This window comes from Pseudorhodoplanes sp., assembly GCF_059499825.1.
Genome location: NZ_JCABZI010000005.1, coordinates 1 through 111,751, shown reverse-complemented (window position 1 = coordinate 111,751; position 111,751 = coordinate 1). Strand labels below are relative to the sequence as shown.

Here is a 111,751-nt window from a genome sequence, read left to right as displayed (position 1 = left end):
ACGATGCAGCAGGACATCATATTCGGTGGCGGGATTGGACGCCGTGCAGCGGACCGCAACGGGAATGGTCCGCAGCGAATCCTTCAGGACCGGCTCGATCCGGCTGACAAGGTTGCCGCCAAACTCCTCAAGTCTGCGGCCGATGATATTGCCGGAAAGGTTCAGGAATTCGGCAGTATTCGCGCTTGCCTGGACGACGACAAAATCCGGCTCACGCACCACGATCAACGCGCCATGCGGTTGAATCGATCCTGCAAGTTGAATTTGTTCGCGTTCACAATTGGACAGGTCGGCCTGTCCAAAGGCTGGTGACGATAACGTACGAGAGACCACCCCGGAATTCTCCCGCGTTGTGGCTTTCACTTTCCTCCGTCGGCCTTTTCGGATCCGCCATCCAGGCCGTAACGATTGAGCTTCGCATAGAGGCTCTGCCGGCTCAATCCCAATAGCTCGGCCGCGACAGTGCGGTTGTCGTTTGCGAGTTCGAGCGCGGAGGCCACATAATGCCGCTCGACCACGCCGACGGTATCCTTGACCAGCGACCGCAACGGGGTTTTGCCGATCCGTTCCGCCATGGCGCCCAGCGCATTGCGCAAATTCTTGTCGTCGCCCGGTGTTCCGATGCGGCGTCCGACGTCACGAATGAGGACTCCGATGAAGTGCGGCGACGTATCGTCGTTGCCGGCAGCCGAGATCTCCACCTCAGTGGTGGTGCCGAGGTCGCCCTGTATCGTGGTCGTGAACATCCGCACGAAACGATAGCGTTCGACATTGGCGAGGAGGACGGCAAGGTCCGCGCCCGGTCGCGACAGCCACCGGGTCAGTCGTTCGCCGATCACCGATCCCTTCGCGCCCGTTTCCACGAGATCGAGGAATGCGCGGTTGGCGCGTCGGATCACGCCGTCAGGATCGAGCACGACGAATCCGTCCGGCAACCGCTCGATCAGATCGTCGATCGAGATCGAATCCTGGTCGACCACGACGCCGGCTTGCCCCGCCCAGCCGGGGGAAAGCTGCAGCATCATCACCGAATTCGGTTCCGGCGACATCAGCGATGCGCGAACCAACCACGGCTTCTTGTCGTTGCCGAGGTGGATCAGAATGCCCGGCGCCTTCCCATGCTCGCGCGCGCGCAACGCCATCGATTGGAAGACGTCACGATCTTCGGCCGTGACGTCCTGTACGAAGCTCCGGACGCCTGCATCCGGGGCAGCCTTCATATTCAGTGCGGCCAGTGCCGCAGGATTGGCCTGCAGGATCCGCAGGTCGCTCGTGCGCAACAGGACGACGGGTTCGTTTGAGGTGTCGAAAAGCAGCCGATACCGGGTCTCGACCTCGCGCATCTTCCAATAGTCGCGCTCCATCGCCTGCTGTGCGGCGATCAGTCGGGCTTGCAGTTCGGCAACGGCCTGGAGGTTCTTGCCAACCGCAAGCAGCCCGGCGCGGCCGCCGAGCAGCACGGTGGTGTATTCCATCGGCAATTCGAGACCGCTCGGGAAGCGCTGCGTCACCTGGCGGAAGGCGGAGACGCCTTGCTCGCGTGCGTCGGTCAGCATGCGCCGGACCTTCTCGCCTCCGGAATCGACCACCGTGTCGTTCCAAGGCTTGCCCAGCCAGCCCTCGATGCCTTCATCGGATAGCGAACGGGACAGTGTTGCCTCCCGGATGACCCCATCGAGGTCCAGGAGCAAAGTCACGTCCGGTTGAGCGATATTGATATTGCTCATTCCTGTCGTGTCCGATCATCAGCCGATGACGTCTGCCTATGGCCCGGACGTGCGTCGCCAGTATTGGCGCCGCACCCGGTGTGACAGGGCGTCCGCGACCCCTTTGGCCGCATTTCCAAGTGTCAGTCAACAATTACACCGGCATTGCAACCGGTTATTTCGGCGAGCACTCGTTTACTTGGCTCGCAATTCCGTCCTGCCAAGGAATCAAGCCGGTTTTCAGCCGTGCAGGTCTGTCGCTACGCAGCTGATTGTATTGCTACTTCACTGGTTTTTAAAGGCTTTTTCTAGTCTGCCAGCCGCACTTGACCCCGGATGACAGTCATAATTGACTATATTGTCGTAAAGTCTATGGAACAAAAGGATGATCCCACGCGGTTATCCGAGGAAATGTCCACAGCGTCAGGAAGAAGCCCAATGAAATATCGTCACCTCGCAATTTTCGCCGCCACGATTGCGGTTGTCCCGTTCGGCCAGAACGCATCCGCGCAGGACGCGGATGCCGGTGAAAAGGTCTTCAAGAAATGCATGACCTGCCATCGCATCGGCGAGGGTGCGAAAAACGCGGTCGGTCCTGAGCAGAACGGGATCGTCGGCCGTCAGGCGGGCACCGTCCCAGGCTTCGCCTATTCGCCGCTGAACAAGGCAGCGGGTGAAGCCGGGCTTGTCTGGAACGAGGAGACAATCTTCGCCTATCTGCCCGATCCGAATGCGTTTCTGAAAGACTTCCTGACGCAAAAGGGAAAGCCTGATCTCGCCAAGGGTTCGACGAAAATGGCGTTCAAGCTCCCGAGCGAGCAGGAGCGCAAGGACGTGATCGCTTATCTGAAGAAGTTCTCCAAATAGCGCGTTTCGAGCGAACCGGAAGCCGGTTCGCTCGATCCAGACTCGTCACGCGCATCTCAAGCTGTGCATCGGCGAGCCGCTCCTGGGGGTCAGGCTGCAGCACGCAGCCCGATTTCCGACCAGATTTGCGACAGTGACGCAATCAGATGGTTGATATCGTCGTCGCTGTGCAGCGGCGACGGCGTAATGCGAAGCCGTTCGGTGCCTCGCGGTACGGTCGGATAGTTGATCGGCTGCACGTAGATTCCATACTGGGAGAGCAGCCGGTCGCTGATCTGCTTGCAGAGGACGGGGTCGCAAACCATCACCGGGACGATGTGGCTCGGATTGTCGAAGTGCGGGATGCCGGCCAGGTCGAGGCGGCGCCGCACGTACTCCACGCGATCGCGTTGTCGCTCACGCTCGGCCTGGCTCTCTTTCAAGTGACGAATGCTGGCGATCGCGGCTGCTGCCACGCCGGGCGGCAATGCGGTGGTGAAGATGAAGCCGGACGAATAGCTTCGCACGAAATCGCACAGGGCGTTTGACGCCGCGATGTAACCGCCGATCACACCGAATGCCTTTGCCAGGGTGCCTTCGATCACGGTGAGACGGTGGCTCAGCCCGTCGCGCTCGGCAATGCCGCCGCCGCGCGGCCCATACAGGCCGACGCCATGCACTTCGTCGAGATAGGTCATCGCGCCGTGGGCGTCGGCGACATCGCAGAATTCAGCGATCGGCGCCATGTCGCCGTCCATCGAATAGACGGATTCGAAGGCGACGAGTTTCGGCCGGCGGCGGTCAATGGTCGACAGCTTGCGATGCAGATCCTCCGGGTCGTTGTGCTTGAAGATGATGCGCTCGGCGCCGGAATGCCGAATGCCCTCGATCATCGAGGCATGATTGCCCTCGTCGGACAGGACCACGCAATTTGGCAGGCGCGAGGCGAGCGTGGATAGCGTCGCCCAGTTGGAGACATAGCCGGAGGTGAACAGCAGCGCCGCCTCCTTGCCGTGAAGGTCGGCGAGTTCCTGTTCGAGCATCACGTGGTAATGGTTGGTGCCCGAGATATTGCGCGTGCCGCCTGCGCCTGCGCCGCATTTGTCGATCGCCTCGTGCATCGCCGCCAGCACGGCCGGATGCTGTCCCATCCCGAGATAGTCGTTCGAGCACCAGACGGTGACGGTCCCACGCCCGCCATTCTCGCCGTGATGCGTCGCCTGCGGGAATGCACCCGCCTGGCGCTCGAGATCGGCGAATGTGCGATATCGCCCCTCTTTGCGCAGTGCGTCGAGTTCGCTGTTGAAGAACGCGTCGTAGTTCATTGTCCCCTCCGGACGATCGAAGCGCTGACTTTCGGACCCTGGCATGCAGGGGCCGGCTCAATGGATGGGCCTGTCACGGGCAATTCCGAAGTCGCCGCGGAATGCCGGCGCCAGTTCCACAAATTCATGATGGGTAGCGGAAGGAGCATGAAGACATGCTCAAGGGCAGCCAGCGCAAGCAGGGCGGCCATCAGCGTGCTGGCGGTTGTTGCGAAACTGCCGGTGGCGGACATCACGAGATATCCGGAGGCGAACAGCGGCAGGACAATTGAGGCGGGCAGAAGCGGGTTCATCGGACCGCGTCTGAAGTGCCCGCGGAGATGGGACAAGCGCCGCGGGAGCAGTTCGTCGTGCAGGTTGGGGACGCCAAGGAACAGATTGAGCTTGGCGCTGAGGCGCATCAGCCAGAGGATGGCATAGGTGCAGATCGCGACCTGATTGTGCGCTCCATAGCTGGCGGCCAGGATGACGGCGCCGCCGGCAAGAAGCGCGAATTCATGATGGATGATCGCCGAGACCGCATGGGAGAACCGGGCCCATCCGGCCGCGGCCGGGGACGCTTCCGCCCGATCCGGTCCGAGGAGCATGCCGGTCAGGAAGGTGAGTTCTACAAATCCCCAGATCACGATGGCTGCGGCGAAGGCGAGATAGGCACTGCCGGCCGTAACCGTTTCTGCCGTTGCTGCAATGATTGCGATTGCGGCCAACGCCATCATCGCTCCCACCGCAAGACTGATCCGGTAGGTCCGTGCCGGCATTCGCGCGACAAAAAGAACAATCCCCGTGCCCAGCCACCAGATCAGCAGTGCGAAGAACGCGGGGATTGCGATTTCGGCCATGCGCCACTCACCACGCCGGTTGCAGGCGAACCTGCTGGGGCAATGCGTTGCGCTTGGCCGGCAGCAGGTAAAGTCTTGCGAAGACCGCTGCCGCCGCGACGCCGAGCCCGGCTCGCTTGATTGCACCGATCACGCCGCCCTGCTGTTGCGCCGCCATGCTTGCCTCGGTAATGCGCCACAGCCGGTCGAGCCCTGCCTTGAAAGCGGGGTGGTCGATGTCGAGTTCGATCGGGAAGACCTGTCGCGCGATCTCGTTGGTGATCCGGAATACGCGGAAGTCGTACTCGTCCGGATGCATGCCGAGCGCCTTGTGGAAGGCGGGCCGCATGTGATCGCGGACATACATGGTGGCGTAGACCGCGAGCAGGAAGAACCGGATCCAGAGGCGGTTGATGCCGCTCGTGAGTTTCGGGTCGGCGCGCATTAGCAGCGCGAAGGCTTCACCATGGCGGAACTCGTCGTTGCACCACTTTTCGAACCACTTGAAGATCGGATGAAACCGGCGCTCCGGATGCCGTTCGAACTGCCGAAAGATGGTGATGTAACGCGCATAGCCGATCTTCTCGGACAGGTAGGTCGCGTAGAAGATGAATTTCGGCCTGAAGTATGTGTATTTTTTCGTCCGCGTCAGGAATCCGAGGTCGACGCCGATTCCGAAATCCTTCAGCGCCTCGTTGATGAAGCCGGCATGCCGCGCCTCGTCGCGGCTCATGTAGCGAAACAGTTCGCGGATATCGGGGTTGGTGATCCGTCGCTTGATCTCGGCGTAAAGCACGCAGCCGGAAAACTCGGCGGTCAGCGAAGATACGAGGAAGTCCAGCAGTTCCTTGCGCAGATCCTCGGGAACCGCATTCAGGTCCATCTTGAATTCGTCGGTGCGCTGGAAGTGACCCTTGTTGTGATCGCGGCGAAGCTCCTCGATCATGTCGTCCCATTCCCTGCGGACGCTCGAGATGTCGAGATTGTTCATGGCCGCATGGTCGGTCGTATAGAACCGGGGGCTGAGAATGGTGTCTTCCTGTGCACTCTGCGTGCTGGTATTGGGGGCGCCGCCGCCTTCCATCGCGATCATGACACTTTCCCTTCCGAGAAACTCACTTCGTACAATTCGGTGATTTCGAGATAGCCCTCGATCTTGGCCTTCAGCCGCGCGAGCGGGCTCGCGCGCACGATGGTGGCGTGGCATCGCGTAACCACCCTCTCGCCGAACGGTACGTCCGTCGGTGCGCCGTGCACGGTGACCTCGTCACCCGGTCCGACTTCGTATCCGTCAAGCGCCACATGCGCATGAAGGGTTTCCGAACTGTTCTCGATCTCCACCGTGCATGGCACGGTCAGGGTCCTGCTACTCGCTCTCATTGCGTCGTCTCCTCAACGGTCATGAGCTTGGCGAAGGATGCCGCGTTGACGGCGCCGAACGCGCCGAGATCGACGCGGCGGCCGGTGGTTGGATCTTCGACGGACAGGCGTCCGTCGGCCCAGCGGGTCAGGCGGAACGGGATGTGCCGCTCCTGCTCCCGGCGGATGCGTTCACGGGCCAGGTTGCGCAAAACGATACGGACGAACCCGTCCTGTCCGGGCGGCAGGATGTCGATCGTCTTGTTGCTGTCGGCGGCGACAACATCGACGCCGCCATCCGTTCGGTCGACGAAGCGAAGCTCGCGGATCGCGATCGCCTCGGTGTTCGCCACGCGCGTCACGCCGATGCCGCCGACCCGTGCAGTCACCGCCGCAAGGATCGCAAACGTCACCAGTGCTCCAGCGCCGAGCAGGGCTCCGCGGGGAAATCGGCGATGAACGGCGTCCGACATAACCATTCTCCTCAGGCGGCGGCGGCAGTCGCAGGCGTGGCGACCGCATCGGCCGGAACCGGAACGGGAACCGGCATGGCCACCGTTCGGTCGGGCGAGGTTTCAGCAAAGGTCTTCAGCGCATTCGCGAGAATGCTTGCGGCTTCGAGACCGTCCGGCAGCCCGCGCATCATCGGTTGCGCGCGGTTTACCCACCACGGCCGGGCGAATGGCCACAGATGCAGATATGAAATGCGGCCCAGCCCTGTGAGCGCGAGGGCGACATCCGCGGTGCCGTCCTTCTGGACGCTCATGGCGGCAGATTCGATCGTCCGGTAGGGAAGGTTGAGGCTCCATGGCAATGCCACGCCGAACCGCATCACCACCCGGCGATTGGTGATGGTGAACACGCTCGTGCGTGCATAGAGCCAGGCGAGCAGCGACGGAATTGCCACCGCGGCGATTGCGACCGGCAGGAACCAGAGGACGAATGCCGCGGCGCTGGCGAGGGACCAGCCGTCCATCCATCCTGTTACCAGCCGCCAGATCAGGATCGCGGTGAAATAGATTGCGATCTTGCGGACATGAAAGACCCGGAGCGCAAGGGCGCGCCATGAAGGCTGCCCCTGCCACAACATCCGCTCGCCGGCCGGCAACTCTTCCGGCAAGCCCTTGACCGGTTCGGTTGCGAACTCGCTCATAGCCGCGGCTCCGCACGTCCGGGCGTGGCATAGAGCGTACCGCCGCCGTAATAGGCGCAGACCTTGTCCTCTTCCAGGAGGGTGATCTGGTCGGGGTTCTTGATGCCCGGCACATCGGCGAACTGATCTGCCAGGATCGAGATCACCCGCACTTCGCCGCGGTTGCGATCGACGCGCGAGAAGTTAGCCGGCAGCAGCACACGCTTGCCGCCCGGGATCTCCACCTCGTAATAGCGAATGATGATCTCGGACTTGTCGATCCACACATCGCGGATCGTGCCTGCGATCCCGCGGTCGGCGCCGATTACGGTCATGCCGCGCGGATCGGGATCGCCGGCCGCGACGAAGAAGGACGGGGCTGTCCGCATCGGCACGATCTTCACTTCACCGTCGACGGTGAGGTCGGGCGTATCCGAACGCAGCGCGTAAGCGCCCGGTCCGATGGCGTCGAGCATCGGATTGCCGGTCGGCTCGAGCGGCGCACCGGGCCACGGCGCCACCGGCCTGACGTTGTTCAGTGGCGGCTCAGCCCGCATGGCCGGCGCCATGACATCGGCGTGACCATGTCCGATCCGGAAGAGTTTCGGCGACGGCGGGACCGGAAAACCGACGACGGACACGCCGCCGGCGCGATCGGACAGAAGCGGATAGCCCTCGCGCTTGTCTTCGCGGCGGAGGTAGAAAATCAGGCCCGCAAAGAAGACCCAGAAGACATAAAGAACGACCTGTGCGGTATCGATTGAACCAACGATTGAACCCTTTTCCATGGCAAGCCCTCCAGGAATGTTACGTCAGGTTGGAAGTTCGGCCAGACCGAACTTCGATTGAGACTGGTAGCGCGAAATATTCGACAGTCTGATCAGCGGCCCGATCGCGACCAGTGTCGCGAACAGCAGGCCAATTTCGATGTGGTAGACAACGCTGTATCCAGTCGCCGGCGAATTCAGTGCGGGGCCGAGCGAGCCTTGCGTCGCGAGCGCCGAGATGCTGTCGCGAATGGCGCCGCCGAAGGCGATGGCCAGTCCGGCCGCTGTCGCCTGCACACCGCCCCAGGCGCCGATCACCAGACCGGCTGGATGCTTATCGGCAATCGCCATCGCCGCGATCAGCGTGCCGACCGCAAACAGCCCGCCACCGAAGCCAATCAGCGCCACCCCGACACGGAACAGGGCGATCGACTCAAACGGCGAGGCGAAAATCACCGCCGAAAAAGCGACGACGCCGACCAGCACGCCATTTGCAGCGAGCCGGTACGGATCATGACCGCGCGTCAACAACCGCGAAGCCAGCGCAAATCCGCAGAGCGAACCAGACGCGAGCAATGCCGTCAGCATGGTGGTCGCGCCGACGGACAGATTCAGGATTTCGCCGCCATACGGCTCGAGCAGGATGTCCTGCATGCTGAACGCTGCAGTTCCGAGCCCGACGACAATCAGCAGGCGGACGGTGCCGGCCGTGCGGCTCATTTGCCGCCAGGCCGTACGCAAATCGCTGCGCGGGAGATCATGCGCGGTGCGCCCGGGCGCGCGCGCCTCCTGTTTCCACAGCGCGACAATGTTGAGCACCATCGTCACTACCGCGGCGCCCTGGATCACCTGGATCAGCTTGAGCTGCGAGAAATCCGCAAGCAGCATGCCGAAGGCGAGCGCGCTGGCGACCATGCCGATCAGCAGCATCACGTAGAGGAAGGCGACGATGCGCGGGCGCATGTTCGCCGGCGCAAGGTCGGTGGCAAGCGCAAGCCCCGCGGTCTGCACGGTATGGAGGCCCGCGCCCACAAGCAGGAAGGCGAGGGCGGCACTGATGTGACCGACAATCACCGGACCATGGGTGTCGCCGGACAGGATCAACAGCGCGAACGGCATGATGGCGAGACCGCCGAACTGCAGCAGCGTGCCGATCCAGATATACGGCACCCGCCGCCAGCCGAGGAACGAGCGGTGATTGTCGGAGCGATGCCCGATCAGCGCGCGCAGCGGCGCAAAGACCAGCGGGATCGAGACCATGAGCGCGACCAGCCAGCTTGCAACGCCCAATTCGACGATCATGACGCGATTGAGCGTGCCGCTGAGCAGCACCACCGCCATGCCGACCGAAACCTGAAACAGGGATAATCGCACCAGTCGTCCGAGCGGCAGTTCGCGGCTTCCGACATCGGCGAATGGCAGGAAGCGCGGCCCCAGCGCCACGATCCCGCGAACCGCGATGTCGCTGATGCGCTTCATTGCTTGCGGATCTCCACCGCCTGCGATGTGTAGAAGCCATTGACGATCCGCTCGGTCTGCATCACCGACCAGCCGCGGAGCGCGGGCTCGCTGCCAAGCCGGCTGAGGAGGTCGTTCTGCCGGACCGGCTCGATTGCAGGCGCGCGCTCCTTGCGCGGGAACAATCGTCCGACAGCATGCATCGCCGCCAGCGCCGGCGTGCGCGGGGCGAAGGTGAACAGGATCGATCCGCCGGTGCGCGCGGACAGGCATGCGACCGCATCGACGCAATCGGACGCGCGATAGTGAATGAGGGAGTCCATCGCGACCACGAACTCGAACGTTCCGAGCGCCGGATCGAGCATGTCGCCGGCCCGGAAATCGATGCGACCATTGTTGAGGTCGGCCGGGGTGCGCTCCTGAGCCAGCTGGATCAGTGTCGGCGCGACATCGATGGCAGTGACGAAGGCGCCGCGCTTGGCGGCCTCGATCGACAGCGCACCGGTGCCGCAACCGGCATCGAGCAGGCGAGCGCCGCGCATGTCCTGCGGCAACCAGGAGAGAAGGGTGTCGCGCATCCGGTCCCGGCCGGCGCGAACCGTGGCGCGGATGCGGCTCACCGGAGCATCTGTCGTCAGGCGTGCCCAGGCCTCCACCGCAGTGCGATCGAAATAGGTCTCAAGCTGCGAGCGGCGCTCGATATAGGTTGCGGTCTGCATCAGTCGAACCCCAGCAAATCGAAGATGTCACGGTCCTTGAGCGGCGTGCAGGCGAGTGGCTCGGTGCCCTCCCATAGCGAGGTCGCCAGGCGCAGATATTCCTGCTGCACGGCTTCCAGTTCGGGGGTCAGATCCATCTCGAACAGGGTGGATTTCTTCAGCCGGCTTTTGCGGATCAGGTCGAGGTCGGGAAAATGCGCCAGCGTTTTTAGACCGGTGGCGTTATTGAACTTGTCGATCTGATCGGTGCCGGCGCTGCGATTGACGATCACGCCGCCGAGCCGCACCTCGTAATTCTTGGACTTCGCCTGGATCGCAGCGACGATCCGGTTCATCGCGAAGATGGAGTCGAAGTCGTTTGCGGCGACGATCAGTCCGCGATCGGAATGTTGCAGCGGAGAGGCGAACCCTCCGCACACGACGTCGCCGAGAACATCGAAGATCACCACGTCGGTGTCGTCCAGTAGCCGATGTTCCTTGAGCAGTTTGACGGTTTGGCCGACGACATAGCCGCCGCAGCCGGTGCCGGCCGGCGGACCGCCGGCTTCCACGCACATCACGCCGTTGTAGCCCTCGTAGACGAAGTCTTCGACGCGCAGTTCCTCGGAGTGAAAATCGACGCCCTCGAGAACGTCGATGACGGTCGGCACCAGCCTCTTGGTCAGGGTGAAGGTCGAATCGTGCTTCGGGTCGCAACCGATCTGCAGAACGCGCTTGCCGATCTTGGAGAACGCCACCGACAGGTTCGACGATGTCGTGCTCTTGCCGATGCCGCCCTTGCCGTAGACCGAGAACACCTTGGCCTTGCCGATCGTCAGGGCAGGATCGAGCTGGACCTGCACGCTGCCGGCGCCATCCGGGCGGGAGGCGCGCTCACGCGCTACCGATGGGTTGGTGTATACGTTCATGCCGCCACTCCCTGTCCGAGACCGGCCGGTCCGATCCCTTCCAGTCGATCCTCGAGTTCGTCGCCGGCGCGCCGCAGCGCATCCAGCATCGAGGGCTCCGGCGTCCAGTAATTGCGCTGATGCGCTTCGATCAGTCGGTTCGCCATTTTCGCGGATGCCACGGGATTGAGCGTGGCGAGGCGATTGCGCATCTCGTCATCGAGGACGAATGTTTCGGTGAATTGCTTGTAGACCCAGGGCGCGACCTCGCCGGTGGTCGCGGACCAGCCGACGGTGTTGGTGACGTGCGCCTCGATCTGTCGCACGCCCTCGTAGCCGTGCGAGAGCAGCGCCTCGTACCATTTTGGATTTAGCGCGCGCGTGCGGGTCTCGAGCGTGACCTGCTCGGACAGGGTGCGCACCGTGCCCTCACCGCGGGTCTGGTCGCCGATATAGACATTGGCGGCGCTTCCGCGGGCGCGCCGCACGGCGCGGCTGATGCCGCCGAGGGTGTCGAAATAATGGTCGACGGTGGTAACGCCGAGTTCGATCGAGTCGAGATTCTGGTAGGCGACGTCGACACTCTTCAGCATGTGGGCCAACACAGCCTCCTGCCGGGAGGCGCGGCCGTCCACACCGTATGCGAAGCCCTTGCGCCGGACGAATGCCTCGGCCAGTTCGTCCTCGTCGTTCCAGCCGCCGCTGTCGACGAGCTGGTTAACGTTCGCGCCATAGGCGCCGTCGGCGTTGCCGAACACCCGCAGCGCCGCCTGCGCGATGTCGCATCCATGGGCGTCCTGGCAGGCCAGCGCATGCTTGCGGATGAAGTTCATCTCGACGGGTTCGTCGGCCTGCGCCGCGAGCAGGGCGGCTTCGGCGATCAGCTTGGTCTGCAGCGGCAGCAGGTCGCGGAAGATCCCCGAGAGCGTGACGATCACGTCGATGCGCGGGCGTCCGAGCGTCTCCAGCGAAATGAGCTTCGCACCCACCACGCGGCCATAACTATCGTGGCGCGGCTCCGCACCCATTAGCCACAGGACTTGCGCGATCGGGCCGCCTTCGGTCTTCAGATTGTCGGTGCCCCACAACACCATCGCGATGGTCTCGGGGAGGGCATGGCCATCCTTGCTATGCCGGGCGAGAAGCGTATCGGCCTGCCGCGCACCATCGCGCACTGCGAAGGCACTCGGGATCCGGAACGGATCGAAGCCGTGCAGGTTGCGGCCGGTCGGAAGGATATCGGGCGTCCGCAACAGGTCGCCGCCCGGCGCCGGAGCGATGTAGCGGGCGTCAAGCGCGCGCACGATGGACGGCGTCTCGTTGTCTGTGGCCAGCAACTCATCGAGTGCGGCGCGACGCTCCGGCTCGGTGACGCCCGCGGCATCAAGCATCTCGGCCCGTGCCTCGGCGGCGGGCACCTGGCCCACGACATGCAGGCCGTGTGGGATCAGCGTGTATTCGAGTTCGAGCACCTCGCGGTGCAGCCGCGCGATCTCGGTATCGGCCTTGTCGTCCCAGGCCGGCTCGCTCGCTGCGAGTTCGATCGCGCAGGCTTGCGCCTGAATCATGGTCGCAAGCGTCGTACGCTGTCCCGCATCCGTATCGGGATCCATAGTGCGCCAGCGATCGATCGAGGTCCTGAGATCGACGAGGCCGCGATACAGCCCCGCCTTGGTCACCGATGGCGTGAGATAGCTGATCAGCGTGGCGCCCGTCCGGCGCTTGGCCAGCGTGCCTTCGGACGGATTGTTCGAGGCATAGAGATAGAAATTCGGCAGATCGGAGATCAGTCGGTCCGGCCAGCATGCAGTGGACAAACCGGCCTGCTTGCCGGGCATGAATTCGAGTGCGCCATGGGTGCCGAAATGCAGGACCGCATCCGCACCGAAATCCTCGCGCAGATAGCGGTAGAAGGCGCAGAAGGCATGAGTCGGCGCGAAGCTCTTCTCGAACAGCAGCCGCATCGGGTCGCCCTCGTAGCCGAAGGCAGGCTGCACGCCGACGAACACATTTCCGAAATGCGCGCCGAGGACGAAGATGTTGCGTCCGTCGGTCTGGTGGCGGCCGGGCGCTGCGCCCCATTGCGCTTCGATCTCGGAGAGCCAGCGTTGCTTGCGGACATGCTCGTCGGCAGGCATGCGGTGCGCGACATTGGCGTCGGCGCCAAAGCGTTTCGAATTGCCGTCGAGAATGCGGCTTCGCAAGGCGTCGACATCGGCGGGGAGGTCGACCTCGTAGCCGCTGGCCTTCAGCGCCGTGAGCGTGTTGTGCAGCGATTCGAACACCGACAGATACGCTGCGGTGCCGGTCGCGCCGGCATTCGGCGGGAAATTGAACAGCACGATGGCGAGCTTCCGCTCCGCCCGCTCCAGCCGGCGCAGGGCAACCAGCTTGGCCACCCGCGCCGCCAGCATCGCTGCGCGTTCGTTATGGGCGGTCATGGCCCGCCGGGAATCCGGGTTCGCTTCCGATCGCCCGCCGAAGGTCATCGGGCAGATCGCGCCGTCAAGCTCGGGGATCGCCACCATCATCGTGGCTTCGACCGGTGACAGGCCGCGCGCATCGCCCTGCCATTGTTCCAGCGTCTGGAACTCGACCGGATGCGCGGCGACATACGGCACATCGAGTTGCGCCAGGATTTCAGCAGCGGCGGCTGCGTCATTATACGCGGGTCCGCCGACCAGCGAGAAGCCGGTCAACGACACCAGCGCATCGATCTGCGGTTGGCCGTCCTTCAGGAAATAGCGTTCGAGGGCGGGGCGCGCATCGAGACCGCTGGCGAAAGCCGGAATGACGGTAAGGCCCTTGGCTTCGAGCGCCGAGATGACCCCGTCATAATGCGCCGAATTTCCGGCCAGCACATAGGAGCGCATAACCAGGACGCCGACCGTGCCTTCGGCACGGCGGGTGCGCGGCAGTTCGCTCAGTTTCTCGACGATGCGGGTCTTGGCTTTGGGATGATAGAGCCCGACTTCCGGATAATGCAGCGGCGCGCCGGTGCGCAGGTGCTTGCCGAGGGCCTTGCGCGGGCCCTGGCCATAGCGCTGGATCAGGAGCCGAACCATGTTGGCCAGGTTTTCTTCCGAGCCTGCCAGCCAGTATTGCAGGGTGAGGAAATAGGCGCGTACGTCCTGCGCGGTGCCGGGGATGAAGCGCAGCAGTTTCGGCAATTGCCGCAGCATCTTCATCTGACCGGCGCCGCTCGATTGCGTGGCTTTGCCGCTGCCGCGCAAGCGCTTCAGCATGGCGACAACGCCGTTGGCCTGCCCTGACATGTCGAAGCGGCCAGCGCGGGTGAGGCGCACCACTTCGCCGGCGGACAGGCAGCAGACCATGGCATCGCAGGCATTGCGACGCGCTTCGAGCGCCGGCAACACGGCGCGGATGTGATCCTCCAGAAACAGCATGGTTGCGATCACGATGTCGCCGCGGGCGATATCGGCGTGGCATTTCGCCAGCGCGACCGGATCGCCGTCCCATTCGTCAGCGGAGTGGACGACGAGGTCGAGACCGGGAAGTTCGGCGCGCAGCAGGTTATGGGCGCGCTCGGCGGCACCGGCGAGATGGCCGTCCATCGTCACGATCACGACGCGCACCGGCGTCGTCTCAGCGTCCGAAATGCGCTTTCGCATCATAGAGCGTCTCGATTGTGATCTGGGCAAGTCCCTGGGTCTGCGCGAAGCTCTCCGTGTTGCGGCGGGCCTTGCCGCGCACGAAGAAAGGAATTTTCTTCAGTTCTTTTTCGGCATCCTGCGTCCAACGGATCGGTGCGCCGGGAATATCGGGCCGCGGCGCGATCGGCGTATTGGTTTCCGGGTTTGCCTGGTGACCGAGATGGGAGGCGCCAGCGCCGTCGTGAAATTCGTGATCGTCGCGGAACATCGCGAGCAGATGTTCCTCGAGGCCCATCATCAGCGGATGCACCCAGGTGTCGAAAATGACGTTCGCACCCTCAAAGCCCATCTGCGGCGAGTAACGCGCCGGGAAGTCCTGCACATGCACGGGCGCCGAGATGACCGCACAGGGCACGCCCAGGCGCTTGGCGATATGCCGCTCCATCTGCGTGCCGAGTACGAGTTCGGGCTGGAGCTGTGCGATCCGGGCTTCGACGTCGAGATAATCGTCGGTGATGAGCGCTTCGACGCCAAGCTCGGCCGCGAGCGCACGGACCTCGCGAGCGAATTCGCGCGTATAGGTCCCGATTCCGGCGACGGTGAAAGCAAGCTCGTCAGACGCGACTCGTGCGGCAGCGATGACATGCGTCGCATCGCCAAAGATAAAGACGCGCTTGCCGGTGAGATAGGTCGAGTCGACCGAGCGTGAATACCAGGGCAGGCGGGATTGCTCGGATGCGAGAATGCCGCTGACATCGACGCCGGAAAGTGCGCCGACTTCGGTGATGAATGCGCGCGTGGCGGACACGCCGATCGGGATTGTCTTGGTGAAAGGCTGCTTGAAGGTCTTCTGCAGCCACTGCGCGGTCGGGCCGGCGATTTCCGGATACAGCACGACGTTGAAATCCGCATCGGCCAGGCGCGCGATGTCCGCGGGCGTTGCGCCCAGCGGCGCGCAGACATTCACTTCGACGCCGATGTCGGTCAGCAGTCTGGTGATTTCGGTGACATCGTCACGGTGCCGGAAGCCGAGGGCGGTCGCACCGAGGATATTGCAGCGGGGCGGGCCGGCCGGGCGTTCGGCGTCCGGCGCGGGCGGGACAGCGAGCGCGCGGACGATCTGGTAAAACGTCTCCGACGCGCCCCAGTTTTCCTTCTTCTGATAGGACGGCAATTCAAGCGGGATCACCGGGATCGGCAGACCCAGCGCATGCGCAAGACCGCCCGGATCGTCCTGGATCAGTTCGGCGGTGCAGGACGCGCCGACGATCATCGCTTGAGGCTTGAAGCGTTCGCAGGCATCGGCGGCGGCGCGCTTGAACAGGTCGGCGGTATCGCCGCCGAGGTCGCGCGCCTGGAAGGTGGTGTAGGTGACCGGCGGACGCTTGCTTTGCCGCTCGATCATGGTGAAGAGCAGGTCGGCATAGGTGTCGCCCTGCGGCGCGTGCAGGACATAATGCAGGCCGTCCATCGCGGCGGCGATGCGCATCGCGCCGACGTGGGGGGGGCCTTCATATGTCCAGAGCGTGAGCTGCATGTCAGGCCACCAGCCGGTCGCGGCGATTAAGCGGGCGCGCGAACAATTCGGCGAGATCGGCCGCCTGTTCGTAGCCCTGCACCGGTGTGAACAGCAGCTCGATCGACCATTTGGTGGTGAAGCCTTCGGCCTCGAGCGGATTGGCGAGGCCCAGTCCACACACGATCAGGTCGGGCTTTGCCTCGCGGCAGCGATCGAGCTGGCGTTCGACATCCTGGCCTTCGCTGAGTGTGATGCCGGCTGGCAGCATCGCAAGCTCCTGCGCCAGATGCTGGCGATGCAGATAGGGCGTGCCGACTTCGGTCAGCTGCATGCCGAGTTCGCGCGCAAGGAAGCGGGCCAGCGGGATCTCGAGTTGCGAGTCGGGGAAGAAGAAGATGCGCTTGCCGCCAAGCATTGCGGTGTGCCGCTGGACGGCCTTGCGTGCGCGCAATATCAGCGGTGCGGTCACGCGGTCGAATTGCGCCGCAGGAATCCCGAAAGCGTCGGCTGCGGCCTTGAGCCAGAGGGTCGTGCCCTCGACGCCGAGAGGGAACGGAGCTGCCAGCCGAGTTGCGCCGCGCTCCTCAAGCATCCGTGCCGTTTCGCCAAGAAACGGTTGCGCCAGCAGGAAACGCGTGCCGGGTCCAACCGGCGGCAGCTCCGATGCGTGCCGGGGAGGGAGGAAGCGCACGGGCGCGATCCCCAGCGACGCGAAAAGCCGTGAAAACTGGTCTTCGACGATGTCCGAAAGAGCGCCGACCACGAGAAGCGACGGGCTCGCGTCGCCGGCCTCGGCGGGCAATTCCGGAACGAGTGCCGCAAGGCACGCATCCTCGCCCTGCGTGAAGGTGGTTTCGATGCCGCTGCCGGAATAATTCAGCACCCGCACCGCCGGCATGTGCTGCCGCGACAGCCGCTGCGCGGCGCGCGAGAGGTCGAGCTTGATCACTTCGGACGGACAGGAGCCGACCAGGAACAGCATCTTGATATCGGGACGCCGCTCCAGCAGGCGCGAGACGACGCGATCGAGTTCGTCATTGGCGTCGGACAGGCCCGCGAGGTCGCGCTCGTCGATGATGGCGGTCGCAAACCGCGGCTCGGCGAAGATCATGACGCCGGCGGCGGATTGAATGAGATGCGCGCAGGTGCGCGAGCCGACCACCAGGAAGAAGGCATCCTGGATTTTCCGGTGCAGCCAGATGATGCCGGTCAGGCCGCAGAAAACCTCGCGCTGGCCGCGTTCGCGCAACACGGGCAATGCACCGGGTTCGGTGACGGGCCTGGAACCGCAGCCGGCGACATCAGGGATCTGCGGGCGCGCGTTCATGGCACGCTCCCGATCATCTCTGATGTTTCTTCGGCCTGATTGCCGCGACCCTCAAGCCGCGCCATCCGCAGCTTGATCAGGAACTGCGCGGCGTTGATCACGTAGGCGGCATAGGCTGCGAGCGCGAGATAGAGCTGCTGCTGCGGTGTGAGCCAGCCGAAGGTGAGGACGGCGAGATAGGCTGTGTGCAGCGCCAGCACCAGCATGCTGAACACGTCTTCCCAGAAGAAGGCGGGCACAAACAGGTAATGGCCGAAGACGCGCTTCTCCCAGATGCTGCCGGTGATCATGATGGCGTAGAGGCACAGCGTCTTGATCACGACCGAGATGGTCGCGGCGGCGAAGCCGTCGCCGGTTGCCAGATAGCGCAGCACCAGCGCGAGGCTGATCAGGAAGACAACGAACTGCACCGGAGCCAGCACGCCTTGGACGATGGTCCAGGGTGAGTCATCGCGGCGGCGGCGCTGTTCGGGTGTGTAAAGAGAACCGGCCGTGACGTCCGACGATTTGTAAAGCTGTCTTGACAATCGCTCGGGTGAGGAATTCGATTGGTCCCGGGGATCGCGAAACGAGACGGCGCGGCTTTCTGCCGCTTTCTTCACTAAATCACGGTCAATTGCTTGATCCGAGGGCATCGCGCTTCCCCTGCGCGGACTGGCCGACAGGCCAGCCAATTGAGAGGAAACGTTATCCGGCCGACTCGGAAGTGTCAATAAAGTTAGACGTAAAGAAAACTTGACGTTTCGTTTCCGGCCGGTTTCAATTCGAGGAGGGATTGAACCATGGTCGACATGAGACAAGCCACTTCCCCAGGAGCCGCCGGTCACACGTTTGATCGGGGCAGCGCGGAGTTTGGTGGGATTCGTTCCGGCGATAATCTCCTCGACTTTCCGCAGCCGGCGCGCGCCAGTGCGGAAGATCTGGTCGTTCTCCAGCGGGTCGTTGCATTTGAAATCCTGCCGCGGGTGATCCGCGCGCACGGTGCCGATCCGGCTCAGGCCATGCCGCGCCTGCCTGCTGAGGAGCGGGTCACCGACGAGGTGAAAGCTTTCTGCAACATCGTGCTGTCGCAGAATCCCGATGCCGCATTGCGACACATCGAGGCGCTGGTTGCGAGTGGACGATCATTGGAGACCATCTATCTCGACCTGATGGTCCCCTGCGCGCGCTATCTGCGCCGTCTCTGGGATGAGGATGTGTGCGATTTCGCCGCAGCCACGCTCGCGCTCTGGCGCCTGCAGCAGCTCCTGCGTGATTTCAGCACCGCGTTCCGCAGCCTTGGTGCCGAACATTCCTGTGGATTACGCGCCCTGCTGGCGCCCGCGCCCGGCGAGAAGCAGGAGCTGAGCTTCATCATGTTCGACCTCGCTCTGATCGGCGAGTTTTTCCGCCGCGACGGCTGGGACGCCTGGATCGAGCCGGATTCGTCGAGCGCTGAATTTGCCACGCTGGTGCGGACCCACTGGTTCGACGTTGTGGAATTCCAGGTGAGTGGCGACAAGCGGCTCGATGCGCTCGCCGCCAGCATCAGCGCCGTGCGGCGCGATTCTCCGAACCAGGGGCTCAGGGTTCTGGTCTGCGGTCCCGCTTTCGTGCGTCATCCCGAACTCATTCTGGTCGTCGGCGGGGATCTGCCGGCGGCCGATCCCAAACTTGGAGTTGCGCAGGCCCGTAACCTGGTCGGACTTCCCACAACGACACGTGGCTGAAGTCATTGCTTCAAGAACTCAGAACCAGGGAGGAAACGGAGTGGAGGGCTTTCGCGTCGCAGAGAACCGAGGCGTCCGTGAAGCTGTTTCAGGCCCCAAAAGAGACGTTGGGCGATCTCGATGCGGAAGCAGCCGCGACCGTTATTGCAACGGCGGCGGATGTCGCGCTCGTCCTGAACGCGCAGGGCATTATCCAGGATCTGGCCTTCCCGCGCGCGGAGCTCGCCTCCGAATTCACTGACGCGGCTGAGTGGATCGGCCGTTCATGGGCCGACATGCTGATCGAGGACAGCCGCCCCAAAGTGAGGGCGCTGCTCGACGAGGCGACCGGGACCACCACATCGCGCTGGCGGCAGCTCAATCACCGATCGGCCAGCGGCTCCGAATTCCCAATCCTCTATTCGGTCGTCAAGATCGGCGCCAGCGATCGCTTTGTTGCGGTCGGGCGTGATCTTCGTACGCTGGCGACACTGCAACAGCGGCTGGTCGAGGCGCAGATGTCGATGGAGCGCGATTACTCGCGCCTGCGGCACGTCGAGACCCGATACCGGATCCTGTTTCAGACCTCGGCAGAGCCCGTGCTCGTGGTCGATGCCACGACCGACAAAGTCGTCGAAGCCAATCCGGCTGCGACCCGTCTGTTTGGCGACAGTGTCGGCCGCATGATCGGAAACGGTTTCCCCGCCAATCTCACGGCCGAGGGTTTGCAGGCGTTGCGCGCCTTATCGACTTCGGTGCGAGCCGGGCATGGTGTCGAGGACCTGCGCCTGCGGCTGAGCGACACTAACTTGGAGTTCGTGGTCTCGACGTCGCTGTTTCGCCAGGCGGCGTCCGCCTTTTATCTTGTCCGCTTCACGCCGTCGCATATCCAGGGTGCTCTGCCGCAACCCTCTGTCGCCAATGCGCGTCTGGCCAAATTCGCACGCAACGCCCCGGACGGCTTCGTGCTGACCGATGTCGAGGGCCGCGTCCAGTCGGTCAACACCGCGTTCCTGCAGATGGCGCAGCTTCTGACCGAAGATCAGCCGCGCGGTGAGGCGCTTGACCGCTGGCTCGGCCGCTCGGACGTGGATATGCGCGTCGTCATCGCGAATCTTCGCCAGCACGGTTCGGTCCATCTGTTCTCGACCGTGCTGCGGGGCGAGCTTGGCGCGATGATCGACGTCGAAGTGTCGGCGATCTCGCAACTCGACGACAAGGAAATGAGCTTCGGCTTCGCGATCCGCAATGTCGGCCGCAGACTGGTCTCCACTACCGGCGAGCAACGCGTTCTCACCCGGTCCCCCGAGCAGCTGAAGGATCTGATCGGCCGCGTGCCGCTCAAGGACATCGTGCGCGACACCACCGATGTGATCGAACGGCTCTCGATCGAAGCAGCGCTCGAACTGACCGGCGACAACCGCGCCGCAGCCGCCGAGATGCTCGGGCTCAGCCGCCAAAGTCTTTACGTCAAGCTGCGCCGGTTCGGTCTCGCGGATGGCGCCAGCGAGAGCGACGATGGGCATTAGATCGCTGCCGACGCACGCACGGCCCGATCCGGCAGCGGTCCTTGAACTGCTGAAGCCGATCACCTGGTTTCCGCCGATGTGGGCTTACGGCTGCGGGGTGGTGTCGTCCGGATTGTCCGTCGGCGATCGCTGGCCTTACGTGATTGCCGGGATCGTGCTGGCCGGTCCGATGGTCTGCGGCACCTCGCAGGCGGTGAATGACTGGTTCGACCGGCATGTCGATGCGATCAACGAGCCGGATCGGCCGATACCGTCCGGCCGCGTGCCCGGCGCCTGGGGACTTTATATTGCGATTGCATGGACGCTGCTTTCGCTCCTGGTCGCGACCGCGCTGGGGCCATGGGGATTTGCGGCCGCCGTGGTCGGCCTCGCACTCGCCTGGGCTTACAGCGCGCCCCCGTTCCGGCTGAAGCAGAATGGCTGGTGGGGCAATTCCGCCGTTGCCGGATGCTACGAAGGCTTGCCGTGGTTCACCGGTGCGGCGGTGATGGCAGCGGCGTTTCCCGATTGGCGGATCGTGCTGCTCGCGGCGATTTACAGCGTCGGCGCGCACGGCATCATGACGCTCAACGACTTCAAGTCCATCGAGGGCGACAAGCGCATGGGCATTGCCTCGTTGCCGGTGCAGCTTGGTCCCGACCGAGCGGCGCGGCTGGCCTGTATCGTCATGGCGTTGCCGCAGGTGGCGGTGGTGGCGATCCTGCTATTCTGGGATCGCCCGTGGCATGCCGCTGCCATTGCCGCCGTTCTCGCCTTGCAAATCCTGCTCATGCCCCGCCTGCTCGGCGATCCGCGTGGCAAGGCAGCCTGGTATAACGCGACCGGCGTTACGCTTTACGTCAGCGGCATGCTGATCAGCGCATTCGCGGTCGGCTCACTCGTCGCAGGTGGCGTATGACCACGATGAAACCGCTCGGCTGGTTCGGCATCGTGCGGCTTGGCCTCGTGCAGACTGCGCTCGGCGCCATCGTGGTTCTCACCACCTCGACGCTGAACCGGGTCATGGTGGTCGAAATGGCGTTGCCGGCGATGGTGCCCGGGGCGCTGGTGGCGCTGCATTACGCTTTGCAGATCTTCCGTCCTCGCTTCGGGTTCGGTTCCGACGCCGGCGGCCGCCGCACGCCATGGATCATCGGCGGGATGGCGGTGCTTTGCGCGGGCGGCACGATTGCGGCAGTGGCGACGGCGCTGATGGCCACCCATCCTGTTGCCGGGATCGGCCTCGCGGTGCTCGGATTCCTCTGCATCGGATTCGGGGTCGGCGCCTCCGGGACGACGCTCCTGGTGTTGCTCGCGACCCGCACCGACGAGCGCCGGCGTCCGGCCGCAGCCACCATCGTCTGGGTAATGATGATCGCGGGCTTCATCGTCACGGCGGCGACCGCGGGCTCGCTGCTCGATCCATTCTCCCCGGCGCGGCTGGTTGCGGTCGCGAGCGGTGTTTCGTTTGCGGCCTTCGTCCTCTCCTTGATTGCCGTTTGGGGCATCGAAGGCGACACCCCCACACGAGCCGCAGCGTCCTCGCAGCAGAAGGCGACGTTCCGTCAGGCGCTGGCCGAGGTCTGGGCGGAGCCGCAGGCGCGGCGGTTCGGAATCTTCGTCTTCATTTCCATGCTCGCCTTCAGCGCGCAGGACCTGATCCTCGAGCCGTTCGCAGGCATCGTGTTCGGCTATACGCCCGGCCAGTCGACGCGCCTGTCCGGCACGCAGAATAGCGGTGTGCTGGCCGGCATGGTCCTCGTTGCAATCGCCGGCAGCGCCATTGGCGGCAAGCGACTCGGCTCGTTGCCGATGTGGATGGTGACCGGTTGCGTCTGCTCTGCGCTGGCGTTGTTCGGCCTCGTGCTGGCAGCGGCGATCGGTCCGTCCTGGCCGCTGCGGGCGTCCGTCTTTCTTCTCGGTTTTTTCAACGGCGTCTATGCGGTGGCGGCAATCGGTTCGATGATGGCGCTGGTCGCAAAAGGGGCGCCGGCACGTGAAGGCGTCCGCATGGGATTGTGGGGCGCGTCCCAGGCCTTCGCGTTCGGTCTCGGTGGCTTTCTCGGCGCAGCCGCCAGTGACCTCGCACGCCATTGGCTCGGCTCGCCGGCTGCGGCCTACGGCACCGTGTTCGCGATCGAAGGACTTCTATTCCTTCTCGCCGCCGTGCTGGCGCTGCGGCTGAACCGCAATCCGGCAACCGACAGAACAGCGATCAAGACAATCTCAGGGAGGAATGCCCATGCATCCGCGTGAGACTTTCGATGTCGTCGTCGTGGGTGGCGGCCCGAGTGGGGCGACCGCGGCCAGTGTGCTGGCGCGCCAGGGCCGCTCGGTGCTGCTGCTCGACCGTGCCGGACGCATCAAGCCCTGCGGCGGTGCAATCCCGCCGCGCCTGATCCGCGACTTCGAGATTCCCGACGAATTGCTGGTGGCGCGCGTCACCTCCGCACGCATCGTCTCGCCGAAGGACCGGCATGTCGATATGCCGATCGACGGCGGCTTCGTCGGGATGGTGGATCGCGACGTGTTCGACGAATGGCTGCGCGAACGTGCCGCGCGCGACGGTGCGATCCGGAGAACCGGAACCTTCCAGGCCTTCGAGCGCGATGCCGATGGCACTGCGGTCCTGCATTACCGGAGCAAGGGGCAGGACGGGGCCGTGCGCGCACGCGCGGTGATCGGCGCCGATGGCGCGCTGTCGGCGGTCGCGCGCGAAGCGATGCCCGATCTCGAGACCGTTCCCTATGTCTTCGCCTATCATGAGATCGTGCGCTCGCCGCGCAAGGACAGCCGGTTCTTCGACGGCAAGCGATGCGACGTCTATTACCGCGGCGAACTCTCGCCCGATTTTTACAGCTGGATTTTTCCGCACGGCGACACCGCCAGTATCGGCACCGGCTCAGCGCATAAGGGATTTTCGCTGCGCAATGCCGTGGGCGCCTTGCGCGAATGCGCCGGTCTCGATGGGCTGGAGACCATCCGGCGCGAAGGCGCGCCGATCCCGCTGCGGCCATTGTCGCGATGGGACAATGGCCGCGACATCGTGCTGGCCGGTGATGCTGCGGGCATTGTCGCGCCGGCGTCAGGCGAGGGCATTTACTACGCAATGGCGGGCGGACAGATGAGCGCGGAAGCGGCCGGCCGCTTCCTCGACACCGGCAATCCGCGTGAACTCGCCTCGGCGCGCAAGCGCTTCATGAAGCAGCACGGCTCGGTTTTCCGCGTGCTCGGCATGATGCAGCGCTTCTGGTATGCGAGCGACAATCGCCGCGAGCGCTTCGTCAGCATCTGCCGCGACCGCGATGTGCAGCAGCTCACCTGGGATGCGTACATGAACAAGGAGCTGGTGCGGGCGAAGCCGATGGCGCATGTGCGCATCTTCTTCAAGAATATCGCCCATCTGACCGGGCTCGCCCGGGTGTGACGGGACCATGGAGGAATTTTTCCGCAGCGGAATGGTGGCGGATGTCATCCTGGTTGTGATGGTCGCCGAAGCGCTGCTGCTTCTTTTGTACCGGAGGGTTACGGGGCGCGGAGTGGCGGCGCGTGATCTGTTCGCGATGCTGCTCGCCGGCGCCTGCCTCGTGCTGGCGCTGCGTGCGGTCCTGACCGGATCGAGCTGGCCGGTGGTTGCGCTGTGTCTCGGCGCCGCGCTGATCGCGCATCTGATGGACCTGTACCGGCGGTGGCCCCGCCGGGCGGTCGGCTGATCGGAAGTCGCCTGTCTATGCGACGCGGTTGCTCGGGCGGCCGGCTTGGAAATTGTCGATATGCTCGACAACCTGATCCCATAACGTCTGCATGGCTTCGTCGCTGGCCCATGCGGTATGCGGGGTCACGATCACGTTGGGACGATTGAGGACTTTCAACAGCGGATTGTCAGGTTTCGGCGGCTCCGAGGTGAGGCAGTCGAACCCGATGCCGGCGATCTGTCCCTTGTCCAGTGCGTCCACGAGATCGGCTTCGTTGACGAGTCCGCCGCGCGCGCAGTTGATCAGCAGCGGGCGCCGCTTCATCTTAGCGAATTCGGGCGCGGCGATCATGTTGCGGGTCGCCGGCATCAGCGGCGAATGCAGCGTGATGACATCCGAGGTCTCCAGCACCTCGTCGAACGGCGTGTAAAGCGGTCCCAGCCCCGTGACATTCTTGTGGGCCGCGAACAGCGTCCGCATGCCGAAAGCCTGCCCGAGCCGCGCGACGCCCTGGCCGAGCGCGCCTTCGCCGATGATGCCAAGCGTCGAGCCGGCCAGATCGTTGATCGGATGGGTGAAGAAGCAGAATTGCTGGGCTTCCTGCCAGCGGCCGTCGATCACGTCCTGACGGAAGCCGATCAGGCCGCGACGCAGCGCCAGAATGAGCGCGAAGGTGTGCTCCGGCACGGTATTGACGGCATAACCGCGGACGTTCGACACGACGATGCCGCGTTCCTTGCAGGCATCGATATCGAAGGCGTCATAGCCCGTGGCCGGAATGCAGATCATCTTCAGGTCCGGCAATTGCATGATGGCGTCGCGCCGGATCGGCACCTTGTTGCAGACCGCGATATCGGCGCCGGTCAGCCGCTCGACGACCTGGTCGGGTTGCGTGCGGTCGTGCTCGATCCATTCGTGCGGGAAGGACGGTTTCGACATCCGGACCGATGGCCCGATCGTCGATCGGTCGAGAAAAACGATGCGCATTCTGGATGTGTCCCAAGCGGTTCTGGCTGCACAACACAATAACGCCCCGCATGCGGGGCGCTATCGTCGCGTTGTCTCAGGCGGTACGGATCACTCGGCGGCGATCCGCATCGCCTCTCCCGATTGCGACAGATGGCGGACCGCGGCGCCGGTGCCGGAGCCCGGCTCGAACTTGATTCCGACATCGCGCATCGCAAGTTCGACGCCGCCGAGCGCCTGCAGCACCATGATTTCGTTCAGCCAGCCCAGATGGCCGATCCGGAACACTTTGCCCGCGACCTTGTTCAGGCCGGTGCCGAGCGAGAGGTCGTAGCGATTGTAGGCGGTCTTGATCACCTCGTTCGCATCGAAGCCGTCCGGCACCACCACCGCGGTCACGGTGTCGGAGAACCATTCCGGGCCCTGCGCGCACATGCGCAAACCCCAGGCATCGACGGCGGCGCGGACTGCACCGGCGAGCCGGTGGTGACGCGCGAACACATTCGGCAATCCCTCTTCCGTCAGCATGTCGACCGAGGCCCGCAGCCCGCGGAGCAGCGTCGCCGCCGGCGTATAGGGGAAATAGCCCTGGGCGTTGGCCTTGATCATGTCCTGATAGTCGAAGAAGCAGCGCGGCAGTTTCGCGGTCTTGCCGGCCGCCAGCGCCTTCTGGCTGACGCATACGATCGCGAGACCCGTCGGCAGCATGAAGCCCTTCTGCGATCCCGCGACCGCAACGTCAACGCCCCATTCATCCATCCGGAAGTCGATCGAGGCGATGGAACTGACGCCGTCGACGAACAGCAGAGCAGGGTGCTTGAGGTCGTCCAGGATGCGCCGCACCCCGGCGACGCTTGAGGTGACGCCGGTCGCGGTTTCGTTCTGCGTCACCAGCACGGCCTTGATGGCATGGGTCTTGTCGGCTTCGAGACGCGCCCGATAAAGGTCCAGCGGCACGCCCTTGCCCCACTCGACATCGACCGCATCCACCTTCAGACCGAAGCGCTGGCACAGATCGACCCACAGCAACGAGAACTGGCCGAAGATCGACGCGAGCACGGTGTCGCCGGGCGACAGCGTATTGGCGATCGCCGATTCCCAGCCGCCGGTGCCGGAGCCCGGGAAAATGAACACCTGTCCGGTGCTGGTCTGAAAGATCGTCTTCAGATCGGCGAACAGAGGAAGCGTGAACGCCGGAAAATCGGGCGCGCGATGATCCTCCAGCGCAACGTCCATGGCCTGACGGACGCGAAACGGCATGTTGGTCGGTCCCGGTACGGCCAACCCCTTGAATCCTGGCATTGCGTCGCTCCCTCTTGAATTCGGTTTTGGTTCAGTGGCTTGCGTAGATAGGGAAGGCGCGGCATAGCGCTTTCGCCTGCGCCTTCACCGCGGTCTCGGTGACGCCGTTGCCGTCGGGTCCGTGTTTGGCAAGGCCCTCCAGCACTTCGGCGATCAGATCGCCGATGGTCTGGAATTCGGCGATGCCGAAGCCACGCGTGGTCCCGGCCGGCGTGCCGACGCGTATGCCCGATGTGACCGTGGGCTTCTCGGTATCGAACGGCACGCCGTTCTTGTTGCAGGTGATGTTGGCGCGGCCGAGCGCCTGCTCCGACAGATTGCCTTTCAGGCCCTTTGAACGCAGATCGACCAGAGCGAGATGCGTATCGGTGCCGCCGGAAACGATATCGAAGCCATGATGCTTCAGCCTTGCCGACAGCGCGTTGGCATTGGCCACAACCGAAGCGATGTAATGATTGAAGGCGGGCGTCAGCGCTTCGCCGAAGGCCACGGCTTTGGCGGCAATCACATGCATTAGCGGACCGCCCTGCAGGCCGGGAAACATCGCCGAGTTGATTTTCTTTGCGAGGTCCTCGTCGTTGGTGAGGACGAGCCCGCCGCGCGGACCGCGCAACGTCTTGTGGGTTGTCGATGTAGCGACATGGGCGTGCGGAAACGGCGACGGATGCAGGCCGGCCGCGACCAGGCCGGCGATATGCGCCATGTCCACCATAAGATACGCGCCGACCGCGTCCGCGATCCGGCGGAACGCGCCGAAGTCGATCTGGCGGGGATAGGCGGAGCCGCCGGCAATGATGACGCGCGGCTTGTGCTCCAGCGCAAGCGCTTCGACCTGATCGATGTCGATGCGCTGGTCTGACTTGCGCAGGCCATAGCCGACCGCGTTGAACCATTTGCCGGACAGATTGGGTGCGGCGCCGTGGGTAAGATGGCCACCGGAATCGAGCCGCATGCCGAGGATGGTGTCGCCCGGCTTGGAAACGGCCAGCAGGACGGCCTGGTTGGCCTGGCTGCCGGAATGCGGCTGCACATTGGCGAAGTTGCAACGAAACAGCTCGCAGGCTCGTTCGATCGCGAGCAGTTCGACCACGTCGACATGCTCGCAGCCGCCGTAATAGCGCCGGCCCGGATAGCCCTCCGCATACTTGTTCGTCAGCACTGAACCGGCCGCGTCGAGCACCGCGCGGCTCACGATATTCTCGGATGCGATCAGTTCGATTTCATCGCTCTGACGTTCGAGTTCAGCGGCGAGCGCCCGCGACACCGCAGGGTCGATGACCTCCACCGGACTGCTGAAGAAGCCGGGCGACGCTGGCTTTTGAGATGGAACGAGTTTGAGATGCGGCTCCACTGCGGGTGCTCCGGCGATCGGGATCTACGGGAAGGCGCGAGACGTCGATCAGGCAGCGCGGGCGCGATTTCCGGCAAGGCTGGCATCGACTAGGGTGACGATCCGGTCGATGGCCGGATGCGTAATTCCGAGCTGGCGTCCGACGGCCTGAATGAGCCGGTCGACACGCTCGACCGCTGCGGCACCTTCAGCCAGCGCACGCGCAACCGAGGAGGGACGCAGCAGTTGCTCGGCGGCCGCGGCATATTTGTCGAACGCGACCAGATCGTCGGGCTCGGCGCCCATGCGCAGCACGATGGCTTCCGCGCAGGAATAGATGTCGCGCGACAGCGCCGGATCGCCCAACACCGCGTCGCGAATGGCAATCGGATGGCCCGGCGTCACGCACCGGTAATTGCCTGTCATCAGCATCGGCCATTTGGCGAGCGGGACGAACAACGAGGGCGAGACGCGCAATTTCACCGGCACATCCAATCCGGCCAGCCGGACGCTTTCGATGTCGTCGGCAAGCGCATGCAGGATGGCGTTGTATTCCGGAAGGCCGAACTCGGCGGCCTTGAAATTCGTCGCGAGATTGACCTGCAGCACATTGGCCGGCTCGTCTGCCGGACGCACAGCCTGCGGATCCGGTGAGCATAATGTCACCGCGCGCGGATCGAACCGGTCCCAGACCCTGATGTTCGAGAATGCGTCGTCGAGCGCGCCCGCATCGATCGCACCGAGCCGCTTCAGATATGGCGCGGGCGGCATGTTCATCAGCGACAGGCAGGGGACACGCGCCTCGGCGAGCTTCGCCATCAGCGGCCGGATGGTGTGATGGCCGTATTGCGGTTCCTGCATCGCCAGCACCGCGAGGTCGAAGCCTGAGGGATCGACGGCATCCGGTGTCGCGGCGCGGACATTTCCGATCAGGTCGGCCGATCGAATGGCGCGGGCGGCTGCCTCGCCCTTCAGTTTGATCCGAACGACTGTGCCAGCGCGGTTGATCAGTTCCGCGGTTTCGGACCGGCAGACCAGGGTGACGTCATGGCCCGCCATGGCGCATTTGGTGCCGAACAACGACCCGTAGGACGCGCCCAAAGCGAGAATTCTGAAAGCCATGCTGACCTCCCGGGTCGGTTGCTGCCTGTCGGGTTGTTGTTTTCATGAGGTAACTCCGACTCGCCCGAAAAAGCATTCAAAACCGGGTTTGTGTGTTGTTGGTTTGCATACAGAATGAGATATTTTGTAATGTTGTAATATCGCCCGATGCTTGAACTGCAAGGCTGAAGCCATGTCGAAGACATTTGTCGGCCCGCAATTGCGGCAGCTCAGGCGCGAGCGCCGCCAGACCCAGGCGGAGATGGCGAAGGTGCTCGGCGTCAGTGCAGGCTATGTCAACTTGCTGGAGAACAACCAGCGCAGCCTGTCGGTCCGGCTGCTCATGGCGCTCGCCGATACTTACCAGGTGGACTGGCGCGACCTGATCCGCGACGAGGCGCCGAACCTTCTCTCCGAGCTTCGCAATGTCATGCGCGATCCGATGTTCTCCGGCAACGTGCCGGACCTGCAGGAATTGCGCGCCGCCATCGATCATGCACCGCGACTGGTCGAACAGTTCGTCGCGCTTTACGGCATTCACCGCACCACGCTGGAACGGATCATGCGGCAGGGTACGGCGAGCGGTCCGGAAGGCTTGCTGGCATCATCCGCTGAAGCCGTGGTCCACGATTTCTTCCGCGACAATTCGAACTATTTCCACGGGCTCGAACTTGCGGCCGAGCGGTTACGGCGCGAGGAGGCCTGCGAGACCGACGACATCTATGCGGTGCTGAAGGCCCGGCTCTCCAATGCCCATGGCATAGCGGTCCGCCGGCGGACAGCAGAAGACATGACGCAGGCGCTCCGTCTTTATGATCGCGACGCGCGTGTTGTTCACCTCTCGGAAGCGCTCGATCATTGCAACCAGGTGTTCCAGCTCGCGCATGTGCTGTGTCTTGTGGAGCTGGAGGACCAGTTGACGGCGCTGACCGCCGCGAGCGGCATCACCAACAAAACCAGTCTCGCGCGTTGTCACGTCGAGCTTGCGAATTATTTCGCAGCGGCTTTCCTGATGCCCTACGAGACCTTCCTGCAGACGGCGGAAGATACCGCCTATGACATCGACCGGATCTCGGCCCGGTTCGCGGTGTCTTACGAGCAGGCCTGCCACCGGCTGACCACGATGCAGCGGCCTGGCGCGCAGGGCGTGCCGTTCTTCTTCCTGCGTGTCGACAAGGCCGGAAACGTCACCAAGCGATTCAATTCGACATCGTTTCATCTGGCCGAATATGGCGGCTCCTGTCCGGTGTGGAACATCCACATGGCGTTTCGCACGCCGGGGGTCATTCTGCCGCAATTCGTGGAGCTTCCGGATGGCGAGCGTTTTTTCACCATCAGCCGCACCGCCGACCGTCCCGCCGTCAATCTCGAGACCCAGGATCACCGCCTGTCGGTGGCATTGGGCTGCGAACTGCAGCATGCCGGCCGGCTGCGCTATGCGGCCTCGTTCAATCTCAGCGATCAGCGCATCTTCCGAAAGATAGGCATCAACTGCCATCTGTGTCCGCGGCAGGCCTGTTCCCAGCGTGCGCACCAGCCGGTGTTCATGGAATTGCCGCTCGACACCGCGCGGCGCGGCAACACCCGATACGAGAGCTGATTTGACCGGAAGCCGCGCTGCGATCGGCCGGGTTTCGCTGTCAGGGCGCACCAGTGAGGTTGGCCTCGATTTCGACGGGGGATGGAGGCCTCTTGAGTGAAACCAAAAACGGCTTAACTGCAACACAGCACGTTCTTGCTGCAACGCAGCATATGCGCTAGGAATTGCCGGGGAATCATGGAGTCGCTGAGGCCGTTTTATGAGCAAAAACAACACTAAAGCTTGGAAAACCAAGTATGGCCCGCGTCGCGTCCGGCAGGAGGATCCGACCCTGGTGGAAGCGATCGCAGCGGCCCGGGATTTGTCCGACGACATCGACCAGCAGGTCGAGATCGCGGCCTCGCTGATCGGCCTGCCTGCGGATCAGGTCCGGGCGGAACTGCTGAAACTCGCGCCTCCCCGCAAGGACAACAGCAAGTCGGTGGTGTTCACCGGTCCGGCCACCGCCCAGCGGGTTGTCGTGGTTGAAACCAAGCGCCCCCGGCGCGTGGTCGCGCGATAGCGCGTCCGTTATTGCGGCGCTGACCGCGCTAGCGGCATTCCGACGGCACCACAAGCGCGAGACCGATCCAGACCGTCGACGCGATGGCGGCCATTGTCAGATACATGGCGGCGCGGTGAATGAAGCGGTCGGTTTCGCCGCTGCGTGATGCACGCGCGCAATAAACAAACAGCCATGCCAGCGCCGCCATGTGGATCAGCCAGAGCCCGATCAGGACCGTGCGCAACAGGCTGATGGGTCCGACGTTGGCCTGATTCCAACCCAGCTCGCACCCGAGCGACGCTGCGGAATACAGCAGCACGAATGCCGACGCCCAGATTGCGAAGCCTGCGGCCAACAGGAATAGCGGCGGGACACGGCTCGTCATGGCGACATCGCCCAGGGAAGTGCAAGCAGCAACGCGATGGTCGCAATACCGGTCACCGCCGTGTAGCCATGCCAGGGCATGGCAATCCTGACATCGAGTGCACGGGCAGGGGAGACATATCCCGCGCGGCTGCGCCAGACCCCGTATAGCGCGAACACGATCCCGACCCCGGCATGCAGCGCCACATAGGCGAGCAGCGCGAGCGCCGTCGCGGCATAGGCATGCTGCGTAACGTTCGGTATCGACAGAATTGCGACCAGCAAGGCGCCGAACGCAATCGCTTGGCCGACAGCAGCCACCGCAAGATAAATCTCGCGTGCCGCGACGCTGGTGAGAACCGGTGGCTGGCTCGCCCGCCAGCCGGCAAACGCTGCCGCCACCAGTCCCGACACAATGCAAGCCGACGTCATCATTCCGAGCTTCGGCATGGTCGGCGGCGGCCAGTTGGGCGCAACCACCCAGAGAAACACGAGGCCGAAGGCAAGCGATGCGTAGGCCGCTGCGTCTGCCGCGAGCGCCAGGCTCATCGCCCAGGCTGATGGCGCCTCGCGCGACTCGGTCGAGAACATTGCCTGTTCGCCGCGTCCGGCCGGCACCGGTCCGCGGTCGGCAATATCGCCCGATGTGCGGGTCCAAAGGAGAAACGTGACAATTGCCGCGCCGACCCCGACGAGTGCCAGCAGATAGAACTTGAGCAGGACCGAGACGAAGAACACGCCGGTCGCAAGCGCGCTGATCAGCGGCAGAAAAGTCGAGTTCGGCAGCCGGACGATCTGCTCGAGCCGGCCCGACATCAGGTCGACGCCGAGCGTCTCGAGCCGGCCCTCGCGCACGAAGCCGAGATAGCCGGCGCCGCGGGCCAACTGCGTTGCCAGATCGGGCTGCGTCTTTAATGGCGAACGGTCCGTCACCGCGGGGAGCGAGGCAAAATTGTAGGTCGGCGGCGGCGTCGCTGTCGCCCATTCCAGCGAGCCGGCGCCCCACGGATTGCGCTTCGCGCGCTTGCCGGAGAGACGCTGAAGCACGATGTCGACAAAAAACAGGGCGAAGCCGATCGCCATCAGGAACGAGCCGATCGATGACACGAGATTGAGCCACTCCCACCCGGCATTGGCATCGTAGGTATAGATGCGCCGTGGCATCCCGATCAGGCCGGTCAGGTGCATCACCAGAAATGTCAGGTTGAAGCCGACGAAAATCAGCCAGAAGGCGGTGACGCCGAGGCTGAGTCGGGGGGCGCGGCCGGTGAAATGCGGCAGCCAGTAATGCGCCGCCGCCAGCATCGGGAAGATGAAGCCGCCGACCAGCACATAATGCAGATGCGCCACGACGAAATGGGTGTCGTGCACCTGCCAGTTGAACGGCACGACCGCGAGCATCACGCCGGTCAGCCCGCCCATGACGAAGACGGAGAAAAATCCGAGCAGATACAGCATCGGCAGCTTCAGTTGCGGGCGCCCGGCGAGCAGCGTTCCGATCCAGGCGAAGATCTGCACCGCGGTCGGAACCGCAACGGCGGTACTGGCCGACGAGAAGAAGGCCAGCGCGAGATGCGGAATGCCCACCGTGAACATGTGGTGGACCCATAGGCCGAAGCTCAGGAAGGCCAGCGCCACGATGCTGACGACGATCCACGTGTAGCCGATGATCTCGCGCCGCGCGAGAACCGGCAGGATGGTCGAGACCGCGCCCGCCGCGGGAAGAAAGATGATGTAGACCTCGGGATGGCCGAACAGCCAAAACAGGTGCTGCCACAGCAACGGATCGCCGCCGCGAGTGGGATCGAAGAACGGCAGGTCGAACGCGCGCTCCAGTTCGAGCAGCACCGAGCCGACGATCAGCGGCGGGAATCCCAGCAGCATCATAAATGCCGTGATCAGCAGGTACCACGCGAATAGCGGCATCTTCTCGAGCGACATGCCGGGCGCCCGCAGCTTGAAGATGGTGACGATGATCTCGATCGCCGCCGACAGCGCCGAAATCTCGACAAAGGTGATGCCGATCAGCCAGATGTCGGCATTGATCCCGGGCGTGTAGGTGCGCGACGACAGCGGCGTGTACATGAACCAGCCGCCGTCCGGCGCAAGGCCCAGCACCAGCCCCGCGATCAGGATCGAGCCGCCGAACACGTAGCACCAGAAGCCGTAGGCGCTGAGCCGCGGGAAGGCCATGTCGCGGGCTCCGAGCATCTTCGGCAGCAGATACATCGCCAGTCCCTCGAACAGTGGAATGGCGAACAGGAACATCATCACCGTGCCGTGCATGGTGAAGACCTGGTTGTAGGTGTCCGAGCCGAGGAATGCGCTGCGCGGCGTTGCGAGCTGCGCCCGGATCAGCATCGCCAGCACGCCGCCGATGCTGAAGAATACCAGCGCGGCAAGGATGAAGCGGCGGCCGATGATCGTGTGATTGACCGCGGACAGCCGTCCGATGCCTGGGGGCGTTCGCCACACCGCATCGAGCGCCTTGTGAAGCCGGATCGGGTCTTGCGCGGTGGCCAGCTCCGGCGCGAGGGGTTTACTCACGGCCGCGCTCCTGCATTTCGGTCAGAGCAGGCGCGGGCGGCAGCGCGGCAATGGCGGCCTGGTACTCCTCAAATGATGCATGCGCCTGCACCGTCATCTGCATTTCGAGATGCGCGACGCCGCAGAATTCCGCGCACAGCCCGCGATACATGCCGGGCGTGTCCGCCGACAATCGCAGCACCGTATTGTGGCCGGGGATGGCGTCGATCTTCCCGGCCAGCCGCGGCACCCAGAAGCTGTGGATCACGTCTGCGCTGGTAATGGTGAGACGCACCGGTTGCCCGGCCGGAATATGCAGAACGTTAGTCGAGCGGCGGGTCGCGCCGTCGAGATCGCGATAGGAGAATGACCATTCCCATTGACGCGCCACAACGCTCACCTCGGTCACGGCGCCATCCGCCGGCCGAAACAGCAATCGCTCACCGGTCCACAGCGCGTAGATCATCAGCGGGGTCAGCACGACGGCGGGGAGGACCAACCCTCCACCGACGAGCCACACAGCCTGCGGCGTGCGATGACCGATCCCCGGCCGCAGAAACGCAATGGCGAGCAGCACACAGACCAGCGCGAACAGGATGACCGCGCCGTACAGCATCACCCACCAGAGACTGGCGATCGATGCCGCGTGCGGACCGGCCGGATCGAGGGTGGACAGGTCGCCCCGACAGCCCGGAAGGCAGAGGGCCGCAAACCATGCGACATTGACGCGCGCGAACCGGAATGCGGCCTTGCGCGTTACCGACGACGGACAGGTGAGCAGCCCCCTCAACAATCGAACACGGTCATGGCGAATCCAGACGTCGAAGCAAATCCAGTCATCGAGGAAGTCACCAAAGACAGCACCAGTTCGCTTGTGGCCGTGGCCGGCCATCCCATCCACGCGATGCTGGTCACTTTTCCCATCGCGCTGGTGATCTCGACGCTCGGCTGCGACGTGTTCTACTGGTGGACCGGCGATCCGTTCTGGCCGCGCGCTGCCCTCTGGGCCAGCGGCTTCGCCTTCTGGCTCGGCGTTCTGGCCAGCATCGCCGGCACCGCAGAACTGCTGTTGGTCGCGGGAATTCGGGCGCGCGCCGCAAGCTGGACCCACGCCGTCATCGCGGTGACCATGCTGTCCATTGCCGGGCTGAACTGGGGCATGCGCATCGGCGATCCCGAGGCCGCGGTTCTGCCCGTCGGCCTCGGCCTGTCGTTTCTGGCCAGTGTGTTCGTTGCGCTCGCCGGCTGGCACGGCGGCAAGCTGGTGTTTGATCATGGGATCGGACTGATGGTTTCGAGCAAGGACTGAAGGCCGCCGGGTTGCCGTGCCCATTCGGGAGCGATGGTCGGTTCGATGACGGGCTTTGCGAGGACGAGGAACAGGATCGCGGTGATCGCCGAAAGCGTGGCGATGGTCGTCGTCACCTGACGCCAGCGCGCGTAGCCGCCGCCCGGATCGTAGAGCGACAGGATCACATGGCCCATGCGCAGATGCACGATCACCAGCGCTCCGACGGCCACGAGCTTCAATGCCATCCATACGGTGAAGACGTCGCGCAGGAAGATGAGCGCGATGCCCGCGATCACCGTGACGAAGGCCGCAGGCGACGTGATGTTGATGAACACCACCCGCGCGAAACGGTGCAGGTCGTGAAGTTCGTTACCGTGTAGATGGCGCCGGCGATAATAGATGGCGGGCAGAACCAGCAGCCCGGCACACCACACACTGAGCGCCGCGATATGGACGGCCTTGATCCAGGCGATCATGCGATAGTGTCGGCGTTGGCCGCGCGTGCGAGGCTGCGGCCGATCAGGATGAGGGCAACCGCCAGATAGGGCAGCGTCGCCGGCACCCACATGATCAACCCGGCGAGTTGCTGGTCGGCGAGCGGGCTTAGTCCAAACGGCTCGGTGGTCGCGAAATGCGGAACGTAGAGCGGGCTGCGCGCGAAGGTGATCATGGCGCCGAGCAGGCCCATCTGCATCACGGTGCCGAGTGTCAGCGAAAGCGCTGCGCCGGCCGGTCCAGCCGGCGAGAGGATCAGGCGCCACAGCGCAATCGCGGAGCCCAGCAGGCTGAGTTGCATGATCCAGAACACCGGGTCGCTTGACAGCGCCGACGCGTAGGGCGCCGGCAAATGCCAGACCCAGACGATGGCGACATGCAGCGCGAACACCACGCCGAGCACGCCGGCGGATTGTGCCGCCACTGAACGCCAGCGCTTCGGGAGCGACAGCACGGCCAGAGGCGCCGCCGCGGCGATCAGCAGCACGTGGTGCACCACCCGGACGGAAAACAGCGCCGAAGACAGCGCGCAAAGCGGTGACACGAAGAGTGTAAAGGCGATCAGCCAGAGGCTCGCATACCACCAGCCCCGGCTACGAAACTCGCCGGACCTCCACAGGACCATCGCATGGCCCAGCGCCAGCGCCGCCATCGCCGACAGCAGTATCGGATCCCAATTCCAGCGGGAGAGCCATTCCGACGGCAGCGGTGCAACGCCGCAATAGGGTTGCCATGCCGCGGTCATAAAACGCTCCGTTCTGAAAAAGTGCGGTGGCGGGCAGGTGGGCCAGGTCAGTCTCGACGCAGCCCCTCGCAATGCGGTCCATCGCAAACGCACGACCCGGCATTTTGTGTCATCGCCAGTGGCGGCAAATGGTCACGGCATCGATGTCGCGGGAACGGCCGGGGACGGTGCAGGTTCTTAACCCCCTCCGAGCCCGACGGACGCGCATGCCCAGTGGTCCGACTGACGGCGGAGGACGCTCATCTGCGCGATATTTGCCGGCTGCGAACACGGTATGGTATCCGCAAACCCGCCCGCCGCGGGCCGTTGCAGATCAAGGGCGAATTGGTGAATTCAGGAAGCAGGTCCGATGCGCGGGCGACAAAGCCGGTCATCGGTGGACGCGTCGGCGCACGCACCGAACTTGACGGGCGTTCGGTCATTCTCCTGACCGCCAACAATTATCTTGGCCTTGCCGGCGATGACGAAGTGATCGAACGCTCCTGCGCGGCGGCACGTCAATATGGCAGCGGCTCGACGCTCAACCCGCCGCTGGCGACGACGCCGCTGCACGAACAATTATGCGCGACACTCGCGGCGTTTCACGGCGCGGATTCCGCGCTGCTTTTTAATTCCTGCACCTCGGCCAACGTGGCTGTCGCCTGCACCCTGGTCGGTAAGGGCGACCGGATTTTCAGCGACCGGCTGAACCATGCCAGCATCATCGACGGCTGCCGGTTGAGCGCGTCCGAAACGCAGATCTACAACAATCGCGATCTCGATCATCTGGAACGGTTGCTGGCGCAGCCGCATGACGGTGCCCAGCTCGTCATCACCGACGGCATTTTCAGCATGGAGGGCGATGCGGCCGATCTGCCGGCGATGATCGCGATCTGCAGGCGCCATGGCGCGACGCTGGTGGTGGACGAAAGCCACGCCGCCGGCGTGACCGGTCCGGGCGGGCGCGGAACTGCGGCGGCGCAGGGCTGTGTCGGCGACATCGATCTCTATACCGGGACGCTATCCAAGGCGTTCGGCGGCTTTGCCGGTGGATATGTGGCGGGGCGCGCCGATCTCGTTCGCAGATTGCATGACGACGGACGCTTCTACATGTTCACGACCGCCATCACGCCGGCATCGGCAGCGGGTGCGCTCGCTGCCATCGAACGCGTGATGGGCGATAACGGTCTCGTCGGACGTCTTGCCGAGAATACGGCGCGGCTTCGCGCCGGGCTGAAGGCGTTGGGCCTGCGGATCCTCGGTCACGATCATCCGATTACCCCGATTCTTGTTGGCGACGAGGACAAGGCGCGGGAGTTCAGCCGGGTGTTGCTGCAGGAAGGCGTCTATATCGGCGCGATCTGTTTTCCGATTGTACCGCGCGGCGAAGCGAGGCTGCGGGCACAGCCGTCTGCGGCACATTCGGCCGCCGATATCGACGAGGCCGTCGCTGCGATCGGCAGAGCGGCGCGGACGGTCGGATTGATCGATAACGCCGCCGCGGGGTGAATTTTGCGGATCGGCCGCGGCCGTGCTCCGGTCGCGTCACTTTATCCTGCCCGCGCCCCTCAGAACCTACAAATTGAACTTGACGGACCGCGAGCTTGGTGGCCCGATCCGGTTCATAAGAAAGAAATCTGGGAGGATTTGTTATGTCTCGCTTTGCCAGGGCTGCCGTTTACGGCGGCGCCGCGCTCGCACTTGCAACCATGGTGGGCTGGTCACCAGCCGCTCAGGCCCAAACCACCACACTGACGATGTCGAGCTGGGTGCCGCCCTCGCACCTTTTGACCAAGGACGTGCTGAGCGTCTGGGCGCAGAATGTTGAGAAGGCCACCAATGGCCGCGTCAAATTCCAGATGCTGCCGAAGCATCCCTCGGCCGCTCCCGGGACCTTCGATGCGGTCCGGGACGGACTGGTTGATGTTTCGTATGTCACCGCGAGCTATACGCCGGCGCGTCACGTCCTGCCGCTGCTGCCGGAATTGCCGGGTGGCGGTGCGACGGCGGAGATCAATTCGGTCGCCTTCTCGCGTATCCACTGGAAATATTTTCAACCGGTGGGCGAGTACAAGGGCGTCAAGCTGCTCGGCGTCTTCACCCACGGGCCGGGCCAGATGTTCAACACCAAGCGCCCGATCGAGAAGGTCGAAGATCTTGCCGGCATGAAGATCCGTTCCGGCGGCGGCATCTCCGAACAGATGGCGCGTGCGCTCGGCGCGTCGGCCTTCGTCAAGCCGGCGCCGGAATCCTACGAACTCCTGAGCTCCGGCGTCGCCGACGGCACGTTCTTCCCGCTGGAATCCATCATCTCGTTCAAGCTCGGGCCGGTGGTCAAATACGCCACGCTGTTCCCCGGCGGCTTCTATGGTTCGGCCTTCGGCTTCTTCATGAACGAGGACAAGTGGAACAAGCTGAGCAAGGCCGATCAGGATGCCATCATGTCGGTGTCGGGCGAAGCGCTCGCGCGTCTCGCCGGCAAGGCCTGGGACGCCACCGATCGCGCCGCGCTTGAGGTGATGAAGCAGGCCAATATCCAGATCCAGGAGGCGTCGCCGGAACTGGTCAAGGGCGTCAACGAGCGCTCGAAGGCGATCATCGACAAGTGGAAAGCCGACGCCAAGGCCAAGGGCGTCGACGGCGACAAGGTCTTCGCCGAATTCCACGAAGAACTGAAGCGCGTCGCCGCCGGACAGTAACGGCAACCATTGTGACGTCGAAAAAAACCGATAGCGGCGCCTGGCTCGATCGTACGCTTGGCGCCGCTGCCGCTGTGCTGCTGTTCGGTTTGATGGCGGTCACGACGGTCGACGTGATCGGCCGCTATATCTTCAACTGGCCGCTGCGCGGTGGGTTCGAACTCACCGAACTTATGTTGCTGACGCTGATCTTCGCGGGCCTGCCATTGGTGTCGCGCGCGGACGAGCATGTGACGCTGGATTTCATCGACGGCCTGCTCGGACCGCGCGGACGTTCGTTTCTCCGCCGGATCGTGGATGTCGTGTGCGGACTGCTCATTCTGGGTCTGGCCTGGCGCGTTTATATCAAGGCCGGAAAGATTGCCGGCTACGGCGACACGACCGACGTGTTGCGAATCCTGGTCGGGCCCTTCGTGTATTTCATGGCGCTGATGGTGGCGGTCACCGGCATTGTTCATCTCATCAAGGCGATCTTGCCGCACGAGGTTGAAGAGCGAAAGCCATTCGACCCTGACAAGGTGAGCACGACATGACCGAAGCCCTGGTCGGCCTCGGCCTGATGATGGTGCTGGCGCTGTTGCGGATTCCAATCGCGCTTGCGATGGGGCTGATCGGCTTCCTCGGCGTCGCCTATATGCGCGACTGGAATTTCGCGCCGGCCATGGCGATGGTCGAGACCAAGGTCTACGAGACCGGGCGCAATTATACCCTGTCGGTGATCCCGCTATTCATCCTGATGGGCAATCTGGTGACGCGCGCCGGCATGTCGCAGGAATTGTTTCGCGCGGCCTATGCCTTCGTCGGCCATCTTCGCGGCGGACTTGCCATGGCGACGGTGGTGGCCTGCGCCGGCTTCGGCGCGATCTGCGGCTCGTCGATTGCAACGGCGGCGACCATGGCCAAGGTTGCCTATCCCTCGATGAAGAATCTGGGTTATTCGGATCGCCTGTCGACCGGCTCCATCGCCGCCGGCGGCACGCTTGGCATTCTGATTCCGCCATCGACGCTGATGGTGATCTACGGCGTCATGACCGAGACCAATATCGGCAAGATGTTTGCCGCGGGTATATTGCCCGGAATTCTTGCCACCATTCTGCTGTGTCTGGCGGTGCAATGGACCGTATTCCGCGACCCGGCCGCGGGTCCGCGGGGCGAAAAATCCAACTGGCGCGAACGGCTCCATGCCATCGAAGGCGTGTGGGCGGTTGCGCTGCTCTTCGTCCTGGTCATGGGCGGCATCTATGGCGGCGTATTCACGGCCACCGAAGGCGCCGGCGTCGGCGCATTCGGCGCCTTGTGCCTGGCCCTGTACCGGCGCGCTTTGACCTGGCGCAGTCTGCTCGATGCGCTGGTCGAATCCGGACGCACCACGGCGATGCTGTTCGTCATCCTGACCGGCGCGCTGATGTTCGCGGAATTCGTCAATTACACGACGATGCCGAACGACCTGAAGACGCTCGTCAGCACGCTCAACCTGTCGCCGATCATGGTCATCACCGCGATCTGCGTCATCTACGTTCTTCTCGGCACCGCGATGGAAGAGCTGTCGATGATCCTGTTGACGGTGCCGGTGTTCTTCCCGCTGGTCGTGCATCTCGGCTTCGACCCGATCTGGTTCGGCATTCTCGTCATCGTGGTGGTCGAGATCGGACTGATCAGTCCACCGGTCGGCATGAACCTGTTCGTGCTGAAGGCTTTGCTGCCGGAGGTTCCGACCTCGACACTGTTCCGCGGGGTGCTGCCATTCGTGGTCGCCGACGTGATCCGGCTCGGCATCCTGATCGCGTTTCCGGCGATCTCGCTGTGGTTGCCGAGTATGATGCGCTGACGTCAACGCCAGCCGAGCGCCGGCGCCACGTGCTTGAGGATCGCCTCGATCACATGCGCGTTGTAATCGACGCCGAGCTGGTTGGGCACGGTGAGCAGCAGCGTGTCGGCTTCGGCGATGGCCTCGTCCTCGGCGAGTTGCTTGACCAGCATGTCGGGCTCCGCCGCATAGCTGCGTCCGAAAATGGCGCGTGTATTCGCGTCGATGAAGCCGATCTGATCCTGGCCTTCGCCTTCGCGGCCGAAATAGGCGCGGTCGCGATCGTCCACCAGCGCGAAGATGCTACGGCTGACGGAGACTCGCGGCGCACGCGCGTGTCCGGCTTCCTTCCAGGCGTCGCGATAGGCGCGGATCTGTTCGGCCTGCTGGATATGGAACGGCTGCCCGGTCTCGTCATTCTTCAGCGTTGAACTCTGCAGATTCATCCCGAGCTTTGCGGCCCAAATTGCCGTGGCGTTCGACGCAGCGCCCCACCAGATGCGCTCGCGCAGGCCCTCTGAATGCGGCTCGAGCCGCAAGGGGCCGGGCGGGTTCGGAAACATCGGCCGCGGATTGGGCTGTGCGAAGCCCTGGCCGCGCAGGACGTCGAGGAACACCTCGGCGTGGCGACGGCCCATGTCGGCATCGGTCTGCCCTTCGGGAGGCTGATATCCGAAATAGCGCCAGCCATCGATAACCTGCTCCGGCGATCCTCGGCTGATCCCGAGTTGCAGCCGGCCGCCGGCGATCAGGTCGGCCGCGCCGGCATCCTCGGCCATGTAGAGCGGGTTCTCGTAGCGCATGTCGATGACGGCGGTGCCGATCTCGATGCGGCTGGTCCTGGCGCCGACGGCGGCCAGAAGCGGAAACGGCGACGCAAGCTGGCGGGCAAAGTGATGCACGCGGAAATAGGCGCCATCGGCGCCCAGTTCTTCGGCGGCGACGGCAAGCTCTATCGATTGCAGCAGGGCGTCGGAGGCGGAACGGGTCTGGGACTGGGACGAGGGGGTCCAATGCCCGAATGACAGGAAGCCGATGTTCTTCACGGGATACTCGGCGCAGGCGCGGGGAGGAGAGTTCGGCGACCCTGCGCGCGATCGACCGAAGGGCGCGACTTATCGCCGATCGGGGTTTGATCCGGCAAGCGTCCGACCGGGTCGCGAGCCGTGAGACGATTGCTCCCACTACGAAATGCGCCTTGCGATTGTGGCGCTGCACTACATGCATAAAAATTATGCGCAAATACCTCTATTGTATGCAATTGAAGTAGCAAAACGTCGTCTGTCCGATCCGCACACAACATCCGCAAAAGCTTAAATATCACTGCGGATCAGGGTCTTGTCAGAATTCGGCGGAGTCGGTGCGAAGCTGGCACAAGCTTTGCGGAGGTGGTTCCGAGGCCAAATCAAAAGGGCACCCCGGAGGCACCAATATGAATCGCCGTGAATTTCTGAAATCCACCACCGCTGTTGCCGCGACGTCCGCCATCGCCGCGCCTGCGATTTTCTCGACGTCCGCGGAAGCGCAGGCGCGCAAGGAGACCGCGCTTGTCGTCACCGAATATGGACCGAACAATTTCGACATCCACGGTGTCGGCACCAACCGGCCCGGCTATGAAGTGTCGTGGAATTGCTATGACCGCCTGATGTCGCATGGCGCGAAGACTTTGCCGGACGGCTCGTCGTCCTACGACCGCGACAAGTTTACGCCCGAACTGGCTGAGGAGTGGAACGTCACCGACACCTCGGCCACCTTCAAGCTGCGTAAGGACGCCAAATTCCACGACGGCACGCCGATCACCGCGAAGGATGTCAAATGGTCGTTCGATCGCGCAGTGACGGTCGGCGGCTTCCCGACCTTCCAGATGAAGGCCGGCTCGTTGGAAAAGCCGGAGCAGTTCGTTGCTGTCGACGATCACACTTTCCGCGTCGATTTTATCCGCAAGGACAATCTCACCATGCCCGATCTCGCGGTGGTGGTGCCTGCGGTCTATCACTCCGAGTTGCTGAAGAAGAACGCCACCGAAAAAGACCCATGGGCGATGGAATATACCAAGGGCAAGATTGCCGGCGGCGGCGCCTACAAGGTCGCGAGCTGGACGCCCGGCAGCGAAGTGGTGTTCGAGCGCAACGACGACTGGAAAAGCGGCCCGCTCCCCGCGATCCGCCGCATCGTATGGCGGCAGGTGCCGTCGGCCGGCAACCGCCGCGCTCTGGTTGAGCGGGGCGACGCGGATATCTCCTTCGATCTGCCGAACAAGGATTTCGTCGAGTTGCGGCAGGCCGGCAAGATCAATGTCGTGACCAATCCGATCGGCAACGGCATCGGCTACCTCGGCATGAACGTCAAAAAGGCGCCGTTCGACAATGTGAAGGTCCGGCAGGCCGTGGCTTATGCCGTGCCCTACCAGAAGATCATGGACGCGGTGATGTTCGGTCTGGCAACGCCGATGTATGGCGCAAAGCCAGATGCGCCGGTGCAGGTGGCCTGGCCGCAGCCGTCTCCCTACGATACCGACCTCGCCAAGGCAAAGCAGCTTCTGGCCGAAGCCGGTTACGCCAACGGCTTCGAGACCACGTTGTCCTTCGATCTGGGCTTCGGATCGGTCAATGAACCGGCCGCGATCCTGATCCAGGAAAGCCTCGGCCAGATCGGCATCAAGACAACGATCAACAAGATCCCCGGTGCGAACTGGCGCTCCGAAATGACCAAGAAGGAGATGCCGCTGATCATCAACTTCTTCTCGGGCTGGCTCGATTATCCCGAGTATTTCTTCTTCTGGTGCTATCACGGTCAGAACGCGCTGTTCAACACGATGAGCTATCAGAACAAGGAAATGGACGCCTTCATCGATGCTGCGCGGAAGGCGGCGGCCGAGGGCGACAAGGCGGCATACGACACCAACGTCAAAGGCTTCGTCGAAAAGTCCTTCACTGACATCCCGCGCATCCCGCTGTTCCAGCCTTCGCTCAGCGTGGCCATGCAGAAGAACGTCACCGGCTATCGCTACTGGTTCCACCGCCAGCTCGATTACCGCACGCTGGCAAAGGCGTAATCCGTCTGTCCTGCGGGCCTGCCTGTGCAGGCCCGCAACCGGACAGCGGACCCGCTTCTTACAACTTCAATGCGGTTTGGCGTTACGGCCTCGCGAAGAGGTCCGGCAGCGGTCACAGAGGGGCGAGCAGGATGCTGCGGCAGATTGGCAGCCGATTATCGATCGCGATCCCGAGCCTGATCGGCGTGATCATCGTCACCTTTCTCCTGACCCGCGTTTTGCCGGGCGATCCGGCCGCCTATTTTGCTGGGCCTGCCGCGACCCCCCAGGCAATCGAGGACATCCGCAAGTCGCTCGGGCTCGACCGGTCGTTACCCGAACAATTCTTGCGGTACATACAGGATCTCGCCACCGGCAATTTCGGCGTGTCGCTGACAACAGGGCAGTCGGTCGCCGCCGACATCACTGCGCGCCTCCCGGCGTCGGCGGAACTGACGCTGATCGGGCTGATCATTTCGATGCTCATTGCGGTCCCGCTCGGCATCGCGGCGGCGGTCAAGCAAGGCTCATGGATCGATCATGCCTGCCGAATGGTCGCCACCGCGGGCGTTTCGCTTCCGGTCTTCTTTACGGGCCTGATCCTGGTCTACGTGTTCTATTATCTACTGGGCTGGTCACCCGCGCCATTGGGGCGGCTGGGGATATTCTATTCGGCGCCGCCTAATGTCACCGGCTTCTACACGATCGACAGCCTGATCGCGCGGGATTTCGAAGTCTTCGTGGCATCGCTCTCGCAATTGATCCTGCCTGCGGCGACGCTCGCGATCTTTTCGCTGGCGCCGATCACGCGCATGACCCGCGCCTCGATGCTGGCGGTGCTGTCGTCAGATTTTGTTCGCACCGCGCGCGCAAACGGCCTGACGCCGCGAACGGTCATCGTCACATATGCCTTCCGCAATGCCATGCTGCCGGTCATCACCACGCTGGGCATGGTGTTCTCCTTCCTGCTCGGTGCCAATGTGCTGGTGGAAAAGGTGTTCGCCTGGCCGGGCATCGGCTCCTACGCCATCGAAGCCCTGATCGCATCCGACTTCGCGCCGGTGCAGGGCTTCGTGCTGGTGATGGCGATCATGTATGTCCTGCTCAACCTGATGATCGACCTGCTCTACGGCGTCATCGATCCGCGCGTGAGGCTTGAAGGATGAACCAGCGTCCCGATCTCGACTCCGCCCATATCGCCGCGACCGACGAACTGGTCGCAACGGCCAGTGTCGCTGCGGCTGCAGGCAGTGCGCCGATGGTTGCGGCGGCGCCGTTGCCGCCGAAGCAGACCTCGGTGTTCGCCCATGCGCGCTACGTGATCTCCGAAAATCCGGTCACCGGGCTGGCCTTCGGCCTGTTCGTGCTGATTTCGGCCTGCGCGATTTTCGGGCCGTGGATCGCGCCTTACGATCCGCTCGCCAGTAACACCATGTCGGCCTTGCAGGCGCCATCGGCGAAGCACTGGTTCGGTACCGATCAACTCGGCCGCGATATCCTGAGTCGGGTGATCGTCGCGGCGCGGCTCGACATGTTCATTGCCGTAGCATCGGTGGCGCTGGTGTTCGCGCTCGGCGGATTATCCGGCACCGCCGCCGGCTTCTTCGGCGGCTGGACCGACCGCGTCGTCGGCCGCATCGCCGACACCATCATGGCGTTTCCGCTGTTCGTGCTCGCCATGGGCATCGTCGCTGCGCTCGGCAACACTGTGACCAACATCGTGATCGCCACCGCGATCATCAATTTCCCGCTCTATGCCCGCGTCGCCCGGGCCGAAGCCAATGTGCGGCGCGAGGCCGGCTTCGTGCAGGCGGCCCGGCTCTCGGGCAACGGCGAATTCCGCATCCTGCTCACCCAGATCCTGCCCAATATCATGCCGATCATGGTGGTGCAGATGTCGCTCACGATGGGTTATGCCATCCTCAACGCGGCAGGCCTGTCGTTTATCGGACTTGGTGTGCGACCGCCGACCCCGGAATGGGGCATCATGGTCGCCGAGGGCGCGACCTTTATCGTGTCGGGCGAGTGGTGGATCGCCTTCTTCCCGGGCGCGGCATTGATGTTGGCGGTATTCTGCTTCAACCTCCTGGGCGACGGTCTGCGCGATATCGTCGATCCGCAGCGCCGCACCTGAGGAGCACGCCAATGACCGCAGCAACGCTCCTCGATGTTCGCGATCTCACCGTCGAATTCATCACCCGCCGCGGAGTCGTGCAGGCGGTCCAGCATGTCAACGTGTCGGTGGCCAAGGGCGAGACCGTCGGCATCGTCGGCGAATCCGGCTCCGGCAAGTCGGTCACGTCCTACGCGGTGATGCGCATTCTCGACCGGGCCGGCAAGATTGCCGACGGTTCGATCACCTTCTCCGGCATCGATGTGCGCGACGCGCCGGAAAGCGAAATGCGCGACCTGCGCGGCCGCGAAATGTCGATGATCTTTCAGAGCCCGCGCACGGCGCTCAACCCGATCCGCAAAGTCGGCGACCAGATCGGCGACGTGCTGCTGCAGCATGTGCAGGCGCAGCCTTCGGACGTGAAGGAAAAGGCGATCGAGGCGCTGAAGCGGGTCCGCATCGCGCGGCCCGAGGAGCGCTTCCACGCCTATCCGTTCGAATTGTCCGGCGGCATGTGCCAGCGCGTGGTGATTGCGCTGGCGCTGGCCTGCCAGCCACAGCTCCTGATCGCCGACGAGCCGACCACCGGCCTCGATGTGACCACCCAGAAAGCGGTGATGGATCTCGTGGTCGAACTGACCCGCGAGCGCGGCATGTCGACCATTTTGATCACCCACGATCTCGGCCTGGCCGCGGCCTATTGCGACAAGGTCGTGGTGATGGAAAAGGGCAAGGTTGTGGAGACCGCCTTGTCCGCCAACATCTTCAAAAATCCCCAGCATCCTTACACCCGCAAGCTGATGCGGGCGACGCCGCGGCTCGGTGTGTCATTGCGAGACCTGTTGCCCGAGGATCTGGCGGTCGAGCCGTTTCCCGCGCCGACGCCGGCGGCTGAGGCCGAACTCGCCGACAAGTCGCCGCTGCTGGTCGTCTCCAAGCTGGTCAAGGAATATCCGGTCCAGGGTGCGGGCGGCTCGCTGGCGAGCTTCTTTCGCAAGAAGGATCAATTGCCGCAGGCCGAAACCTTCAAGGCTGTCGACGGGATATCTTTCACGATCAGGCGCGGCGAGAGCGTCGGTCTGGTCGGCGAATCCGGTTGCGGCAAGTCGACCACCTCGATGATGGTGATGCGGCTGCTCGATCCGACATCCGGCATGGTCACGTTTGACGGGGAGGATATCGGCTCGATTCCAGCCAAGGAATTCGCCAAATCGCCGATGCGTCGGCGCATCCAGATGGTGTTCCAGGATCCGACCGAGTCGCTCAATCCACGGTTTACGGCGGCGCGCGCGATTGCCGACCCGATCCTGCGCATGAGCGACATCAAGGGCGCCGATGCGGTGCGCGCGCGTTGCGAGGAACTGGCGCGCAATGTCGGCCTGCCGGTCGAATTGCTCGATCGGTTCCCGCACCAATTGTCGGGCGGCCAGAAGGCGCGCGTCGGCATCGCGCGTGCGATTGCACTCAATCCCGAACTGGTGATTCTCGACGAACCGACCGCTGCGCTCGACGTGTCGGTTCAGGCGGTGGTGCTCAACCTGCTGGAGGATCTCAAGCACAAGCTCGGCATGAGCTATCTGTTCGTGTCGCACGATCTCAACGTCGTGCGGCTGCTCTGTGACCGCGTGATCGTGATGCAGACCGGTAAGATCGTGGAGGAGGGCAGCGCCGAACAGGTGATGGATTCGCCGAAATCGGATTATACCAAGGAATTGCTGGCCGCCATTCCGCACCCGCCGTTGTGAGCCTTTCGATGAGTGAAGACAATCTGACGGATACCTGGATCACATCGTCGGCCGCCTTGTTGAAGCTGCCGCTTGATCCCGCCTGGCTGCCGTCGATCCGCGCCAATGTGGAGGTGACGTTCCGGCTCGCGAAGCTGGTCGACGACGTCCCGCTTCCCGACGAGGCCGAACCCGCGCCGGTGTTCGAGGCCTGATCATGGCGGATATGGGTTTCGCGAAGGGCCATGAGATTGCCGCTGCGGTCGCGCGCGGTGAGGTGGCGGCGCGCAAAGTGGTCGACGACGCGCTTTCCGTCATCGAAAGTCGCGACCGGACGCTCAACGCCTTCACCGATGTGACCGCGGAGCGCGCCATCGCGCGCGCCGATGCGATCGATGCCGATCGCGCCGCGGGCAAGCCGGTCGGGCCGCTGGCGGGCGTACCATTCGCGGTCAAGAACCTGTTCGACGTTGCCGGCCTTCCGACCCGCGCCGGATCGAAGATCAATCGCGAATTGCCGCCGGCGCAACATGACTCGCCGCTGATCGAGAAGATGGAAGCAGCAGGCGCCATTCTCGTCGGCGCGCTCAACATGGGCGAATACGCCTATGACTTCACCGGCGAGAATGTGCATGACGGCGCCTCGCGCAATCCGCACGACACGACGCGCATGTCGGGCGGCTCGTCCGGCGGCTCTGGCTCAGCGGTGAGTGGCGGTCTTGTGCCGCTCGCGCTCGGTTCGGACACAAACGGTTCAATCCGGGTGCCGTCCTCGTTCTGTGGCATCTTCGGATTGAAGCCGACCTATGGCCGGCTGTCGCGCGCGCGCAGCTTTCCGTTCGTGGTCAGCCTCGATCATCTCGGTCCGTTCGCGCGCTGCACCCGCGATCTGGCGCTCTCGTACGATGCGATGCAGGGCTACGATCCGGCCGACGCCGGCAGCGCGAACAGGCCGGTCGAACCGTCGCTGCCACATCTGACGCGCGGCATCGACGGACTGCGGATTGCCGTCGCCGGCGGCTATTTCCACAAGGGCGCGTTCCCCGAAGCGTTGCAGGCGATCGAACGCGTCGCGAAAGCACTCGACGTTTCGCGCGAGATCGAATTGCCGGAAGCGCAGCGCGCGCGAGCGGCCGCCTATGTCATCACCACGACTGAAGGCGCAACGCTTCATCTCGATCGTTTGCGCCGGCGCGCGCATGACTTCGATCCGGCGACCCGCGATCGCCTGATCGCCGGCGCCATGATCCCGTCGTCGCTGGTGATGAAGGCGCAGAAATTCCGGCGCTGGTATCGCGAGCAGGTGCTGGCCCTGTTCGAGGATGTCGACGTGATCCTTGCTCCCGCGACGCCGTGCACCGCGCCCGCGATCGGGCAGGAGACGTTCGTGCTCGACGGTGTCGAGATGCCGGTTCGTCCGAATATCGGCATCTTCACTCAGCCAGTCTCGTTCATCGGGCTGCCGGTGGTGGCGGTGCCGGTTCCGCTCAAGCCGCTGCCGATGGGCGTTCAGGTCATTGCAGCGCCGTGGAAGGAGAACATCGCCTTGCGCGTGGCGCAATACCTGGAAGACATGGGTGCGGTTGTGGCACCACGGCCGCCGTTGAATTAGAAGAGACTAAGTTGGCGCCTGAGAAGGCGTCGGGAGGAACCTGGAATGACGCTTGAAGTGGACCTGCCGGATGTGGTCGCCGAGGTGACGGCGGCATTCGAGAAATACGAGGATGCGCTCGTCAACAACAAGGTAGAGGTCCTCGACGCGCTGTTCCGCGATGCGCCGCAAACCATCCGCTATGGGGCCACGGAAAATCTTTACGGCTCCGAAGAGATCCAGGCGTTCCGTGCCGGGCGCTCGCCGGTCGCGCTTGGCCGGACGCTGTCGCGAACCGTGATCACCACCTATGGCCGTGACTTTGCGGTGGCCTCGACGCTGTACCAGCGCCCTTCGGCGCCCGGGCGCATCGGCCGGCAGATGCAGACCTGGGTGCGGTTTCCGGAGGGCTGGCGCGTTGTCGCCGCGCATGTCAGCCTGATGGAGCAGCCGAAACAGGCTTGACGCGATGACTATCTACGCCCGCGAAATCCGTGTCTCCGATACCGGCCGCCGCACGCTGGCGGAAGAATTGCGGCTGCAGATCGCGGACGAGATTGTGCGCGGCGTGCTCGCGCCCGGCACCGCATTGGACGAGACCGATCTCGCGTCGCGCTTTGGCGTGTCGCGCACGCCGGTGCGCGAGGCGATCCGCCAGCTTGCCGCGAGCGGACTTGTCGATGCGCGCGCCCACCGGGCCGCGGTGGTGGCGAGGCCGAGCGAGGATCGCCTGGTCGGCATGTTCGAGGCGATGGGCGAGATCGAAGGGCTTTGCGCGGGACTTGCCGCCGAACGCATGACCGCGGCCGAGCGGCGTCATCTCGAGACCGTGCACGAGCAATTGCGGCTGCTGATCCAGGTCGGCGATCCGCAGCGCCATCACGAGATCAACGAAGCGTTTCACGGCGCGATCTATTCCGGCGCGCACAATGCCTATCTGGCCGAAGTCGCGATTGCGACACGGGCACGCGTGCAGCCGTTCCGGCGTGCGCAGTTCCGCAATCTCGGCCGCCTGCCGAAATCCTATGCCGAGCATGACAGGGTGGTGGTGGCGATCCTGCGCGGCCAGCGCGCGGCGGCAACCGACGCGATGCGCGCGCATATCCTCACGGTGCGTGAGGAATACGAGGCCTATGTGCAGTCGTTATAGTGTCAGCTCTTCCGGCTTTCAACGAACGCCCGCCAGCCGCCGAATTCCGAAATATCCCGCGCGCCTTCGGTCGCCAGCGGCTCGACCAGAAAACCATGCACCTGCCGTCCGTCGCTCAGGCGAAGCGTGCCGATCGAGAGCGGTGCCGGCACGCCGGCGACGAAGCGGCCGAAGCCGTCCGCAGTCAGCGCCCAGAGTTCAAGCGTGATCGAGGAGCCCTTGCCGTCGGCAACCCGCAGCATGCCGGGCTTTGGCGGTGTGGTCCCGGCAAGCGCATAGAGCTTGTAGTCCGGCGCGGTCTGCGTCTCCTCGACGAAGCGCGCATTGAGCGCGCGCAATTCTCCGTTCAGCGGCATGCCGGACAGATGCGCGCCGACCACCGCGATCAGGATTTCCCCGGGCTTTGCCGATGGCGCCAGCGTTGTCAGCGCCGGCTGCTTCACGCCCAGCGCGCCGAGCGGCATTTCGGTCTGCGCATGCATCACGCGGCCAAGACTTGCCAGCGCCGCATCGCGCCCGCTGCGCGCCAGGAAGGTCACGCCATAAGGCGTGCCGTCCGCGGCAAACGACACCGGCACCGCCAGTCCGCACAGATCGAGCAGGTTCACGAAATTGGTGTAGGTGCCGAGATTGCTGTTGAGCGCGATCGGATCGGCCGCGAGTTGCGCTGTGGTGTAGGCCGCCGGAACGGTCGGGACCATCAGCATGTCGAAGCCCGAAAACATCTCGAGCGCTGTGCGCTTCAGCGCGGCCAGCCGGTAGAACGAACGGAAGGTGTCGGCCGAGGAAATCTTTGCACCGCCGAGAATGATCTCGCGCGTGACCGGATGCACCTTGTCCGCATTCGCCTCGATGAAGGCGCCGACGGCGGCGTAGCGTTCCGCCACCCACGGGCCTTCGTACAGCAGCCGCGCGGTTTCGAGCAGCGGCGCGATGTCGATCTCGCGGATCGTCATGCCCATGTTTTTCAATAGTGAGATCGCCGTGTCGAAGGATTGCTCGCTCTGTTTGTCTCCGAAGAACAGCCGGCCATTGGCATCCGGGACGGCGATGACCAGCGATGACGGCGCGGCGCCGAGCGCGCCCGCGGGCATCACCCGCGAATAGGGATCGTTCGCGTCGGGGATCGCCATCGCCTGCAAGGCGACGAACGCATCGTCGACCGTCAGCGCGAATACCGACACGCAGTCGAGCGACCGGCAGGCGGGAACCACGCCTGAGGTCGAGACGAGCCCGAGGCTCGGCTTCAGTCCGACGATATTGTTGAGCCCGGCCGGCACCCGGCCGGAGCCCGCGGTGTCGGTGCCGAGTGCGAGCGGGACCAGTCCCGCTGCGACCGCAACCGCGGAGCCCGAACTCGATCCGCCCGGGACCAGCTCGGCGCGGTGCGGATTGCGCGGCACGCCGTAGGGCGAGCGCACGCCGACAAGGCCGGTCGCGAACTGATCGAGATTGGTCTTGCCGATGACGATGGCGCCCGCGAGCCGCAGCCGCGTCACCGCCGTGGCGTCGGTGCCGGCCTTGTAGGCATAGGCCGGGCAGGCGGCTGTGGTCGGCAGGCCGGCCACGTCGATATTGTCCTTCACCGCGACCGGCACGCCATAGAGCAGTTTGCCTTCGGGCCCCGCCGCCATCAGGTCGCGGGCTTCAGCGAGCGCCTCTTGTTCGTCGCGCAAGGTGATGAATATCGCCGGGTCGCCATGCGCGCGAATGCGCTCATAGGCGCGCCGGACGGTGTCTTCAGGCGTGGTGGCGCCGGAGCGATGTGCGGCGACGATATCGCTTGCGGTCTCGCTCATCGGGGCGATCCGTTTGCGGTCAGTTTGCGGGATCCGCAGAACATGGCGCGAGATTGAAATCCGATCATGCGAGGGCCGAATGCTGCGCTGGGGGTGAGAGGAACGGGGAGCGGCGCGCGGGCCCCGCTATAACGCATGCCGACGTCAGGCGAAAATCGTACCGCCTGGCGGGACGCGGCCCGACGCCGCCTTGTCCGGCCACCGATACACTCGTATTGAGAGCCGGTACACAAAAAAGGCCGCCCCTCGGAGAGGCTGTCCATTCGGGAGGATATGCATGATCATCCGCATTCTCGCGGCTGCCGCGTTGCTGGCGGTGGCTCCGTTGGCCGCAAACGCACAGGACTGGCCCGACCGCCCGATCCGCTTTGTCGTCACGCAGGCCGCCGGCGGGACACCCGATATCATCGCCCGGCTGATCGGCGAACGCGTCGGCAAGGTGCTGGGGCAGCAGGTGGTGATCGAGAACCGCCCCGGCGCCGGCAATGTCATCGGCGCGCAGGCCGTCGCCCGCGCCGCGCCGGACGGATACACGTTCCTGTTCGCGACCGCGGCCGCTTTGGTCACCAATCCGCATACTTTCAAAACGCTCCCTTACAATGCCGAGAAGGATTTCGTGCCGGTCGGCAACATCGCCCGCGTGCCCTTCTTCGTCATGGTCCATCCAAGCGTGGAAGCAAAATCGTTGCCGGAATTGATCGCGCTGGAAAAATCCAGGCCGGGCAGCCTCTCGGTCGCGACCGACGGCAGCCGCAATTTCTCCGGCATGCTCACCGCATGGCTCTCAAAGCTCGGCGGCGTGACACTCACGCAGGTGCCCTATACGGCGATGCCGCAGGGCATCCAGGATACGATCGCGGGCCGCGTCCAGGTCGTGATGCTGGCGGTGCCGTCGGCGGCGCCGATGATGGAGCGCGACCAGCTGCGCGCGGTGGCAACGAGTTCGGCCGCGAAGGTGCCGGGTTTCGACCAGGTGACGCCGGTTGCACAGACATTCCCGGGCTTCGATTTCATCGGCTGGTTCGTGCTGGTCGCGCCCGCCGGCACGCCCGACGCCATCGTGCAGAAGATGAACCGTGCGCTCGACGAAGTGCTCAAGAATCCGGAGGTGGCGGAGCGGATGCGCAAGGTCGGCTTCTACAGTGACGGCGCCGGCACACCAGCGGAGGCCGCGACCTACGTGAAGGAGCAGTACGACGCGTGGGGCAAGGTGGTGAAGGAGATCGGGCTGGAGAAGGAATAGGTCGTTCGTAGCCCCGGGTTGAGCGGAGCGAAACCCGGGACGACCTCTCCAGCATTTCGCCGCTCAATGCGGGCTACGACAGTTTGAGCAACCGCGCTGCGTTGCCCGACAGGACGAGTTCTTGCGCTGCCGCATCGAGCGCTGCGCAATCGCGCACGAAATCCGTTGGCTTCATCTCGCCGACCGGATAATCCGATCCCATCACGACGCGCTCCGGTCCGACGACCGCGACAAGCTGGCTCAGCGTGTCCGGATCGTAGACGCAGGTGTCGTAATGGAGCATGCCGACATAATCGAGCGGCGGCTTCGTCATGTTGACGCGCGTTGCCGGCTTCTCGATGTAGTTGCGCGCGATGCGGCCGAGATAGAACGGCATGTAGCCGCCGCCATGCGACACCACAATCTTCAGCTTCGGATAGGCATCCAGCACGCCTTCATAGAACAGCGAGGCAACCGCCATCGCCTCCTCGAACGACTGGCCGATCGAATTCCAGAGCTGCCATTTGCTAAAGCGCGGATCGGGATTGCCGGCCGGATGGATGAAGACGACGGCGCCGAGCGCCTCGGCACGCTCCCAGAACGGACGCAACGCCGGGTCGCCGATTTCGCGGTCGCGGACGCGGGTCGAGATCGTGACCCCGCTCAGCCCGAGGCTGTCGATGCAGCGGCTGAGTTCGTCCGCGGCGCGTTCCGGCGCCTGCAGCGGCACGCTGCCGAGGCCGCGGAAGCGGGCCGGATGTTTTGCGACAGCCTGTGCGATGCGCTCGTTCATGGCCGCGTCGAGCCGCAGCGCCGTGTCCGGCTCCGCATCGTAGCTGCATTGATGAACCAGGCTGGACGACAGCACCTGAACCGCGACGCCCATCGCATCCATCGCGGCGATACGCGCGTCCAGATCCGCCATGCGTGCGATCACCGCCGCTGCGCGCGCGGGATCGGTGGTCTGCGCAAAGATGCTGAAGGCCTGCGTCTCCCGATAGATCGCGGGATCGACCAGATGCGCGTGGAAGTCGACCGCACCGCGCATGGCGTCAGCGATGGTCCCGGGTCTGATCCTGGGCGCGTGCCGCTTTCAGATGCTGCGTGACCTTCGCGCGCAGCTCTTTCTGCTGCTCCGGCGTCCAGGTCCGGAAGCCTTCGCCGGACTTGAAGCCGAGCTTGCCCTCGGCGACGAGCTTTTCCAGATAGGGCGAAGCGGCCGGCCGGCTCTCGATTTCCGGCAGCACCGTGTTGTGGATCGCGAGCGTCAGGTCGGTGCCGACGAGATCGGCATTCTCCAGCGGCCCCAGCACCGCGAGCCTGCGCCCGAACGCCGCCTTGATGACGGTGTCGACCGTTTCCGCATCGCAGATGCCGTGCTCGACCAGCGCAACCGCCTCACGCCATAGGGCGTGTTGGAGCCGGTTGCCGACGAAGCCAGCCACGTCCTTCTTCACATGCACCGGCGTCTTGCCGATCGCCTTGTGCAGCGCCATCGTGGTCTCGATCACCACCGGCGCGGTCCATGGCGTGCCGATGACTTCCACCAGCGGCACCAGATAAGGCGGGTTCCACCAATGCGTGCCGAGCGCGCGCTCGCGATGCTTCAGCCCCTCCATGATCTTCGTGATCGGGATCACCGACGTGTTGCTGGCGAGGATCGTGTCGGGACGCACGTGCTTCTCGATCTCGGCGAACAGCTTCTGCTTCAGCGGCAGATCCTCCAGCACCGCCTCGACCACGTAATCCGCATCGCGCACGGCTGCCGCCATGTCGGCGTGTGGCGTGACGCGATTCACCGCATCCGGATCGTCGTCGAGATCGGCGAGGTTGGCGCTGATGCGGGCCTTGACCGTCTCGAGATTGGCGGTGAACGAATCCGTGATCGTCACCTCATGGCCACCGAGCGCGAACACCTGCGCGATGCCGTGGCCCATCAGACCGGCGCCGATTACGGCGATGCGCGCTTTGCCAGACATGTGTCAGCCCGCCGTATAGCCGCCGTCGGCGTAAAGGATATGCCCGGTGTAGAAGTCCGACGCCGACGAGGCGAGGAACAGCAGCGGCCCCGCAAGGTCTGACGGCTCGCCGAGCCGGCCCTTCGGCACCCGCGCCAGGAATGCGCCCCGCACGCCCTTGGCCTTCTCGGTGTCTTCATACATCCAGGCGGTCAGCGCCGAACGGAATACGGTCGGCGCAATCGCATTCACGGTGATGCCGGTGTCGCCCCATTCGCAGCCGAGCGCCTTGGTGATGCCGTCGACCGCCGATTTCGATGCGCAATAGGCGGTGTAGCCGGCCGGATGGCCGAGCAGGCCGCGTGCCGACGACATGAGCACGATCTTGCCCGAAGTCTTGCCGTCCTTGCCCTGCGCCAGCATCTGCTTGCCGGCGGAGCGCGCCATCAGCCAGCTCTGCGTGACATTGGCATCCATCACGTCGAGGAAGCGCTCGGGCGCCATGTCGACAATCTTGGCGACATCGTTCTTGCCGGAGCCGACCACCAGAATGTCGAGCCGGCCGAACTTGTCGACCGCGGCCTTGACGATCTTGTCGCAATTGGCTTCCGAGTTCGGCCGCACCGCGACGGCTTCGACCTTGGCGCCGAGCGCTTCGCATTCTTCCGCGGTCTTTTTCAGCTCGGCGACATTGCCGGCGGCGATCACGATATTGGCGCCGGCGCCGGCCAGCACTTTCGCGGCCAGCGCACCGAACGCCCCGGATGCGCCGGTAACGATCGCGGTCCGGCCCTTGATGTCGAACAGGGAGAGCGGGTTTTTTAGGAAGTCTTCGGACATGGGAATACTCCTACTTGTCTCCGTCACCCTGAGGTGCGAGCGAAGCGAGCCTCGAAGGGCGACGGAGAAAGCGTCAAGAACTTTGGCCGTTCATCCTTCGAGGGCGGGCTGCGCCCGCCACCTCAGGATGACGAATCGATTATTTCCGCGGCGGCAGCATCGCCACCACGATGGTGCAGACTTCATTCGAGCGATTGATGATCTCGCGCTGTTCGTTCGGCCCGATGTAGCAGGAGTCATTAGCCTTCAGCACATGCTCCTTGCCGTCGACGATGACGGTGAGTTCGCCGGACACGACGAAATACACCTTCTCCGGCGGCGAACCGTCCGGACCTGCGCCACCGCCAGGGAGAAAATGCGACAGCCCGACGATCATTTCCTTGGAGCCGCCGGCCTCCGCGCCGAACAGGCGCAGAGAGCTGTAGCCTCGATGGTTCGGCGCCTCGTAGGGCTTCGCCTCGTTGAACCTGCGAACGATCATCAGAACTTCTCCCCGCTCTCGATGCGGTAATTGCCCTTCGGATCGATCATCGCCACCAGGCGGATGATGCAGCCATCGCCGCGATCCCAGTTCCACGGGAAGAACGCAAAGGTGCAGCGGCGCCCGGTGACCTTGTCGAGGTCGCCGCCGACATTCTCGATGCCGAGGATGCCGTTGGAGAACAGCTTGCGATGCACCGGCTCCCATTCCGGGAAGTCGTCCTTCCAGTCGCGCCCGCCCGACCATTCCTTGTATTCCTCGGCGAGATGCGGATGCAGCGGTCCGTTGCGCTGCGGGCCGATCGCGGTCGCCAGCGGGTGATCGTTGGCCTGGGTGTCGTGGCCAACCACCTTGACCTTCTTCTCGACGAACCAGTCGCCGGCCGATCCGACGAAGCCCGGCGCGCGGCAGAAATAGTCTTCCGAATCCTCGTACTGATGATGCCAGCCGGTATTGACGATCACGACGTCGCGCGGGCGCACGATCTTGCCGGCCGCCTTTTCCATGTCGTCATAGGTGATCGGCTCCCACTTCTTTTTCGGGATCGACACCACGATGCCGGAGCCGAAGAAGTGCGGCAGCGGCACCTCGTCGATGAAGGGCGTGCCTTGCACCACGTGGGCCGGTGCGTCGATATGCGTGGTATTGTGCATCGAAGTGGTGATGCGCTGCGACAGCACGCCGGACTTCGCCATGTAATGGATGCGCTCGATTTTCACGTCCTCGAAATACGGCCAGTTCGGGGATTGATAACCGAAGCGATGCGAGAGGTTATAGAATTCGAGCCCCATCGCGTTGTGAAGATTTTCTTCGAAATCGATGCCGCGAATTTTCGCCATGCACCCGTCCTCCCTGTTAGCTGGTTGAGCTGGACAGGTGACCTGCCAGCGTTCTCTTGGTCGCGAGCAGGCGCTCGCAAATCAGTTCGCGATCCTTCTGGAAGCGTTGTGTCGGCACCGGAACCGAGATCGCGACGAAATTACCGAGCATGTCGCGCATGGAAACGCCGGCGGCGCAGATGCCGATGGTATGTTCCTCGCAATCGAGCGCGTAGCCGTTCCGGCGCACCGTCTGAATGTCTTCGAGCAGCTGCGGCAACCGCGTGATCGTATGCGGCGTGCGCGCCTTGTAAGTCTTGCCGACCAGCGCCTCGATCGCGGCATCGTCAAGTTCCGCGAGATAGGCCTTGCCGTTTGCTGTGCAGGTCAGCGGGAAGCTGTCGCCGACCGCCGACACCGTGCGCAGGCGCTGCGATCCGGTCACCTGATCGATGAACACCAGATGATCGCCCTTGATCGATGCGAGATCGACGGTCTCGTGCAGTTCCTTCGACAGTTCGATCAGGAACGGCCGCGCCAGCGCGACGAAATCGGTCCGCACGGAGCCGGCCAGACGGAGGATGGTGGGGCCAAGCCGCACCCGGCCGGCGGGGGAGGCGGCGACCACCAGCTTCTCGGTTTCAAGCGCCGACACGATCCGCTGGACGGTGGAGCGGGCGAGCCCGACTTTCAGCGCGATCTCGCCGAGGCTGAGGCCGGTGGTGGTGTCTTCCAGCGCGCGCATGATCGCGGCGGCGCGAGCGATCACCTGAACCTGGCTTTTCTCCTGGATCTTGTCGGCCGTTGGCGCTCCGGCCGGATGCTTCATCGCGGCGGTCATGGTTACGCTCCGACGCGAAGCAGTCGCGCGGCATTGTTGTAGGAGATGTCTTCGATCACGCCGCGATCGAGCGGCAATTCGTCCATGAAGGCACCGGCCTCGGCCGGGTCCTCGAACGGATAATCCGCCGAATACATCACGTTCTCGCGGCCGAGCGCCTTGAGCGCGCAATCGATCGGCTCGAACGAGAACATGCCGGAGGTGGTGACCACGAGATTTTCGCGGATGTAGTCCGACGGCCGCTTCTTCAGCTTCACGCCATAGAGCTGGGCGCGGCTGTCGAAGCGCCAGAGCTGATAGGGCAGGGTCTCGCCGAGATGGCCGAGCGCGAGCTTGGCTTTCGGGAAGCGATCGAACAGGCCGGAGAACACGATGCGCAGTGCATGCGTGCCGGTCTCCACCGTCCATTCCCAGGTGGCGCGCTTCAGGCCGCGATAGCCGTCGAGCGCCGGCATCGGGGTGATCGGATCGGCCGGATGGATGTAGATTGGAATGCCGAGCGCTTCGGCGCGCTCCCACAGCGGAAACGTATCGGGATGATCGAGATACTGGCCGTTGGTATGGCCGTTGATCATGGCGCCGGAGAATTTCAGGTCGCGCACGCAGCGCTCCAGTTCGTCGGCCGCGGCCTTCGCGTCCTGGACCGCCAGATGCGCGAAGCCGAGATAGCGATCCGGCTTCTTCTGCATCTGGGTGGCGAGGAAGTCGTTGCCCTGGCGCGCCAGCTTGGTCGCCTTGGCCTTGTCGGGCTCGATCTGCACGCCGGGGCCGGCAAGCGAGAGCACGGCCATGCCGATGCCGGAGGTGTCCATCGCGGCCAGCCGCTGCTCGCCGAAATCGTTAAGCCGCGCGAGCACCTGCGCATAGCGCGCGGGTTCGACATCCTCGACCGTCTTCAGCCAGTACGGCTCGAAGCCGGGGGCCATGAAGTGTTCTTCGAGTGCGATGCGTTTCATGTGCGATGCGGATGCTGCGTGCCGCAGCGAACCGTCTCCTCCCTGGGCGTGAACCGCAATGCGGTACATCTGTATCGTGTTGCGGGCATTTTATGCAGGGAGACGGCGATGTCAAATGCGGTGTTTGTGTCCCAAACGCGGTGCAATTCAGAATTCAGTCGGATGAGTTGAGGGCGAAAGCGGTCGCCCGCGCGAACAGGCAAAAAATCAGGGACGGCCATGCTTTGTGCGCGGGTCCGTCATTGCGAGGACTGCGAGGCGTTGCCGAAGCAGGACGACGCAATCCACCGCCGACAAATCGGCGGCACCATTGATCGAGGACGCGCGTGCATTGCTTCGCGGAGCCTGTCATCGGGCCGCGCGAAGCGCGGACCCGTTGGCGCGCAATGACGAGGAAATAGTCGCGGGGGCGACCAAACCTCAGATCATGTAATGCCCGCCATTGACGTGCGTCGCCTGGCCCGAGACGAAGCCGCCGCCGGGAGAGGCCAGAAACGCAACCGCCGCCGCGACCTCCGCGACATCGCCGAAACGCCCGAGCGGAATCTCCGACTGGATCTTCTCTTTCGCCTGGTGCGGATACTGGCTCCAGTCGCGCTCGGTATCGATCGCGCCGGGCACCACGCAATTCGCGGTGATGCCGTCCGGCCCGAATTCGCGCGCCATCGCCTTCGCCAGCCCGTGCATGCCCGCCTTGCAGGTGATGTTGTGCGCGCGATGCGTCACCTGCGCCCAGAACCCGTCGAAGCCGGAAATGAGAACGATGCGGCCCCACTTGTTCTTGCGCATATGCGGGATCGCGTGACGCGACAGATAGAAGGCGGAACTGAGATTGGTGCCGAGCACATTGTTCCAGTCTTCCGGCGTGATCTCGAGAAACGCCTGATAGCGCCTGATGCCGACATTGTTGACCATGATGTCGACGGAGCCGAACGCCTCGACGCAAGACTGAATGAGCTTGCCGCATTCGGCGTCCTTGCCAACATCGGCCATCACCCCGATCGCCTTGCCGCCCGCCGCCTTGATCTCGGCGACGACATTGTCGACCGCGTCCTTGTTCGAGGAGCCATTGACGACCACGGATGCGCCTTTCTTCGCCAGCGCATGCGCGATGGCGCGCCCGATATTGCGGCCCGATCCGGTGACGACCGCGGCGCGGCCCTGCAAGTCCTGCTCAGACATGATGTCGCCTCAAATAAAAGCGGCGCCCGTTACGAGCGGGCGCCGCGATGTGTGGTCTCACCGTTATTGCGGCGTGATGCCGATGGACGGAATGACCTTGGTCCAGTGATCGAATTCTTCCTGCATCGACTTTTGCAGGTCTTCCGGCGTGCCGCCGGCCGGCGTCGCGCCCTGCGTCTTCATCTTGGCGATGATGTCCGGCTTCTTGATCGCTTCCGAAATGATTTCGTTGACGCGGTCGACGATCGGCTTCGGCGTGCCGAGCGGGGCAAACACGCCCAGCCAGTTGAACGTATAGACGCCGGCCACGGTCTCGGACACCGTCGCGATACCGGGCAAATCCGGCGAACGCTTCTGCTCGACCAGCCCGATGATGCGGATGGTGCCGGCCTGGTGCTGCGGCAGGACCGCGGGCGTGGTGCCGAAGCTGATCGGGATATGGCCGGCCACGAGGTCGGCAATGGCCGGGCCGCCGCCGCGATAGGGCACGTGCACCATGTTGATGCCGGTCTTCTGCTTGATCAGTTCGCCGGCGATGTGATGCGCGGAGCCGATGCCAGCGCTGCCGAAGCTCATTTTCTGATCCGGATTTTTCTTCGCGTAATCGATCAGCTCCTGCACGTTCGTGACCGGCAGCTTGGCGTTGACCGCAAGCGTCATCACCACGTCGGCGACCTTGATCACCGGCGTGAACGACTTCATCGGGTCGAACGGGAAATTCTTCTGCATGTGTGCGTTCATGGTGACTGGCGCATTCACCGTGACCATGAACGTGTATCCATCGGGTGCGGCCTTCGCGACCTGCGCCGCGCCGATGGTGCCGCCGGCGCCCGGCTTGTTCTCGACCACCACCGGAACCTTCAATTGCTCCTCGAGCGGGTCGCGGATCAGGCGGCCGATGAAATCGGTGGAGGCGCCGGGCGGATAAGGCACGACCAGCGCGATCGGGCGGCTTGGCCATTTGTCCTGCGCAAGCGCTGCGCCGGACGCAATCGCGATACCGGACGCGGCCAGCGCCAGGACGGCGGTACGTCTGCAGAATGACATCAGATCTCCTCCCAGTTGGATCGGCGGACGAATCCGCTGAATGCGCCCTTCGGCGTCTTTGTCGCGGTCAGTGTAGATGCGCTGTTGCGGTCAGTCCAACACCCGTGTTGACCGGCCAAACATCAGCGCCCCTTGAAATCCGGCTTTCGCTTCTCGTTGAAGGCGCGCACGCCCTCATGGCGGTCTTCGGTCGAGATCATGCGCTCGTAGCATTGAATCTCGAAGGCCAGTCCCGATTGCAGGTCCATATTGATGGAGGCGTTGACCGCCTTCTTGATCTGCCGCACCGAGATCGGCGCGTTGTCACAAATGGTCTTTGCGAGACTCGTCACCTTCGGCATCAGGTCGGCTGCGTCGCAGACCTCGTTGACCATGCCCCATTCGTGCGCCTGTTCGGCCGAGAAGGGCAGGCCGCTCATGATGATTTCCTTGGCGCGGCGCACGCCGACCGCGCGCGGTAAATTCTGCGTTGCGCCCGCGCCCGGCATGATGCCCCGGGTCACCTCCGGCAAGGCGAAGCGCGCATGTCGTGCGGCGTAGATGAAGTCGCAGCACAGCGCGAGTTCGCAGCCGCCGCCGAAGGCGACGCCATTGATCGCGGCGATCACCGGCACCGAGCAGTTGATCACCGAATAGGCGGCTTCCTCGATGATGGCGTGCTGCGCGCGCCATTGCTCATCGGTCATGCCCTGGCGTTCCTTCAGATCGCCGCCGGCGCTGAAGGCCTTCTCGCCGGTCGCGGTGAGGATCACGCAGCGTACGTCGCCGGGATAGAAGGCGAGCTTGCCGAAGACCTTGTAGAGATCTTCCGAGGTCGCGGTGTTGAGCGCGTTATGGACCTCGGGGCGGTTGAAGCGGACCACCATCAGACCCGGTTCGGGCCGCTCCACCAGAAGATGCTTGAGACCGTCCATGGTTATGCGGCGCTCGCTTTGGCTTTGCCGGCCGGGAACAAACCGAACCCATCGATCGAGGGCATGCGATCGAGCCCCTGGATCGTGTCGAACAGGGTGCGGGTGCCGCGCTCGCCGAGCGAAGGCTTCACGCAATCCTCGAACTTCGTCCACATCGCCTCGGTCTCGACCCCGCGCTGGAAATGCCCGCGCGGACGTTTCACCGCCTCGGTGGTCAGCTTGCCGCCGCCGCGGACATGCAGCGTCACCCGATCGAACGGCGAATGCGCCGGTTCGTGATCATCGCGCTCGGAGGTGGTTACGACGCGCACCTTGCGGATCAGGTCCTGCACATCGGGCCGGTTCACGAATGCATCGGTGAGTTCGGCATTGCCGCATGCGCCGGCGACGATGGCGGAGGCCATGGCGAATTCACCGGAAATTTTTGCATCGAGCCCGTTGGTCGGACGATGCACGCGCAGGATTTCGGCCTGGGTCTCGCCGATTTCGAGATCGATCGCCTCGACATCTTCGGCCTTGACCGGATTGACCTTGCGCATGTCGATCACCGCATCGATTGCGCGATGAACCGCGTAGCAGACAGGATAGAGCTTGATGTTGATGCCGGCGCGCAGGATGCCCCAGTCCTTGCCGAAAGCGGCCGGGGTCTGGGTATCGACCTGGCCCTTCGGCGAAATTGCGCGCAACAGGCCGAGATCGTCCTCGATCGCGGTGTCGGTCGAGGTCAGGCCGGCTTCTGCGAGACGTGCTGCGAGCAGACCCGACTGGGCGGCGCGGCCGACCTGATAGGGCTTGGTCATGGAGCCGAAATTGCCGACGATCCCGCCCGCGAGCGAGGCCGCGATACCGATGGTCCGTGTGGCCATCGCGGCATCATGGCCGCGCAGCGAGGCCACCGCGCCGGCAGCGGCAATGGTCCCAAGCATCGCGGTCGGGTGCCAGCCCTTGCGGTGATGCTGGTCCGGATCGCGCCGCGCCATGTCGGCCCAGAGTTCGTAACCGGCGACATAGGCCGTCATCATCGCACGGCCGTCGGCGCCGGATTCGGCCGCTTCCGCCAGGATGGTCGGGACCAGGATGGCGCTCGGATGTCCGGCGAGGCCGGTGTCGTCGTAATCGATGGCGTGCGAGGCGACGCCGTAGATCAGGGCACGTTCCGGTGCGGGCGCTTGCAGCGCCGAGATCGGCGTGTTGGCGCCGTCATGGACGATACCGAGGCCGCGCGCGGTGGTCCGGGTGACCGGTTCGTTCCAGCCCGTGACCATGCAGGCGATGCAGTCGGTGAAGCCCAGACGAACCGTGTTCAGCGCTTGCGGAGGCAGCGCGTCATAACGCAGGCCGGCGACGAAGCGCCCCATGTCGGTCGTCAGTCCCATGCCCCGGTTTCCTTCTCCTGCACAGACGAGCCGGGTTAGGAAAGCTGGTTTGTCATGTCAACGCGAGGTTTGATATAGGAAACACATGTCTCCCGGAACCGGACCGCTTGCCGTGCCAAAAGCTGACAACGATGACTCCATCGACCCGCGCTATATCGTGCCCGGGCTGTCGCGCGGGCTTGCGCTGTTGCAGCTGTTTCCGCGCAGCAAGCCCGCCAAGACACTGGCCGAACTCGCGGCCGGCCTCGGGCTGACGCGGTCGGCGACCTACCGGCTGGTCTATACGCTCGAGGCCGACGGCTTCATCGCGCGGGATTCCGAGACGCGGCGCTACCGCCTGACCTCGAAAACCCTGGACCTCGGCTTTGAATATCTGCACGCCCAGCCGATCACCGAAATCGCGCAGCCCTTCCTGCGCGCTTTGAGCGATCGCACCAATTCCGCCGCCCATGTCGCCATTCTCGATGGATGGCATGCGGTCTATCTCGCCCGCGCGGTGCCGAATGTCGGACTGGTCAGCAATCTGCAACTCGGCGCACGGTTGCCCGCGCACACCACCTCCAGCGGCCGCGTCATGCTGGCCCACCAGGACGAGGCGCGTCTTCGCGATCTCCATGACCGTCTGCGCAAGGAATTGCGCGGCGCACAGGCGGTTCCGCCGCTTCAGGATTTCAACAACCAGATCGCGGTGGACCGGAAACGCGGCTACGTCTTCCACCGTTCAACGGTCGATCCCGGGCTGGTCAGCCTGGCCTATCCGATCCGCGGGCACGATTCGCGGGTGGTCGCCGCCGTCACCGTCATCGTTCCGGAAAAACTGTCGGACACGATCGGCGGGGAGAGGGCGCTGCGCCCGATGGTGTATGAGACGGCGGACGCGATCTCCCGCAAGATCGGGTATCGTGGCTGACAATGGCAAGAAACGCGGCGCAAGCTGTGTCAGAATGCGTCGATCAAACCGGCGATTCGCCATCACCCCATGACCAAATCGACAGGCGATGACAGCTCCGAGGTCTTCCGCTACGGCGGGGCCGGTTCCGTGCTGCTGATCGCGTTGCTGCTTTATGTCGGATTGCACCCGTTGGCGCTCGGCGGAACGGTCGCGCGGGTCGCCGGTGGACTGATCGTTGTCGTCATCCTGGTATCGGGGACCATGGCGGCGAGCCGCTCAAGGGTCCTGCGCGCAGTCGGACTGGTGCTCGCGATTACCACCCTGTGTTTGCAGGTGGCATGGTTTGTAACGGAAGACCGCATGGTCGAGGCCGCGATGATGGCGGCCTTCGCCATCTTCTGTTTCTTCACGGCTTCGGTCATTCTGAGCCACGTGCTGTCATTCGGTCCGCTCTATGCGGATCGGGTCCATGCGGCGCTGAGCGTCTACATCCTGCTCGCCTTCGCATGGGCGGGGGGCTATGCCATGATCGAGATATTGTCGCCTGGGTCCTTCTCTTTCCCGGCCGGTGTCGGCGCCAAGGATCAGGGCGGCCCTCTGCTCGCCGACATGATGCATCTCAGCATCGCCGCACTGACCTCGACCGGGTTTGGCGACATTACCCCGGTCGCGCCTTTTGCGCGCTCGCTCAGCCAGTTGGAACAGTTGACGGGTGTGTTTTATATCGCTGTATTAATCTCGCGGCTCATCGGCCTTTACCCGATGGAAGAGCGCGGGCGACAGGAGCCGGGGCCCCCGGCCGGGTAGCTTTCGATGCATCTTTCTCGCTGGATGAGGGTTGCGCTCGTTATCGGTCTTGTGGCTCTGACCACGGGCTTGGGCTTATACGCCTATCGCTATTCGACGCGCCCGGTCACGCTCACTGTTGCGGCCGGCTCGCTCGACGGCGAGGGTGCGCGGCTGATGAACTCGCTGGCCTCAAGGCTTGCCTCGACAGCCAATTCCAGCATCCGGTTGAAAGTCATCGATACCGGAACACCGCTCGGCGCCGCCGAAGCGTTTGCCAAGGGCGACGTCGACCTCGCCATCGTCCGCGGCGATGCCGCCGATCTGAAAGGTGCGCGGACCGTGGTGGTGATCACACACGGCGTGCTGATGCTGCTCGGTCTGCCTGGGACATCGATCACCGATATCGATCATCTGAAGGGCAAGACCATCGGTGTCGTTGGAGGTCCGGTCAATCAACGGATCGCTTCCGTGCTGGACAGCGAATACGATCTATCGCGATCGAAAGTGAAGTTTCAGGACATCACGCTTCCGGAAGTTGCTGCTGCCATCCACAACAAGAAAATCCAGGCTCTCCTGCTTGTCACTCCGATCTCCGGCCGCTACCTGACCATGCTGCGCAATCTCTTCCCGCGCGACTCCAAGAAGAGTCCGACGCTGCTCGCGATCGATTCCGCGGGCGCCATCGCGGCCGCGGTCGGGGCCTACGAGAGCTTCGACATTCCGAAGGGAACGATCCGCGGGTCGCCGGCGATCCCGGATGATGATCTGACCACATTACGTGTACCGATCTATCTGATCGCGAAAGAGAAGCTGAGCACTGATGTCGCGACGCAACTCACCCAGGCGATTATGGAGACTCGCGGCAGCATGATCGGCGAACATCCGATCCTCGCCCAGATCACTGCGCCGTCGACCGAGAAAGACGCGCCGATCCCGATCCATCCCGGTGCCGAGGCCTATTTCAGCGGCGACGTGAAGACGATCTTCGACAAATACGGCGACCAGTTCTTCTATGCGTCGATGCTGCTCGGCATGTTGAGTTCGCTGGCCGCCGCCTTCTGGAAATTCATGATGCCGGTGCCCGAAGGCGGACGCCCGCCAGAGCGGCTCTATAACATCACAGGGCGCATCCGCGATGCGGCCACGGCCGAAGACCTCGACCGGATCGAGGACGAGATCGACGAGATTCTGCGCACCGAATTGTCGCGTGAGACCGGTGGCGACACCGATGCGGGCGGTCTGCAGATCGCGCTCAGCCGTCTCGAATATCTGATCAAGCAGCGGCGGCGGATATTGCAGGCGCCGCTGGCCGGATAACGGCGGCGGGCTTTTTCAGTCCACCTTCACCCGCGCCGCGTCCATGGCGTGCAGCTCGGACGCCTTGCCCGATTTCATCACCATGCCGGGAAGCGAGCGTCCCAGCGCCTCCTGCGCCTTGCGTGCAACCTCGACCAGCGCGTCGAGGTCGATCCCGGTCTCGAGCCCCATTTCGTGCGCCATATGCACGAAATCCTCGGTGCAGATATTGCCGACCGCGCGCGGCGCAAACGGACAGCCGCCGAGCCCGCCGATCGAACCCTCGAAATGTCGGATGCCGCAATCGAGACCGGCCAGCGCATTGGCGATGCCGAGACCGCGGGTATTGTGCAGGTGCAGCCCGATCACGGCCTGCGGAAAGGTCTTCTGCAGGTCTTCGACCGTTCGCCGGATGCGGTCGGGATTGGCGACGCCGGTGGTGTCGGCGAGATAGACGATCGGCGCCCCGTGTCCGAGGAGTTGCTCCATCATCCGGTGCATGCGCTCGCGCGATACCGGACCCTCATAGGGGCAGCCAAAGGCAGTGGCGATGGCGCCGACCACGCGGCTCTGCGTGCCCTTTGCAGCCGCCGCGATCTCGTCGATCGCCGCCATGCCTTGTTCGGTGGTCATGCGCACGTTCAGCCGGTTGAAGCTGTCGCTTACGGCGACGCCGACCTTCAGGTCGTCGATGCCGGCCGCGATGGCACGTTCGGCGCCGCGGGCATTGGGGATGAACGCTGCGTAGCGGACGCCCGGCTCGCGTCTGATGCCCGCGGCGACAGCCTCGGCGTCGGCTAGTTGCGGGATCACCTTCGGATGAACAAAGCCGGTGATCTCGATCTTCGTCAATCCGGTCTTCGACAAGGCGTCGATCAGTGCAATCTTGGTGTCGGTCGGGACGAAGCTGCGCTCGATCTGCAGCCCGTCGCGCATGCCGACTTCGCTGATCTCGATGCGCTGCGTCATTGCGCGGGCGACCAGTCCGGCGCGGTCAGGCGGCGCTTCTTGTCCGCGGTCTTGCTGACCTTCGGATCGTCGAGCCCTTCCTTGTCCCAGAGCTGGCAGGTGACGGTCTTGTGCTTCTGGTCGAGGCCTTCGCAGTAATTGGTGAATTCGCAGACGCGCACGCGGTCGCCGAGACCGAGTTTCGTTTTCAGGAACCAGTCCGGATCGGCGAGCGACTGGCGTGCGGAGCCGACGATGTCGCAGACGCCGTCTTCGAGCATCTTCTCGGCAAACTCGAAATTATGCACGCCGCCGGTGCAGACCACCGGTGTCTGCAGCCCCGCGCCATGGATGGCCTTGCGGATTGCCGTGGTGGCGTCGACATTGCGGCCGAACGGCCCGCGTTCGTCGGAGATATATTGCGGCATGCACTCATAGCCGCTCGGGCCCGTATAGGGATAGGCCGCGCCGCCGACACCGGGCTGCTTGGCGTCGTCGAACTTGCCGCCGCGCGAGGTCGAGATGAAATCCATCCCGGCTTTGGCGAATTCCAGCCCGAAATACACCGCATCCTCGACGCCGCTGCCGCCGTCGATGCATTCGTCGGCGAGATAGCGGCAGCCGACCGCGAAGTCGGGCTTGGTCCGCGCGCGGACCTCCCTGAAAACCGCGAGCGGCAGCTTTGCGCGGTTCTCCAGCGAGCCGCCATAGCCGTCATCGCGGGTGTTCTTGCGCGAGAGGAACGACGCCATCGTATAGGCATGGGCGTAATGCAGCTCGACGCCGTCGAAGCCGGCCGTCTGCGCGCGCAAGGCGGCATCGGCGAAAAGTTTCGGCAGCACGTCCGGAAGTTCGCGGACATGCGGCAGATCCATGTCCGTGACCCGCTCGCGATAGCCAAACTCCAGCGATTCCAGCTCGCGCTCGGTCAGGATCTTGGCCAGTTCGTCCCGCTTCATCCCGGCCAGCGCGGCGCGGAGTTCGACATCGCTCAGGCCGGGCAGGGCGGCCCGATGCGCATCGGTAATTGCGAGAAAACGTTCGAAATATTTCTTCGCGTCGGGCCTGCGACGGATCGACAGGAAGTCGATGAGCTGGATGAAAACCCGCGACTGGCCCTCGCTCGCCTCGCGCACCGCCTCGACCAGCCGTGTCAGGCCGGGGATGAACCGATCGTCGCCGATCCGCATCAAGGGCCCGCTCGGGATGTCCCGAATGCCGGTGGCCTCAACCACGATCGCGCCGGGACGCCCTTTGGCGAAGCGGGCATACCACTCGACCACGGCATCGGTGACGAACCCGTCTTCGGTCGCCCGCCATGGCACCATGGCCGGCACCCAGGTGCGCTGCTCAAGCGCAATGGGGCCGACCGCCACCGGCGAAAACAGCCGGGAGGCCTGCGCTTCGGCGCTTGTCGGGATCCGGCCGAATGTCGGCTCGAACTGGATGCGCTGCGGGGGACGCCACATCGGTTCGCTCGCATTTTGAATTATATCCAGATGGATGTATGCGTCTGCGGCAGGGCCGTCAATCGGACCCCCGACGACGGTTGTCACCGCCTGTCCCGCGCGGATAGGTTTCAAAAGCTCTCACCCGCCATTCTCCTCCATGCTCGATCCCAGCGCCTTCCCCGACAGCTTCGCGCGCGACCATTTGCCCCCGTTCGATCTTTGGCCCGAATTCGAGGGACTGGATGAACTCGGCTATCCGCAGCGCTTCAATGCGGCGGCCGAACTGATCGACCGGCAGGTGGCGGCAGGGTTCGGCCCGCGCCCGGCGATCCGTACCCCGGCCGTGACCTGGACCTACGCGGAACTGCTCGACAAGGCGAACCGGATTGCGGCGGTGCTGCGCGACGATCTCGGCCTGGTTCCCGGCAATCGCGTGCTGCTGCGGTCGGCCAACAATGCGATGAAGGCCGCGGCCTGGCTGGGTGTGCTCAAAGCGGGCGGCATCGCGGTCGCCACCATGCCGCTGCTGCGCGCCGCCGAATTGTCCTACATGCTCGAGAAGGCAAAGGTGCAGTTCGCGCTTTGCGACGCGCGGCTGACCGATGAGCTCGACAAGGCAGCGGCCTCTGCGCCCGGCCTGAAGTCGGTCGCGTTTCATACCGATGCCGCCGATGGCCTCGAAGCCCGGATGGCGCGAAAGAGCGGCGACTTCGACAACGTCATTCCGTCCCATGACGATGTGTCGCTGATTGCCTTCACCTCCGGCACCACCGGGCTGTCCAAGGCCACCGTGCATTTCCACCGCGACGTGCTCGCGATCGCCGATTGCCTGCCGCGTCATATCCTGAAGCCCACGCCCGACGATGTGTTTCTCGGCTCCGCGCCATTCGCCTTCACCTTCGGGCTCGGTGCGATGCTGGTGTTTCCGCTCCGCTTCGGCGGCTCGGCAGTGATGCTCGAACAGCCGGCGCCGGAAGCCATGTTGTCGGCCATCGAGCGCGAGGGCGTGTCGCAACTGTTTACGGTGCCTACCTTGTATCGCGCCATGACCCCGCTCGCGGCCGGCTACGACGTGTCATCGCTGAAGAACTGCATCTCCTCCGGCGAGCATATGCCGCTGGCGGTGTTCGAGGGCTGGTACCGCGCGACCGGCGTCCGGCTGATGAATTCGATCGGTTCGACCGAGATGCTGCACGGCTTCATGATCAATCAGGACACGCAGCGTATTCCGGGCGCAGTCGGCGAAGCGGCGCCTGGCTATCGCGCGATGGTGGTCGACGAGGAGATGAATCCGCTGCCGGCACGGCAGGTGGGGCGGCTGGCGGTGCGCGGTCCGACCGGATGCCGCTATCTCGACGATCCCGAGCGACAACAGAAATATGTGCAGGCTGGCTGGAATCTGACCGGCGATGCCTTCGAGACCGATGACGACGGCGTGTTCTGGTATCACGCCCGCACCGACGACATGATCGTTAGCGCGGGCTACAACATTTCCGGCGCCGAGGTAGAGGGCGTGTTGTTGCAGCATGCCTCGGTCGCGGAATGCGCGGTGGTGGGACTGCCGAACGAGGAGCGCGGACAGATCGTCGCCGCTTATGTGGTCCTGCGCGACGGTGCCGTGAGCGGCGAGCTCATGAAGCGGGAATTGCAGGATCTCGTGAAGGCGCAGATCGCGCCGTACAAATACCCGCGCGCCATCGAGTTTGTTGCGGCGCTGCCAAAAACCATCACCGGCAAGATCCAGCGCAGCGCGCTGCGGGAAAACCGATAGCGCTCGCCGTTCGCGGTCGCGGCGCTTCGCGACGAGGTGTGCGATTTCGCACAGGCAGGTGCAACGGCAGCCACCATCTCCGGGTTCACTTGGCAACATGCCAATGGAATTCGGAGTAGCAACATGAAACGCTTGATCACTTCGGCCCTCGCGTTGGCCCTTATTGCCGGCCCGCTTGCGGCCTCATCCGCGGATGCGCAGACCGGCCGCCACCAGGTGAAAAAGTCCGCAGCTGCGGCCCGCGCGCAGGTCCCACCGCGCGCTCCGGTCACGCAACTCGCACCGAAATCAACGGCGGTTTACGAATGGGGCAAGTACCAGGGTCAGGATCCCGACCCCAATGTGCGGCTGATGCTGCGCCGTGATGTCCACAATTAGGTGTGGCGCAGAATTCCGTGCGACATCAATCGATGACAAGGCCGGCCGCGGCGCCGGCCTTGTCGCTCAGACCAGATCGCCGCTGAGATCGGCATTGTCGCAGCCGGCGTCGCGCTTGAGCATGCATTGCAATGTCTTGGTGTCGGTCAGGACAAGAGCGCCGCGCTTGCGTTCGACCAGGCCCGCACGCTCCAGCGCTTTCATTTCGCGCGCCACCGTCTCGCGCCTCGTACTGATGCGTGCGGCGATGGCCGACTGAACCGGCGGCGGCGAGATGACGGCGACATCCTTCTCGCCGTTCTTCTGCTGCGACAGCCGAAGCAATTCGGCATAGATGCGGTGCTTGACGTCCAGTGTGGTGAATTCGCGGACGCGGTCGGTAAGCGTGCGGATAATTCCGGTCAGCCGCACCAGAACCTGATTCGCGGCGTCCGAGTGACGGCAGATCGTCCGTCGGAAAACCTCTCGCGGCATCCGCGCGATCACCGCATCGGTCACAGCCATCACGCCGATCGCACGGGGCTTGCCGTCGATGGCGTCCATTTCGCCAAAGTAGCTTCCGGCATCCAGATCCTGAAACAGCACCTCGCGACCCTGGGATTCCGGAATCTTGACCCGGACCGTGCCACTGATGACAAAGAAGACGTCGCCGCCGGTATCGTGACGTTCGATGATCCAGTCATTGCGGGAATATTTCCGCCACGTGGATTGCCGGTCCAGATCGGCAATCGCCTCGGCGTCGAGCGATCGGAACAGTTCGATCCGTGCCATCGTCTCGCGATACCGGCCTTGCGGCGCCGGGCGCGCCGAAGCGGCGGGATGGGTAACAGACAGGCCGGGGGAAGCGGTCAGCATCGCAATCTCTGCTCCGAGCATGAACCAGGTGAGCGCGTCCGCGCTGCTTTCGGAGAGACGAGATGGCGCTTGACCGGTCGTGAGGGAAGCCGCCGCGGCAATCGCCCCCTGCAAGGCTCTCATGCGGGGCAGAATGTTTCTTCGAAGTGCGGTGGCGAAAAAGTTGGCTGTCGTCCGGCGCCGAGGTTGCGGAAAATCTTTCCTCTAGCTCAATCCATCCATGACGCCGCGGATGTAGCCGATATTGCGGGCGGCGCAGGTAGCGCCATCGGGGATATAGATGAACGGCTCGATGCTGGCATTCCCGGAATAGCCGGTCTCACGCAGTGCCGTAATGATGGGTCCGAAGGTGAGCGCTCCGTCGCCGGGACCGCGCCGGTTCGTATCGTTGAAATGGATATGGGCGATCAGACCTGACGGCATCCATTGCCGGATCAGGTCGGGTACCGATTGCTTTTCCCAGATCGACGCGGCTGAGCAATCGATCATGGTGCGGACCGCGGGGCTACCGATCTGCCGTACAATCCCGGCGGCCTCTTCCACTGTATTGACGAAATTGGCGTCCGGCTGATGCAGCGGCTCGACGCAATAGGTGACCCCCGCGGTTTCCGCATCCTTTGCAATCGCGGCCCAGAATTCGACACCGTAGCGGTAGCTGGCCGCCTCGTGCCCCGGTTCGAGGCGGCGCTGTGCCGGCGAGCCGTGCACTATCATGCTGCCGCCGAGGTCGTGGCAGAGTGCAATTAGCCGGCGCGTGACATCCACCGTGCGGGCGCGGACGGCGGCGTCGATCGCCGTGATCGACATGCCCTCTGGCGCCCGCATGAGATAATGCAGCCCGGTCACAGGCACCCCGTGGTCCTCCGCAATCGTGCGAAGCTCCTTGCGACGCTGCGCTGTCAGTAGATGCGGCTCAGGCGAGAGGGTGATCGGCGCGACCTCCAGCCCGTCATAGCCCATCTGCTTCGCCAACTCGCATTGGCGCGCAAAGTCGTGGTCGGCTAGCACTTCATTGCACAGGGAAATTTTCATACGCGCTTTTACGCGTCACGCGACTTGCGGCGCAAGGGCGCGGTGAGCGCTGCCCACAAACGGCCGACCGATCTGGTGACGGCCGGAATGTTCATCAGGATGGTGCCGGCCACGAGGCAGAACATCACGAAGCTGATCGGGCGGGTGAAGAATGGCGACAGGTCGCCGTCTGATAACGTCAGCCCGCGCCGCAGATTCTTGTCGAGCAGATCGCCGAGCACGATGCCGAGCACCAGCGGCGCCATCGGATAGTTGAGCTGCCGCAGAAAAAATCCGATGATGCCGAAGGCGAGCATCACGTAAATGTCGAAGAAGCGCGAGGCGATTGCAAACGAGCCGACCACGCACAGCACGAATACGACAGGCATCACCAGCGTCTGCGGCACCTGCAGAATTCTCACCAGCAGGTTGGTGAGGGTGAGGCCGTAGATCAGGATGCCGATGCTGGCAAACAGCATCATCGTGACCACGTCGTAGACGAATTGCGGGTTATTCACCATGATAAGGGGGCCGGGCTGCACCCCGTGGATCAGCATCGCCGCAAGCAGCACGGCGGCCGGCGCCGATCCAGGTACCGCGAGCGTCAGCACGGGAATGACGGCGCCCGGCACGCAGGCATTGTCGCCTGTCTCAGCCGCCATCAAGCCCTCAACCGATCCCTTGCCGAACTTTTCCTTCTCCTTGCTGGCGCGCCGCGCGGCGGCATACGAACTCCATGCCGCTACGTCTTCGCCGACGCCCGGCACAATGCCGATTCCGGTACCAATCAGGCCCGAGCGGATGATGGTGCGCCAGTATTTGGTCACGTCCTGAATGCGCGGGATCACGCTGTCGAAGGCGTTGATGATGACTTTTGGCGGTCGGTCCTTGATGACGGTGAGAACTTCCGCGAAACCGAAGGCGCCGACCAACGCCGGGATCAGCGCGATGCCGCCGGAGAGATCGTGGATGCCGAAGGTGAAGCGGTTATAGGCGTACATGCCTTCTTGGCCGATCGAGGCGATGAACAGGCCAAAAAATCCTGCAATCCATCCCTTCAGCGGGTCGTTGCCGGTGAGGTTCCCTGAGATCACCACGCCGAACACCGCGAGCCAGAAAAATTCGTACGCGCCGAACTTCAGCGCCGCTTCGCCGAGCACTGGCGTGAACAAGGCCAGCGCGATCATCCCGATCCAGGTGCCAAGCACGGAGCCCGTGGTGGCGATCCCCATGGCGCGGCCGGCAAGACCTTGCCGCGCCAATGCGTAACCGTCGAGACAGGACGCGGCGGAGGCGGGCGTGCCTGGAATGTTAAGAAGGATAGCGCTGCGGCTGCCGCCATAAATCGCGCCGACATAGGTGCAGATCAGGATCAGCAGTGCGACGTTCGACGGCAGTGCGATGGTGAGCGTCGTCATCAGTGCGACGCCCATGGTGGCGGTCAGGCCGGGCAAGGCGCCGATGATCAGTCCAACCAGGCAGGCCCCGAGCGCATAGAGAATGGTCGTCGGTGTCGCGAAATTTGCGATCGAGTTTCCGAAAAGCAGCAGCCCATCGAACATGGTCGGCTCAGGGCAGTCGAACCAGGAACAAATCCTGGAACGTGTAATGGACGACGCCGCCGCAAATCAGCCCGAACACGGCGGCGAAAACTGCGCCCCTGACGAGCGTGCCGGACGCATTGCGCTCTGAAAACTGGAAGATGAAGATAAAGACGGCGACAAAGATCGCTGCGGCGAGCCAGAATGGCAGTCCGCTGCCCAGCAGACCAAGTGCGAAGGTGAGACACAGTGCGAGCGCGGTAAGTAGCCGCCAGTGATCGCGGGCGCTGAACGCAGGGAATTGCGCCTGCGCGATAGCGCCTGCGCGCACCGATCTCAGGATCAAGAGCACTCCCATGATTGCGAGCGCAAGTCCGAGCAGTCCGGGTACGAGGCCGGGCGCGGTGTAGATGCTGGCCTGAAGATGGGTCAACCGATCCATCTTCAGGCTGAGGATCACGATCCCGATCGCGAGTGCGAGCCAGATGCCACCGGAAATCAGGTCGGCGAAGGGGGATGGCTTTTGATCTTCCACACTTGCCTCGTTATCCCGGGGCGCGCCCGCAGACCCGGAATCCGCTTGCGCTCAGTCCAACCATCGCAGTGCAATCCGGGGCCGCATGCTTGCTTGCGCGCCCCGGATGCTTCGTGCTTACGGCTTCGCGATGCCGACCGTGTCGGGCGAAACCTTAGCTTTACCGGCCGCATGCAATTGCCACGCGGTCGACTGGATCGCGGGCATCGCGGCCTTGACTGCCTCGTCGCCGTAGACTGGAGCGAATTGCGCGCCGTTGGACGCGGCGTATTTCTTCAAAGTGTCGGAATTCGCGACCACGTTCTTCCAAACCATATCTACGGTCTCGCGCACATTGGCCGGCACATCCTTGTGGATGAAGATGCCGAAATAGTTCGCATCCGGCTTGAACCCCGCGACCGAAGCGGTCACCGGCGGGATGGTGCCGAAGCCCTCAAGTTCAAGCGGCTTGTCGGACAGCACGGCAAGCGGACGCAGCCGCTTGGCGCGGAGCATCGCGGCTTGCTCGACCGCAAGCTGGGTGGTGACCTCCGTCTCGCCTGAGACCGTTGCGTTTACAGCCGGATTGCCGCCGTCATAGCTGACGTGCTTGTAAGTGAGGCCGAGTGCGCGCGTGAAAGCCTCGATCGCGGCATGGCCCGACGAATTAATACCGGCGGTGGCCACCGAAACCCCGTTCGGCTTGGCTTTCATCGCATCGACCAGGTCTTTTGCTGTCTTGTACGGAGTGTCCGGATTGACGCCCAGAACCGACACGTTGACCACGCTCAGATAGGGCCGCCAGTCGGAGAACTTGGTGTCGAGCAGGCCGCTGACGGCATAGGTGCCGATGTCCTTGGCTGCGCCCGCGGTCCAGGTATAGCCATCCTTGGCGGCGTCCATCGCGCTCTTGGTGCCAATCGATCCGGAGGCGCCGCCCTGATTGACGATCACGACCTTCTGGCCGAGCGCCTTTTCGATCTCGACCGCAGCGACGCGGGTCACCTGGTCGGTCGAGCCGCCCGCTGCCCAGGGCACGATGATGGTGATCGGGCGTTCCGGCTTCCAGGGATAGTTCTGAGCCGATGCGCTGGCGGTCAGAGCCAGCATCGTGGACGCAAGGATGGTGGATGTTCGCAGCATCTGTCGTTCCTCCCGAGAACGTTATGGATCCGGCTTTTCGCCGGTTTGGGTCGTCCAGCCTAAGCGATCCCGGCGCGGGCAAAAATGTCGCCAGCATCGGCTCTTCGCTAAGTAACTGTCTGGTTACAAATGCACCACGCCCGGGTATCGAGCGTCAAGAGGAAATCGGCCGCGTCTTCCGGTCGTGAAGCGCACCCGGCCTATGACTTTCGCGTTGCGCGTTCGCGGCCGGGGGTTGCGAATATCAGGACCGCTCTACTAGGGCCGCAGATAGCCCAGCACCACTTCCTCGATGTGGCTACCGCGCTCGGCCAGCGCCTCCGGTCGCCCCAGGTCGCGGCCAAAGATCGTGGACAGCGTGAACCGGTTCGACATGTAAAAAAATCCAAGCGAGGCGATGTCGATATAGAGTTGCACCGGGTCGACGCCTTCGCGAAACACCTTCGCCTTCACGCCCCGCTCGAGCAGGATCGTGATGATCCCGACCAGCGGCGAGTGCAGTTCGCGGATTTTTTTCGACGTCTTGAGATGCCGGGCGCGGTGCAGATTTTCGGTGCCGAGCAGGCTGAGAAACTCAGGATGCTCGATGAAATAATTCCAGGTGAAGGCGACCAGTTCGCGCATTGCATCGACCGGGTCGCGATCGGCCAGATGCAACCTGATCTCGGCATTGCGGATATCCGCATAGATCTCTTCCAGAACCGCGAGATAGACGCCGCTCTTGTCGCCGAAATAATAGTAGATCATCCGCTTGTTGACGCCGGATCGCTTCGCGATCTCGTCAACGCGGGCCCCATTCAGACCATGGGCGGTGAATTCTTCCATCGCCGCGGCCAGGATCGTGGCGCGGGTCCGCTCGGGATCGCGCTCGCCGGACGGTCGGCGGGGCGGACTGGCTTTCGAGGGGCTGGGGGCATCCATCACAAGGTGCAGGATAGACGGATCGGGGCTGTAACCACAAACTCCGTTCGTCCCCGCGAAAGCGGCGACCCGGAGCGGCTGACGCCGTTCCACCCAATACTGGATTCCCGCTTGTGCGGGACTGAGCGGAGAGAGTTGGGAGCCAAGCTACCCCGCATTCCCACCGCCCGCGGCGTGCTTGCGCAGTTCCAGTTTGGCGATGGTCTCGCGATGCACCTCGTCCGGTCCGTCCAGAATGCGGATCGAGCGGGCGCGCGCATAAGCGTAGGCGAGGTGGAAATCCTGCGACAGGCCGCCGGCGCCGCAGATCTGGATCGCACGGTCCACCACTTTCTGCGCCATGTTCGGCGCCACCACCTTGATCATGGCGATTTCCGCGCGTGCCGCCTTGGTGCCGACCTCGTCGATCATCTGCGCGGCGTGTAGCGTCAGCAATCGCGCCTGGTCGATCTCCATGCGCGATTCCGCGATCCAGTGGCGGGTGACGCCCTGGTCCGCGAGCGGCTTGCCGAAGGCGGTGCGGGTCAGCGCACGCCGGCACAACGTTTCGAGCGCGCGCTCCGCGAGCCCGATGGTGCGCATGCAGTGATGGATGCGGCCGGGCCCGAGCCGGCCCTGCGCGATCTCGAAGCCGCGGCCTTCTCCGAGCAGGATGTTCGTGACCGGCACCCGCACATTCTCGAACGTCACCTCGGCGTGTCCGTGCGGCGCGTCGTCATAGCCGAACACCGAGAGCGGCCGGATCACTTTCACGCCGGGCGTGTCCATCGGCACCAGCACCATCGACTGCTGCTTGTGCGCCGGCGCGTCCGGATCGGTGCGGCCCATGACGATCAGGATTTTGGCGCGAGAGTCGGGGGCGCCGGTGGTCCACCATTTGCGGCCGTTGATGATGTAGCTATCGCCGTCGCGCCGGATCTCGGTGCGAATATTGGTGGCGTCGGATGACGCGACGTCCGGCTCGGTCATCGCGAAGCAGGAGCGGATCTCGCCGTCCATCAAGGGCGGCAGCCAGCTCTGCTTCTGCGCCTCGCTGCCGTAAAGGATCAGCGTCTCCATGTTGCCGGTGTCGGGCGCCGAGCAGTTGAAGCTTTCCGGGCCGAGCGGCGAGCGCCCCATGATTTCGCAGAGCGGCGCGTAGTCGAGATTGCTCAGACCCTCGGCGTAATGCTTTTTCGGCAGCCAGAGATTCCACAGGCCCGCGGCTTTCGCTTTGGCCTTCAGCTCGGCGGTGACGGGCAATTCGCGCCAGCGGTCCTTGGCCTCGGCAAGCTGCCGCTCGAACACGGTCTCCGCCGGATAGACATGCTCGTCCATGAAGGCCGTCAGCCGCTTCGCGATCTCCTGCGCACGCGGTGACGGCTGTGGGAGCATGGTCAGTTTTTCCCGCTCAGTGAACCGAAGCCCTTGCCGTCGTCGGCGAGCCGTTTCAGCAACGAGGCCGGTTCGTGCCTTGTGTCGCCGGTCTGTTTGGCGAACTCCATCAGCCGGTCGCGGATATAGGGCAGGCCTATCGTGTCGGCATAATACATCAGGCCGCCGCGCCAGGCTGGGAAACCGTAGCCATAGACCCAGATCACGTCGATATCGCCCGGGCGCTGCGCGATACCTTCGTCGAGAATGCGCGCACCTTCGTTGATCATCGGGAACAGCAGGCGTTCGGTGATCTCGTCGCGACTCATCTGCTTTCGCGCGATGCCGAGGCGCTGCGAGGTTGCAACGATCAGCGCCTCGACCTCCGGATCGGGCTTGGGCGTGCGGTTGCCTGCCTCGTACAGATAGAAGCCCTTGCCGGTTTTCTGGCCGAAGCGGCCCATTTCGCAAAGCTGGTCGGCGATCTCCGCACGCGCGCCTTGAGCCTTGCGCATCCGCCAGGAGATATCGAGGCCGGCAAGATCGCTGACCCCGAACGGGCCGAGCGGGAAGCCGAAAGCGGTGAGGGCGCCATCAACATCCTGTGGTAGCGCGCCTTCGAGGAGCAGCCGTTCCGCTTCGGTCGAGCGGACGCGCAGGATGCGGTTGCCGACGAAGCCGTGGCAGACACCAACGACGACGGGCACCTTGCCGATCTTGCGCGCAATGCTGATCGCGGTCGCAAGCGTTTGCGGATCGGTATCGGCGCCGCGCACGATCTCCAGAAGGCGCATCACATTCGCCGGGCTGAAGAAGTGCATGCCGAGAACCGATTGCGGCCGTTCGGTGAAATGCGCGATCTCGTTGACATCGAGGTAGGACGTGTTGGTGGCGAGTACGGCGCCGGGCTTGCCGTTGGCATCGAGTTTGCCGAGCACCTCGCGCTTCACGCCGATGTCCTCGAACACAGCCTCGATCACCATGTCGGCGTCGGCGATCTCGCCGAAATCGGTGGTGCCGTGCATCAGGCCGGTGCGGGTTTCGACATCCTCCGCGCTCATGCCACCGCGCTTGGCGGAAGCGGCATAATTCTTGGCGACCAGATCGAGGCCGCGCTTCAGCGCATCGGCGCTGGTTTCGACGATGGTGACCGGGATGCCGGCATTGGCGAAGCACATGGCGATGCCACCGCCCATGGTGCCGGCGCCGATTACCGCGGCGCGCTTCACATCAAGCGGCTTCACGTCCTTCGGCAGGTCGGAAACCCTCGCCGCCTCGCGCTCGGCAAAGAAGATGTGACGCTGCGCCTTCGACTGCGCGCCCTCTTTCAGTTCGATGAAAGCATCGCGTTCGCGGATCAGTGCTTCGGCCACCGGTACGTCCAGAGTCCAGCGCAAGGCCTCCAGCGCTTTCGCCGGCGCATGCAGCCCGCGCGCGCGTTTCGCATAGGGGGCCGCGAGTTCGTCGAACTTGGCCGGATTGGCGCGGAGGTCCGCGAGCTTGTCGTCACGGTCGCGCGCACGCGTGAGCGGATGCTTTTCGGTGGCCACCCATTGCGCATATGAAATCGCAGAAGGCACCAGATCATCGGAGACGATCTGGTCGACCAGACCATAGGACTTGGCATCGTCGGCGCCGATCGGGTCGCCGGACAGGATCATTGCCATCGCCTTGTCCATGCCGATCAGGCGCGGCAGCCGCTGGGTGCCACCGGCGCCCGGCATCAGCCCGAGCTTGATTTCGGGCAGACCAAGCTTTGTTCCGGCCAGAGCAATTCGGAAATGGCAGCCGAGCGCGACTTCCAGCCCACCGCCCAGCGGAGTGCCGTGCAGCGCCGCAACCACCGGTTTCGGCATGGCGTCGAGGGCTTCGATGACGTCAATGGTGGTGGGGCTCACCGGCGGCTGATTGAATTCGGTAATGTCCGCGCCCGCGATGAATGTGCGGCCCGCGGCAGCAATCACAACGGCTTGGATGTCGGCATCGTCACGCGCGCGCGCCAGAGCCTCGACCAGCCCCTTGCGCATGGCGTTGTTGAGTGCGTTGACGGGCGGATGATTGACGGTGATGACCGCGATCGCACCCTCGCGGCGGAATTCGACGACGTCCGGCACAGCAGATTTCCTAAACAGTGGGGGCCTGGATTACAACGCGCAGGCTGGCTTGGCGGCATGTTTAGGAAGGGGTGGGCAGGGTGTCAAACCGCCGGCTCATGCCAGCGTTACGCTTCCGGCAATTGCCGTTTCCGGCTCTGGCGTGCATGGTCCCGTCCTCGAAAACAGAGGAAACGCCGCCGTGAGTCCAAGCCTCGACCAGATCAAGACCGACACTGCGCTCGGCAACCGCATTCTAGCCAACGAGGGTGTCCTCGATGCCTTCGGCCATGTCAGTATGCGGCATCCGACCAACCCGAACCGCTACTTCCTCTCCCGCTCGCGCGCGCCCGAATTGGTCGAGCCCGGAGACATCCTGGAATACGATCTCGATTCCAACCCGGTGAAAAGGACCGACCAGCGTCTCTATGCCGAGCGCGTGATCCATGGCGAGATCTACAAGGCGCGGCCTGACGTGATGGCGGTCGTGCATCATCATGCGCCCGCGGTCATGCCGTTCTGCATCTCCGGCGTGGAGCTTCAGCCGGTCATGCATCTCGGGGCGATTGTGGGGCACAAGGTGCCGATGTGGGACCAGTACGACGAGTTCGGTGACACCAACCTGTTGCTGGTGGAACCGGAGGAGGGCGCCTCGCTCGCGCGCGCACTGGGAGAGGCACCGCTGGTTCTGATGAAGGGACACGGGGCGACGGTGGTCGGTGGCACGATTCAGGAACTTGTGTTTCGTGCGATCTATTCCTGCAGGAACGCCGAGTATCAGTTCGCTGCGCAGATGTTAGGCAAGGTGGTGCCGCTGCGCCCGGGCGAGGTCGACAAGTCATCGCAGATCAACGCCATGCCGACCGCAACTTTCAGGACCTGGGAATACTGGTCGGTGCGGCTGGAGAAGGCCGGCGGCGGGTTGTCGCGCGTTGGCAAAAAGCCGGTTGGCGCAGGCGCCAAGCGTGCTAGCGTTCGCACCACATCGAAGAAAACCAAGACGAAAGCAAAAGGGAGAAAGCGATGAAATTCAGGGGAGCCGCATTTGGTGCGGTGGTTTTGGCGGCTATTGCCAGCCCCGCATTTGCGCAGGACCAGCTCAAGATCGCCATCGGCCAGATCAACAATTGGGAAAATCAGCCGCCGACGCTTGGCCAGGACGCCGGCATTTTCAAGAAGCACAATCTTCAACTTGAGGCGGTCGGCACCCAAGGGGCGGGCGAAACCATTCAGGCGGTGATCTCGGGCTCGGCCGATCTCGGCGCGGGCGTCGGCGTTGCGGGCGCGATGCGCGCTTTCTCGAAAGGCGCACCGGTCCGAATCCTGCTCCCGGCCTTCACCGGCACCGGCGATCTCTACTGGTACGTCAAGGCGGATTCGCCGATCAAGAGCCTGAAGGACACGACCGACAAGCACACGATTGCCTATTCAACCAACGGCTCGTCCTCCAACAACATCGTCGTCGCGTTCGGTCAGGAACTTGGCGCGAAGGCAAAGCCGACCGCGACGGGTGGTCAGCCGGGAACGCTGACCTCGGTGATGAGCGGGCAGGTCGACATCGGCTGGGCGGCGCCGCCGTTCGGCGTGCGCGAGCTCAAGGACGGCAAGATCCGTATCATCGCACGAGGCAGCGATGTGCCGTCGCTGCGGGGGCAAACCGTGCGTGCGATCATCGTCAACGCCGATGCGCTCAAGAACAAGAAGGACGCCATCATGCGGTTCGTGAAGGCGTATCGCGAGAGCGCGGACTGGATGTATGACGACCCGAAGGCGCTCTCGATGTATGCAAAGAAGATCAGGATGGACGACGAGGCTTTGCTGAAGGAATCCCTCGAGCAGTTCCATCCCAAATCTGCGATGCAGTCCGATCAGATGGCCGACCTGGATGGCGCCATCGCGGACGCAGTGAAACTGAAGTTCCTCGATAAGCCCTTGACCAAAGAGCAGGTCACGGAATTCCTGCAGATTCCGCCACGTTAGGGAATCGACATTCCGGCGACGGTGCTATCGCTTCTCGCGCGAAGCACCGTCGATCGCGGCGAGCATGGCGTCGCGCCCTTTGGCGACAGCCTCCTTGACCTCCCGCCGCCGGCCGATCTCGCCAAGCTGTTGCTGGCGCTCGATCGTTCCGGTCGTCATCATCGGATCGACACCCAGCTCACGCAACGTATTGGCGACCTCGCGCATTTCCGCAGCCCGCCGGATGCCGTGGCTGACCATGCGCTCGATGTTATATTCGGGCATCTTCCCCCAATCGACGCCGGGGTAATTGTTGTGCAGCGACGCGGCGACCTGATCGGCCACGCCCGCGCGCGAAGCCGCAAGAAAGCATTCCAGCGTCAGTGCCTCTATGCCTTTGATCATCACGCTGCGGATCATTTTGATCGCGGCGGCTGCACCGATATCGTCGCCGACGATCTGTGTCTTCATGCCGAGTGCGGCAAGCACGGGCTCAGCCTCAGCGGCATCGGGACCTGCCAGCATCATTGGCGACTTGTGGCGCGCAGGGTGGATCGCCGAGACGATTGCCACGTCGACATAGCGCGCGCGTTCGTCGAGCAGCTTTGCCGTGGCCTGCTTGCGTCCGGGCGAGACCGAGTTGACGTCGAGATAGAGCGGCTTGCCCGCGAGGTGACCGACCACGGATTGCGCGGCCTCGTGGCTCGATGCTGCGGTGACCGCCGCGATCACGATGTCGGCGTCACGCACGGCGTCAGCCGCCGACGTTGCCACGCGCACGCCGGATGCGTCCGCGGCCTCGATCAGCTTCGCGCCGGAGGATTTCGGAAACAGGATGTCCCAAGCGGCAATCTTCGAAATCCCGTCATCGCGCAGGCCGGCCGCCATCGCCTGGCCGGCCTCGCCGAAGCCGATAAACGCGATCCGGGCGCTCACGGCTCGGCCTTGAGCTTCTTCTGGATGCGGGCATCGAAGCGCTCGACATTGACGACGACGCGCGTATGCGTGCCGTCGCCGACGCGCTCCCTGTCGTCGAAAGCCTCGACCCGGAACGTTACGTTGCGGCCGTCAATCTTCGTCACCTCGGCGGTGGCGCGCAGCGTCATGCCCACCGGCGTTGCAGCATAGTGACCGACATCCAGATGGGTACCGAGGCTCTGATGGCCGGGTGGCAGCAGGTTCTCGATGGCATCGAGAGCGGCGGCTTCCATCATGTTGATCATGACCGGCGTGGCTAGAACGCGCACGCGGCCGGAGCCGACGCGCGGCGCGGTCTGCTCCTCTCCGACGAGGATCTGCGCCCGACCTTTGAGGCCGAGTGTGAGTTTCGAGAGATCGGTCATTTTTGCCCCGTCGATCAGACCTCGTTACACGCAACTCGAGTATTGCGCATAGCCACCGCGTCCCTACAACATCTCCAGCGCGTATTTTTTCTCGGGTGGCGGGAAGGCACGATCCAGAACCGCAACGTCGTCGTCGGTGAGCTTGAGATCGAGTGCGGCAAAATTCTCCCGCAAATGTACTGCGTTCGTTGCCTTCGGGATCACGATCGTGGCCGGCTTCCCCAGAAGCCACGCCAGTGCCACCTGCGCGGTCGTCGCTTCGTGCCGTGAGGCGACTTCCTTCAGCGCCGCCACACCGAGGAGGCGGCCCTGCTCGATCGGCGAATAGGCCATGATCGGGATGTTGCGCTCACGGCAAAACGGCACGAGGTCGTATTCGATGCGGCGGCGCTTCAGATTGTAGAGCACCTGGTTGGTGGCGCAGGTGTCGCCGCCGGGCAGTGCCAGCAGTTCCTCCATGTCGTCGGTATCGAAGTTGCTGACACCCCAGTGGCGGATCTTGCCCTCGCGCTGCAACTGGATGAAGGCCTCCAGCGTGTGCTGGAGCGGTGTCGAGCCGCGCCAATGCAGCAGATAGAGGTCGATGCGGTCGGTGCGCAACCGCTTCAGGCTGCCTTCGCAGGCCGCCACCGTATCCTTGCGCGAGGCATTCTCCGGCAGCACCTTGCTGACAAGGAACAGGCCGTCGCGGCGCCCGGCAATGGCCTCGCCGACGATGTCCTCGGCCTCGCCGTCTCCATACATCTCGGCGGTGTCGATCAGGGTCGCGCCGAGATCAAGGCCCAGTTTGAGCGCGGCGACTTCGTCGGCGCGCTTCTTGTCAACTTCGCCCATCATCCAGGTGCCGAGCCCGAAGACGGGAATCGGCTCACCGGAGGGTAGGGCGGTCACGGGAATGCGCATTCGATACATACCAGTTCGTCGCAAGCAACATGCGGGTTGGGCTGAGGGCAGACGCGCCCCAAACCTGACGGCGGTGCTTGTAGAACTGGCATATAAGTCCGCAAGTATGCGATCGCAACTTGCGGACTGGTGCGTGCAGGGTCTCAGAGCTGGTCGAGCTTCGAGGTCGGAATCAGCTTCCAGATATTGAACGCGCCCTTGTCGAAGATTTCGAGCTTGTAGACCTCGTCGTTGCTCTGGCGAATCTCCTTGATCGCCTTCTCGGGCGCGAGGCCGATCAACTCGCCGATCACGAGTGGATTCACGCCGCCATGCGCGACAATCATGACGGTTCCGTTGTGATGGTTTTTGACGATTTCGCGCGTTGCGATGCTGACGCGCTTGGCGAGCGATGCCAGGCTTTCTCCGCCTTCCATGTCGTCGTTGAGGTTCGCGAGCCGTGGGCTCCAGTCCTTGGCGACTTCCTTTTCGACCTTTCCTTCGTAGATTCCGAAGGAACGCTCGTTCAACATCGGTTGCGGCGTGATCGGCGCCTTGCCCTTGAAGGCGTCCGCCGTCTGGATCGCGCGCGTGAGCCCGCTCGAATAGATATGATCGATCGATATGTTGCCGAGTTGCGATGCAACGGCGGCCGCCTGTTCGAGGCCCTTCGCGTTCAGGGAATTGTCGGTGCTGCCCTGAATACGACCCTGCTGGTTCCAGTCGGTCTCGCCGTGACGAACCACGTAGATCGTCACCTTGCCGCTGGCGTCGGCGGCAAGGGCCGATCCCGACGGTGACGGGATCGCGATCGCAAGCGAGAGCGCGCCAAACGCTATTGCGGTGGAGAGCGCCGGCTTGCAAATATTCCTGAGGCGCAAAACAAGCCGTGCGATTCCGGTCAACATGAGTACCTCCATCCGATAATGCCGGATGCGGTACGAGCCATTCGTAACAGGCGTATTACAAACGACGGCCGGTGTGCGCGACGGCCCTTCTACCCACAGCCTAATGCCCTTTCGCTTCTACCGGCGGCGTGCCGTGGGTGTGGAACGACTCGATGGTCTTCAGCCCCCAGGCCTGGCCTTTCTTGCGTTCATTTTCGGTCCACACGATCGGCTTCCAGTCGGGCGCGAGGATCAGACGTGCGCCGGCATTCGCCACTTCGACGCGGTTTCCGCCGGGTTCGTAGACGTAGAGGAAGAACGTCTGCTGGATTGCATGCTTGTGCGGTCCGGTCTCGATATGCACGCCGTTTTCCAGGAAGATGTCGGCGGCGCGCAAAATCTCCTCGCGGGTGTCGATCGCGTAGGTGATGTGATGGAAGCGGCCCTTGGTGCCGGTGTGATCGCGCGTATAGGCAAAGTCGTATGACTTGTTGGTCGCGGTCATCCAGATAGCGGCTTCCGAGCCGTCATTAAGAATGATGGTCTCGGTCAGGCGGAAGCCGAGATAGTCTTCATAGAAAATCCGGTTCGCCTTGATGTCGACAGCCAGCCCGTTCCAGTGGTCGAGCCGCCGAACGTTGCAGCCGCGGGCGGGGAAGCGCTGTGCCTGGTTCTTCAGCGCTGGCTTCTTGTCCGGCGGTGCCTGGTACCATTCGGTCTCGTAATACAACTCAACGACATGGTCATCGGGGTCCTTGCAGACGAAGGTTTTGCCGTGGCCGACATCGCCGTCGGTCCAGCCAATGTCGAAGCCTGAGCCCTTGAGGGCGGCGGCGCGGCGCTCCAGTGCCTGCGGCGAACGGCAGCGATAGGCGACGTGCTTCAGCCCCGAGGTCTTCGATGCCGTCAGTTTCAGGGAATAGAGCTCGTAATCGTCCCATGCGCGCAAATAGACGCTGTCGCCCTTCTCAGCGCTTTGGGTCATCCCCATCACGTTGATGAAGAAATCGCGGCTCTCCTCGAATTTCGGCGTGAGCAATTCGAGGTGGGCAAGGTGGGCAATATCGAGGATGGGCTCTTTGATCATGGACCGTCGCGTCGCCTTGATGTGTTGGATGGCAGCGACGTATCACGCGCGGCGCCGCGCGTCGATCCTAGAAAAATTCGCATGATTCCGGGTGCCTGCGAAGCAGGCGATCCCGGAATCAGAGCTGGTATGCGAGCCGGTTCCGGGTCCGGCGTTTGCACGCCGGACCGGGAACGGCGCCGATTACTTCGCCTTGAGGAAGTCCGTGACCTTAAGCAGCACGAACTCGTTGTCATCGGCTTTGTTGGGATCGCGGCTCGATGAGAAGGGCAGGTTGTTGTCGTTGCCCACCACGATGTGGTCGCCATCGACGATGTCGACATTCTCGATGGTGAAGAACGGGAAGGTCAGCACGCCATCATTGAGAGGCTTGCGCGCCTTCTTGTCCGGATCGGCGATCTTCATCAGGTCGATATGTGCGATCTTGCGCACAGGGGCGTTCGCATTCGCGTCGGTCATCTCGATCTTGTAGATGCGCTTGAACTTGGCGATCTGGTCGAAGCAGTTTTCCGCCTTGGCACCTGCGGGACAGGCCTTGTCGGCGGTGCCCTCGTGATCGTCGCGTTCGATGACCAGCGCCTGTGTCGGGCTGATCATGTTGAAGTCTCCGATCGCAAGGCCGTTCTCCTCCAGCACGTATTTCCAATGCCGGCCGGTCCACTTCTCTCCGGCGACGTCGAACTCGAGCACGCGCAGGTATTCCCTGCCGTCGGCGGTCTTTTCCCAATCTTTCTTCTCGGCGTCCCAGGCCGGGCCTTCGAGCATGGCGTAGAGGAAACGGCCGTCCGGCGAGGCCGCCATGCCCTCATAGCCCTTGGACCGGCGGATAGTGAATGCGGTGGCGCCACCGGGCACGGCCGGCGACATCACGGCATAATGGTCCGGCGAGCGTGCCGCCTTGCCGTCGATCATGGTCTCGAACACGGCTTCGACCTTCCCGTTCCTGTCCGTGCGGATCAGGTAGGGGCCGAATTCCTCCGCGATCCAGAATTTGTCGCCAATCGGCTGAAAGCTTTCGAGGTCGAGATCCGCGCCGGTGAGATAGCGCTTCGCGGTGCCCTCGTGCACGATCCGGAACGGCAGCTTCTTGTCTGGATCATGCAGGAAAATTGTAGCGAGACGGTCGGCTGTGCCCTTGTCCCAGTTCATACGATACTGATTGAGAAACAGCATGGCGTCGGGCGAATTTGCCTTGCTGCCAAAGCCGTTGTCGGTCAGCACCCAGAAGGTCCCATCGGGCATGCGCTTTATTCCGGAGCTTCCCTGCACCGGCTGTCCGTCGAATGGAAGCTTCACGCCGGTTGGCCGGCCGCGCGAGCGGCCTTCCACGGTGCCGATCGCCTCGACGCGCTTTCCCGTTGTGAATTTGCCGGACACCTTCAGATCGTCGGGGGCATCGGCCGGAGCCGGAATGAAGGTCGCTGCCGGTATCACGACATGGCCTGCGAGGACCGCCGGTTGCGACTGGGCGAATGCCGCATTGACAAGCGTAACGGTCAGAAGCGCTGAAAGTGTTGCTGCGCGCATGGATGGTTCTCCTGTTGCGCTGCAGTAATTTGTCCGAACTCGTGTCGTATCGGTGAAGGCTGCATGACACTTCTCTGACAATGCACCTTTCACTGCGCTTCGACTCACGCAGGCGTGAGCGGAGTCGTGCTTCTGACACGGTCTCGACATTGTGGCGACGCGCAACGCGGCTACTCATGCGTGGCGCAAACGATGCGGTGGCGTTTGCGATGATCGATATCGGTTGCGAGGAGGGTGCGGCGGTGAATTATCTCAAGTCGGCAGTGGGTGCGCTCGCGATCATGGCTTCGGCTGGTATGATTGCGGATTTCGACGTCTCGGTCTGGGACAACGACATTTATGTCACGGTCTGGTCGGCTGACGATCAGGCAGACAGCAAGCTGCGCAAGGATGTCGCAGCCATGTTGCCCGGAATCGATGAGAGCCGCGTTTTCGTCAACCGCGACGGTGTCATCGCCGTCTAGCGGCGCTTATCGTTCGCGTCGTTCGAACACCAGCAGCATGTTGTTCGCCGGCATCGGCTCGATTTCCGCCAGCAGCAAGCCATGTTCGTGCGCGACCGCCTGAATGTCGGCGATGTCGCGCACGCCCCATTCCGGATTGCGGGCGCGCAATGACGCATCGAACGCCTCGTTGCCGGGTGCGGTGTGTTGCCCGTCCTGCTTGAACGGACCGTAGATGAACAAGAGCCCGCCGGGATGCAGGCGCTGCGAGGCGCCCCACATCAGCCCGCGCGTGGTGCGCCAGGACGAGATGTGAAGCACATTGGCGCAGAATATTGCCGTCAAATCGCTGAGGGTTCCGGAATCGGCCTCGCTCAGCCCCCAGTCCAGGGCGCCGAGATCGAGCCGGCGGGCCGCTTCGACATTCTGCGCCTGCGCATGCTGTCGCCAGGCGTCGATACTCCTGAGATTGCGCTCGTCATAGTCGGTCGGCCACCAGAGCAGGTGAGGCGACACTTTCGCGAACTCGATCACATGCTGGCCTGAGCCGCTCCCGACCTCCAGAACGTTTCCCTGCCTGTCCTTCAGATAGCCCGCGAGTTCCGCCCAGATCGGCGCGCAATTGCGATGGAAGGCCGGCGCGTCGAGGCGCAGATCGCCTTCGGCAATCGGGTCGATTGGGTTCTGGGAGGGGCCGCGGGTCATGGTCGTCTGTTTGTAGACATTCCAGGCAGCATCACATAGTCCCTTGAGGAAGATTGCAATGGAGTCGACCCGGCATGATGATCCTGTTTCTGGCCGCGCATATTCTGGCCGCGTTATTCTGGGTCGGCGGGATGGCTTTTGCCTATACGATGCTGCGCCCGGCCGCAGGTGCGCTGGAGGGGCCGGCGCGCCTGACGCTCTGGCGCGATGTCTTCGCCCGGTTCCTGCCCTGGGTGGCGGTCTCGATCGTCGCCCTGCTCATCAGCGGCTATGCGATGATGTTCATGGCTTATGGCGGCTTCCGCGCGCCGCTTTACATCCACATCATGCAGGGCACCGGCATCCTGATGATGCTGCTCTATCTGCATCTGTATTTTGCGCCGTGGCGACGCCTGCAAAAATTCGTTCAGGCGGCCGACTGGCCGAATGCCGGCAAGCAGCTCGCGATGATCCGCAAGCTGGTCGCGATCAATCTTGTGCTCGGCGTGATCACGGTGCTGGTCGGATCGACCGGCCGGATCTGGTGACGGCGCAGCGGCGTCAGGCGGCGGCAGCCGGTTGTTGCCGTGACAGCGCGCGTTGCACCGCCGGCCGCGCTTCCATGCGGCGAAAGTGATCCTGCACTTTCGGAAAACGCGCGATATCGACGCCGTCGCCCTCCAGCCATCGGGCGATTGTGAACAGATACGGGTCGCAAATGGTGTAGTCGCCGCCCATCACCCAGGGTCCGGCGAACATCTCATGTTCGATGAGTTCGAAGCAGTCGCCGACCGATTGCGGCACTTTCTTCTTCATCGCCTCGATCGCCGCTTCGTCGTCGGCCCATCGTGAGCCGCGCAGCCTGTGCGCATGCGCGACATGGACTGTCGCGCACATATAGCTGTTGAACGCCTGCACCTCGGCAAAAGCGAACGCGTCATCGATCGGGGCCAGGCGCGCGGCTGGAAAGGACTGCGCAATGAAAGCCAGGATCGCGGGCGTTTCGGTCAGGATGCCCCTTTCGGTGACAAGGGCAGGGACCCGGCCCTTCGGGTTGATGGCGAGATAGTCCGGCTTGCGCTGCTCACCGCCGGCGAAATCCACGAAAACCGGCTCGTAATCCGCGCCAGCCTCTTCAAGCGCGATGTGCGACGCCAGTGCGCAGGTGTTCGGCGCATAATAGAGCGACAGCATCGCTCAGGCGTCTTCCGGATTGTCGACATAGACGAGGCCCGCCTTCGCCAGCGGCTCGCGCATGTTGTACATGTCGAGGCCAAGGATGCCGGATGCGAGTTTGTCGCGCTTGGCGACTTCGTCTGCCTCGCGCTTCTGCGCTTTTTCCGCGACCTCGGGCGCAAGCTTGCGCGGGATCACAACGACACCGTCGTCATCGGCGACGATGGCATCGCCGGGGATCACGTTGACGCCGGCGCAGACCACGGAAATATTGACCGCCCCGAGCGTCGCCTTAACGGTGCCCTTGGCGGAGATCGCCTTAGACCAGACCGGAAAGCCCATCTCTTTCAGCACCGCGACGTCGCGGCAGCCGGCGTCGATGATGAGCCCCTGAACGCCCCGCGCCTTGGCGGACGTTGCAAGCAAATCGCCGAACATGCCGTCGGTATTGTCGGCGGTGCAGCCGACCACCAGCACGTCGCCTGGCTTGCATTGCTCGATTGCGACATGGATCATCCAGTTGTCGCCGGGCTGCGCCATGATGGTCACGGCGGGACCGCAGATCGACGCGCCCGGCCAGATCGGCCGTATGTAAGGCTTCATCAGGCCGGAGCGGCCCAGCGCTTCATGCGATGTCGATACGCCGAGGCCTGCGAGAATCTTGCAGGCGGCGGCATCGGCGCGCTGAATGTTGCGGACGACGACGGGTTTCATGCCGATACCTCCTGCGTTCAGCCGAGCGTGTCGGTGACGACGCGCGGGAACAGCGTCTGGTAGGCCTCGCCATAGGTCATCGGAATGCCGGTGTTACGGGAGCCCTGGATGCCGCGATTGAGCGCCACGCGCTCGTAATAATGCCAGAGGTGCTTCTGCGCCGCGAGGATCTGGAAGGCCTTGTACTTGGTCTCCCAGACGTCATCGATCTTGAGGATGAGATCCGGCTTGAAGTCGCATTGCTCGGGCTGATGCGGCTCGAACAGATAAACCGGCGGCGCGGAATACTGATACTTGGCGCCGGGCTTGTGGCCCATCGCCTGCGCGACCACCCGGGTCTCCTGCGCGAAATGGGCAGCATTGGGATGGTCGAAATTGTACGGGTCCGCCAGCGCATGGGTGAGCACGAAAGCCGGGTTGGTCTCCCGGTAGATGTCGACCATCCGGTCGAAATGCGCGTCCGTCAGACGCAGCGGATAATCGCCGGCGTCGAAAAACTCGATCTCGGCGCCCAACAGGGCGGCGGCGCGCTCGGCCTCGTCCTTGCGGCCGGCCTTGACCGATTCCAGCGTGGCGCCGGCTTCCTTCCACGCGAACTGGCTCTCGCCGCGCTCGCCGAAGCTCATGCAGACGATCTTCATGCGATAGCCCAGCTTGGCGTGGTGCGCGATCGCGCCGCCCGCACGCCAGACGAAATCGCCCGGATGGGCAGTGACGACGAGTCCGGTTTTCTGGGCCATTGGTTCACTCTCCGGCATTCAAATGCGCGCCGGATTTGCAACATCCAAGGCGCAGATACAAGCCTCCGCTGTACCGAATTACTTCGCCTTCTGCTTGATCGCCTCGGCGCGCTTGTTGAGCGCTTCGGCCTCCGCATAGCGGCCGAGCGTCCGGTACAGCTCCGCAAGATTATGCATCGTGTTGACCAGTTGCGGGTTGTTCGACCCGAAAGCCTTTTCACGCAGCGCCAGCGCGCGCGTGGCGAGCGGCTCGGCGTCCGCGGGCCGGCCCATCTCCTGATACAGTACCGCGAGATTGTTCAGCGCCGTCGCCACGCCGGGATGCTCGGGGCCGAGCGCTTTCTCGTACATGGCGAGAACGCGCCGGAAGAACGGCTCGGAATCGGCGTGGCGCCCCTGATCGCGATAGAACCCGGCCATGGTGTTGAGCGTCTGCGCCACCGCCGGATGGTCCGGCCCATAGGCCTTTTCGCGGATGACCAGCGTGCGTTTGAATACCGGCTCGACCTCATCGATGCGCCCCTGCATCCAGTAGAGCATCGCAAGCTCTTGCAGCGCGTTGGCAATATCGGGGTATTCGGTCCCGCGCGACTTCTCGTCGATCGCGATGGCGCGCTTGAACATCGGCTCGGCTTCGGCGAGCCGTCCCGTCGTCCGATAAAGCTCTCCCAGCGTGACCAGGGAGGCTGCGACATGAGGATGGCTAGGGCCGAATGCCTTTTCTTGGATCGCGAGCGCGCGGAGGTAGAGCGGCTCGGCGTCGCGCTGGCGTCCCGTCTCCCGGTAGATCGAGCCAAGATTGCTTGCGGTCGCCGCGAGCGCGGGATGATCCGGGCCGTAAACCTTCTCGTTGATCGAAAGCGCGCGCTTGTAGAGGAGTTCGGCCTCCTCGTTGCGGCCGCTTGCGCGGTACAGCGCCGCCAGGTTCTCGGCCGACATGGCGACCTGCGCATGCTCCGCTCCCAGCGCCCGTTGCCGGATCGTCATCGCTCGCAGATAGGAGGTCTCGGCCTCCTTTGGGCGTCCGAGTTGCTGTTGGAGCACGCCGAGATAATTGTGCGCCGCCGCGACATCGAGGTGATCCGGGCCGTTCTGCTCTTCGAGCAGCGGCAGCGCCTTCTGCGCCAGTGGCAGTGCTTCGGCCGCATTGCCGGAATTGTAGAGTTCGATCGCCTGCCGGAGCAGGGCGGCGGCATCTGCCGGCGCCTGCGCCAACGCCGGCAGTGGACCGGCGATGGCCAGCAACAGGGACAGTGTCAGAACACGCGCGTTCCGCTTCAGCATGGGACCTCTTTGCGCCGGAGCCTGTGTTCATAACACCGGTGACCTGCATGCTGGTCGAAAACTGTTGCGCCGAAATTCGCGGTTCCGTGCCTGCTCATTTGACGGGCACTGCACTGGCAGCGGAGAGGTTGGCTGATTTTGATGAAATATTAGGCAACCAGAATGTTTGATGATCACTCCGCCCCTGCTGCCTAATTTGAGGGCGTGAAGTGGCGGAAGTTTCCTTGCTGACTCAAGGTCTTGGACCAGTTCCGGAAATTGGCACGGCCTTTGCGACCTCTGCTGCGGCGCGGGATGCCGGGTCATCTGGCGTGCGCGTGAAGCAGAGGAAACAACATGATTCATTCTCTACGTGCGGTCGCTCCGCGACCGATAGCCCGCCGCTGGCTTTTGGCCGGGGCCACGGGCCTCGCGCTGTCACTGGCAGCCGCATTGCCCGCCAAGGCGCAGGACACCATCAAGGTCGGCATCCTTCATTCGCTCTCGGGCACGATGGCGATCAGCGAGACCACGCTGAAAGATGTCATGCTGATGCTGATCGAGGAGCAGAACAAGAAGGGCGGTTTGCTCGGCAAGAAGCTCGAGGCGGTGGTCGTCGACCCGGCTTCGAACTGGCCCCTGTTCGCCGAAAAGGCTCGCGAACTGATCACCAAGGACAAGGTTGCGGCCGTGTTCGGCTGCTGGACCTCGGTGTCGCGCAAGTCCGTGCTACCGGTCTTCAAGGAACTGAACTCGATCCTGTTCTATCCGGTGCAGTACGAGGGCGAGGAGAGCGAGCGCAACGTGTTCTACACCGGTGCGGCTCCCAACCAGCAGGCAATCCCTGCCGTCGACTACCTGATGAAGGAAGAAGGCGTGCAGCGCTGGGTGCTGGAAGGCACCGACTACGTTTATCCGCGCACCACCAACAAGATCCTCGAGGCCTATCTGAAGTCCAAGGGCGTCAAGGATGAAGACATCTCGATCAACTACACGCCGTTCGGCCACAGCGATTGGCAGACCCGCGTCGCCGACATCGTGAAGTTCGGCTCCGCCGGCAAGAAGACCGCCGTGGTTTCGACCATCAACGGCGACGCCAACGTGCCGTTCTACAAGGAACTCGGCAATCGCGGCGTGAAGGCGAAGGATATTCCGGTCGTGGCATTCTCGGTCGGTGAAGAAGAACTCGCCGGCATCGACACCAAGCCGCTGGTCGGCCATCTCGCCGCCTGGAACTACTTCGAGTCGATCGACACGCCCGCGAACAAGGAATTCATCGCGAAGTGGAAGGCCTTCACGAAGAACCCGAAGCGCGTCACCAACGATCCCATGGAAGCGCATGTCATCGGCTTCGCCATGTGGGTGAAGGCGGTTGAAAAGGCCGGTACAACCGATCCGGACAAGGTGATCGACGCGCTGCCCGGCATCGAAGCTCCGAACCTGACCGGCGGCATGTCCAAGATGCTTCCCAACCATCACATCACCAAGCCGGTCTTCATCGGCGAAGTGCGCGCGGACGGGCAGTTCGACGTGGTGTGGAAGACCCCCGGTCTTGTTGAGGGCGATGCCTGGTCCGATGAATTGCCGGGCTCCAAGGATCTCGAAGCCGACTGGGTGACGCTGAAATGCGGCAACTACAACAAGGTCACCAAGAAGTGCGGCGGCCAGGGTTCGTGACGTCCGGAACCTGACGTCCAGCCTCTGATGGCAGCGGAGGCGGCGTGTGAAACGCCGCCTCCGGCCGAATACCAACAACTTCTTCGTGCCGGGAATTAATTGCAATGACACCATTCTGCGGCCGTCTGGTCGCGTCTGTCCTGGCGCTTTTTTTCGTATTGGCTGCGCCGCCTGCATTCAGCCAGGCGCTCAATGATGCACTGGTGAAATTTGCCGCGGACTCCTTCAATCAGACGGAAGAGGGCGTCGCGGCGGTCACGGCAAGCGGTTCGCCGCGCGCGCAGGCGATTATCGAGGCGCTTCAGGGCGGCCGGCTCGTTTTCGATCCCGACAGCAAGACGATATTCATCCGCGACGGCAGTCGTGTTGTCGCTGCGGCGACCGGAGACGCAGTGGCGTCGCCGCCCGGCGAACTCAAGCCGGTCAGGATCAACAACAGGCTCCGCCGCGCGATCGAAGCGGCGATCGGAACGCTGACCCTGATGTCGCCGGACCCGCGCATTCGACTGTCGGCAGCCCAGTCGGTGGTCCGATCGCGTGACGTCAATTCCCTTCCGGCTCTCGACACCGCTATCGCGAAAGAAACCGACACGCGGATCAAGCGCGTTCTCACGGAGGCCCGTGCGGCCATCATTCTTTACAAGGCGGATGCATCCGAGCCCGACAGGATTGCGGCGATAGCGGTGCTTCGGGATCGCGGCGATCAGGAATCGTTGGCTCTTCTGTCGTCGCTGCCCGCCGATGTCCCCCCCGCGGTCGCGCGTGCTGCGCAGGACGGCGCGGACAGCATCAAGAACCGGCTCGCGTTGTGGGAGGTGCTACAGAACGCCTGGTACGGTCTTTCGCTCGGCTCGGTGCTGCTGCTCGCGGCCATCGGGCTTGCCATCACCTTTGGCGTGATGGGCGTGATCAACATGGCGCATGGCGAGATGGTGATGATCGGTGCCTATGTCACCTTCGTGGTGCAGGAAGTGATCCGCGCCTATAACCCGGCCTTGTTCGACTATTCGCTCGCATTCGCCATCCCGCTGGCCTTCCTGCTGGCGGGCGCGATCGGCATCCTGATCGAGCGTACCGTGATCCAGTGGCTCTACGGACGTCCGCTGGACACATTGCTTGCGACCTGGGGCATCTCGCTGATCCTGCAGCAGGCAACGCGCACGATCTTCGGCCCGACCAACCGCGAGGTCGGCAACCCGTCCTGGATGAGCGGGGCATTCGAACTGGGCCAGATCACCATCACCTACAACCGGATGTGGATCGTGATCTTCACGCTGGCGGTGTTCTTCGGTTTGCTCGGCATTTTGCGCTTCACCCGCATTGGCCTGGAAATGCGCGCGGTGACGCAGAACCGGCGCATGGCGGCCGCGGTGGGCATCAAGACCGCCAATGTCGACATGCTCACTTTCGGTCTTGGATCGGGGATTGCAGGGCTTGCCGGCGTTGCTCTGTCGCAGATCGACAACGTCTCGCCCAATCTCGGTCAGAGCTACATCATCGACTCCTTCATGGTGGTGGTGTTCGGCGGCGTCGGCAATCTGTGGGGCACGCTGGTCGGCGCCTTCTCGCTCGGCATCGCCAACAAATTCCTGGAGCCCTATGCGGGCGCAGTGGTTGCCAAGATCGCGATCCTGGTCGGCATCATTCTTTTCATCCAGAAGCGGCCGCGCGGTTTGTTCGCGCTGAAGGGCCGGGCGGTGGAGGCATGATGGCAATGTTCGGAAGCGCCGGAGCGTATGCATGAACGGCGGTCCCATCATCCGCGCGCTCGACAAGCAGGCGATCGTATTCCTGACGATCCTTTCCGCCGTCGGCATTCTTGTGCCGCTGTCGAACCTGCTGCTGCCTGAAACCAGTCCCTTCCACGTGCCGACCTACGCGGTGGCGCTGTTCGGCAAATATATCTGTTACGCGCTGCTGGCGCTGTCGATCGACCTGATCTGGGGCTATTGCGGCATCCTTTCTCTTGGTCACGGCGCGTTCTTCGCGCTCGGTGGCTATGCGATGGGGATGTATCTGATGCGGCAGATCGGCGACCGTGGCGTCTATGCCAATCCGCTGCTTCCCGACTTCATGGTGTTCCTCAACTGGAAGGAATTGCCGTTCTTCTGGTATGGCTTTCAGTCCTTTCCCTATGCATTGCTGATGGTGTTTCTCGCGCCAGGCGCGCTCGCCTTCCTGTTCGGATGGTTCGCGTTCCGCTCGCGCGTCACGGGCGTCTATCTCTCGATCATCACCCAGGCGCTCACATTTGCGCTGATGCTCGCCTTCTTCCGCAACGACTTCGGATTTGGCGGCAATAACGGCCTCACCGACTTCAAGGACATCCTGGGTTTCAATGTGCAGGCGCAGTCGACGCGGGCCGCATTGTTTGCGATATCCTGCGCGGCGCTCGGCATCTGCTTCATCATCTGCCGAAAGATCGTGACCTCGAAACTCGGCAAGGTGCTGGTCGCGATCCGCGACGCCGAGTCGCGCACGCGCTTTCTCGGTTACCGGGTCGAGAACTACAAGCTGTTCGTCTGGACCACCTCCGCCTGCATGGCCGGGCTTGCCGGTGCGCTGTATGTGCCGCAGGTCGGCATTATCAATCCGGGTGAATTCGCGCCGGCTAATTCGATCGAGGCGGTTCTGTGGGTCGCGGTCGGCGGTCGCGGCACGCTGACCGGCGCGGTGCTGGGTGCAATCCTTGTGAACTACGCGAAGACAACGTTCACCAGCGGGTTCCTCGCGCCGTACTGGCTGTTCCTGCTGGGCGCGCTGTTCGTCGTCGTCACGCTGTTTCTGCCGCGGGGCATCGTCGGCACCGTGTCGCATTGGTGGGGCGAGCGCCAGGAGCGACGGGCCGCGGCGAGGGACGGCGAGCCCGGCGCGGATCCTGCGCCCAAGCCGGCGGAGTAGTGCGAATGGACCTGCGGACCACCACGGCGCTGCTCTATCTCGACGACATTTCCGTTTCCTTCGATGGCTTCAGGGCGCTCAACAAGCTGTCGCTTGTAATCGAGCCTGGCGAAATGCGGGCGATCATCGGCCCGAATGGCGCCGGCAAGACCACGATGATGGACGTGATCACCGGCAAGACCCGGCCGGACGACGGCATTGCCGTATTCGAGGGCGAGGCCGACCTGACCAAGCTCGACGAGACCGAAATCGCGCGCCGCGGCATCGGCCGCAAATTCCAGAAGCCGACGGTGTTCGACATGCACACCATCGAGGACAATATCCTGCTGGCGCTCAGTATGGACAAAAGCGCGCTGGCGGGTCTGCGCTGGAGCGCCAATTCGGACGATACCAGCCGGATCGACAAGATCCTCGACACCATCCGTTTGAAACACGCGCGCTGGCGTCTTGCGGGATCGTTGTCGCATGGCCAGAAGCAATGGCTCGAAATCGGCATGCTGCTCGCGCAGGAACCGAAATTGATGCTGGTCGATGAACCGGTCGCCGGCATGACCGACGCCGAGACCATGCAGACCGCGGCGTTGCTGCGGGAAATCAATCAGGAGAAGAGCGTCATCGTGGTCGAGCACGACATGCATTTCGTGCGCGAGCTCGGCGTGAAGGTGACGTGCCTTCACGAGGGCTCGGTGCTGGCGGAAGGTTCGATCGATCAGGTCTCGACCAACGAGCGCGTGGTCGAAGTCTATTTGGGGCGATAGCGCATGATCCCGAAAAATGGGGACCGGTTTTCGGATCAGATCATGCGCAGCAAGGCGTAACGACGATGCTGGACGTGAAATCCATCGATCTGCATTACGGTGCGGCGCAGGCCCTGCGCGGCGTCTCGCTCATCGCCAAGCCGGGCGAGGTGACCTGCGTGCTCGGCCGTAATGGTGTCGGCAAGACCAGTCTCCTGCGTGCCATCGTCGGCCAGCAGCCGGTGAGCAAGGGCAGCATCGATTGGGACGGCCATTCGATCAACGGGCTCAAGCCGTTCCAGCGCGCCCGGTCCGGTATTGCGTTCGTGCCGCAGGGCCGCGAGATCTTCCCGCTGCTGACGGTCGAGGAAAACCTCAAGACCGGGTTTGCTCCCCTTCGGCGCGACGAGCGGCTCATACCCGATGAGGTCTTCTCGCTGTTCCCGGTGCTGCGAAACATGCTGGGCCGGCGTGGCGGCGATCTCTCCGGAGGTCAGCAGCAACAGCTCGCTATTGGCCGCGCAATGGTGATGCGGCCGAAGCTTCTGCTGCTCGACGAGCCGACCGAGGGCATCCAGCCGTCGATCATCAAGGATATCGGTCGCGCGATTTCCTATCTGCGCGGGCTGGGCGGCATGGCGATCGTGCTGGTCGAGCAATATTACGATTTCGCGCGCGAGTTGGGCGATCGCTTCGTGGCCATGGATCGCGGCTCCGTCGTCTATTCGTCCGGCAAGGACGATCTGGACGAGGTCGCGTTGAAACGGGCGCTGGCGCTTTAAGCCGGTTGGCCTGAATGCGGCACCGACCCGATCCGGCGTCGCTTGCGGCGCGATAGCGAAGCGGGCCCGGGCGCTGTAGACTCAAGCCATGGACAGCGAGAGGGCGATCTTTGCCCGCAACAGAGCGCATGGTCTGATCGATCTCTCGGTCGTGGCTCGCGGAGGTCGCACGGGGCGGCAGCGCGTGGTGGAGGCGGGATCGTTCCGGGTCCGTCTTCCGGATGTCAGCGGACCGGAAAGCGAGGCCGTGATCATCAACACCGCCGGCGGTATCGCGGGCGGTGACGACTTTTCGATTGCGATCGACGCCGGACCTGGCGCCAGGCTCGCGGTGATCAGCGCCGCGGCCGAAAAGGTCTATCGCGCGATCGATGCCGCATCCCGGATCAATGTGCGTTTGTCTGTCGCCGCCGGCGCGGCCTTGCGCTGGCTACCGCAGGAAACCATCCTGTTCGACGGCGCGCGGCTGCACCGCTCCATCGAGGTCGATGTCGCCGCCGGCGGATCGCTGGTCATGGCGGAATCCACCTTGTTTGGCCGCTCGGCGATGGACGAAACCGTGCACCGGGGCGAGGTCGTCGACCGCTGGCGCATCCGGCAGGACGGGCGGCTGGTATTTGCGGACACTTTGCGCTTGCAGGACGACATTGCCAGACTTCTGGCGCGCCCGGCGGCAGGCGGAGGCGCGAGCGCCCTGGCCACCGTAGTCATCGCGCCGGGCGACGAAACGCTGGCCGAAAAGGCGAGGGAGTGCCTCACGAATTGCACGAGCGAGGCCGGGGTGTCGGCCTGGAACGGCATCGCGGTGATCCGGCTGTGCGGGACCAATGCCGCGGACTTGCGGCGCGATCTCGTTTCGGTGCTCAATCATCTCTGCGGCACGCTGCCGAGGCTATGGACGAACTAGGTCAAGCAACAAACGCGCTGAGTAGATGGCCACCGCCGAGTCCGAAACCCTGCCCGAGCCGTCCCACCTGTCCGACAAGGCAATCCTCGGGCTGATCGCGGCCTATGCGAGCGCATTCGTCGCCTTCGGGCTGATCGTTGACGGCCCCGAAGCCGTCATGCGGGGACTTCTGGAAATCGTCACGACGCGCGACGCGTTGCTCACGGATTATTTCGGTGTCGGAGGCAAGGGCGCCGCTTGCGTCAATGCCGGCCTCCTCACCCTCGCGGCGTGCTTTTTCTACTATCGATGCGCCGCGAAAATATCCGGCGCCGCCGTCGCCAGCCTGTTTCTGGTCCTCGGCTTCGGCTTGTTCGGCAAGAACCTTCTCAACATCTGGTTCATTGTGCTGGGCGTATTCCTGTATTGCCGGTTCATGGGCGAGACCTTCGCCACGCACATCAATACCGCTTTCTTCGGAACGGCGCTCGCGCCGATTTTTTCGGAAATCGCTCTGAGCACTGCGCTGCCGTTCGAGATCGGCCTTCCGCTCGGCGCGGTCACCGCGACGGTCATCGGCTTTGTCCTGCCGCCTGCCGCGGCTCAGCTGTTCAAGGCCCATATGGGATTCAGCCTGTACAATATGGGCTTTACCGCCGGCATCGTCGGCATATTGGTCGTGGCGCTCTACAAGTCGTTCGGATTCGTGCCGGACCCGGTCATGATCTGGACATCCGGGTACAACCATCTTCTGGGCGGCTTCCTGCTCGCGCTATTCGTGTCGATGGCGGTGATCGGATACGTTATCGATCGCAACGGCGGGGCGCGCATGCTTCAGATCATGCGCATGTCCGGTCAGGCCCCCTCGGATTTCGTGTCTGTGGCCGGCTTCGGCGCGGTGCTGGTCAACATGAGCCTGACCGGTTCGATCGGGCTGGTCTATGTCCTGTTGGTCGGCGGCGACCTGAACGGGCCGGTCATCGGCGCGATTTTCACGATCGTCGGCTTCGCGGCTTACGGCAAGCACCCCAGAAACATCATTCCGATCATGGCGGGCGTGTTTCTCGGCTCGCTCGCGAAGCCCTGGAGCGCGACGGATCCCTCGGGACTGCTCGCTGCCTTGTTCGGGACGACACTCGCGCCGATCGCCGGGCGCTTCGGATGGCACTGGGGCGTCGTGGCCGGTGTGCTGCATTCGTCCGCCGCGCGCAGCGTCGGATCGGTGCATGGCGGGCTGAACCTTTACAATAACGGTTTTGCGGCCGGCATCGTGGCGGCCGTGCTGGCAGCGGTCATTCTCGCCATTCAGACCAAACGTGACGCGAAGTCGCCGCTACGCGACGAATGATACGGCCACGTCGCCATCATGCGCTGTCGCTGGACTTGGCCTCGCCGGGTGTCTCGAGGCACTGGCGGGGCAGAAGAAACATCCATGATACCAGCACGAACGGGGCGGTCAGCGCCGGAATGGCCAGTGGTGTCAGCGCCATATTCATGGCGGCCTGAGCAACCACGGTAAATGCCGCTCCTAATGCCGCGTAAGCCGCGACGCGAGGGCTCGGGCGGTAAAAAACAGTGCCGAGCGTGATTGCGGTGAGAACCGGGCTGAAGCCTAAGAGCCCTCCGGTAATCAACTGGCTTTCTGCGCCCATAATATGGGCTGTTGCGACCGCGATGATCGCTCCGCCCACCGCGAATGCGGCGGCAGCAGGCGAACTTACGAAGAGTCCTGCAACCAGGAGCAAGGCGGCAACGCCGTCGGCCTTCAGAAACACCTGGGAGATGCTTTTCACGACGCCCTGGATGAAGCCGAGAATATCGATCGGATCGACGTGGTATGATTGATAGGCACCGACCACCGCACCCGACGGAAGCGACGATCCGCTGAGGCCGGCAAAGCCGTAGCTCGCCAGCAGCATTAGCCAGGCGACGAGGACGAAGGGAAAAGTCAGGGCCGGCAAGCCCCAGGGCTTGAGCACATTGAAGGTCGCCAGCGTGGCGATGACCGAGACGATTGCGCCGAAAACAACGTAGAGCCACAGCAAGGGCCCGGGTGCGAGGAATGTCGCCAGCGCCAGGCCGACAAGGGTCGCGTTGTAGCCGTGGAGGCCGGATTCCAGCTCGTCCGAATCGACCCGGAGCCATTGTGCGGTCAGGGTTGCGATAATGACGGCCAGGATCGCGGCAATAGCCAGACGATAGGCGTCCGCCGCAACGGAGGCCCAGACGATCGCCGCGAGAAACAGCGCACCGGTCAGCGGATTGTTCTGAAGCATGACCTGCGAAATTCCGCGCAGGCAGACATCGGTAAACCAGAGGGGGGTGGAGGATTTGCACCGGTCTCGCCACCAGGTCATGTCAGGCTCCTCGCGCGGCGCTTGCGGCCGTTCCGTCGAAGTCTGCCACAATCCTCGGCGCATTGGGGAATCGCCCGGCGACCTGTGTCGCGCTACCCCACCGAGCTGCGAGTCGTGGCAGCGATACTGGCGTTGATAGAGTATGCCTGCCCATGATGAAGGCGTCCCTGTCTTGAAAGGCCTGGCGCGTCCATCGTTTGAGTGTGGCGTCCGATCCGCTAGGATGGATAGCCGGGCGTGTCGCAGCGAATGGGCGTCGTCTCGGCAGTGGATCATGGCGATCCTGCCGTGGATGGTCTTGCGGCTGAAGCTGATTTCGGTGCTCAATGCCGGTCAGCCGCGCAGCGGCCACGGCTATGGACGAATTGAGGACAGGCGATGCTGCTAACACCGCGCGAAAAGGACAAACTACTGGTCGCCATGGCGGCGATGGTGGCGCGCCGCAGGCTGGAGCGGGGCGTGAAGCTCAATCATCCCGAAGCAGTGGCCCTGATCACCGACTTCATCGTTGAGGGCGCCCGTGACGGCAAGAGTGTCGCCGACTTGATGCGCGACGGAGGCCATGTGCTGACCCGCGCGCAGGTGATGGACGGCATCGCCGACATGATCCACGACATCCAGGTCGAAGCCACCTTCCCCGACGGTACGAAACTCGTCACTGTGCATGAACCCATTCGCTGAAGGACGAACCATGAAGATATCGTTGATCGTAGCAAGCGTCGTCCTTAGCGCTGGAGCGGCCTTCGCACACATGTCGCTCGTGCCGCACGAGCATCCGCATCATTCCAGCATGCTGCCGGATGCGCTCGCGCTCATGACGGCTGCGTTGCTGGTTGGCGCCGGCGTCATTGCGTATCGCCGGTTTAGGAAGGGATAGCGCCATGGACGAGTGGGCCCCCGGGGAAATCCTGGTCAAGCACGGCGAGATCGAACTGAATGCCGGCCGCAAGAGCGTGACTCTGTCGGTGTCGAATACGGGTGACCGGCCGATCCAGGTCGGCTCGCATTATCATTTCTTCGAAACCAATCCCGCGTTGAAGTTCGATCGCAAGAAGGCGCGCGGCATGCGGCTCGACATCGCGGCGGGCACGGCCGTTCGATTCGAGCCCGGACAGACCCGTGAGGTGCAACTCGTCGCCTTCGCCGGCAAGCGCGTGGTCTATGGTTTCCGCGGCGACGTCATGGGCAAGCTCTAGCGAGCAATGCATGCATCGTGTGCCCGCAAAGCGCGTTGAAATCGGTGTCGTGCTGCAGGGCGGCGGCGCGCTGGGCGCGTATGAATGCGGTAGCATGTCGGCCCTGCTGGAGTTGATGGACGAGGCGGAAGCAGCCGGATATTGCCCGACCTTGCGTGCGGTCAGCGGCGTGTCAATCGGGGCGATCAACGCGGCCTGCGTCGTCGGCGCACACGATCGCAAGGATGCGCGCCGGCGCCTGAATGGCTTGTGGGACGATCTGACCCTGCATGCACCGGAATTCTGGCCGAAGCAGGCGCAACGCGATCTCTCGCTGTTTGGACTGCCGGGATTTTACCTTCCGCGCTTCGACCTGGTCGGGTTCGGGACCTGGACCGCCTATTACAGCACGCGTCCGCTGCTCAACACGCTGAAGCGCCATGTCGACTTCGCGGCGATCAATCGCAGCGAAACCACCTTCGTGATCACGGCGGTGAATGTCGAAAGCGGCGAGTTGAAACGGTTCTGCAATCGACGGCTCGGTTCGGACGATCCGTGCCAGATCACGCCGAACCATGTGCTGGCCAGCGGCAGTCTGCCGCCGCAGTTTCCGTGGACCGAGATCGGGCACGAATCCTATTGGGATGGCGGGCTGGTCGACAATGCGCCGCTCGGTGACGCGATCGATGCGTTTTCGAGCGAGGAGGGCGTCGAGCGCTTGCTGGTGGTGCTCAATCTATATCCGCTCCGGGCTCGCAAGCCGCGGACGCTTGCCGATGTCGAAGACCGGATGCACGAGCTGAGTTTCGGTAACCACATGAGGCAGGACCGCCGTTCGGCCGAGCGCATCAACGATTTCATCGAGACCATCGAACAACTGGCGGCACTGGTGCCGCCTGACGCGATCGGGGCTGACCTGCAATTGCGCATCGACCGCGCGCGGCGGTGCAAATCGATCCGTATCGTCGATATCGACGTGCAGGGCGTGCATGGGCCGGGTGAAGCGCCAGGCGAGCAGCATGACACCGACGGCCAGTTCGGGCTGCGGGATTTTTCGCGCGCAACAGTGCGCCGCCGTCGCGACGAGGGTTATCTGATCGCGCGTACCTGTCTGTCTCCAATCTTCGCCAGTTTCGCGCAGCGTCGCAGCAACAACCTCACGCACGATACCAGGTCGGTCTAAGCCGTTATCGGGAGCCACCATGTCGATAAAGATCTCGCGCTACGTCTACGCCAACATGTTCGGCCCCACGACGGGCGACCGGGTGCGGCTTGCCGATACCGACATCATCATCGAGGTGGAGAAGGACTTCACAGTCTACGGCGAGGAGGTGAAATTCGGCGGCGGCAAGGTGGTCCGTGACGGCATGGGCCAGTCGCAGCTCACCAACAAGCAGGGCGCCGTCGATACCGTCATCACCAATGCGCTGATCCTCGACCATTGGGGCATCGTCAAAGCCGATGTCGCGCTGAAGGACGGCAAGATCCACGCCATCGGCAAGGCCGGCAACCCGGACGTGCAGCCGGGCGTGACCATCATCATTGGCCCCGGCACCGAGGTGATTGCGGGCGAGGGCAAGATCCTCACCGCCGGCGGCTTCGACACGCATATCCATTTCATCTGCCCGCAGCAGGTCGACGACGCGCTGATGTCGGGCGTGACATCGCTGCTCGGCGGCGGCACCGGGCCAGCGCATGGCACGCTGGCTACCACCTGCACGCCCGGCCCCTGGCATATCGCCCGCATGATCCAGGCTGCCGATGCGTTTCCGATCAATCTCGGCTTTGCCGGCAAGGGCAACGCCTCGCTGCCCGCGGCCTTGGAAGAGATGGTGAAGGGCGGCGCCTGCGCGCTCAAGCTGCACGAGGACTGGGGCACGACTCCTGCCGCGATCGACAACTGCCTGAACGTCGCCGACGATCACGATATCCAGGTGATGATCCATTCCGACACGCTGAACGAAAGCGGCTTCGTCGAAGACACCATCAAGGCCTTCAAGGGCCGCACCATCCACGCGTTTCACACCGAGGGCGCCGGCGGCGGGCATGCGCCGGACATCATGAAGGTTGCCGGGCTGAAAAACGTCCTGCCATCGTCGACCAACCCGACCCGGCCGTTCACCAGGAACACCATCGACGAACATCTCGACATGCTGATGGTGTGCCACCATCTCGATCCGTCTCTCGCCGAGGACTTGTCCTTCGCCGAAAGCCGCATTCGCAAGGAAACGATCGCGGCCGAAGACATCCTGCACGATATCGGCGCGCTTTCGATGATGTCATCGGATTCCCAGGCCATGGGGCGGATCGGCGAGGTCGTCATCCGTACCTGGCAGACCGCCGACAAGATGAAGAAGCAGCGCGGGCGCATGAAGGAGGAGACGGGCGACAACGACAATGTGCGTGCCAAACGCTATATCGCGAAATACACCATCAATCCGGCGATCGCACATGGCGTCTCGCACATCATCGGTTCGGTGGAAAAAGGCAAGATGGCCGATCTGGTGCTGTGGTCGCCGGCGTTTTTCGGCGTGAAGCCCGACATGGTGATCAAGGGCGGCACCATCGTCGCGGCTCTGATGGGCGATCCGAATGCGTCGATTCCAACGCCGCAGCCGGTGCATTACCGACCGATGTTCGGCGCCTTCGGGCGGGCGCTGACGGCGTCCTCGGTGGTGTTCTCGTCGAAGGCTGCGGTGCGGGCCGGGCTTGGCAAGAAGCTCGGCATCCAGAAGGAGCTTGTAGCCGTGAAGAACACCCGCGGCGGCATTTCGAAAAAAAGCATGATCCACAACGGCGCGACGCCCAAGCTGGATATCGATGCGGAGACATATGAGGTGCGCGCCGACGGGGAATTGCTGACGTGCGAGCCGGTCGACGTGGTGCCGATGGCGCAGCGGTATTTCCTGTTTTGAGTACATTCGTGTCGTCCCCGCGAAGGCGGGGACCCATTGCCACCGCCGGTGGTTATGGGTCCCGGCTATCGCTTCGCTCGGCCGGGACGACGGGTTGGACATGAATCGCGTTTCCACCATCGCGCCCGCAGGTCAATGGGATGCCACCACGGCGATCGATCGCGTCACGCTCGACGCCGACGACCGGCAGCGTCGCCGTATCGCGCTGACCGGCGAGAAGGGCAGGCGGCTGCTGCTCGACTTCGACAAGCCGGTGACGCTGCATGACGGCGACGGCCTCGTGCTCGATGACGGTTCTATGGTGCTGGTGTCCGGCATGCCGGAACCGCTCGCCGAGATCGCCGCATCCTCGCCGCGCGAGTTCGTGCGGCTGGCCTGGCATCTCGGCAACCGGCATACCGACGTGCAGATCGCAGGCGACCGCATCCGCATCCGGCGCGATCACGTGCTGGAGGAGATGCTGCGCGGTCTCGGCGCGACGGTGACATTGATCGAGGCGCCATTCGATCCGCAGGCGACGGTGCCGCATAGCCATGGGCACGATCACGCCCACGATGGTCATGGGCATCATCACCACGGCCACGATCATGAGCGATAAGCAAAAAACCGTGCGAACAGAGATCGCGGCCGGGACGAAAAATACTGCCGCGCTGTACCGTCTAATGGCGTGGCTCTCGCCGTCTTTCCCGGTCGGTGCGTTCTCCTATTCCAGCGGTATCGAATGGGCGGTGGAAGCAGGCGACGTTCACGACGCCGCGACGCTGACCGACTGGCTGTCGCTGATGATGAGCGACGGCGCCGGATTCTGCGACGCAGTGCTGTTCGTGCAGACCGATCGTGCGGTTTGCGAGAACGACGCAGTCAGATTGAGGGATGTCGCTGAACTCGCGGCGGCGTTTTCGCCGTCGAAGGAGCGGCATCTCGAGACTACGGCGCAAGGGCGTGCGTTCATGCTGGCGGTGCGGGCGGCCTGGCCATGCGAGGCGATCGATACGCTGGAGGCGGCATGGGACGGGCCCGTGGCCTATCCGGTGGCGGTCGGCACCGCCTGCGCCGGTCATGGCATCGCGGCCGACGCGGCGCTGCTGGCATTCCTGCACGCCATCGCCGCCAACTGGATATCGGCGGGCGTGCGGCTGATTCCGCTCGGGCAGACCGACGGACAACGCGTGCTGGCGGCGCTTGAAAAAGTCATCGCCGCGACCGCGACGCGTGCTCTTTCTTCGTCGCTGGACGACATCGGTGGTGCCGCCTTGCGCGCCGACATCGGGTCGATGCGGCACGAGACCCAGTATACGAGGCTGTTTCGATCATGACGCACGCCGTATCCTCGACGACGAGTCCGCTTTCTGTGGCGGCCGCTCTGCTGTTCGGAGTGACACTGGCTGGCGCGCAGGGTGGCGGCAGTCTGGGTCTCGACGAGGTTCTCGATGCGGTCAAATCCGACCTCAAGCTCACAGCCGAACTTCAGGATGAACTGAAGAAGAACGACTTGAAAGCCGACGGGCTTGTTTGCACGGGTTTCAGGCACGGCAATCAATGGACCGAATTGTCCGGGACACGCGCTGCGCCTTATGAGTGCGATATCGGAGACCGCAAGATCGTCATCCAGGCGGATCGCATGTATTTCGATACGGCGAAGCGTCCGCTCGGCGATGTGAAGAAGGCCAATCCGAAACGAGCGGACAGCTTCAAGGAATCGAACTTTCGCTGGACATGGAAAGTGCTGGACAAGTGATGAGCAAAAATCCCAATGGACCCCTGCGTGTCGGCATCGGCGGACCGGTCGGTTCCGGCAAGACCGCGCTGATGGACCTGCTGTGCAAGCGTCTGCGTGACCGGTTCGACATCGCGGCGATCACCAACGACATCTACACCAAGTGGGACGCCGAATATCTGGTTCGGTCGGGCGCGCTTGCGCCTGAACGCATCGCCGGCGTCGAAACCGGCGGTTGCCCGCATACCGCGATCCGCGAGGATGCCTCGATCAACCTCGCCGCCGTCGCCGACATGCGCAAGCGCTTTCCCGATCTCGACCTGGTGCTGATCGAATCCGGCGGCGACAATCTGGCTGCGACCTTCTCGCCCGAACTCGCCGACATCACGATCTATGTCATCGATGTCGCGGCCGGCGACAAGATCCCGTCCAAGGGCGGGCCCGGGATCACGCGCTCGGACCTGCTGGTCATCAACAAGATCGATCTGGCGCCCTATGTCGGCGCCTCGCTCGAAGTGATGGACCGCGACGCCAAGAAAATGCGCGGCGCCCGGCCGTACGTGTTTGCCAATATGCGGGAAGGCAAGGGTGTGGACGAGATCGCCCGTTTCATCGAGGAGAAGGGCGGACTGGGGCACTGACCGCTCCCCGAAAGCGGGGAGAGGTGATAAACGCAGTTAGTATGTCGCTGTCACCCCCCATCGCGGCCCTGCTCAAGCAATTCCATGCGCGAAAGCCTGCGCGCATCTGGTCGCTAATCGTCACGCTTTATGGTGATGCGATCGTGCCGCGTGGCGGCTCACTCTGGATCGGCTCGCTGATCGAGTTGATGGCGCTGTTCGGCATTGACGCAGGCCATGTTCGTACCGCGGTCTCGCGGCTCTCGTCGGACGGCTGGCTCGCCAGCACCAAGCGCGGGCGCGCGAGCTATTACCGCCTGACGCGAAGCGGCGAAGCCGAATTCCTGCAGGCGACGCAGCGCATCTATGCGGGAGTGCCGGAGAGGGGGGGCGAGATGCAAACGGTCGTGATCGGCCCGAAAGCGGACGATCCGGCAGCGCTGCGCGCCGCTCTGACTGACGCAGGCTTTGCTGCGCTGTCGCCGGTCATCCATGTCGGCTTCGATGCGTTGCCGGACGACCTCATCTCCCGTGACGGCATATTCGTGATGCTTCCGCGCCGGCACGACCGGCAGGCACTCGCCGCCGCAGCGTTCAGACTTGACGACGTTTCGCAGGCCTATCGTGATTTCGTCGCCCTGTTCTCGCCTCTGGCCGAAGCGCTGGCCGTCAAGCCGCCGGCGGAGGAGGATGCGCTGGTCGCCCGTACGCTGATGATCCACGCCTTCAGGCGCGCGGTGCTGCGCGATCCCGGATTACCGGCCGACCTGCTGCCTCCAGACTGGCAGGGCAACGCCGCGCGCTCGCTGGCCGGGCGCATCTATGCCCGAGTCGCAGAGCCGTCCGAGCGAATCCTGGATCGGCTTGGGAAGATGGAAGAAGGCGCCCTGCCACCGCCGGAACCTTCGTTTCACCGGCGATTTGCGGACTGAAGCGGCCGCAGCTTCGAATATTACAAAAATCATTGACGTTTTAAATTGTCGTAATATTATAAGGCTTCTCAAAACAATGGATCGGGCGTAACCCGGCGACAGGCGAAGCGGAGAGACGCTCATGTACACGCAATCGCTCAATACTCGGGAAGCGCATGCGGCGGAGGATCCGGTCCGCGAGGCACGCTTTCAGGCGCGGGTCGATGCCGAGGAAAAGATCGAGCCGAACGACTGGATGCCGGAGGGCTATCGCAAGACGCTGGTCCGGCAGATCGCGCAGCATGCGCATTCCGAAATCGTCGGCATGCATCCCGAGGGCAACTGGATCACGCGCGCGCCGTCACTGAAGCGCAAGGCTGCGCTGCTTGCCAAGGTGCAGGACGAGGGCGGCCACGGCGCTTATCTCTATGCCGCCGCCGAGACGCTCGGCGTTTCACGTGAGGAACTGGTCGCGCAGCTTCTTGCCGGCAAGCAGAAATATTCCTCGATCTTCAATTATCCGACGCTGACCTGGGCGGATATCGGCATCATCGGCTGGCTGGTCGATGGCGCCGCGATCATGAACCAGATCCCGCTGTGCCGCTGTTCGTATGGTCCCTACGCGCGGGCGATGATCCGTATCTGCAAGGAAGAGAGCTTCCATCAGCGTCAGGGCTACGAGATCATGGTGACGCTGTGTCGCGACGGGACGCCCGAGCAGAAGGCGATGGCACAGGAGGCGCTGAACCGCTGGTGGTGGCCGGTGCTGATGATGTTCGGTCCGAGCGACAAGGACTCACAGCACACCGACAAATCGATGCGCTGGAAGATCAAGCGCTTCACCAATGATGAACTGCGACAGAAATTCGTCGATGCCACCGTGCCGCAGGGCCATTACCTCGGGCTGACTTTCCCGGACCCGGATCTGAAGTTCAACGAGACGACCAGGCACTGGGACTATGGTGAACCGGACTGGTCCGAATTCAAGCGCGTTATCCAGGGCGATGGTCCCTGCAACCGTCAGCGCATGAAGCAGCGGCAGGATGCGACCGAAAACGGCGCCTGGGTGCGCGAGGCCGCGATGGCTTATGCGCAGAAACGCAAGGCGCGCCGCGAAGCTGCGATGAAGGTGGCGGCGGAGTAGTTTTAGTCTTCACTTCTCCCCGTTTACGGGGAGAGGTCGGACCGCGGAGCGGTCCGGGTGAGGGGCTTCTTCGAGATTTGTGTTCGCCGCGGGGGGCCCCCCCCCCCCCCCCCCCCCCCCCCCCCGGGGGGGGGGTGGGGTGGTGGGGGTCTGGAACAACCCACAA

The 111,751-nt window shown here is 63.6% G+C and carries 111 protein-coding genes (1 of these 111 cut by a window edge); 51 read left to right on the top strand and 60 right to left on the bottom strand.

Annotated elements, in window-relative coordinates:
- Together AC5I5I_RS07620 and ppsR (AC5I5I_RS07615) are read right to left on the bottom strand one after the other, a co-directional pair.
- A protein-coding gene (locus AC5I5I_RS07620) for a GAF domain-containing protein (protein WP_495972551.1) crosses the window boundary here: on the bottom strand, positions 1-333 show its beginning. The gene continues 1,833 nt to the left of window position 1, outside the view; the window shows 333 of its 2,166 coding nt (coding positions 1-333); the start codon lies at positions 331-333; its stop codon lies beyond the left edge, outside the window.
- A gap of 26 nt (positions 334-359) precedes the next feature.
- Positions 360-1,727 (bottom strand): transcriptional regulator PpsR, encoded by a 1,368-nt coding sequence (gene ppsR / locus AC5I5I_RS07615; RefSeq protein ID WP_495971546.1) that lies wholly within the window; start codon positions 1,725-1,727, stop codon positions 360-362.
- Positions 1,728-2,144: 417 nt separating this feature from the next.
- On the opposite strand from ppsR (AC5I5I_RS07615), the gene AC5I5I_RS07610 reads away from it, so the two are divergent.
- Positions 2,145-2,573, top strand: coding sequence for a c-type cytochrome (locus AC5I5I_RS07610; RefSeq protein WP_495971544.1), 429 nt, complete (start codon positions 2,145-2,147; stop codon positions 2,571-2,573).
- Between the two features lie 89 nt (positions 2,574-2,662).
- On the opposite strand, the gene hemA is transcribed toward AC5I5I_RS07610, so the two are convergent.
- The 14 genes from hemA to bchF are packed head-to-tail and all read right to left on the bottom strand — an operon-like array spanning position 2,663 to position 18,004.
- Positions 2,663-3,877 carry a 5-aminolevulinate synthase gene (gene hemA / locus AC5I5I_RS07605; RefSeq protein WP_495971542.1) on the bottom strand — a complete coding sequence of 405 codons (1,215 nt, stop codon included), beginning with the start codon at positions 3,875-3,877 and terminating at the stop codon, positions 2,663-2,665.
- Positions 3,874-4,716, bottom strand: a complete 843-nt coding sequence (gene puhE / locus AC5I5I_RS07600; RefSeq protein ID WP_495971540.1) for a putative photosynthetic complex assembly protein PuhE — start codon at positions 4,714-4,716, stop codon at positions 3,874-3,876. Before puhE ends, hemA begins: the two co-directional genes overlap by 4 nt.
- A 7-nt stretch (positions 4,717-4,723) precedes the next feature.
- Positions 4,724-5,788: a magnesium-protoporphyrin IX monomethyl ester (oxidative) cyclase gene (gene acsF, locus AC5I5I_RS07595; RefSeq protein WP_495971538.1), complete on the bottom strand. Its 1,065-nt coding sequence runs from the start codon at positions 5,786-5,788 to the stop codon at positions 4,724-4,726.
- On the bottom strand, positions 5,785-6,075 hold the full coding sequence (locus AC5I5I_RS07590) for a hypothetical protein (protein ID WP_495971536.1): 291 nt from the start codon (positions 6,073-6,075) through the stop codon (positions 5,785-5,787). Before AC5I5I_RS07590 ends, acsF begins: the two co-directional genes overlap by 4 nt.
- Positions 6,072-6,527, bottom strand: a complete 456-nt coding sequence (puhC, locus tag AC5I5I_RS07585; protein WP_495971534.1) for a photosynthetic complex assembly protein PuhC — start codon at positions 6,525-6,527, stop codon at positions 6,072-6,074. Before puhC ends, AC5I5I_RS07590 begins: the two co-directional genes overlap by 4 nt.
- 11 nt (positions 6,528-6,538) lie before the next feature.
- A complete protein-coding gene (puhB, locus tag AC5I5I_RS07580; protein ID WP_495971532.1) occupies positions 6,539-7,207 on the bottom strand; it encodes a photosynthetic complex putative assembly protein PuhB in 669 nt (222 codons plus the stop codon).
- Positions 7,204-7,974 carry a photosynthetic reaction center subunit H gene (puhA, locus tag AC5I5I_RS07575; protein WP_495971530.1) on the bottom strand — a complete coding sequence of 257 codons (771 nt, stop codon included), beginning with the start codon at positions 7,972-7,974 and terminating at the stop codon, positions 7,204-7,206. The genes puhB and puhA overlap by 4 nt, the downstream gene beginning before the upstream one ends.
- Positions 7,975-7,998: 24 nt before the next feature.
- Positions 7,999-9,432 (bottom strand): BCD family MFS transporter, encoded by a 1,434-nt coding sequence (locus AC5I5I_RS07570; RefSeq protein WP_495971528.1) that lies wholly within the window; start codon positions 9,430-9,432, stop codon positions 7,999-8,001.
- Complete coding sequence (gene bchM / locus AC5I5I_RS07565; RefSeq protein WP_495971526.1) at positions 9,429-10,130, bottom strand: magnesium protoporphyrin IX methyltransferase; 702 nt, start codon at positions 10,128-10,130, stop codon at positions 9,429-9,431. The genes AC5I5I_RS07570 and bchM overlap by 4 nt, the downstream gene beginning before the upstream one ends.
- Complete coding sequence (bchL, locus tag AC5I5I_RS07560; protein WP_495971524.1) at positions 10,130-11,038, bottom strand: ferredoxin:protochlorophyllide reductase (ATP-dependent) iron-sulfur ATP-binding protein; 909 nt, start codon at positions 11,036-11,038, stop codon at positions 10,130-10,132. The genes bchM and bchL overlap by 1 nt, the downstream gene beginning before the upstream one ends.
- Positions 11,035-14,649 (bottom strand): magnesium chelatase subunit H, encoded by a 3,615-nt coding sequence (locus AC5I5I_RS07555; RefSeq protein ID WP_495972549.1) that lies wholly within the window; start codon positions 14,647-14,649, stop codon positions 11,035-11,037. The genes bchL and AC5I5I_RS07555 overlap by 4 nt, the downstream gene beginning before the upstream one ends.
- On the bottom strand, positions 14,624-16,168 hold the full coding sequence (bchB, locus tag AC5I5I_RS07550; protein WP_495971522.1) for a ferredoxin:protochlorophyllide reductase (ATP-dependent) subunit B: 1,545 nt from the start codon (positions 16,166-16,168) through the stop codon (positions 14,624-14,626). Before bchB ends, AC5I5I_RS07555 begins: the two co-directional genes overlap by 26 nt.
- A 1-nt stretch (position 16,169) precedes the next feature.
- Positions 16,170-17,477, bottom strand: coding sequence for a ferredoxin:protochlorophyllide reductase (ATP-dependent) subunit N (locus AC5I5I_RS07545; RefSeq protein WP_495971520.1), 1,308 nt, complete (start codon positions 17,475-17,477; stop codon positions 16,170-16,172).
- Entirely contained in the window at positions 17,474-18,004 is a 531-nt protein-coding gene (gene bchF, locus AC5I5I_RS07540; protein WP_495972547.1) for a 2-vinyl bacteriochlorophyllide hydratase, read from the bottom strand. Before bchF ends, AC5I5I_RS07545 begins: the two co-directional genes overlap by 4 nt.
- Before the next feature lie 474 nt (positions 18,005-18,478).
- Here bchF and AC5I5I_RS07535 point away from each other — a divergent pair, with 474 nt between their 5' ends.
- The 6 genes from AC5I5I_RS07535 (at position 18,479) to AC5I5I_RS07510 (ending at position 24,386) form a co-directional block, all read left to right on the top strand.
- Positions 18,479-19,186 carry a cobalamin B12-binding domain-containing protein gene (locus tag AC5I5I_RS07535; protein WP_495971518.1) on the top strand — a complete coding sequence of 236 codons (708 nt, stop codon included), beginning with the start codon at positions 18,479-18,481 and terminating at the stop codon, positions 19,184-19,186.
- Positions 19,187-19,263: 77 nt separating this feature from the next.
- Positions 19,264-20,694, top strand: a complete 1,431-nt coding sequence (gene ppsR, locus AC5I5I_RS07530; RefSeq protein WP_495971516.1) for a transcriptional regulator PpsR — start codon at positions 19,264-19,266, stop codon at positions 20,692-20,694.
- Complete coding sequence (gene chlG / locus AC5I5I_RS07525; protein WP_495971514.1) at positions 20,684-21,592, top strand: chlorophyll synthase ChlG; 909 nt, start codon at positions 20,684-20,686, stop codon at positions 21,590-21,592. The genes ppsR (AC5I5I_RS07530) and chlG overlap by 11 nt, the downstream gene beginning before the upstream one ends.
- Before the next feature lie 5 nt (positions 21,593-21,597).
- Positions 21,598-22,929: a BCD family MFS transporter gene (locus AC5I5I_RS07520; RefSeq protein ID WP_495972545.1), complete on the top strand. Its 1,332-nt coding sequence runs from the start codon at positions 21,598-21,600 to the stop codon at positions 22,927-22,929.
- Entirely contained in the window at positions 22,916-24,100 is a 1,185-nt protein-coding gene (locus tag AC5I5I_RS07515) for a geranylgeranyl diphosphate reductase (protein WP_495971512.1), read from the top strand. Before AC5I5I_RS07520 ends, AC5I5I_RS07515 begins: the two co-directional genes overlap by 14 nt.
- A gap of 7 nt (positions 24,101-24,107) precedes the next feature.
- Positions 24,108-24,386, top strand: a complete 279-nt coding sequence (locus tag AC5I5I_RS07510; protein ID WP_495971510.1) for a hypothetical protein — start codon at positions 24,108-24,110, stop codon at positions 24,384-24,386.
- Positions 24,387-24,401: 15 nt separating this feature from the next.
- Here AC5I5I_RS07510 and AC5I5I_RS07505 read toward each other — a convergent pair whose 3' ends face one another.
- The 4 genes from AC5I5I_RS07505 to AC5I5I_RS07490 form a co-directional block, all read right to left on the bottom strand.
- Complete coding sequence (locus tag AC5I5I_RS07505) at positions 24,402-25,355, bottom strand: D-2-hydroxyacid dehydrogenase (RefSeq protein ID WP_495971508.1); 954 nt, start codon at positions 25,353-25,355, stop codon at positions 24,402-24,404.
- 90 nt (positions 25,356-25,445) lie between these two features.
- Entirely contained in the window at positions 25,446-26,636 is a 1,191-nt protein-coding gene (locus AC5I5I_RS07500) for an aminotransferase class V-fold PLP-dependent enzyme (RefSeq protein WP_495971506.1), read from the bottom strand.
- Positions 26,637-26,667: 31 nt separating this feature from the next.
- Positions 26,668-27,987: a serine hydroxymethyltransferase gene (glyA, locus tag AC5I5I_RS07495; protein ID WP_495971504.1), complete on the bottom strand. Its 1,320-nt coding sequence runs from the start codon at positions 27,985-27,987 to the stop codon at positions 26,668-26,670.
- Positions 27,988-28,035: 48 nt separating this feature from the next.
- On the bottom strand, positions 28,036-29,088 hold the full coding sequence (locus tag AC5I5I_RS07490) for a ketopantoate reductase family protein (RefSeq protein WP_495971502.1): 1,053 nt from the start codon (positions 29,086-29,088) through the stop codon (positions 28,036-28,038).
- A 172-nt stretch (positions 29,089-29,260) separates the two neighbouring features.
- Between AC5I5I_RS07490 and AC5I5I_RS07485 the strand changes: the two genes are divergently transcribed.
- Positions 29,261-30,667 (top strand): helix-turn-helix domain-containing protein, encoded by a 1,407-nt coding sequence (locus tag AC5I5I_RS07485; protein WP_495971500.1) that lies wholly within the window; start codon positions 29,261-29,263, stop codon positions 30,665-30,667.
- 199 nt (positions 30,668-30,866) lie between these two features.
- Positions 30,867-31,169, top strand: coding sequence for a hypothetical protein (locus tag AC5I5I_RS07480; protein WP_495971498.1), 303 nt, complete (start codon positions 30,867-30,869; stop codon positions 31,167-31,169).
- A 28-nt stretch (positions 31,170-31,197) separates the two neighbouring features.
- Here AC5I5I_RS07480 and AC5I5I_RS07475 read toward each other — a convergent pair whose 3' ends face one another.
- The 3 genes from AC5I5I_RS07475 to coxB are packed head-to-tail and all read right to left on the bottom strand — an operon-like array spanning position 31,198 to position 34,830.
- Positions 31,198-31,536, bottom strand: coding sequence for a hypothetical protein (locus AC5I5I_RS07475; protein WP_495971496.1), 339 nt, complete (start codon positions 31,534-31,536; stop codon positions 31,198-31,200).
- Positions 31,533-34,061 carry a cytochrome c oxidase subunit I gene (gene ctaD / locus AC5I5I_RS07470; protein WP_495971494.1) on the bottom strand — a complete coding sequence of 843 codons (2,529 nt, stop codon included), beginning with the start codon at positions 34,059-34,061 and terminating at the stop codon, positions 31,533-31,535. Before ctaD ends, AC5I5I_RS07475 begins: the two co-directional genes overlap by 4 nt.
- Positions 34,054-34,830, bottom strand: coding sequence for a cytochrome c oxidase subunit II (coxB, locus tag AC5I5I_RS07465; RefSeq protein ID WP_495971492.1), 777 nt, complete (start codon positions 34,828-34,830; stop codon positions 34,054-34,056). Before coxB ends, ctaD begins: the two co-directional genes overlap by 8 nt.
- 15 nt (positions 34,831-34,845) lie before the next feature.
- On the opposite strand from coxB, the gene AC5I5I_RS07460 reads away from it, so the two are divergent.
- Positions 34,846-35,349: a DUF2231 domain-containing protein gene (locus AC5I5I_RS07460; RefSeq protein ID WP_495971490.1), complete on the top strand. Its 504-nt coding sequence runs from the start codon at positions 34,846-34,848 to the stop codon at positions 35,347-35,349.
- On the opposite strand, the gene AC5I5I_RS07455 is transcribed toward AC5I5I_RS07460, so the two are convergent.
- Together AC5I5I_RS07455 and AC5I5I_RS07450 are read right to left on the bottom strand one after the other, a co-directional pair.
- Entirely contained in the window at positions 35,313-35,807 is a 495-nt protein-coding gene (locus AC5I5I_RS07455; RefSeq protein WP_495971488.1) for a CopD family protein, read from the bottom strand. The genes AC5I5I_RS07460 and AC5I5I_RS07455 overlap by 37 nt on opposite strands.
- The gene (locus AC5I5I_RS07450; RefSeq protein WP_495971486.1) at positions 35,804-36,571 is read right to left on the bottom strand and encodes a cytochrome c oxidase assembly protein; all 768 of its coding nucleotides are present in this window, start codon (positions 36,569-36,571) and stop codon (positions 35,804-35,806) included. The genes AC5I5I_RS07455 and AC5I5I_RS07450 overlap by 4 nt, the downstream gene beginning before the upstream one ends.
- Before the next feature lie 213 nt (positions 36,572-36,784).
- On the opposite strand from AC5I5I_RS07450, the gene AC5I5I_RS07445 reads away from it, so the two are divergent.
- From AC5I5I_RS07445 to AC5I5I_RS07430, 4 genes are all read left to right on the top strand, one after another.
- Entirely contained in the window at positions 36,785-38,059 is a 1,275-nt protein-coding gene (locus tag AC5I5I_RS07445; protein ID WP_495971484.1) for an aminotransferase class I/II-fold pyridoxal phosphate-dependent enzyme, read from the top strand.
- Between the two features lie 143 nt (positions 38,060-38,202).
- A complete protein-coding gene (locus AC5I5I_RS07440) occupies positions 38,203-39,249 on the top strand; it encodes a TRAP transporter substrate-binding protein (RefSeq protein ID WP_495971482.1) in 1,047 nt (348 codons plus the stop codon).
- Between the two features lie 11 nt (positions 39,250-39,260).
- Positions 39,261-39,782 (top strand): TRAP transporter small permease, encoded by a 522-nt coding sequence (locus AC5I5I_RS07435; RefSeq protein ID WP_495971480.1) that lies wholly within the window; start codon positions 39,261-39,263, stop codon positions 39,780-39,782.
- A complete protein-coding gene (locus tag AC5I5I_RS07430; protein ID WP_495971478.1) occupies positions 39,779-41,077 on the top strand; it encodes a TRAP transporter large permease in 1,299 nt (432 codons plus the stop codon). Before AC5I5I_RS07435 ends, AC5I5I_RS07430 begins: the two co-directional genes overlap by 4 nt.
- A 2-nt stretch (positions 41,078-41,079) precedes the next feature.
- On the opposite strand, the gene AC5I5I_RS07425 is transcribed toward AC5I5I_RS07430, so the two are convergent.
- A complete protein-coding gene (locus AC5I5I_RS07425) occupies positions 41,080-42,102 on the bottom strand; it encodes an LLM class flavin-dependent oxidoreductase (RefSeq protein WP_495971476.1) in 1,023 nt (340 codons plus the stop codon).
- A 386-nt stretch (positions 42,103-42,488) separates the two neighbouring features.
- On the opposite strand from AC5I5I_RS07425, the gene AC5I5I_RS07420 reads away from it, so the two are divergent.
- From AC5I5I_RS07420 to AC5I5I_RS07385, 8 genes are all read left to right on the top strand, one after another.
- Positions 42,489-44,111 (top strand): ABC transporter substrate-binding protein, encoded by a 1,623-nt coding sequence (locus AC5I5I_RS07420; RefSeq protein WP_495971474.1) that lies wholly within the window; start codon positions 42,489-42,491, stop codon positions 44,109-44,111.
- Positions 44,112-44,242: 131 nt separating this feature from the next.
- A complete protein-coding gene (locus tag AC5I5I_RS07415; RefSeq protein WP_495971472.1) occupies positions 44,243-45,256 on the top strand; it encodes an ABC transporter permease in 1,014 nt (337 codons plus the stop codon).
- 92 nt (positions 45,257-45,348) lie between these two features.
- Positions 45,349-46,224: an ABC transporter permease gene (locus tag AC5I5I_RS07410; RefSeq protein ID WP_495972543.1), complete on the top strand. Its 876-nt coding sequence runs from the start codon at positions 45,349-45,351 to the stop codon at positions 46,222-46,224.
- A gap of 11 nt (positions 46,225-46,235) precedes the next feature.
- Positions 46,236-47,948 (top strand): dipeptide ABC transporter ATP-binding protein, encoded by a 1,713-nt coding sequence (locus AC5I5I_RS07405; protein ID WP_495971470.1) that lies wholly within the window; start codon positions 46,236-46,238, stop codon positions 47,946-47,948.
- An 8-nt stretch (positions 47,949-47,956) separates the two neighbouring features.
- The gene (locus AC5I5I_RS07400; protein WP_495971468.1) at positions 47,957-48,142 is read left to right on the top strand and encodes a DUF4089 domain-containing protein; all 186 of its coding nucleotides are present in this window, start codon (positions 47,957-47,959) and stop codon (positions 48,140-48,142) included.
- A gap of 2 nt (positions 48,143-48,144) precedes the next feature.
- On the top strand, positions 48,145-49,539 hold the full coding sequence (locus AC5I5I_RS07395; RefSeq protein ID WP_495971466.1) for an AtzE family amidohydrolase: 1,395 nt from the start codon (positions 48,145-48,147) through the stop codon (positions 49,537-49,539).
- Between the two features lie 45 nt (positions 49,540-49,584).
- Positions 49,585-49,983 (top strand): oxalurate catabolism protein HpxZ, encoded by a 399-nt coding sequence (gene hpxZ / locus AC5I5I_RS07390; protein ID WP_495971464.1) that lies wholly within the window; start codon positions 49,585-49,587, stop codon positions 49,981-49,983.
- 4 nt (positions 49,984-49,987) lie between these two features.
- Positions 49,988-50,668, top strand: a complete 681-nt coding sequence (locus AC5I5I_RS07385; protein ID WP_495971462.1) for a GntR family transcriptional regulator — start codon at positions 49,988-49,990, stop codon at positions 50,666-50,668.
- 2 nt (positions 50,669-50,670) lie between these two features.
- Here AC5I5I_RS07385 and atzF read toward each other — a convergent pair whose 3' ends face one another.
- Positions 50,671-52,467 (bottom strand): allophanate hydrolase, encoded by a 1,797-nt coding sequence (atzF, locus tag AC5I5I_RS07380; RefSeq protein WP_495971460.1) that lies wholly within the window; start codon positions 52,465-52,467, stop codon positions 50,671-50,673.
- A 277-nt stretch (positions 52,468-52,744) separates the two neighbouring features.
- Here atzF and AC5I5I_RS07375 point away from each other — a divergent pair, with 277 nt between their 5' ends.
- The gene (locus AC5I5I_RS07375) at positions 52,745-53,710 is read left to right on the top strand and encodes a Bug family tripartite tricarboxylate transporter substrate binding protein (RefSeq protein WP_495971458.1); all 966 of its coding nucleotides are present in this window, start codon (positions 52,745-52,747) and stop codon (positions 53,708-53,710) included.
- A 73-nt stretch (positions 53,711-53,783) separates the two neighbouring features.
- Here the strand turns inward: AC5I5I_RS07375 and AC5I5I_RS07370 are convergent, their stop codons facing one another.
- The 11 genes from AC5I5I_RS07370 to AC5I5I_RS07320 all read right to left on the bottom strand — a co-directional run bounded on the left by AC5I5I_RS07370 (position 53,784) and on the right by AC5I5I_RS07320 (position 64,102).
- Positions 53,784-54,737: an amidohydrolase family protein gene (locus tag AC5I5I_RS07370; protein WP_495971456.1), complete on the bottom strand. Its 954-nt coding sequence runs from the start codon at positions 54,735-54,737 to the stop codon at positions 53,784-53,786.
- Positions 54,738-54,741: 4 nt separating this feature from the next.
- Entirely contained in the window at positions 54,742-55,668 is a 927-nt protein-coding gene (locus tag AC5I5I_RS07365; RefSeq protein ID WP_495971454.1) for a 3-hydroxyacyl-CoA dehydrogenase family protein, read from the bottom strand.
- Between the two features lie 3 nt (positions 55,669-55,671).
- On the bottom strand, positions 55,672-56,487 hold the full coding sequence (locus tag AC5I5I_RS07360; RefSeq protein ID WP_495971452.1) for an SDR family NAD(P)-dependent oxidoreductase: 816 nt from the start codon (positions 56,485-56,487) through the stop codon (positions 55,672-55,674).
- Between the two features lie 139 nt (positions 56,488-56,626).
- Complete coding sequence (locus tag AC5I5I_RS07355) at positions 56,627-56,968, bottom strand: cupin domain-containing protein (protein WP_495971450.1); 342 nt, start codon at positions 56,966-56,968, stop codon at positions 56,627-56,629.
- Positions 56,968-57,807, bottom strand: a complete 840-nt coding sequence (locus AC5I5I_RS07350; protein ID WP_495971448.1) for a cyclase family protein — start codon at positions 57,805-57,807, stop codon at positions 56,968-56,970. The genes AC5I5I_RS07355 and AC5I5I_RS07350 overlap by 1 nt, the downstream gene beginning before the upstream one ends.
- A 16-nt stretch (positions 57,808-57,823) precedes the next feature.
- Positions 57,824-58,627: an IclR family transcriptional regulator gene (locus AC5I5I_RS07345; protein WP_495971446.1), complete on the bottom strand. Its 804-nt coding sequence runs from the start codon at positions 58,625-58,627 to the stop codon at positions 57,824-57,826.
- Between the two features lie 2 nt (positions 58,628-58,629).
- Entirely contained in the window at positions 58,630-59,583 is a 954-nt protein-coding gene (locus tag AC5I5I_RS07340; RefSeq protein ID WP_495971444.1) for an amidohydrolase family protein, read from the bottom strand.
- A gap of 420 nt (positions 59,584-60,003) precedes the next feature.
- Positions 60,004-60,765, bottom strand: coding sequence for an SDR family NAD(P)-dependent oxidoreductase (locus tag AC5I5I_RS07335; protein WP_495971442.1), 762 nt, complete (start codon positions 60,763-60,765; stop codon positions 60,004-60,006).
- A gap of 63 nt (positions 60,766-60,828) precedes the next feature.
- On the bottom strand, positions 60,829-61,812 hold the full coding sequence (locus tag AC5I5I_RS07330) for a Bug family tripartite tricarboxylate transporter substrate binding protein (RefSeq protein WP_495971440.1): 984 nt from the start codon (positions 61,810-61,812) through the stop codon (positions 60,829-60,831).
- Between the two features lie 122 nt (positions 61,813-61,934).
- Positions 61,935-62,726, bottom strand: coding sequence for an enoyl-CoA hydratase-related protein (locus tag AC5I5I_RS07325; RefSeq protein WP_495971438.1), 792 nt, complete (start codon positions 62,724-62,726; stop codon positions 61,935-61,937).
- Between the two features lie 2 nt (positions 62,727-62,728).
- Positions 62,729-64,102 (bottom strand): MmgE/PrpD family protein, encoded by a 1,374-nt coding sequence (locus tag AC5I5I_RS07320; RefSeq protein WP_495971436.1) that lies wholly within the window; start codon positions 64,100-64,102, stop codon positions 62,729-62,731.
- Positions 64,103-64,214: 112 nt separating this feature from the next.
- On the opposite strand from AC5I5I_RS07320, the gene AC5I5I_RS07315 reads away from it, so the two are divergent.
- From AC5I5I_RS07315 to AC5I5I_RS07305, 3 genes are all read left to right on the top strand, one after another.
- Entirely contained in the window at positions 64,215-65,012 is a 798-nt protein-coding gene (locus AC5I5I_RS07315; protein WP_495971434.1) for an IclR family transcriptional regulator, read from the top strand.
- A 69-nt stretch (positions 65,013-65,081) separates the two neighbouring features.
- The gene (locus AC5I5I_RS07310) at positions 65,082-65,801 is read left to right on the top strand and encodes an ion channel (RefSeq protein WP_495971432.1); all 720 of its coding nucleotides are present in this window, start codon (positions 65,082-65,084) and stop codon (positions 65,799-65,801) included.
- Positions 65,802-65,852: 51 nt separating this feature from the next.
- On the top strand, positions 65,853-67,100 hold the full coding sequence (locus AC5I5I_RS07305) for a TAXI family TRAP transporter solute-binding subunit (protein ID WP_495971430.1): 1,248 nt from the start codon (positions 65,853-65,855) through the stop codon (positions 67,098-67,100).
- 15 nt (positions 67,101-67,115) lie between these two features.
- Here AC5I5I_RS07305 and AC5I5I_RS07300 read toward each other — a convergent pair whose 3' ends face one another.
- Together AC5I5I_RS07300 and AC5I5I_RS07295 are read right to left on the bottom strand one after the other, a co-directional pair.
- The gene (locus AC5I5I_RS07300; RefSeq protein ID WP_495971428.1) at positions 67,116-68,048 is read right to left on the bottom strand and encodes a hydroxymethylglutaryl-CoA lyase; all 933 of its coding nucleotides are present in this window, start codon (positions 68,046-68,048) and stop codon (positions 67,116-67,118) included.
- Entirely contained in the window at positions 68,045-69,496 is a 1,452-nt protein-coding gene (locus AC5I5I_RS07295; protein ID WP_495971426.1) for an NADH:flavin oxidoreductase, read from the bottom strand. The genes AC5I5I_RS07300 and AC5I5I_RS07295 overlap by 4 nt, the downstream gene beginning before the upstream one ends.
- Before the next feature lie 139 nt (positions 69,497-69,635).
- Here AC5I5I_RS07295 and AC5I5I_RS07290 point away from each other — a divergent pair, with 139 nt between their 5' ends.
- Positions 69,636-71,249, top strand: coding sequence for an AMP-binding protein (locus AC5I5I_RS07290; RefSeq protein ID WP_495971424.1), 1,614 nt, complete (start codon positions 69,636-69,638; stop codon positions 71,247-71,249).
- A 123-nt stretch (positions 71,250-71,372) separates the two neighbouring features.
- Positions 71,373-71,627, top strand: a complete 255-nt coding sequence (locus tag AC5I5I_RS07285; protein WP_495971422.1) for a hypothetical protein — start codon at positions 71,373-71,375, stop codon at positions 71,625-71,627.
- A gap of 66 nt (positions 71,628-71,693) precedes the next feature.
- Here the strand turns inward: AC5I5I_RS07285 and AC5I5I_RS07280 are convergent, their stop codons facing one another.
- From AC5I5I_RS07280 to AC5I5I_RS07245, 8 genes are all read right to left on the bottom strand, one after another.
- Positions 71,694-72,482: a Crp/Fnr family transcriptional regulator gene (locus AC5I5I_RS07280; RefSeq protein ID WP_495971420.1), complete on the bottom strand. Its 789-nt coding sequence runs from the start codon at positions 72,480-72,482 to the stop codon at positions 71,694-71,696.
- 204 nt (positions 72,483-72,686) lie between these two features.
- Positions 72,687-73,514: a sugar phosphate isomerase/epimerase family protein gene (locus AC5I5I_RS07275; RefSeq protein WP_495971418.1), complete on the bottom strand. Its 828-nt coding sequence runs from the start codon at positions 73,512-73,514 to the stop codon at positions 72,687-72,689.
- Between the two features lie 8 nt (positions 73,515-73,522).
- The gene (locus tag AC5I5I_RS07270) at positions 73,523-75,055 is read right to left on the bottom strand and encodes a tripartite tricarboxylate transporter permease (protein WP_495971416.1); all 1,533 of its coding nucleotides are present in this window, start codon (positions 75,053-75,055) and stop codon (positions 73,523-73,525) included.
- Between the two features lie 7 nt (positions 75,056-75,062).
- The gene (locus tag AC5I5I_RS07265) at positions 75,063-75,569 is read right to left on the bottom strand and encodes a tripartite tricarboxylate transporter TctB family protein (RefSeq protein ID WP_495971414.1); all 507 of its coding nucleotides are present in this window, start codon (positions 75,567-75,569) and stop codon (positions 75,063-75,065) included.
- A 117-nt stretch (positions 75,570-75,686) separates the two neighbouring features.
- Positions 75,687-76,691, bottom strand: a complete 1,005-nt coding sequence (locus AC5I5I_RS07260; RefSeq protein WP_495971412.1) for a Bug family tripartite tricarboxylate transporter substrate binding protein — start codon at positions 76,689-76,691, stop codon at positions 75,687-75,689.
- A gap of 258 nt (positions 76,692-76,949) precedes the next feature.
- Entirely contained in the window at positions 76,950-77,612 is a 663-nt protein-coding gene (locus tag AC5I5I_RS07255) for a TetR/AcrR family transcriptional regulator (protein WP_495971410.1), read from the bottom strand.
- Between the two features lie 147 nt (positions 77,613-77,759).
- On the bottom strand, positions 77,760-78,986 hold the full coding sequence (locus tag AC5I5I_RS07250; protein WP_495971408.1) for an acyl-CoA dehydrogenase family protein: 1,227 nt from the start codon (positions 78,984-78,986) through the stop codon (positions 77,760-77,762).
- 2 nt (positions 78,987-78,988) lie between these two features.
- The gene (locus tag AC5I5I_RS07245; RefSeq protein ID WP_495971406.1) at positions 78,989-81,079 is read right to left on the bottom strand and encodes a 3-hydroxyacyl-CoA dehydrogenase NAD-binding domain-containing protein; all 2,091 of its coding nucleotides are present in this window, start codon (positions 81,077-81,079) and stop codon (positions 78,989-78,991) included.
- A 181-nt stretch (positions 81,080-81,260) separates the two neighbouring features.
- Between AC5I5I_RS07245 and AC5I5I_RS07240 the strand changes: the two genes are divergently transcribed.
- Both AC5I5I_RS07240 and AC5I5I_RS07235 read left to right on the top strand, forming a co-directional pair.
- A complete protein-coding gene (locus AC5I5I_RS07240) occupies positions 81,261-82,085 on the top strand; it encodes a class II aldolase/adducin family protein (RefSeq protein WP_495971404.1) in 825 nt (274 codons plus the stop codon).
- On the top strand, positions 82,082-83,038 hold the full coding sequence (locus tag AC5I5I_RS07235) for an ABC transporter substrate-binding protein (protein WP_495971402.1): 957 nt from the start codon (positions 82,082-82,084) through the stop codon (positions 83,036-83,038). Before AC5I5I_RS07240 ends, AC5I5I_RS07235 begins: the two co-directional genes overlap by 4 nt.
- 24 nt (positions 83,039-83,062) lie before the next feature.
- Here the strand turns inward: AC5I5I_RS07235 and AC5I5I_RS07230 are convergent, their stop codons facing one another.
- The 6 genes from AC5I5I_RS07230 to AC5I5I_RS07205 all read right to left on the bottom strand — a co-directional run bounded on the left by AC5I5I_RS07230 (position 83,063) and on the right by AC5I5I_RS07205 (position 88,743).
- On the bottom strand, positions 83,063-83,953 hold the full coding sequence (locus AC5I5I_RS07230) for an NAD(P)-dependent oxidoreductase (RefSeq protein WP_495971400.1): 891 nt from the start codon (positions 83,951-83,953) through the stop codon (positions 83,063-83,065).
- Positions 83,950-84,360 (bottom strand): thioesterase family protein, encoded by a 411-nt coding sequence (locus tag AC5I5I_RS07225; RefSeq protein WP_495971398.1) that lies wholly within the window; start codon positions 84,358-84,360, stop codon positions 83,950-83,952. The genes AC5I5I_RS07230 and AC5I5I_RS07225 overlap by 4 nt, the downstream gene beginning before the upstream one ends.
- A gap of 63 nt (positions 84,361-84,423) precedes the next feature.
- A complete protein-coding gene (locus tag AC5I5I_RS07220; protein WP_495971396.1) occupies positions 84,424-85,263 on the bottom strand; it encodes an aldo/keto reductase in 840 nt (279 codons plus the stop codon).
- Between the two features lie 143 nt (positions 85,264-85,406).
- On the bottom strand, positions 85,407-86,150 hold the full coding sequence (locus AC5I5I_RS07215; protein WP_495971394.1) for a histidine phosphatase family protein: 744 nt from the start codon (positions 86,148-86,150) through the stop codon (positions 85,407-85,409).
- 100 nt (positions 86,151-86,250) lie between these two features.
- Positions 86,251-87,216, bottom strand: a complete 966-nt coding sequence (locus tag AC5I5I_RS07210) for a catechol 2,3-dioxygenase (RefSeq protein ID WP_495971392.1) — start codon at positions 87,214-87,216, stop codon at positions 86,251-86,253.
- 183 nt (positions 87,217-87,399) lie between these two features.
- Entirely contained in the window at positions 87,400-88,743 is a 1,344-nt protein-coding gene (locus AC5I5I_RS07205; RefSeq protein ID WP_495971390.1) for an esterase-like activity of phytase family protein, read from the bottom strand.
- 176 nt (positions 88,744-88,919) lie between these two features.
- Between AC5I5I_RS07205 and AC5I5I_RS07200 the strand changes: the two genes are divergently transcribed.
- Positions 88,920-89,207: a hypothetical protein gene (locus tag AC5I5I_RS07200; RefSeq protein WP_495971388.1), complete on the top strand. Its 288-nt coding sequence runs from the start codon at positions 88,920-88,922 to the stop codon at positions 89,205-89,207.
- Between the two features lie 6 nt (positions 89,208-89,213).
- Here AC5I5I_RS07200 and AC5I5I_RS07195 read toward each other — a convergent pair whose 3' ends face one another.
- Complete coding sequence (locus AC5I5I_RS07195; protein WP_495971386.1) at positions 89,214-89,891, bottom strand: DUF938 domain-containing protein; 678 nt, start codon at positions 89,889-89,891, stop codon at positions 89,214-89,216.
- 74 nt (positions 89,892-89,965) lie between these two features.
- On the opposite strand from AC5I5I_RS07195, the gene AC5I5I_RS07190 reads away from it, so the two are divergent.
- Entirely contained in the window at positions 89,966-90,418 is a 453-nt protein-coding gene (locus AC5I5I_RS07190; RefSeq protein WP_495971384.1) for a CopD family protein, read from the top strand.
- A 13-nt stretch (positions 90,419-90,431) separates the two neighbouring features.
- Here AC5I5I_RS07190 and AC5I5I_RS07185 read toward each other — a convergent pair whose 3' ends face one another.
- The 4 genes from AC5I5I_RS07185 to AC5I5I_RS07170 all read right to left on the bottom strand — a co-directional run bounded on the left by AC5I5I_RS07185 (position 90,432) and on the right by AC5I5I_RS07170 (position 93,784).
- Positions 90,432-91,064 carry a glutathione S-transferase family protein gene (locus AC5I5I_RS07185; protein ID WP_495971382.1) on the bottom strand — a complete coding sequence of 211 codons (633 nt, stop codon included), beginning with the start codon at positions 91,062-91,064 and terminating at the stop codon, positions 90,432-90,434.
- Between the two features lie 3 nt (positions 91,065-91,067).
- Positions 91,068-91,760, bottom strand: a complete 693-nt coding sequence (locus AC5I5I_RS07180; protein WP_495971380.1) for a 4-carboxy-4-hydroxy-2-oxoadipate aldolase/oxaloacetate decarboxylase — start codon at positions 91,758-91,760, stop codon at positions 91,068-91,070.
- Positions 91,761-91,777: 17 nt separating this feature from the next.
- A complete protein-coding gene (locus AC5I5I_RS07175) occupies positions 91,778-92,500 on the bottom strand; it encodes a PIG-L deacetylase family protein (RefSeq protein ID WP_495971378.1) in 723 nt (240 codons plus the stop codon).
- A 78-nt stretch (positions 92,501-92,578) separates the two neighbouring features.
- Positions 92,579-93,784, bottom strand: coding sequence for a tetratricopeptide repeat protein (locus AC5I5I_RS07170; protein WP_495971376.1), 1,206 nt, complete (start codon positions 93,782-93,784; stop codon positions 92,579-92,581).
- A gap of 47 nt (positions 93,785-93,831) precedes the next feature.
- On the opposite strand from AC5I5I_RS07170, the gene AC5I5I_RS07165 reads away from it, so the two are divergent.
- The 8 genes from AC5I5I_RS07165 to AC5I5I_RS07130 all read left to right on the top strand — a co-directional run bounded on the left by AC5I5I_RS07165 (position 93,832) and on the right by AC5I5I_RS07130 (position 102,094).
- Positions 93,832-93,954 (top strand): hypothetical protein, encoded by a 123-nt coding sequence (locus AC5I5I_RS07165; protein ID WP_495971374.1) that lies wholly within the window; start codon positions 93,832-93,834, stop codon positions 93,952-93,954.
- 166 nt (positions 93,955-94,120) lie between these two features.
- Entirely contained in the window at positions 94,121-95,440 is a 1,320-nt protein-coding gene (gene urtA, locus AC5I5I_RS07160) for an urea ABC transporter substrate-binding protein (protein WP_495971372.1), read from the top strand.
- Positions 95,441-95,544: 104 nt separating this feature from the next.
- Complete coding sequence (gene urtB, locus AC5I5I_RS07155) at positions 95,545-97,149, top strand: urea ABC transporter permease subunit UrtB (RefSeq protein WP_495971370.1); 1,605 nt, start codon at positions 95,545-95,547, stop codon at positions 97,147-97,149.
- 31 nt (positions 97,150-97,180) lie between these two features.
- Positions 97,181-98,341 (top strand): urea ABC transporter permease subunit UrtC, encoded by a 1,161-nt coding sequence (gene urtC, locus AC5I5I_RS07150; RefSeq protein WP_495971368.1) that lies wholly within the window; start codon positions 97,181-97,183, stop codon positions 98,339-98,341.
- Positions 98,342-98,346: 5 nt separating this feature from the next.
- On the top strand, positions 98,347-99,099 hold the full coding sequence (urtD, locus tag AC5I5I_RS07145; protein ID WP_495971366.1) for an urea ABC transporter ATP-binding protein UrtD: 753 nt from the start codon (positions 98,347-98,349) through the stop codon (positions 99,097-99,099).
- Positions 99,100-99,164: 65 nt separating this feature from the next.
- Positions 99,165-99,860: an urea ABC transporter ATP-binding subunit UrtE gene (gene urtE, locus AC5I5I_RS07140; protein WP_495971364.1), complete on the top strand. Its 696-nt coding sequence runs from the start codon at positions 99,165-99,167 to the stop codon at positions 99,858-99,860.
- A gap of 88 nt (positions 99,861-99,948) precedes the next feature.
- On the top strand, positions 99,949-100,767 hold the full coding sequence (locus tag AC5I5I_RS07135; protein WP_495971362.1) for an urease accessory protein UreD: 819 nt from the start codon (positions 99,949-99,951) through the stop codon (positions 100,765-100,767).
- Positions 100,768-100,792: 25 nt separating this feature from the next.
- A complete protein-coding gene (locus AC5I5I_RS07130) occupies positions 100,793-102,094 on the top strand; it encodes a DUF1576 domain-containing protein (protein ID WP_495971360.1) in 1,302 nt (433 codons plus the stop codon).
- 16 nt (positions 102,095-102,110) lie between these two features.
- Here AC5I5I_RS07130 and yut read toward each other — a convergent pair whose 3' ends face one another.
- Positions 102,111-103,430 (bottom strand): urea transporter, encoded by a 1,320-nt coding sequence (gene yut / locus AC5I5I_RS07125; RefSeq protein ID WP_495971358.1) that lies wholly within the window; start codon positions 103,428-103,430, stop codon positions 102,111-102,113.
- A 51-nt stretch (positions 103,431-103,481) separates the two neighbouring features.
- Here yut and AC5I5I_RS07120 point away from each other — a divergent pair, with 51 nt between their 5' ends.
- From AC5I5I_RS07120 to paaA, 11 genes are all read left to right on the top strand, one after another.
- Positions 103,482-103,784, top strand: coding sequence for an urease subunit gamma (locus AC5I5I_RS07120; protein WP_495971356.1), 303 nt, complete (start codon positions 103,482-103,484; stop codon positions 103,782-103,784).
- Between the two features lie 10 nt (positions 103,785-103,794).
- Positions 103,795-103,980: a hypothetical protein gene (locus AC5I5I_RS07115; protein WP_495971354.1), complete on the top strand. Its 186-nt coding sequence runs from the start codon at positions 103,795-103,797 to the stop codon at positions 103,978-103,980.
- Positions 103,981-103,984: 4 nt separating this feature from the next.
- Positions 103,985-104,299 (top strand): urease subunit beta, encoded by a 315-nt coding sequence (locus tag AC5I5I_RS07110; protein ID WP_495971352.1) that lies wholly within the window; start codon positions 103,985-103,987, stop codon positions 104,297-104,299.
- A gap of 10 nt (positions 104,300-104,309) precedes the next feature.
- Entirely contained in the window at positions 104,310-105,461 is a 1,152-nt protein-coding gene (locus AC5I5I_RS07105; RefSeq protein WP_495971350.1) for a patatin-like phospholipase family protein, read from the top strand.
- Positions 105,462-105,480: 19 nt separating this feature from the next.
- On the top strand, positions 105,481-107,193 hold the full coding sequence (gene ureC, locus AC5I5I_RS07100; RefSeq protein WP_495971348.1) for an urease subunit alpha: 1,713 nt from the start codon (positions 105,481-105,483) through the stop codon (positions 107,191-107,193).
- A gap of 100 nt (positions 107,194-107,293) precedes the next feature.
- Complete coding sequence (locus tag AC5I5I_RS07095; protein WP_495971346.1) at positions 107,294-107,791, top strand: urease accessory protein UreE; 498 nt, start codon at positions 107,294-107,296, stop codon at positions 107,789-107,791.
- Positions 107,781-108,509: an urease accessory protein UreF gene (locus AC5I5I_RS07090; RefSeq protein ID WP_495972541.1), complete on the top strand. Its 729-nt coding sequence runs from the start codon at positions 107,781-107,783 to the stop codon at positions 108,507-108,509. The genes AC5I5I_RS07095 and AC5I5I_RS07090 overlap by 11 nt, the downstream gene beginning before the upstream one ends.
- Positions 108,506-108,931: a hypothetical protein gene (locus AC5I5I_RS07085; protein ID WP_495971344.1), complete on the top strand. Its 426-nt coding sequence runs from the start codon at positions 108,506-108,508 to the stop codon at positions 108,929-108,931. Before AC5I5I_RS07090 ends, AC5I5I_RS07085 begins: the two co-directional genes overlap by 4 nt.
- Positions 108,931-109,551 (top strand): urease accessory protein UreG, encoded by a 621-nt coding sequence (ureG, locus tag AC5I5I_RS07080; protein WP_495971342.1) that lies wholly within the window; start codon positions 108,931-108,933, stop codon positions 109,549-109,551. Before AC5I5I_RS07085 ends, ureG begins: the two co-directional genes overlap by 1 nt.
- 41 nt (positions 109,552-109,592) lie before the next feature.
- On the top strand, positions 109,593-110,462 hold the full coding sequence (locus AC5I5I_RS07075) for a PaaX family transcriptional regulator C-terminal domain-containing protein (RefSeq protein ID WP_495971340.1): 870 nt from the start codon (positions 109,593-109,595) through the stop codon (positions 110,460-110,462).
- Positions 110,463-110,583: 121 nt separating this feature from the next.
- Positions 110,584-111,585: a 1,2-phenylacetyl-CoA epoxidase subunit PaaA gene (paaA, locus tag AC5I5I_RS07070; RefSeq protein WP_495971338.1), complete on the top strand. Its 1,002-nt coding sequence runs from the start codon at positions 110,584-110,586 to the stop codon at positions 111,583-111,585.
- Positions 111,586-111,751: the final 166 nt, after the last annotated feature.

What these genes read in the sequence shown, in the direction of transcription:
- AC5I5I_RS07200 (WP_495971388.1), top strand. Translation starts at nt 88,920, where the DNA reads ATGCGTGGCGCAAACGATGCGGTGGCGTTTGCGATGATCGATATCGGT.
- AC5I5I_RS07460 (WP_495971490.1), top strand. Translation starts at nt 34,846, where the DNA reads ATGGCGAATCCAGACGTCGAAGCAAATCCAGTCATCGAGGAAGTCACC.
- AC5I5I_RS07480 (WP_495971498.1), top strand. Translation starts at nt 30,867, where the DNA reads ATGAGCAAAAACAACACTAAAGCTTGGAAAACCAAGTATGGCCCGCGT.
- AC5I5I_RS07290 (WP_495971424.1), top strand. Translation starts at nt 69,636, where the DNA reads ATGCTCGATCCCAGCGCCTTCCCCGACAGCTTCGCGCGCGACCATTTG.
- AC5I5I_RS07075 (WP_495971340.1), top strand. Translation starts at nt 109,593, where the DNA reads ATGTCGCTGTCACCCCCCATCGCGGCCCTGCTCAAGCAATTCCATGCG.
- AC5I5I_RS07375 (WP_495971458.1), top strand. Translation starts at nt 52,745, where the DNA reads ATGATCATCCGCATTCTCGCGGCTGCCGCGTTGCTGGCGGTGGCTCCG.
- AC5I5I_RS07225 (WP_495971398.1), bottom strand. Translation starts at nt 84,360, where the DNA reads ATGACCGATCTCTCGAAACTCACACTCGGCCTCAAAGGTCGGGCGCAG.
- AC5I5I_RS07515 (WP_495971512.1), top strand. Translation starts at nt 22,916, where the DNA reads ATGCATCCGCGTGAGACTTTCGATGTCGTCGTCGTGGGTGGCGGCCCG.
- urtE (WP_495971364.1), top strand. Translation starts at nt 99,165, where the DNA reads ATGCTGGACGTGAAATCCATCGATCTGCATTACGGTGCGGCGCAGGCC.
- AC5I5I_RS07320 (WP_495971436.1), bottom strand. Translation starts at nt 64,102, where the DNA reads ATGGGACTGACGACCGACATGGGGCGCTTCGTCGCCGGCCTGCGTTAT.
- AC5I5I_RS07505 (WP_495971508.1), bottom strand. Translation starts at nt 25,355, where the DNA reads ATGCGCATCGTTTTTCTCGACCGATCGACGATCGGGCCATCGGTCCGG.
- AC5I5I_RS07220 (WP_495971396.1), bottom strand. Translation starts at nt 85,263, where the DNA reads ATGCGCATTCCCGTGACCGCCCTACCCTCCGGTGAGCCGATTCCCGTC.
- AC5I5I_RS07395 (WP_495971466.1), top strand. Translation starts at nt 48,145, where the DNA reads ATGGCGGATATGGGTTTCGCGAAGGGCCATGAGATTGCCGCTGCGGTC.
- AC5I5I_RS07345 (WP_495971446.1), bottom strand. Translation starts at nt 58,627, where the DNA reads ATGACCGCCGCGATGAAGCATCCGGCCGGAGCGCCAACGGCCGACAAG.
- AC5I5I_RS07110 (WP_495971352.1), top strand. Translation starts at nt 103,985, where the DNA reads ATGGACGAGTGGGCCCCCGGGGAAATCCTGGTCAAGCACGGCGAGATC.
- AC5I5I_RS07335 (WP_495971442.1), bottom strand. Translation starts at nt 60,765, where the DNA reads ATGTCTGAGCAGGACTTGCAGGGCCGCGCCGCGGTCGTCACCGGATCG.
- AC5I5I_RS07510 (WP_495971510.1), top strand. Translation starts at nt 24,108, where the DNA reads ATGGAGGAATTTTTCCGCAGCGGAATGGTGGCGGATGTCATCCTGGTT.
- AC5I5I_RS07300 (WP_495971428.1), bottom strand. Translation starts at nt 68,048, where the DNA reads ATGACGCAGCGCATCGAGATCAGCGAAGTCGGCATGCGCGACGGGCTG.
- AC5I5I_RS07365 (WP_495971454.1), bottom strand. Translation starts at nt 55,668, where the DNA reads ATGTCTGGCAAAGCGCGCATCGCCGTAATCGGCGCCGGTCTGATGGGC.
- AC5I5I_RS07485 (WP_495971500.1), top strand. Translation starts at nt 29,261, where the DNA reads ATGTCGAAGACATTTGTCGGCCCGCAATTGCGGCAGCTCAGGCGCGAG.
- AC5I5I_RS07455 (WP_495971488.1), bottom strand. Translation starts at nt 35,807, where the DNA reads ATGATCGCCTGGATCAAGGCCGTCCATATCGCGGCGCTCAGTGTGTGG.
- acsF (WP_495971538.1), bottom strand. Translation starts at nt 5,788, where the DNA reads ATGATCGCGATGGAAGGCGGCGGCGCCCCCAATACCAGCACGCAGAGT.
- AC5I5I_RS07285 (WP_495971422.1), top strand. Translation starts at nt 71,373, where the DNA reads ATGAAACGCTTGATCACTTCGGCCCTCGCGTTGGCCCTTATTGCCGGC.
- AC5I5I_RS07255 (WP_495971410.1), bottom strand. Translation starts at nt 77,612, where the DNA reads ATGGATGCCCCCAGCCCCTCGAAAGCCAGTCCGCCCCGCCGACCGTCC.
- AC5I5I_RS07610 (WP_495971544.1), top strand. Translation starts at nt 2,145, where the DNA reads ATGAAATATCGTCACCTCGCAATTTTCGCCGCCACGATTGCGGTTGTC.
- AC5I5I_RS07250 (WP_495971408.1), bottom strand. Translation starts at nt 78,986, where the DNA reads ATGCTCCCACAGCCGTCACCGCGTGCGCAGGAGATCGCGAAGCGGCTG.
- AC5I5I_RS07360 (WP_495971452.1), bottom strand. Translation starts at nt 56,487, where the DNA reads ATGTCCGAAGACTTCCTAAAAAACCCGCTCTCCCTGTTCGACATCAAG.
- AC5I5I_RS07545 (WP_495971520.1), bottom strand. Translation starts at nt 17,477, where the DNA reads ATGAACGCGCGCCCGCAGATCCCTGATGTCGCCGGCTGCGGTTCCAGG.
- AC5I5I_RS07590 (WP_495971536.1), bottom strand. Translation starts at nt 6,075, where the DNA reads ATGAGAGCGAGTAGCAGGACCCTGACCGTGCCATGCACGGTGGAGATC.
- AC5I5I_RS07490 (WP_495971502.1), bottom strand. Translation starts at nt 29,088, where the DNA reads ATGGCTTTCAGAATTCTCGCTTTGGGCGCGTCCTACGGGTCGTTGTTC.
- AC5I5I_RS07400 (WP_495971468.1), top strand. Translation starts at nt 47,957, where the DNA reads ATGAGTGAAGACAATCTGACGGATACCTGGATCACATCGTCGGCCGCC.
- AC5I5I_RS07500 (WP_495971506.1), bottom strand. Translation starts at nt 26,636, where the DNA reads ATGCCAGGATTCAAGGGGTTGGCCGTACCGGGACCGACCAACATGCCG.
- AC5I5I_RS07385 (WP_495971462.1), top strand. Translation starts at nt 49,988, where the DNA reads ATGACTATCTACGCCCGCGAAATCCGTGTCTCCGATACCGGCCGCCGC.
- AC5I5I_RS07555 (WP_495972549.1), bottom strand. Translation starts at nt 14,649, where the DNA reads ATGCGAAAGCGCATTTCGGACGCTGAGACGACGCCGGTGCGCGTCGTG.
- hemA (WP_495971542.1), bottom strand. Translation starts at nt 3,877, where the DNA reads ATGAACTACGACGCGTTCTTCAACAGCGAACTCGACGCACTGCGCAAA.
- AC5I5I_RS07190 (WP_495971384.1), top strand. Translation starts at nt 89,966, where the DNA reads ATGATGATCCTGTTTCTGGCCGCGCATATTCTGGCCGCGTTATTCTGG.
- AC5I5I_RS07570 (WP_495971528.1), bottom strand. Translation starts at nt 9,432, where the DNA reads ATGAAGCGCATCAGCGACATCGCGGTTCGCGGGATCGTGGCGCTGGGG.
- AC5I5I_RS07325 (WP_495971438.1), bottom strand. Translation starts at nt 62,726, where the DNA reads ATGGACGGTCTCAAGCATCTTCTGGTGGAGCGGCCCGAACCGGGTCTG.
- chlG (WP_495971514.1), top strand. Translation starts at nt 20,684, where the DNA reads ATGGGCATTAGATCGCTGCCGACGCACGCACGGCCCGATCCGGCAGCG.
- ppsR (WP_495971546.1), bottom strand. Translation starts at nt 1,727, where the DNA reads ATGAGCAATATCAATATCGCTCAACCGGACGTGACTTTGCTCCTGGAC.
- urtC (WP_495971368.1), top strand. Translation starts at nt 97,181, where the DNA reads ATGAACGGCGGTCCCATCATCCGCGCGCTCGACAAGCAGGCGATCGTA.
- AC5I5I_RS07195 (WP_495971386.1), bottom strand. Translation starts at nt 89,891, where the DNA reads ATGACCCGCGGCCCCTCCCAGAACCCAATCGACCCGATTGCCGAAGGC.
- AC5I5I_RS07215 (WP_495971394.1), bottom strand. Translation starts at nt 86,150, where the DNA reads ATGTTGACCGGAATCGCACGGCTTGTTTTGCGCCTCAGGAATATTTGC.
- puhB (WP_495971532.1), bottom strand. Translation starts at nt 7,207, where the DNA reads ATGAGCGAGTTCGCAACCGAACCGGTCAAGGGCTTGCCGGAAGAGTTG.
- AC5I5I_RS07090 (WP_495972541.1), top strand. Translation starts at nt 107,781, where the DNA reads ATGAGCGATAAGCAAAAAACCGTGCGAACAGAGATCGCGGCCGGGACG.
- AC5I5I_RS07340 (WP_495971444.1), bottom strand. Translation starts at nt 59,583, where the DNA reads ATGAAACGCATCGCACTCGAAGAACACTTCATGGCCCCCGGCTTCGAG.
- puhC (WP_495971534.1), bottom strand. Translation starts at nt 6,527, where the DNA reads ATGTCGGACGCCGTTCATCGCCGATTTCCCCGCGGAGCCCTGCTCGGC.
- AC5I5I_RS07120 (WP_495971356.1), top strand. Translation starts at nt 103,482, where the DNA reads ATGCTGCTAACACCGCGCGAAAAGGACAAACTACTGGTCGCCATGGCG.
- AC5I5I_RS07520 (WP_495972545.1), top strand. Translation starts at nt 21,598, where the DNA reads ATGAAACCGCTCGGCTGGTTCGGCATCGTGCGGCTTGGCCTCGTGCAG.
- puhA (WP_495971530.1), bottom strand. Translation starts at nt 7,974, where the DNA reads ATGGAAAAGGGTTCAATCGTTGGTTCAATCGATACCGCACAGGTCGTT.
- AC5I5I_RS07415 (WP_495971472.1), top strand. Translation starts at nt 44,243, where the DNA reads ATGCTGCGGCAGATTGGCAGCCGATTATCGATCGCGATCCCGAGCCTG.
- AC5I5I_RS07115 (WP_495971354.1), top strand. Translation starts at nt 103,795, where the DNA reads ATGAAGATATCGTTGATCGTAGCAAGCGTCGTCCTTAGCGCTGGAGCG.
- AC5I5I_RS07205 (WP_495971390.1), bottom strand. Translation starts at nt 88,743, where the DNA reads ATGCGCGCAGCAACACTTTCAGCGCTTCTGACCGTTACGCTTGTCAAT.
- AC5I5I_RS07175 (WP_495971378.1), bottom strand. Translation starts at nt 92,500, where the DNA reads ATGGCCCAGAAAACCGGACTCGTCGTCACTGCCCATCCGGGCGATTTC.
- AC5I5I_RS07235 (WP_495971402.1), top strand. Translation starts at nt 82,082, where the DNA reads ATGAAATTCAGGGGAGCCGCATTTGGTGCGGTGGTTTTGGCGGCTATT.
- AC5I5I_RS07085 (WP_495971344.1), top strand. Translation starts at nt 108,506, where the DNA reads ATGACGCACGCCGTATCCTCGACGACGAGTCCGCTTTCTGTGGCGGCC.
- AC5I5I_RS07270 (WP_495971416.1), bottom strand. Translation starts at nt 75,055, where the DNA reads ATGTTCGATGGGCTGCTGCTTTTCGGAAACTCGATCGCAAATTTCGCG.
- AC5I5I_RS07275 (WP_495971418.1), bottom strand. Translation starts at nt 73,514, where the DNA reads ATGAAAATTTCCCTGTGCAATGAAGTGCTAGCCGACCACGACTTTGCG.
- AC5I5I_RS07410 (WP_495972543.1), top strand. Translation starts at nt 45,349, where the DNA reads ATGGTTGCGGCGGCGCCGTTGCCGCCGAAGCAGACCTCGGTGTTCGCC.
- puhE (WP_495971540.1), bottom strand. Translation starts at nt 4,716, where the DNA reads ATGGCCGAAATCGCAATCCCCGCGTTCTTCGCACTGCTGATCTGGTGG.
- bchL (WP_495971524.1), bottom strand. Translation starts at nt 11,038, where the DNA reads ATGAACGTATACACCAACCCATCGGTAGCGCGTGAGCGCGCCTCCCGC.
- bchB (WP_495971522.1), bottom strand. Translation starts at nt 16,168, where the DNA reads ATGCAGCTCACGCTCTGGACATATGAAGGCCCCCCCCACGTCGGCGCG.
- AC5I5I_RS07170 (WP_495971376.1), bottom strand. Translation starts at nt 93,784, where the DNA reads ATGCTGAAGCGGAACGCGCGTGTTCTGACACTGTCCCTGTTGCTGGCC.
- AC5I5I_RS07330 (WP_495971440.1), bottom strand. Translation starts at nt 61,812, where the DNA reads ATGTCATTCTGCAGACGTACCGCCGTCCTGGCGCTGGCCGCGTCCGGT.
- urtD (WP_495971366.1), top strand. Translation starts at nt 98,347, where the DNA reads ATGGACCTGCGGACCACCACGGCGCTGCTCTATCTCGACGACATTTCC.
- AC5I5I_RS07430 (WP_495971478.1), top strand. Translation starts at nt 39,779, where the DNA reads ATGACCGAAGCCCTGGTCGGCCTCGGCCTGATGATGGTGCTGGCGCTG.
- bchM (WP_495971526.1), bottom strand. Translation starts at nt 10,130, where the DNA reads ATGCAGACCGCAACCTATATCGAGCGCCGCTCGCAGCTTGAGACCTAT.
- AC5I5I_RS07210 (WP_495971392.1), bottom strand. Translation starts at nt 87,216, where the DNA reads ATGATCAAAGAGCCCATCCTCGATATTGCCCACCTTGCCCACCTCGAA.
- AC5I5I_RS07310 (WP_495971432.1), top strand. Translation starts at nt 65,082, where the DNA reads ATGACCAAATCGACAGGCGATGACAGCTCCGAGGTCTTCCGCTACGGC.
- AC5I5I_RS07370 (WP_495971456.1), bottom strand. Translation starts at nt 54,737, where the DNA reads ATGCGCGGTGCGGTCGACTTCCACGCGCATCTGGTCGATCCCGCGATC.
- AC5I5I_RS07095 (WP_495971346.1), top strand. Translation starts at nt 107,294, where the DNA reads ATGAATCGCGTTTCCACCATCGCGCCCGCAGGTCAATGGGATGCCACC.
- ureC (WP_495971348.1), top strand. Translation starts at nt 105,481, where the DNA reads ATGTCGATAAAGATCTCGCGCTACGTCTACGCCAACATGTTCGGCCCC.
- AC5I5I_RS07440 (WP_495971482.1), top strand. Translation starts at nt 38,203, where the DNA reads ATGTCTCGCTTTGCCAGGGCTGCCGTTTACGGCGGCGCCGCGCTCGCA.
- AC5I5I_RS07350 (WP_495971448.1), bottom strand. Translation starts at nt 57,807, where the DNA reads ATGGCGAAAATTCGCGGCATCGATTTCGAAGAAAATCTTCACAACGCG.
- AC5I5I_RS07420 (WP_495971474.1), top strand. Translation starts at nt 42,489, where the DNA reads ATGAATCGCCGTGAATTTCTGAAATCCACCACCGCTGTTGCCGCGACG.
- AC5I5I_RS07450 (WP_495971486.1), bottom strand. Translation starts at nt 36,571, where the DNA reads ATGACCGCGGCATGGCAACCCTATTGCGGCGTTGCACCGCTGCCGTCG.
- hpxZ (WP_495971464.1), top strand. Translation starts at nt 49,585, where the DNA reads ATGACGCTTGAAGTGGACCTGCCGGATGTGGTCGCCGAGGTGACGGCG.
- AC5I5I_RS07135 (WP_495971362.1), top strand. Translation starts at nt 99,949, where the DNA reads ATGGACAGCGAGAGGGCGATCTTTGCCCGCAACAGAGCGCATGGTCTG.
- AC5I5I_RS07355 (WP_495971450.1), bottom strand. Translation starts at nt 56,968, where the DNA reads ATGATCGTTCGCAGGTTCAACGAGGCGAAGCCCTACGAGGCGCCGAAC.
- AC5I5I_RS07165 (WP_495971374.1), top strand. Translation starts at nt 93,832, where the DNA reads ATGCTGGTCGAAAACTGTTGCGCCGAAATTCGCGGTTCCGTGCCTGCT.
- paaA (WP_495971338.1), top strand. Translation starts at nt 110,584, where the DNA reads ATGTACACGCAATCGCTCAATACTCGGGAAGCGCATGCGGCGGAGGAT.
- AC5I5I_RS07535 (WP_495971518.1), top strand. Translation starts at nt 18,479, where the DNA reads ATGCCGCGCCTGCCTGCTGAGGAGCGGGTCACCGACGAGGTGAAAGCT.
- AC5I5I_RS07130 (WP_495971360.1), top strand. Translation starts at nt 100,793, where the DNA reads ATGGCCACCGCCGAGTCCGAAACCCTGCCCGAGCCGTCCCACCTGTCC.
- urtB (WP_495971370.1), top strand. Translation starts at nt 95,545, where the DNA reads ATGACACCATTCTGCGGCCGTCTGGTCGCGTCTGTCCTGGCGCTTTTT.
- urtA (WP_495971372.1), top strand. Translation starts at nt 94,121, where the DNA reads ATGATTCATTCTCTACGTGCGGTCGCTCCGCGACCGATAGCCCGCCGC.
- AC5I5I_RS07295 (WP_495971426.1), bottom strand. Translation starts at nt 69,496, where the DNA reads ATGTGGCGTCCCCCGCAGCGCATCCAGTTCGAGCCGACATTCGGCCGG.
- AC5I5I_RS07105 (WP_495971350.1), top strand. Translation starts at nt 104,310, where the DNA reads ATGCATCGTGTGCCCGCAAAGCGCGTTGAAATCGGTGTCGTGCTGCAG.
- ureG (WP_495971342.1), top strand. Translation starts at nt 108,931, where the DNA reads ATGAGCAAAAATCCCAATGGACCCCTGCGTGTCGGCATCGGCGGACCG.
- atzF (WP_495971460.1), bottom strand. Translation starts at nt 52,467, where the DNA reads ATGAGCGAGACCGCAAGCGATATCGTCGCCGCACATCGCTCCGGCGCC.
- AC5I5I_RS07475 (WP_495971496.1), bottom strand. Translation starts at nt 31,536, where the DNA reads ATGACGAGCCGTGTCCCGCCGCTATTCCTGTTGGCCGCAGGCTTCGCA.
- AC5I5I_RS07405 (WP_495971470.1), top strand. Translation starts at nt 46,236, where the DNA reads ATGACCGCAGCAACGCTCCTCGATGTTCGCGATCTCACCGTCGAATTC.
- AC5I5I_RS07280 (WP_495971420.1), bottom strand. Translation starts at nt 72,482, where the DNA reads ATGCTGACCGCTTCCCCCGGCCTGTCTGTTACCCATCCCGCCGCTTCG.
- AC5I5I_RS07180 (WP_495971380.1), bottom strand. Translation starts at nt 91,760, where the DNA reads ATGAAACCCGTCGTCGTCCGCAACATTCAGCGCGCCGATGCCGCCGCC.
- AC5I5I_RS07185 (WP_495971382.1), bottom strand. Translation starts at nt 91,064, where the DNA reads ATGCTGTCGCTCTATTATGCGCCGAACACCTGCGCACTGGCGTCGCAC.
- AC5I5I_RS07260 (WP_495971412.1), bottom strand. Translation starts at nt 76,691, where the DNA reads ATGCTGCGAACATCCACCATCCTTGCGTCCACGATGCTGGCTCTGACC.